General features: G+C 64.4%; 82 protein-coding genes and 1 pseudogene. 38 read left to right on the top strand and 45 right to left on the bottom strand.

Translation table 11 applies throughout. From position 1 onward, the window contains the following. Positions 1-152: 152 nt before the first annotated feature. Together JQ627_RS32745 and JQ627_RS32750 are read right to left on the bottom strand one after the other, a co-directional pair. Entirely contained in the window at positions 153-1,103 is a 951-nt protein-coding gene (locus tag JQ627_RS32745) for an oxygenase MpaB family protein (protein ID WP_212488484.1), read from the bottom strand. Positions 1,104-1,177: 74 nt separating this feature from the next. Further along, positions 1,178-2,326 (bottom strand): patatin-like phospholipase family protein, encoded by a 1,149-nt coding sequence (locus JQ627_RS32750; protein WP_212488485.1) that lies wholly within the window; start codon positions 2,324-2,326, stop codon positions 1,178-1,180. Positions 2,327-2,524: 198 nt separating this feature from the next. On the opposite strand from JQ627_RS32750, the gene JQ627_RS32755 reads away from it, so the two are divergent. Further along, positions 2,525-3,412 (top strand): LysR family transcriptional regulator, encoded by an 888-nt coding sequence (locus JQ627_RS32755; protein WP_212488486.1) that lies wholly within the window; start codon positions 2,525-2,527, stop codon positions 3,410-3,412. A 62-nt stretch (positions 3,413-3,474) separates the two neighbouring features. Here JQ627_RS32755 and JQ627_RS32760 read toward each other — a convergent pair whose 3' ends face one another. Both JQ627_RS32760 and JQ627_RS32765 read right to left on the bottom strand, forming a co-directional pair. Then, positions 3,475-4,191 carry a peroxiredoxin-like family protein gene (locus JQ627_RS32760; RefSeq protein ID WP_212488487.1) on the bottom strand — a complete coding sequence of 239 codons (717 nt, stop codon included), beginning with the start codon at positions 4,189-4,191 and terminating at the stop codon, positions 3,475-3,477. 82 nt (positions 4,192-4,273) lie between these two features. Further along, entirely contained in the window at positions 4,274-4,558 is a 285-nt protein-coding gene (locus JQ627_RS32765) for a hypothetical protein (RefSeq protein WP_212488488.1), read from the bottom strand. Between the two features lie 236 nt (positions 4,559-4,794). On the opposite strand from JQ627_RS32765, the gene JQ627_RS32770 reads away from it, so the two are divergent. Together JQ627_RS32770 and JQ627_RS32775 are read left to right on the top strand one after the other, a co-directional pair. Continuing rightward, a complete protein-coding gene (locus JQ627_RS32770; RefSeq protein ID WP_212488489.1) occupies positions 4,795-5,274 on the top strand; it encodes a cupin domain-containing protein in 480 nt (159 codons plus the stop codon). A gap of 103 nt (positions 5,275-5,377) precedes the next feature. Continuing rightward, the gene (locus JQ627_RS32775; protein WP_212488490.1) at positions 5,378-6,580 is read left to right on the top strand and encodes an MFS transporter; all 1,203 of its coding nucleotides are present in this window, start codon (positions 5,378-5,380) and stop codon (positions 6,578-6,580) included. On the opposite strand, the gene ccoS is transcribed toward JQ627_RS32775, so the two are convergent. The 10 genes from ccoS to JQ627_RS32825 all read right to left on the bottom strand — a co-directional run bounded on the left by ccoS (position 6,577) and on the right by JQ627_RS32825 (position 16,081). Next, positions 6,577-6,747: a cbb3-type cytochrome oxidase assembly protein CcoS gene (gene ccoS, locus JQ627_RS32780; protein ID WP_212488491.1), complete on the bottom strand. Its 171-nt coding sequence runs from the start codon at positions 6,745-6,747 to the stop codon at positions 6,577-6,579. The genes JQ627_RS32775 and ccoS overlap by 4 nt on opposite strands. Continuing rightward, on the bottom strand, positions 6,747-8,936 hold the full coding sequence (locus tag JQ627_RS32785; RefSeq protein WP_212488492.1) for a cation-translocating P-type ATPase: 2,190 nt from the start codon (positions 8,934-8,936) through the stop codon (positions 6,747-6,749). Before JQ627_RS32785 ends, ccoS begins: the two co-directional genes overlap by 1 nt. A gap of 11 nt (positions 8,937-8,947) precedes the next feature. Next, a complete protein-coding gene (locus JQ627_RS32790; protein ID WP_212488493.1) occupies positions 8,948-9,433 on the bottom strand; it encodes a FixH family protein in 486 nt (161 codons plus the stop codon). A gap of 15 nt (positions 9,434-9,448) precedes the next feature. After that, positions 9,449-10,915: a cytochrome c oxidase accessory protein CcoG gene (gene ccoG / locus JQ627_RS32795; protein ID WP_212488494.1), complete on the bottom strand. Its 1,467-nt coding sequence runs from the start codon at positions 10,913-10,915 to the stop codon at positions 9,449-9,451. 112 nt (positions 10,916-11,027) lie between these two features. Further along, the gene (ccoP, locus tag JQ627_RS32800) at positions 11,028-11,903 is read right to left on the bottom strand and encodes a cytochrome-c oxidase, cbb3-type subunit III (protein WP_212488495.1); all 876 of its coding nucleotides are present in this window, start codon (positions 11,901-11,903) and stop codon (positions 11,028-11,030) included. Positions 11,904-11,909: 6 nt separating this feature from the next. Then, the gene (locus JQ627_RS32805; protein ID WP_018457132.1) at positions 11,910-12,074 is read right to left on the bottom strand and encodes a CcoQ/FixQ family Cbb3-type cytochrome c oxidase assembly chaperone; all 165 of its coding nucleotides are present in this window, start codon (positions 12,072-12,074) and stop codon (positions 11,910-11,912) included. Positions 12,075-12,087: 13 nt separating this feature from the next. Further along, the gene (gene ccoO / locus JQ627_RS32810; RefSeq protein WP_212488496.1) at positions 12,088-12,822 is read right to left on the bottom strand and encodes a cytochrome-c oxidase, cbb3-type subunit II; all 735 of its coding nucleotides are present in this window, start codon (positions 12,820-12,822) and stop codon (positions 12,088-12,090) included. A gap of 10 nt (positions 12,823-12,832) precedes the next feature. Further along, entirely contained in the window at positions 12,833-14,482 is a 1,650-nt protein-coding gene (gene ccoN / locus JQ627_RS32815; RefSeq protein ID WP_212488497.1) for a cytochrome-c oxidase, cbb3-type subunit I, read from the bottom strand. A 312-nt stretch (positions 14,483-14,794) separates the two neighbouring features. Beyond that, on the bottom strand, positions 14,795-15,220 hold the full coding sequence (locus JQ627_RS32820) for an HPP family protein (protein ID WP_212488498.1): 426 nt from the start codon (positions 15,218-15,220) through the stop codon (positions 14,795-14,797). 27 nt (positions 15,221-15,247) lie between these two features. Next, positions 15,248-16,081, bottom strand: coding sequence for a universal stress protein (locus JQ627_RS32825; protein ID WP_212488499.1), 834 nt, complete (start codon positions 16,079-16,081; stop codon positions 15,248-15,250). Between the two features lie 207 nt (positions 16,082-16,288). Between JQ627_RS32825 and fixL the strand changes: the two genes are divergently transcribed. The 4 genes from fixL (at position 16,289) to JQ627_RS32845 (ending at position 19,752) form a co-directional block, all read left to right on the top strand. Then, entirely contained in the window at positions 16,289-17,806 is a 1,518-nt protein-coding gene (fixL, locus tag JQ627_RS32830) for a sensor protein FixL (RefSeq protein WP_212488500.1), read from the top strand. 3 nt (positions 17,807-17,809) lie between these two features. Then, positions 17,810-18,427 (top strand): response regulator FixJ, encoded by a 618-nt coding sequence (gene fixJ / locus JQ627_RS32835; protein ID WP_212488501.1) that lies wholly within the window; start codon positions 17,810-17,812, stop codon positions 18,425-18,427. A 43-nt stretch (positions 18,428-18,470) separates the two neighbouring features. Next, positions 18,471-18,893, top strand: a complete 423-nt coding sequence (locus tag JQ627_RS32840; protein ID WP_212488502.1) for a response regulator — start codon at positions 18,471-18,473, stop codon at positions 18,891-18,893. 160 nt (positions 18,894-19,053) lie between these two features. Then, positions 19,054-19,752, top strand: coding sequence for a helix-turn-helix domain-containing protein (locus tag JQ627_RS32845; protein WP_212488503.1), 699 nt, complete (start codon positions 19,054-19,056; stop codon positions 19,750-19,752). 38 nt (positions 19,753-19,790) lie between these two features. Here JQ627_RS32845 and JQ627_RS32850 read toward each other — a convergent pair whose 3' ends face one another. From JQ627_RS32850 to JQ627_RS32865, 4 genes are read right to left on the bottom strand one after another with little or no spacing between them, the layout of a single operon-like run. Further along, positions 19,791-21,104 carry an MFS transporter gene (locus JQ627_RS32850; protein ID WP_212488504.1) on the bottom strand — a complete coding sequence of 438 codons (1,314 nt, stop codon included), beginning with the start codon at positions 21,102-21,104 and terminating at the stop codon, positions 19,791-19,793. 23 nt (positions 21,105-21,127) lie between these two features. Next, the gene (locus tag JQ627_RS32855; RefSeq protein WP_212488505.1) at positions 21,128-21,652 is read right to left on the bottom strand and encodes a PRC-barrel domain-containing protein; all 525 of its coding nucleotides are present in this window, start codon (positions 21,650-21,652) and stop codon (positions 21,128-21,130) included. Positions 21,653-21,674: 22 nt separating this feature from the next. Continuing rightward, complete coding sequence (locus tag JQ627_RS32860) at positions 21,675-23,879, bottom strand: amylo-alpha-1,6-glucosidase (RefSeq protein ID WP_212488506.1); 2,205 nt, start codon at positions 23,877-23,879, stop codon at positions 21,675-21,677. Between the two features lie 59 nt (positions 23,880-23,938). After that, on the bottom strand, positions 23,939-25,702 hold the full coding sequence (locus JQ627_RS32865) for an ABC transporter ATP-binding protein (protein ID WP_212488507.1): 1,764 nt from the start codon (positions 25,700-25,702) through the stop codon (positions 23,939-23,941). 273 nt (positions 25,703-25,975) lie between these two features. On the opposite strand from JQ627_RS32865, the gene JQ627_RS32870 reads away from it, so the two are divergent. Continuing rightward, the gene (locus JQ627_RS32870) at positions 25,976-27,046 is read left to right on the top strand and encodes a glycosyltransferase family 4 protein (protein ID WP_212488508.1); all 1,071 of its coding nucleotides are present in this window, start codon (positions 25,976-25,978) and stop codon (positions 27,044-27,046) included. Positions 27,047-27,237: 191 nt separating this feature from the next. On the opposite strand, the gene JQ627_RS32875 is transcribed toward JQ627_RS32870, so the two are convergent. The 5 genes and pseudogenes from JQ627_RS32875 to JQ627_RS32890 form a co-directional block, all read right to left on the bottom strand. Further along, positions 27,238-29,166, bottom strand: coding sequence for an alkyl/aryl-sulfatase (locus JQ627_RS32875; RefSeq protein WP_212488509.1), 1,929 nt, complete (start codon positions 29,164-29,166; stop codon positions 27,238-27,240). A gap of 241 nt (positions 29,167-29,407) precedes the next feature. Beyond that, positions 29,408-30,691, bottom strand: a complete 1,284-nt coding sequence (locus JQ627_RS39690; protein WP_312015828.1) for a TRAP transporter large permease subunit — start codon at positions 30,689-30,691, stop codon at positions 29,408-29,410. A 240-nt stretch (positions 30,692-30,931) separates the two neighbouring features. Next, positions 30,932-31,300 (bottom strand): annotated as a pseudogene (locus JQ627_RS39695) (TRAP transporter small permease); the annotation flags it as partial. A gap of 236 nt (positions 31,301-31,536) precedes the next feature. After that, a complete protein-coding gene (locus JQ627_RS32885; protein ID WP_212488511.1) occupies positions 31,537-32,550 on the bottom strand; it encodes a DctP family TRAP transporter solute-binding subunit in 1,014 nt (337 codons plus the stop codon). Between the two features lie 200 nt (positions 32,551-32,750). Next, entirely contained in the window at positions 32,751-33,521 is a 771-nt protein-coding gene (locus JQ627_RS32890; protein ID WP_212488512.1) for a methyltransferase domain-containing protein, read from the bottom strand. Between the two features lie 154 nt (positions 33,522-33,675). On the opposite strand from JQ627_RS32890, the gene JQ627_RS32895 reads away from it, so the two are divergent. Continuing rightward, positions 33,676-34,419, top strand: coding sequence for an SDR family NAD(P)-dependent oxidoreductase (locus JQ627_RS32895; protein WP_212488513.1), 744 nt, complete (start codon positions 33,676-33,678; stop codon positions 34,417-34,419). Between the two features lie 56 nt (positions 34,420-34,475). On the opposite strand, the gene JQ627_RS32900 is transcribed toward JQ627_RS32895, so the two are convergent. After that, the gene (locus JQ627_RS32900) at positions 34,476-34,829 is read right to left on the bottom strand and encodes a UBP-type zinc finger domain-containing protein (RefSeq protein ID WP_212488514.1); all 354 of its coding nucleotides are present in this window, start codon (positions 34,827-34,829) and stop codon (positions 34,476-34,478) included. 212 nt (positions 34,830-35,041) lie between these two features. Next, complete coding sequence (locus JQ627_RS32905; protein ID WP_212488515.1) at positions 35,042-35,359, bottom strand: hypothetical protein; 318 nt, start codon at positions 35,357-35,359, stop codon at positions 35,042-35,044. Between the two features lie 221 nt (positions 35,360-35,580). Between JQ627_RS32905 and JQ627_RS32910 the strand changes: the two genes are divergently transcribed. From JQ627_RS32910 to JQ627_RS32920, 3 genes are all read left to right on the top strand, one after another. Then, complete coding sequence (locus JQ627_RS32910; RefSeq protein WP_212488516.1) at positions 35,581-36,132, top strand: hypothetical protein; 552 nt, start codon at positions 35,581-35,583, stop codon at positions 36,130-36,132. Positions 36,133-36,284: 152 nt separating this feature from the next. Further along, complete coding sequence (locus JQ627_RS32915; protein ID WP_212488517.1) at positions 36,285-36,947, top strand: ATP-dependent Clp protease proteolytic subunit; 663 nt, start codon at positions 36,285-36,287, stop codon at positions 36,945-36,947. Positions 36,948-37,183: 236 nt separating this feature from the next. Next, positions 37,184-37,666 (top strand): hypothetical protein, encoded by a 483-nt coding sequence (locus JQ627_RS32920; protein ID WP_212488518.1) that lies wholly within the window; start codon positions 37,184-37,186, stop codon positions 37,664-37,666. Between the two features lie 460 nt (positions 37,667-38,126). Here the strand turns inward: JQ627_RS32920 and JQ627_RS32925 are convergent, their stop codons facing one another. Further along, positions 38,127-39,188, bottom strand: coding sequence for an isocitrate/isopropylmalate dehydrogenase family protein (locus JQ627_RS32925; protein ID WP_212488519.1), 1,062 nt, complete (start codon positions 39,186-39,188; stop codon positions 38,127-38,129). 167 nt (positions 39,189-39,355) lie between these two features. On the opposite strand from JQ627_RS32925, the gene JQ627_RS32930 reads away from it, so the two are divergent. Next, positions 39,356-40,744, top strand: a complete 1,389-nt coding sequence (locus tag JQ627_RS32930; protein WP_212488520.1) for an MFS transporter — start codon at positions 39,356-39,358, stop codon at positions 40,742-40,744. A 5-nt stretch (positions 40,745-40,749) separates the two neighbouring features. Here the strand turns inward: JQ627_RS32930 and JQ627_RS32935 are convergent, their stop codons facing one another. After that, positions 40,750-42,372: a B12-binding domain-containing radical SAM protein gene (locus tag JQ627_RS32935; RefSeq protein ID WP_212488521.1), complete on the bottom strand. Its 1,623-nt coding sequence runs from the start codon at positions 42,370-42,372 to the stop codon at positions 40,750-40,752. Between the two features lie 339 nt (positions 42,373-42,711). Between JQ627_RS32935 and JQ627_RS32940 the strand changes: the two genes are divergently transcribed. The 10 genes from JQ627_RS32940 to JQ627_RS32985 all read left to right on the top strand — a co-directional run bounded on the left by JQ627_RS32940 (position 42,712) and on the right by JQ627_RS32985 (position 51,870). Beyond that, positions 42,712-43,161, top strand: coding sequence for a (2Fe-2S)-binding protein (locus JQ627_RS32940; RefSeq protein WP_212488522.1), 450 nt, complete (start codon positions 42,712-42,714; stop codon positions 43,159-43,161). 11 nt (positions 43,162-43,172) lie between these two features. Beyond that, a complete protein-coding gene (locus JQ627_RS32945; protein ID WP_212488523.1) occupies positions 43,173-45,359 on the top strand; it encodes a molybdopterin cofactor-binding domain-containing protein in 2,187 nt (728 codons plus the stop codon). Between the two features lie 52 nt (positions 45,360-45,411). After that, positions 45,412-46,683: an NAD(P)/FAD-dependent oxidoreductase gene (locus JQ627_RS32950; RefSeq protein ID WP_212488524.1), complete on the top strand. Its 1,272-nt coding sequence runs from the start codon at positions 45,412-45,414 to the stop codon at positions 46,681-46,683. Continuing rightward, positions 46,676-47,125, top strand: a complete 450-nt coding sequence (gene soxX / locus JQ627_RS32955; RefSeq protein ID WP_212488525.1) for a sulfur oxidation c-type cytochrome SoxX — start codon at positions 46,676-46,678, stop codon at positions 47,123-47,125. Before JQ627_RS32950 ends, soxX begins: the two co-directional genes overlap by 8 nt. 8 nt (positions 47,126-47,133) lie before the next feature. Continuing rightward, positions 47,134-47,601 carry a SoxY-related AACIE arm protein gene (locus JQ627_RS32960; protein ID WP_212488526.1) on the top strand — a complete coding sequence of 156 codons (468 nt, stop codon included), beginning with the start codon at positions 47,134-47,136 and terminating at the stop codon, positions 47,599-47,601. Beyond that, positions 47,601-47,918, top strand: coding sequence for a thiosulfate oxidation carrier complex protein SoxZ (gene soxZ, locus JQ627_RS32965; RefSeq protein ID WP_212488527.1), 318 nt, complete (start codon positions 47,601-47,603; stop codon positions 47,916-47,918). The genes JQ627_RS32960 and soxZ overlap by 1 nt, the downstream gene beginning before the upstream one ends. Further along, positions 47,915-48,694, top strand: coding sequence for a sulfur oxidation c-type cytochrome SoxA (soxA, locus tag JQ627_RS32970; protein WP_212488528.1), 780 nt, complete (start codon positions 47,915-47,917; stop codon positions 48,692-48,694). Before soxZ ends, soxA begins: the two co-directional genes overlap by 4 nt. A gap of 79 nt (positions 48,695-48,773) precedes the next feature. Next, positions 48,774-50,099, top strand: a complete 1,326-nt coding sequence (locus tag JQ627_RS32975) for an extracellular solute-binding protein (protein ID WP_212488529.1) — start codon at positions 48,774-48,776, stop codon at positions 50,097-50,099. Continuing rightward, on the top strand, positions 50,096-51,034 hold the full coding sequence (locus tag JQ627_RS32980) for a carbohydrate ABC transporter permease (RefSeq protein ID WP_212488530.1): 939 nt from the start codon (positions 50,096-50,098) through the stop codon (positions 51,032-51,034). The genes JQ627_RS32975 and JQ627_RS32980 overlap by 4 nt, the downstream gene beginning before the upstream one ends. Next, positions 51,031-51,870, top strand: a complete 840-nt coding sequence (locus JQ627_RS32985) for a carbohydrate ABC transporter permease (protein WP_249143599.1) — start codon at positions 51,031-51,033, stop codon at positions 51,868-51,870. The genes JQ627_RS32980 and JQ627_RS32985 overlap by 4 nt, the downstream gene beginning before the upstream one ends. A gap of 56 nt (positions 51,871-51,926) precedes the next feature. Here JQ627_RS32985 and JQ627_RS32990 read toward each other — a convergent pair whose 3' ends face one another. From JQ627_RS32990 to JQ627_RS33000, 3 genes are all read right to left on the bottom strand, one after another. Continuing rightward, positions 51,927-53,594 carry a regulator gene (locus tag JQ627_RS32990; RefSeq protein WP_212488531.1) on the bottom strand — a complete coding sequence of 556 codons (1,668 nt, stop codon included), beginning with the start codon at positions 53,592-53,594 and terminating at the stop codon, positions 51,927-51,929. Between the two features lie 4 nt (positions 53,595-53,598). After that, positions 53,599-54,303 carry a cysteine hydrolase family protein gene (locus tag JQ627_RS32995; RefSeq protein ID WP_212488532.1) on the bottom strand — a complete coding sequence of 235 codons (705 nt, stop codon included), beginning with the start codon at positions 54,301-54,303 and terminating at the stop codon, positions 53,599-53,601. 222 nt (positions 54,304-54,525) lie between these two features. Continuing rightward, positions 54,526-55,479 (bottom strand): hypothetical protein, encoded by a 954-nt coding sequence (locus JQ627_RS33000; RefSeq protein WP_212488533.1) that lies wholly within the window; start codon positions 55,477-55,479, stop codon positions 54,526-54,528. 163 nt (positions 55,480-55,642) lie between these two features. On the opposite strand from JQ627_RS33000, the gene JQ627_RS33005 reads away from it, so the two are divergent. After that, the gene (locus JQ627_RS33005) at positions 55,643-59,119 is read left to right on the top strand and encodes an indolepyruvate ferredoxin oxidoreductase family protein (protein ID WP_212488534.1); all 3,477 of its coding nucleotides are present in this window, start codon (positions 55,643-55,645) and stop codon (positions 59,117-59,119) included. A 268-nt stretch (positions 59,120-59,387) separates the two neighbouring features. Here the strand turns inward: JQ627_RS33005 and JQ627_RS33010 are convergent, their stop codons facing one another. The 4 genes from JQ627_RS33010 to JQ627_RS33025 all read right to left on the bottom strand — a co-directional run bounded on the left by JQ627_RS33010 (position 59,388) and on the right by JQ627_RS33025 (position 64,351). Then, entirely contained in the window at positions 59,388-61,112 is a 1,725-nt protein-coding gene (locus JQ627_RS33010; RefSeq protein WP_212488535.1) for an FAD-dependent oxidoreductase, read from the bottom strand. Between the two features lie 58 nt (positions 61,113-61,170). After that, a complete protein-coding gene (locus tag JQ627_RS33015) occupies positions 61,171-62,190 on the bottom strand; it encodes a S1C family serine protease (protein WP_212488536.1) in 1,020 nt (339 codons plus the stop codon). Between the two features lie 105 nt (positions 62,191-62,295). Then, on the bottom strand, positions 62,296-62,745 hold the full coding sequence (locus tag JQ627_RS33020; protein ID WP_212488537.1) for a hypothetical protein: 450 nt from the start codon (positions 62,743-62,745) through the stop codon (positions 62,296-62,298). Positions 62,746-62,752: 7 nt separating this feature from the next. Continuing rightward, a complete protein-coding gene (locus JQ627_RS33025) occupies positions 62,753-64,351 on the bottom strand; it encodes a GMC family oxidoreductase (RefSeq protein WP_212488538.1) in 1,599 nt (532 codons plus the stop codon). Between the two features lie 202 nt (positions 64,352-64,553). Between JQ627_RS33025 and JQ627_RS33030 the strand changes: the two genes are divergently transcribed. After that, on the top strand, positions 64,554-65,342 hold the full coding sequence (locus JQ627_RS33030) for a thermonuclease family protein (RefSeq protein WP_212488539.1): 789 nt from the start codon (positions 64,554-64,556) through the stop codon (positions 65,340-65,342). 215 nt (positions 65,343-65,557) lie between these two features. On the opposite strand, the gene cyoD is transcribed toward JQ627_RS33030, so the two are convergent. Genes cyoD through JQ627_RS33050 form a run of 4 tightly spaced genes read right to left on the bottom strand, consistent with a single transcriptional unit; the run spans position 65,558 to position 69,408 of the window. After that, the gene (cyoD, locus tag JQ627_RS33035) at positions 65,558-65,947 is read right to left on the bottom strand and encodes a cytochrome o ubiquinol oxidase subunit IV (protein ID WP_212488540.1); all 390 of its coding nucleotides are present in this window, start codon (positions 65,945-65,947) and stop codon (positions 65,558-65,560) included. After that, positions 65,944-66,585 (bottom strand): cytochrome (ubi)quinol oxidase subunit III, encoded by a 642-nt coding sequence (locus JQ627_RS33040; RefSeq protein ID WP_212488541.1) that lies wholly within the window; start codon positions 66,583-66,585, stop codon positions 65,944-65,946. The genes cyoD and JQ627_RS33040 overlap by 4 nt, the downstream gene beginning before the upstream one ends. Further along, positions 66,585-68,585 (bottom strand): cytochrome o ubiquinol oxidase subunit I, encoded by a 2,001-nt coding sequence (gene cyoB / locus JQ627_RS33045; RefSeq protein ID WP_212488542.1) that lies wholly within the window; start codon positions 68,583-68,585, stop codon positions 66,585-66,587. The genes JQ627_RS33040 and cyoB overlap by 1 nt, the downstream gene beginning before the upstream one ends. Further along, positions 68,575-69,408, bottom strand: a complete 834-nt coding sequence (locus JQ627_RS33050; RefSeq protein WP_212488543.1) for a cytochrome ubiquinol oxidase subunit II — start codon at positions 69,406-69,408, stop codon at positions 68,575-68,577. Before JQ627_RS33050 ends, cyoB begins: the two co-directional genes overlap by 11 nt. A 233-nt stretch (positions 69,409-69,641) precedes the next feature. On the opposite strand from JQ627_RS33050, the gene JQ627_RS33055 reads away from it, so the two are divergent. The 3 genes from JQ627_RS33055 to JQ627_RS33065 are packed head-to-tail and all read left to right on the top strand — an operon-like array spanning position 69,642 to position 71,824. Continuing rightward, positions 69,642-70,454: an SDR family NAD(P)-dependent oxidoreductase gene (locus JQ627_RS33055; RefSeq protein WP_212488544.1), complete on the top strand. Its 813-nt coding sequence runs from the start codon at positions 69,642-69,644 to the stop codon at positions 70,452-70,454. A 13-nt stretch (positions 70,455-70,467) separates the two neighbouring features. Next, a complete protein-coding gene (locus JQ627_RS33060; protein WP_212488545.1) occupies positions 70,468-71,022 on the top strand; it encodes a carboxymuconolactone decarboxylase family protein in 555 nt (184 codons plus the stop codon). A 1-nt stretch (position 71,023) separates the two neighbouring features. After that, complete coding sequence (locus JQ627_RS33065) at positions 71,024-71,824, top strand: SDR family NAD(P)-dependent oxidoreductase (protein ID WP_212488546.1); 801 nt, start codon at positions 71,024-71,026, stop codon at positions 71,822-71,824. 113 nt (positions 71,825-71,937) lie between these two features. Here JQ627_RS33065 and JQ627_RS33070 read toward each other — a convergent pair whose 3' ends face one another. Beyond that, positions 71,938-73,278, bottom strand: a complete 1,341-nt coding sequence (locus tag JQ627_RS33070; protein ID WP_212488547.1) for a sorbosone dehydrogenase family protein — start codon at positions 73,276-73,278, stop codon at positions 71,938-71,940. Between the two features lie 235 nt (positions 73,279-73,513). Here JQ627_RS33070 and JQ627_RS33075 point away from each other — a divergent pair, with 235 nt between their 5' ends. The 3 genes from JQ627_RS33075 (at position 73,514) to JQ627_RS33085 (ending at position 76,057) form a co-directional block, all read left to right on the top strand. Beyond that, positions 73,514-74,704, top strand: a complete 1,191-nt coding sequence (locus tag JQ627_RS33075) for a urate hydroxylase PuuD (RefSeq protein WP_212488548.1) — start codon at positions 73,514-73,516, stop codon at positions 74,702-74,704. Between the two features lie 145 nt (positions 74,705-74,849). Next, positions 74,850-75,707 carry a VOC family protein gene (locus JQ627_RS33080; RefSeq protein ID WP_212488549.1) on the top strand — a complete coding sequence of 286 codons (858 nt, stop codon included), beginning with the start codon at positions 74,850-74,852 and terminating at the stop codon, positions 75,705-75,707. A gap of 74 nt (positions 75,708-75,781) precedes the next feature. Next, positions 75,782-76,057, top strand: a complete 276-nt coding sequence (locus tag JQ627_RS33085) for a hypothetical protein (RefSeq protein ID WP_212488550.1) — start codon at positions 75,782-75,784, stop codon at positions 76,055-76,057. Here the strand turns inward: JQ627_RS33085 and JQ627_RS33090 are convergent. Further along, entirely contained in the window at positions 76,054-77,103 is a 1,050-nt protein-coding gene (locus tag JQ627_RS33090) for a L,D-transpeptidase family protein (RefSeq protein WP_212488551.1), read from the bottom strand. The two genes, JQ627_RS33085 and JQ627_RS33090, sit on opposite strands and share 4 nt — an antisense overlap. 179 nt (positions 77,104-77,282) lie before the next feature. Between JQ627_RS33090 and JQ627_RS33095 the strand changes: the two genes are divergently transcribed. Further along, positions 77,283-78,230 (top strand): lytic transglycosylase domain-containing protein, encoded by a 948-nt coding sequence (locus tag JQ627_RS33095; protein WP_212488552.1) that lies wholly within the window; start codon positions 77,283-77,285, stop codon positions 78,228-78,230. 4 nt (positions 78,231-78,234) lie between these two features. Here the strand turns inward: JQ627_RS33095 and JQ627_RS33100 are convergent, their stop codons facing one another. From JQ627_RS33100 to JQ627_RS33110, 3 genes are read right to left on the bottom strand one after another with little or no spacing between them, the layout of a single operon-like run. Beyond that, positions 78,235-78,615, bottom strand: a complete 381-nt coding sequence (locus tag JQ627_RS33100) for a cupin domain-containing protein (protein WP_212488553.1) — start codon at positions 78,613-78,615, stop codon at positions 78,235-78,237. An 11-nt stretch (positions 78,616-78,626) separates the two neighbouring features. Further along, a complete protein-coding gene (locus JQ627_RS33105) occupies positions 78,627-79,331 on the bottom strand; it encodes an SDR family oxidoreductase (protein WP_212488554.1) in 705 nt (234 codons plus the stop codon). Positions 79,332-79,377: 46 nt separating this feature from the next. Continuing rightward, positions 79,378-81,177, bottom strand: a complete 1,800-nt coding sequence (locus tag JQ627_RS33110; protein ID WP_212488555.1) for a thiamine pyrophosphate-binding protein — start codon at positions 81,175-81,177, stop codon at positions 79,378-79,380. A gap of 218 nt (positions 81,178-81,395) precedes the next feature. Between JQ627_RS33110 and JQ627_RS33115 the strand changes: the two genes are divergently transcribed. The 4 genes from JQ627_RS33115 to JQ627_RS33130 all read left to right on the top strand — a co-directional run bounded on the left by JQ627_RS33115 (position 81,396) and on the right by JQ627_RS33130 (position 87,141). Beyond that, positions 81,396-82,313, top strand: a complete 918-nt coding sequence (locus JQ627_RS33115; RefSeq protein WP_212488556.1) for an IclR family transcriptional regulator — start codon at positions 81,396-81,398, stop codon at positions 82,311-82,313. A gap of 143 nt (positions 82,314-82,456) precedes the next feature. Then, entirely contained in the window at positions 82,457-83,701 is a 1,245-nt protein-coding gene (locus JQ627_RS33120; protein ID WP_212488557.1) for an ABC transporter substrate-binding protein, read from the top strand. A 27-nt stretch (positions 83,702-83,728) separates the two neighbouring features. Continuing rightward, a complete protein-coding gene (locus JQ627_RS33125) occupies positions 83,729-84,604 on the top strand; it encodes a branched-chain amino acid ABC transporter permease (protein WP_212488558.1) in 876 nt (291 codons plus the stop codon). Beyond that, on the top strand, positions 84,601-87,141 hold the full coding sequence (locus tag JQ627_RS33130) for a branched-chain amino acid ABC transporter ATP-binding protein/permease (RefSeq protein WP_212488559.1): 2,541 nt from the start codon (positions 84,601-84,603) through the stop codon (positions 87,139-87,141). The genes JQ627_RS33125 and JQ627_RS33130 overlap by 4 nt, the downstream gene beginning before the upstream one ends. Before the next feature lie 68 nt (positions 87,142-87,209). Here the strand turns inward: JQ627_RS33130 and JQ627_RS33135 are convergent, their stop codons facing one another. After that, entirely contained in the window at positions 87,210-88,184 is a 975-nt protein-coding gene (locus tag JQ627_RS33135) for a tripartite tricarboxylate transporter substrate binding protein (protein WP_212488560.1), read from the bottom strand. A gap of 415 nt (positions 88,185-88,599) precedes the next feature. Here JQ627_RS33135 and JQ627_RS33140 point away from each other — a divergent pair, with 415 nt between their 5' ends. Together JQ627_RS33140 and JQ627_RS33145 are read left to right on the top strand one after the other, a co-directional pair. Then, positions 88,600-89,250, top strand: a complete 651-nt coding sequence (locus tag JQ627_RS33140) for a hypothetical protein (protein ID WP_212488561.1) — start codon at positions 88,600-88,602, stop codon at positions 89,248-89,250. Beyond that, positions 89,247-89,516, top strand: coding sequence for an HGGxSTG domain-containing protein (locus JQ627_RS33145; protein ID WP_312015827.1), 270 nt, complete (start codon positions 89,247-89,249; stop codon positions 89,514-89,516). The genes JQ627_RS33140 and JQ627_RS33145 overlap by 4 nt, the downstream gene beginning before the upstream one ends. Positions 89,517-89,667: 151 nt before the next feature. Here JQ627_RS33145 and JQ627_RS33150 read toward each other — a convergent pair whose 3' ends face one another. Then, complete coding sequence (locus JQ627_RS33150) at positions 89,668-91,170, bottom strand: tetratricopeptide repeat protein (protein ID WP_212488562.1); 1,503 nt, start codon at positions 91,168-91,170, stop codon at positions 89,668-89,670. Positions 91,171-91,476 lie beyond the last annotated feature (306 nt).

Raw genomic sequence — 91,476 nt, forward strand, 5'->3', positions numbered from 1 at the left:
GGGCGCCGCGCTGAGGCACGGGCTTCAAAGCCCTTGGATGAAGCGGTCTCCCGTCCGTTACCGCACCGGACACTCTATCCGATCCAGCGATTCGAGACTTACAAGCGATTCGAGACTTACAAGGATGACGGAGTAAATGCGCGCGTAGACGCTCATCCCTTTCCGCGCACATCCATCTGCGGCCGGCCGATCCAGGCCCTGTTGAGGCAGCGGGTCATCCAATCGGGCTGCGGCTCGCCCCGCAGCCGTGCCTGCGCTTCCTGGTAGGGTCCGACATAGCGCAGCCGGTCCGGCAATCTCGGATAGACGCGCCTGATCCATTTCAGCGCATTGTCGGCTGCCCTCTTGTCGCGCTCGTCGAAGTCAAACCCGAAGCCCGCTCGCAGGCGCTCCGGCAACAAATTCGCCGAGAGCGCGCGATACCATCGCGGTGGCCGCAGCCACGGACGGGCGCCACCAAGGATCTGCGCGGCGATCTCGCGCGCCGCCGGGCTGACGGTCAGCGTGTCCGACTGCACCATCGCCGCGGTGTAAGCCGCAAAGCCGGACCAGTCCGCCGGCAGATCATCCGCCGTCAATCCGAACAAGGCGCCGAACATCCGGCTGTCGCTCCAGTAGCGCTCGCGTTCCTCCGCCGAGAGTGGCGGCAGGACCAGGTCATGCGCCATCAGCGCGGTCTCGACCAGTGTCGCATGAACCCAGCGCAGCGACGGAATGTCGTTGGCGCAGTAGCGCGAGCCTGCCGCGAATGGGCCGACGGCCTCGGGCATCTCGCCGACGATCATGCTGTGGCGCCGATGCAGTTGCCGGGACGACAGCTGCGCCCGGTCGAGCGAGCCGAACACCATGGCAAAGACGATGTCGAAGGTGCGATGGAAGCGGCCGATCGGATCGGCTAAAGTCCTCGAATGCTCCGCGATGGCGGCAGCGACCCAGGGATGCGCCAGCTGCAACAGCAGCGCCCGGCCGGCGCCGAGAAAGATGACGGCCTCCCGGTCGATCCGCCACGTCACGGAGGCCGGACCGAACACGCCGGCAACCGGTCCCGCCGCGTCAGCGCGGACCTTGTCGAGCGCCAATTCCAGATCGTTTCCGGACACCACTTGCAGGACCTTTCGGTTGCCGACGGCGCACGATCCGCGAGGCCCGTGGCAATTCGATGAAAGCGGAGGCGGCCCTACTCCGCCGCCATCGGCATCTCGTCCATATGCTCGTGCAGCACCACGCCGGCGAGCGGATCGAATTCGCCGATCCACGGCTTTCGCGCCAGCACCGATTTCGTGTGAGCATAGCCAGCATGCCAGCGCCGCGTGATGCCTGACGGGCTGAAGTCGATGTCCTTGGTGTGGGTCTCGCGCTCGAGCTGCGGCGCCAGCAGCCGCACCACATGCATGCGGGTCGGACAGCCGTAGCTCATCAACTCCCTCACCGCGGGATCGTTGCGCTCGCTCTCGGGCAACCGGGCGGCAAGCTGGTTGATGACGTGGCGCAGGCGATGGGCCTGCTGCTGCCGCATGATCTGGCTCGCGATGCGGCTGGAGTACTGCACGTCCTTATGGCGGTTCAAGACCTCCGCCATCGTGGTCGGCTCGGCGCCGACGGGATTCCACAGGTGCACGGAGAAGATCAGCGAATCCCTGCGTGGATTGTCGTCGAATACGGCCTCCGTCGGCGTGTTCGACAGGATGCCGCCGTCCCAATAGAGCTCGCCATCGATGCGCACCGCCGGGAAGGCCGGCGGCAGTGCGCCCGAAGCCATGACATGCTTCACCGTCAGTTCGCCGTCGCGGCTGTCGAAATAGCGCATCTCGCTGGTGCCGACATGAGCCGCACCGACCGTCAGTCGCGGCGCGCAACGATTGGCCAGATCGAAATCGACCAGCTCGCTCAGCGTCTTCTCCAGCGGCGCGGTCGAATAGAAGCCGGCGTGATCGGCGCCCAGCGGATAGGAATCCCCGGCATGCGCCAGCGCATTGGGGCGGAAGAAACCAGGAATGCCGTGGGTCACGGTCGACCAATAGGCCAGCTTCTCGTTGAAGCCGGGAAACGCGGCGCGCCAGTCCCAAACCGGCGTCTGCTCCATCCGCTTCCAAAACTCCCTCAAGCGCGCGAGCCGGTGCTCCGGCGCGTTGCCCGCAATGAGGCTCGCATTGATGGCGCCGATCGAGGTGCCGATGATCCAGTCCGGCTCGATCCCGGCCTCGTGGAGCGCCTGGTAAACGCCGGCCTGGTACGAGCCCAGCGCGCCGCCGCCCTGAAGCACCAGGACGACCTGACCCGGCAGGTCCATACTCTTCCGTTGCCCGTTGTCCTGCATGCCGTTCATGTCTCGCTCCTGTCGAGCCTATCGTTATCATTCGTCAGGTGTAAGGCCATTGTTACGTCCTGCCGTTCTCGGCCATTGCCGGTCCTTTTGGAAATGCCGGCTGGCTTCCGAAACCATAGGCACCCGCTATTGCCGCCAGGATATCATTCCCTGCCCCGATCGGTTAGATTTCCGGTCGATCTCGCTGGGAGCCGATCCATGGAAATGCACCAGGTCCGCTATTTCCTCGCGGTGGCGCAGCTCTTGAATTTCACGCGCGCCGCCGAGGAATGCAACGTGACGCAGCCCTCGCTGACGCGCGCGATCAAGCAGCTCGAGGCCGAGCTCGGCGGCGACCTGTTTCGCCGCGAGCGCCCGGCGGCCCAATTGACCGAGCTCGGCCAGCGTATGCATCCGCTGTTGAAGCAGTGTTATGATGCCGCCGCCGGCGCACGCTCGCTCGCCTCCTCGTTCAAGAGTGGAGAGATCGGTGCGCTGCGCATCGCGCTGACGCATTCGATCGACCTTGCGCTGCTCATTCCGCATCTCAACGAGATCAGGCGCCGGTTCAACCGGCTCGAATTCCATTTCCTGCGTGGCTCGAGCCGCGATGTCGCGGAATTCCTGAAGAAAGGCGAAGCTGAGCTCGGTATCGCCGCCGAGATCGACGAGGCCTGGGAGCGGCTCGACGTCTGGCCGCTGTTCACCGAGACGTTCGATCTCGTCGTCAGCCGGGAGCACCGCCTCGCCGGTCACGATACGATCGAGCCGGACGATTTGCGCGCGGAGCAATTGCTCGGCCGCAATTATTGCGAACATTCCCGGCGCATCTCCGCGAGCCTGCGCGAACACGGCATCGACGTCGATCACGGCCACGAGATTTCGAGCGAGCGCGACCTGATCGAACTGGTCGAGGCCGATATCGGCGTCGCCATGATGCCGCACACCTCGCCGGTGCCGGACAGCCTGAAGCGTACCGCAGTCGCCGGGCTCGACGCGCGCCGCACGGTCAGCCTCTACGGCGTGGCAGGCCGCCAGCGCACGGCGGTCGCCAACGCCGTGATGCGCCTGCTGCGCGGCGCGGACTGGAGGTTGGCAGCGGGGTAGCTGCGAGAACAATCGCCGCCCTTCCTTCTCCCAAATGGGAGAGGGGAAGAAAAGTGCCCGCCTCAGTTCTCGCGGCTCGCGTCTTCGAGCGCCGCAAGCAGATCGTCGATCTCCATGCGCTTGCGGAAATCGGGGTCGACGAAGCGCGCCTTCACGATCCCGTCGCGGCCGACGACGAACACCGCCGGAATCGGCAGCATCCATCCGTTATTGCCGTGAAACTTCGCCATGTCATGATAGGACAGCAATTCCTGGATCTCGGTGCCGAGCCAGATCGCGAGACTGAGCGACAAAGCATAGCCGTTGTCGAGATCAGTCAGGATCGGAAACCGGGCATCGGCATCGTCCTTGAGTTGCTCGGTGAATTGTTGGGTCTCGGGCATGATCGCGACGATCTGGGCACCCGTCGCCCTGATGCGCGCTCCGGCCTGGGCCACCGCCCGCATGTTGAGGCGGCAAAAGGGACACCAATGTCCGCGGAAAAACATCACTGCGACCGGACCCTGCTCCAGCAGCGATGATAGCGCGACGAGACGCCCCGTCTCGTCAGGCAGCACGAACGGCGGCATCGCATCGCCCGGGCGCGGCGCGGTCTCGCCGCCGCCGTTCCCGTTCAATCGCGTCACCAGGCGATCGACCGCCTCGCCATAGGCCGGGAAGACCTCGCGGCTGGCGTCGGCGTAGGCGCGGAGTTGCTCGTTCAGCGTTCCTTCCATGTCGCGGCAGCGCTGGAAAGCAGACCTGAGCCGCTCGGCGTCGGCTGGTGAGAGAGACGTCATCTTCCGCTCCGGCGTTCTGAGGGCGAATACTAGGTTCCAGGTCCGGCCGCCCGCAAGGGGCGGCCGTTGCGCGAAGGCCGTTTCAGTTCACGTAGAAATTGCCCGTGGGGTCCAGCCGGCCGGACGCGGAATACAGCGTGCCGTTGTCCATGAAGAAGACGGTGTTCTCGGGCACCTTCTTGGCGTGCTTCATCATGGCGTCGTGGTTCTTCTCGGCCAGGGCCATGGCCATCGCCGACATCTTGCCGGGACCGCCATAGACATAGGCCATGCCGGCCTTGAGATCCCAGGCGGCTTGCGAGAAGGCCGACGTGGCGATGACCGCGAAGGCGGCGGTGAAAATCAGGGTCCTGGACACTTTCGTCATGAGATACTCCTCCGGATTGACGTGAACGCCCGCCAATCGGGCGCCCCGCCATCGGGCGCCGGATACGCCGAAAGCGGAAATGCCGATGCCCAATCGGTTCGATAGCCGCCGCGCATCAACATAGCGCGGAGCTATCGCATCGAGAGCAAGCCGGCATTTCAGGATCGACGCGGTTTCGACGATGCTCCTGTCGTCGCCGGCAGCCATCACGGTTGCGGTCAACACAGGAGACTTCCATGTCTAGGCATTACACATTGTCGCGCGTGGTTTGGACAGGCGTCGCCGTTCTCGGGGCGCTGACATTTGCAACGCCGGTTTTCGCCGGTGAGTGCCCGGCCGACAAGATCAAGCCGAATGCACATCAGATGGTCGACACCAAGCCGGTCGGCGTCACCGACACCACGCTCGGCGCGATCGACCTCGGCAGGCAGCCGGCGCATATCGAAGGCCGCGAACTGCGCTTCCGCAGGCTGACGATCGAACCCGGCGGCATCGTTCCCTGGCACAGCCATGACGATCGCCCGGCTCTGATCTTCGTGCAGCAAGGGGAGATCATCGAATACGCCTCCAACTGCGTCGATCCGATCGTGCACAAGGCCGGCGACATCCGTCCTGAAGTGTTCGGCACCTCGCACTGGTGGAAGAACCTCGGCAAGGAGACGGTCATTCTCTATGTCGGCGATGTCCGCAGGGATCCCAACGACCATCACATGTAACGCGCGCGCTCGGCCCCGGCGCACGCGTGACCGGATGTGGCGTCCGGGAATCCCCATGCTGCCCGCATGCCGGGCGCCACATCCTCAACAGGACAAGCACGCCATGACTGATCTCTCTGCTCCCATGAAACCGGGCGCGATGACCATGGATGCGCATTCTCCGGGTCTCGCGCTTCGCTCGCTCGTGATCGGGCTCACCGCATTCCTGACCGTCGTCGATCTGTTCGCGACCCAGGCGATCCTGCCCTCCCTGACGCACCACTACGGCGTCACGCCCGCAGCGATGGGTTTTGCCGTCAATGCCAGCACCTTCGGCATGGCGATAGCTAGCCTCGTCGTCGGCTTCTTCAGCCCGCACATCAACCGGCGGACCGGCATCCTGCTCAGCCTGACGCTGCTGGCGGTCCCCACCAGCCTGCTGGCGTCCGCGCCAAATCTTGCCGCCTTCACCGCCTTGCGGGTCGCGCAGGGGCTGTGCATGGCGTCCGCCTTCGCGCTCACGTTGGCCTATCTCGGCGAGCAATGCAGCGCCATGGACGCCGGCGGCGCCTTTGCCGCCTACATCACCGGCAATGTCGCCAGCAACCTCGTCGGCCGGCTGGTCTCGGCGGCGGTCGCCGACAGCCTCGGCCTTGCCTGGAATTTCTATGTCTTCGCGGCCCTCAACCTGGCCGGCGCGGTGCTGGTCTATTTCACCATCCGGCGCGTGCAACCGATGCGCGCCATGGTGGCCGCGGCGTCGCCACTCGAAGCCACGATCGCGCATTGGCGCAATCCGCGGCTGCGCGCCGCCTTCGGCATCGGCTTCTGCATCCTGTTCGCCTTCATCGGCACCTTCACATTCGTCAATTTCGTCCTGGTCCGGCCACCGTTGTTTCTCGGCATGATGGACCTCGGCCTCGTCTATTTCGTCTTCCTGCCGTCGGTCGTCACGACCTTGCTGGCCGGCAAGGTGGCGTCGCGTCTCGGCACGCGGCCGACGATCTGGCGCTCGCTCGTTGTCGCCGGGCTGGGCCTGCCGCTGATGCTGGCACCGCATCTCGGCGAAGTCCTCACCGGAATGGTCCTGGTCGGTGTCGGCACCTTCTTCGCGCAGGCTGCCGCGACCGGCTTCGTCGGACAGGCGGCGACCGACAACCGCGGCGTCGCCAGCGGAACCTATCTTGCCTGTTACTTCTGCGGCGGGCTGGTCGGCACGGCCGTGCTCGGGCGCCTGTTCGACAGCTTCGGCTGGCACGCCTGTGTCGCCGGCATCGGCATTGCCCTTGCTGCCGCGGCTCTGCTCACCTTCAGCTTGAAGCGCTAGCGCTTGGCTGGCGCTTCCTGCGGCGGCGGCTCGTCGTCGGCGATGGCGCGCCAGGCCGCGCCGTCGAGATCGTCGTACTGGCCGCTGCGCAGCGACCAGAGGAAGGCGACGAGGCCCGCGCCTCCAAGCATCAGCGCCAGCGGGACCAGGATGACCAGGATTTCCATCACACGATCTCCCGTGACGGGCTGCGTGCCCGCAGCGAATTCAGCATCACCAGGATCGACGATCCGCTCATGGCCGCCGCCGCGATCAGAGGTGTCACGACGCCGCTGATCGCGACCGGCACGGCGAGCACATTATAGCCGATCGCAAGCCAGAGGTTCTGCCGCATCAGATGCAGCGCCTTGCGCGCGGAATCGATGGCGGCGACGACCGGCGCCAGCGGCCGGCCGAGGAAGACGAGATCGGCAGTGGCCTGGCTGAGATGCGCGGCCGAGATCGGCGACATCGAGACATGGGCCGCCGCCAGCGAGGGCGCGTCGTTCATGCCGTCGCCGACCATCAGCACCTTTGCGCCGCGCTGCTTCAATTCCTTGATCCGCGCGATCTTGTCGGCCGGCGTGACGCCGGCGCGCCATACGGGAATGCCCAGCGCATGGGCCGCCGCCGTCACCGCCGGCTCGCGGTCGCCGGAGAGGATCTCGATGCCGATATTGCGCGCCTTCAGCGCCGCGATCACGGCCTGCGCATCTGGACGCAGGCCCTGACGCACCGAGAGGATGAATTTTTCAGTCCCCTTGCTGAAAGCCACGATAGAGGCTTCGGGATCGAGCGTGGCTCTGCCGACCAGCGCTTCGGCACCGCAGAAGGACGGACGGCCAAGGCGAAGCTCGACGCCATCCACCAGGGCGCGCACGCCCTGCCCGGCCTCCTCGACCGCGCCGACGATCGGCGACCTTGCACCGGCGGCCTGCGCGACGGCGGCGGCAACGGGATGGTGGCTCGACAGCGCTAGCCGGCCGGCAAGTTCAAAAATGTCGGCGGGAATATCGGCCGCATTCATCACCTCGAGATCGGGCAGTGTCAGCGTGCCGGTCTTGTCGAAGATGACGTGGTCGGCCTCGGCCAGCCGCTCGATGGCGTCGCCCGAATTGAGCAGCACGCCCGCCTTGAACATCGCGCCCGAGGCGACTGTCTGCACGGTCGGGATGGCAAGGCCGAGCGCACAGGGACAGGTGATGATCAGCACGGCGACGCCGGTCACGATCGCATCGTGCCAGCCGGCGCCCGCAATGACCCAGCCCAAGATGGTGATCAGCGCGGTCGCATGCACCACCGGCGCGTAAAGCCGCGAGGCGCGGTCGGCGAGCCGCATGTAGCGCGAACGGGCCTGCAGCGCGTTGTCGAGCAGACGCGTGATCTCCGCGAGCAGCGTCGCTTCCGATGCCGCCGACACCCGCACCCGCAGCGTGCCGGAGATGTTCATGGAGCCGGCATAGACCGGCGTGCCCTGCTCCGCCGTGACATAAAGTGTTTCGCCGGTGATCAGGCTCTGGTCGATCTCGGACCGCCCCTCGATCACGGTGCCGTCGACGGCGCAACGCTCGCCGGGCCGCAGCAGCACGATGTCGCCGGGATGGATCGCCGCGACCGGCACCTGCGAGATTTCGTCAGGCCCGACGAACTTGGCCGCCGTCTCCGCCTTCAGCGCGGCGAGATTGCCGGCGACCGCGCGGGTCCGCCGCCGCATGTTCTGGTCGAGAAAGCGGCCGACCAGCAGGAAGGTCAGCAGCATGATCGCCGCGTCGAAATAGGCGTGCTCGGCGTGATGGATGGTCTCGACCACGGACATGCCGAGCGCCAGGCACACGCCGATCGAGATCGGCACGTCCATATTGGTGGTCTTGTTCGACAGCGCGCGCCAGGCCGAGCGGAAGAACGGCTGACCGGCATAGGCCGCGGCCGGCAGCGCGATCAGCGCCGACAGCCAGTGGAAGAAATCGCGCTGCTCCGGCAGCATGTCCGAGACGTTGCCGGACCACACCGGGATCGACAGCATCATCACGTTCATGGTCGCAAAAGCGGCGACGCCGAGGCAGCGCAGCAGGAAGCGGGATTCCGCAACTTCCGTCGCTTCCGCGCTCTCGGTTTCGTAAGGATAAGCCTTGTAGCCGAGCTCTTCGAGCCGGTCGATGAAGCGGGCGGGATCGAGCGTTCCTTGCCTCCATTCCAGCGCGACGCGGCGGTCGGTGAGATTCACGCGCGCCAGTGTGACATCGGGGATGGCCGACAGTCCGCGTTCGATCTTGGCCATGCAACCGGCGCAGTGAACGCCCTCGACCGCGAGATCGATATGCTTGATACCCTCGCCCGCGGCCCGGACATAATGCGAAAAATCCCGCGTGACCTGCATGACGATGTCCTTCAGTTCAGGATCACGCGGTTGCGCGACATGAACACGCGCGTCCCCCGCGCCTCGCCCTCGATCACGAGATCCCACTGGCCCGGCGCGACGGAGGCGGCATTGCCGCGATAGACGCCGATGCCGGCCTCCGAGAGCTCGACCTGGAGATCGGCGCGCTTGTCGGTCGGCCGCTCCAGCCGGCCGCCGAATTTCAATCCGCTCATCGGCTGGCCTTTTGCGTCGCGCGCGTCGACCTGGAGCGTAGCCGCACCATCGGCGCGGCGCTCGATATGGGCGCTGACCTGCCATTTGCGCGCAGCCTGGTCCTGCGCCGCCGAGATCTCGCGGTCATAGGTGAGGCCTGCGGCATAGGGGCTGTCGACGTCGGTGCCGGGCAGCGTCGCGATCGCGAGCTTCATCATGGTGACGTTGACGCCGATCACGAGCCCGAAGAAGGCGACCAGCATCAGGAACACTTTTGTTCCGGTCAGCGGCTTGGCGGCCATGGCAGTCTCCTGGTCCTACGGCGCGACGAAATTGTCGGTGGCGGTGGCGACTTCGCCAAGGCCGATATCGGTGACGTGGAAGCGCACGGGGATCGACTTCTCCGGATTGCTTTCCGCCGGCGCGGTGACCAGCAGGCGCAGTTCGCTGGTGGAGTCGCGCGGGATCACGATCATCGGCCTGTCCGGCGTCACGGAATCGATACCGACGACATGCGTTGTCAGATTGGCCGGACCGTTGGCGTCGATCGCGATGACGCGGTCGTAGCCGCTCTTGTTCAGCAGCCGCACCGTATAGGCATTGCGGATCGAGCCGTCGCTGAGCCTGACCGCGACCGGATTGCGGTCGTGCAGCACGTTGACCTCGAGCAGGCTGCGCGTCGCCAGCGTGTAGATCATGATGCCGCCGACGGCCGCGATGATCGCGCTGTAGGCGACGGTGCGGGCCCGGACGATGCGGTAGACCGGCGGCTTGCCTTCCTGGCGGCGCTGGATGTTGATGTCGTTGTCGTAGCCGATCAGCCGCTTCGGCCGGCCGATCTTGGTCATCACGTTGTCGCAGGCGTCAATGCAGAGCCCGCACTGGATGCATTCGAGCTGCGGCCCGTTGCGGATGTCGATGCCGGTCGGGCAGACCGCGACGCATTGATAGCAGTCGACGCAGTCGCCGACTGGCTGCCCGAGCGCGCGCAGCTCGGCCGCCTTCTTGACCGAGGTGCGCTTCTCGCCGCGGTCGTAACGATAGGTGACGTTGAGCGCCCATTCGTCGGTGAGCGCGGCCTGGATGCGCGGCCACGGGCACATATAGGTGCAGACCTGCTCGCGCATGAAGCCGGCGAGCACATAGGTCGTCGCGGTGAGGATGCCGATCCAGATGTAGGCGATCATCGGCGCCTGGAAAGTGACGAGCTCCTTCACCAATGTCGGCGCGTCGTTGAAATAGAGCACCCAGGCACCGCCGGTCCACCAGGCAATCAGGAGCCAGATCGAATGCTTGAGCACGATCTCGGAGATGCGCTCCAGCTTCATCGGGTCGGACGACTTGTCCTTCTTCATCCGCTCGCGCCGGTCGCCCTCGACCAGCCGCTCCACGGCGTAGAACAGATCGGTCCACACCGTCTGCGGGCAGAGATAGCCGCACCAGATGCGGCCGCCGACCGAGTTCATCAGGAACAGCGCCACGGCGGCAACGATCAACAGGCCGGTGAAGTAATAGATCTCCTGCGGCCACAGCTCGATGAAGAAGAAGTAGAAGCGGCTGTTGGGAAGATCGATCAGCACCGCCTGACTGGGAGCACCGATGCCGCGATTCCAGCGCACGAACGGAAGGAAGTAGTAGACGCCGAGGCAGAACGCCATCAGGCCCCATTTGATCCGGCGGAAGGTGCCGGAGATGCTCTGGGGATACACCTTCTTCTGGGCTACGTAGAGCGGCCCGTTGTCATTGTCCGATGTGAGTTCGTTCGGGTTCACGGTCTTGTTCATCGCCAGAAAGCTTCTCGAAAGGTGCGATTAAACCTAGACACGGCACGAGCGCGGCAGTTGATCCAGCTCAAGCGGGCGGCACTTTTGTTCGCCCCCGCCTGTCGCGAGCAGGTTATTTTCCGCCGCCCAGCGAGTGGACATAGACCGCCATCGCCTTGATGGTCGCGGGGTCGAGCCGCCCTTCCCAGGCCGGCATCACGCCGGCGCGGCCCAGGCTGATGGTCTCGATCAGGCTCGCTTCGTCCGAGCCGTATAGCCAGATCTTGTCGGTCAGGTTCGGGGCGCCCATCTCCGGGTTGCCCTTGCCGCCGTCGCCGTGGCAGGCGACGCAATTCTCGGCAAAGATCTTCTCTCCCTTGGCCGCGTCATAGCCCTTGCGGGTCGAGAGGCCCGACAGCGCTCGCACGTAATTGGCGACCGTGACGATCTCGTCGCCCTTCAGCACGCCATCCTTGCCGAAGGCCAGCATCTGCCCTTCATGCGCCTTGGCATGGCCGGAACGCGCGCCGAACTGGATGGTCTGCATGATCTGGTCGAGCGTGCCGCCCCACAGCCAGTCGTCGTCGTTGAGATTCGGGAAACCTTTTGCGCCGGCGCCGCCTGAGCCGTGGCACGGCGCGCAATTGTCGCCGAACACGGTCTTGCCCTTGGCGCGCGCGAGCGCCAGCAAGGCCGGGTCCTTCTCGATGTCGGCGAGCGAGGCCGCGCCCAGCACCGCCATCTTGTCACCCCTGATCTTCTCGAGGTTGGCAAGCTCGACCGCGACGTCGGCGCGCGACGAATAGCCGAACAGGCCGGTCGTATTGCTCTGGATCAGCGGCCAGGCCGGATAGACGATCCAGTAGCCGATCGCCCAGACGATGGTGAGGTAGAAGGAGATCACCCACCAGCGCGGCAGCGGTGTGTTGAGCTCCTTGATGCCGTCCCACTCATGTCCGGTCGTGGACTTGCCGGTGACGGAATCGATGTCGCTATGATGATCGGTCATGATCTCCTACTCCTCCCGCAACGGCAGGTGCGCTGCTTCGTCAAAAGCAGCCTTGTTACGGGGCCATAACGCGTAGGCGATGATCGCGAGAAAGATCGCGACGAACACCGGCGTCCAGATCGTGGTGACGAGACCAGACGCGAGATTGTCGAGTGTCAGGATAGCTTTCATCGTACATGCCTTCTCAGCGAAGATTGGCTTTCTCGTTGTAGAGCTTGAAGTCGACCAGCGTGCCGAGCATCTGCAGGTAAGCGATCAGCGCGTCCATCTCGGTCGGCGTGCCTGCCTTGCCGTCGAAGTTGCGCACGACAGCCTTGGCGTAGCGCTTGCTGAAGGCATCCGAGCCGGCATTGTCAGGATCGGCCTGGGCCTTCAGATCGGCGCCTGCGCTCGCGATCTGTTCGTCGGTGTAGGGCGTGCCGACGGCCTTGAGCGTCTTCATGTGGTCAGCGATCGTATCAGGATCCACTTCGGTTGCGCTGAGGAACGGATAGCCCGGCATCACCGACTGCGGCACGATCGCGCGCGGATTGGTCAGATGGGTGACGTGCCAGTCGTCAGAATATTTGGCACCGACGCGGGCGAGGTCCGGACCGGTGCGCTTCGAGCCCCACTGGAACGGGTGGTCGTACATGCTCTCGGCGGCGAGCGAGAAGTGGCCATAGCGCTCGACCTCGTCGCGCAGCGGGCGGATCATCTGCGAATGGCAGAGATAGCAGCCTTCGCGGACATAGACGTTGCGGCCGGCGAGCTCCAGCGGCGTGTAGGGCCTGACGCCGTCGACCGCCTCGATCGTGCTCTTGAGGTAGAACAGCGGCGTGATCTCGACGAGGCCGCCGATCGCGATCACCAGCAGGATGCCGACGATCAGGACGATCGAGTTCTTTTCGAAGATTTGGTGGCGTGTCCAGAACGACATGGAAGACTCCTCATTCCGCCGGCTGGAGAGCGACGGGCATCTGGACTTCCTGTTCGCCGACGCGAACGGTCATCCAGAGATTGTAGGCCATGATCAGCGCGCCGATCAGGAACAGGCCGCCGCCGGCGGCGCGGATGATGTAGAAGGGATGCATCGCCTCGACGCTCTCGATGAAGGAATATTCGAGGAAGCCGAGCGAAGTGTAGGCGCGCCACATCAGGCCCTGCAGGATGCCGGACACCCACATCGCGGAGATGTAGAGGACGATGCCGAGGGTGGCGATCCAGAAGTGCCAGTTGACGAGCTTCAGGCTGTAGAGGCCCTTGCGATTCCACACCCACGGCACCAGGCAGTACAGCGCGCCGAAGGAGACGAAGCCGACCCAGCCGAGCGCGCCGGAATGGACGTGGCCGATGGTCCAGTCGGTGTAATGGCTGAGCGAGTTCACCACCTTGATCGACATCATCGGGCCTTCGAAGGTCGACATGCCGTAGAAGGCGACGGAGACCACGAGCATGCGCAGCACGGGATCGGTGCGCAGCTTGTCCCAGGCGCCCGACAGCGTCATCAGGCCGTTGATCATGCCGCCCCAGGAGGGCATCCACAGCATGATCGAGAAGGTCATGCCGAGCGTCTGCGTCCAGTCCGGCAGCGCGGTGTAGTGCAGATGATGGGGACCTGCCCAGATGTAGAGAAAGATCAGCGCCCAGAAGTGGATGATCGACAGACGGTAGGAATAGATCGGCCGGTCGGCGCGCTTCGGGATGAAGTAGTACATGATGGCGAGGAAGCCGGCGGTCAGGAAGAAGCCGACCGCGTTGTGGCCGTACCACCACTGGAACATCGCGTCCTGGATGCCGCCCCAGGCGACGTAGGATTTCGAGCCGAACACCGAGACGGGCAGCGCGGGATTGTTGCCGAGATGCAGGACGGCGATCGTCACGATGAAGGCAAGATAGAACCAGTTCGCGACGAAGATGTGCGGCTCCTTGCGCTTGATGATCGTGGCAAGGAAGACGAGGAGATAAACGACCCAGACGATGGTCAGCCAGAGGTCGGCATACCATTCCGGCTCGGCATATTCCTTGGACTGGGTGACGCCGAGCAGATAGCCGGTGCCCGCGACCAGAATGAAGAAGTTGTAGCCGATCACGACGAACCAGGGCGCGAGGTCGCCGGCAAGGCGTACGCGGCAGGACTTCTGCACGACATAGAGCGACGTGCCGATCAGCACGTTGCCGCCGAAGGCGAAGATCACCGCGGAGGTGTGCAGCGGACGCAGACGCCCGAAGCTGGTCCAGGGCAGGTCGAAGTTCAGCGCGGGCCAGGCCAGCTGCGACGCGATGATGAGGCCGACGAGAAAGCCCGCGATGCCCCAGAACATCGCCATGACGGCGGTGAACTTGATCGGACCCATATTGTAGTTGGGGCGGCCATTGATCTCCGCGGGTGGCAACTCCGCGGGGCGGTCGAAGTAGCGGTTGACGATGCCAAAGACCACAGCCACGCTCGCCGCCGCACTGAGCGCGGCATGGAAGGCGAAGGCCGTATCGAGCGCCTTGGCCGAAGCTATCACGCAGAGGAAGGCCGTGACTGCGAACACGACAGCCAGGCCGCTTTCACCTGCTGTCATCGATTTGGAGATAGAGGGCTGGGGCATCGCGGATTCTCTCTCGAAAGAACACGGCGCCAGAAACCACATCCACCCTCGCGGGGAATTGATTGAAATCAAGATATGCGTCTTGGTTCTAGGTATCTGGCGGGCTTTTTCGGGGGGCCGTATTTCTGCGGAGCCGGGAGTTGCAGTGTCTTCTCCCCTCATACCCGCCGAAGCCTTGGCGACGGCGGATGCCTCCGCGAGTCCAGAATCGTAGGGTGGGCAAAGGCGCACTTGCGCCGTGCCCACCATCTATCCAACATCGCGACAGAAATGGTGGGCACGCTTCGCTTTGCCCACCCTACAAAGAAGAAGTCACTCCCTTGCGGTCGCCTTGAGCGCCTTGATCACGTCCTCGCGGGCGATGATTCCGGCCAGCTTCTCGGCGCCGTCGAGCACGATGATGCTCCTGATGCGGTGCTCGACCATGATCTGGAGCACGCGCGTCAGTCGGGTTTCGGGGCTGACATAGATGAACTCGGGCGTCATGACGTCGCCGATCTTGCGGCTCATCAGGTCGTGATAGCGCGGCAGCATCTGGCTCGGCGAGAACGCGAAACACTTCAGGATGTCGAACTTGGTGACGATGCCGACCACCTGCCCGTCATCCTCGACCGGATAGGAGTTGAAATCATCACGCTCGAACATCTCGCTGAGCGCGAGCAGGTCGTGGTCGCGCTGCACTGTCTTGACGTCGCGCGTCATGTAGCCGTCGACGGTCTGTTCAAGGAATTTGTACATGGCGAGTCCTATCGATTCGTCGTGCGTTCAGCGCGACAGCAGCACGCAGCGGGCAGATTGCGTCACCAGATACTCAGTGACGCCGCCGAGGATCAGCTCGCTGAATCGCGAATGGCCGTAGGCGCCCGCGACGATCAGGCCAGCCCCGGCATCGCCGGCAACGACTCCCAATTGCTGATCCGCGCTCTGGTTCCAAACCGCCTCGCAGACGCGCGCGGTCGCGGTGACGCCATGCCGGGCGAGCCACGCGGTGACATCGGTGACACGCCTCACCACCGCCGCGCGGTCGTCGCCCTCCTCCGCAATCTCGACGACGGCGACGTCCCTCGCCTTGCGCAGCATCGGCAGCGCGTCGGCTACCGCGCGCCGCGCCTCCGGCGTGTCCTTCCACGCCACCAGCACGCTACGTAGATCGAGCCAATTGACCTTGTCGGGGACGACGAGAAGCGGGCGGCCGGCCTGCATCACCAGATCCTTGGGGCTCGCGAGCGCGAAAGCGTCGGAGAAGGCCGGGCCCTGCCCGCCGCTGACGAGGATGTCGGCGCAGCGCGCCTCTCTCGCAACGAATCGCGCCGGAAAATCCATGGCGCCGCGCCACTCCACGCGGTCGCTGCGCGCCTTGGTGGCGGCGCGGAATTGCGCCTCCAGCTCGACGAGGCGCTTCCTGATGGAGGCTTCCTCCTGATCGATCAGGCTCTGGGCTTCAGCGCCGTCGGTGAAATAGAGCGGCGGCGCGAACTGCGCAGCCGCAACGCCGACGATCGCCGCCTCGAATCGCTCGGCGAGCTCGCCCGCGACCTGAAGGCGCGCCTCGTTGGACTGACCGAGCGCCAAGCTGACCATCACGGTCGCGTATGTCATGGGGAGTCTCCGCACAGCTGTAAACTGGCGCGAAATCTAGCCTCGCCGTTGCAAGGCGGGATGAGGTAGATCAAATCGCCGGGCGCCGCCTTGCGGGAAATCCGCCAATGGAATCAGACATCCGAACTTGCCTCGGGCCGGCCCATGGGCGAAATTGCCGCCATGTTCGCGGCACCACGCCCGCCGCGCTAAGATGGGAGTCATCGTTTGTCGCCGACCCGCGTAACGCATCCGCCAGACGACGGTCGCGGCGAGCATTTCCGGGTCCGGATCGAGGGATTCGGCGTCGGCACCTGGGATCTCGACCTCGCGACGCGGGAGCTCGAGTGGTCGGAAACCGCGCGGATGCTGCTCGGTATCGAGCGGGGCCAGCCGGCAAGCTACGACCTCTTCCTGTCGCGCCTCGAGCCCGGCGACCGCGAGCGCGTCGAGAACGCGATCAAGCAGGTCTCAGAGCAAGGCGGCGGCTTCGACGTCTCCTTCAGGATTTCCGGCAACTCCGGCCGCGGCAAATGGATCAGGGCCCGCGCCGGCCTTATCAGGGACGAATCCGGCGTCGCTCGCCATCTCAGCGGCATCTTCCTCGATATCGACGAGGAGAAGCAGGTCGAGGAGGCCCTGCGCACGCGTGAGACCCACCTCCACTCGATCCTTCACACCATTCCCGACGCCATGATCGTCATCGACGGCCGCGGCATCATGCAACTGTTCAGCACCGCCGCCGAGCGCCTGTTCGGCTGGTCCGAGCAGGAGGCGATCGGCCAGAACGTCAGCATCCTGATGCCGGAGCCGGACCGCACCCGCCACGACAGCTACATCGCGCGCTATCGCAGCACGAACGATCCGCACATCATCGGCATCGGCCGAATCGTCACCGGCAAGCGCCGTGACGGCACGACCTTTCCGATGCATCTCTCGATCGGCGAGATGCAGTCCGGCGGCGAGCCCTATTTCACCGGCTTCGTCCGCGACCTCACCGAGCACCAGCAGACCCAGGCGCGGCTCCAGGAATTGCAGTCCGAGCTCGTCCACGTCTCGCGGCTGACCGCGATGGGCGAAATGGCCTCGGCGCTCGCCCACGAGATCAACCAGCCGCTGGCCGCGATCAGCAACTACATGAAGGGATCGCGGCGGCTGCTGGCCGGCAGCACCGACCCCAATACTCCGAAGATCGAGAGCGCGATGGATCGCGCCGCGGAGCAGGCCTTGCGCGCCGGCCAGATCATCCGCCGCCTGCGCGACTTCGTCTCCCGCGGCGAGTCCGAGAAGCGGGTCGAGAGCCTGTCCAAGCTGATCGAGGAAGCCGGCGCGCTGGGGCTTGCCGGCGCGCGCGAGCAGAACGTGCAGCTCCGCTTCAGCCTCGATCCCGACGCCGATCTCGTGCTCGCCGACCGCGTACAGATCCAGCAGGTGCTGGTCAATCTGTTCCGCAACGCGCTGGAAGCGATGGCGCAGTCGCTGCAGCGCGAGCTCGCCGTCGCCAACACCCGCATCAGTAACGACATGATCGAGGTCGAGGTGTCCGACACCGGCTCCGGCTTCCAGGGCGACGTCATTCCCAACCTGTTCCAGACCTTCTTCACCACCAAGGAAACCGGCATGGGGGTGGGACTGTCCATCAGCCGCTCGATCATCGAGGCTCACGGTGGCCGCATGTGGGCCGAGAGCAACGCATCGGGCGGAGCGACATTCCGCTTCACTCTGCCGGCAGCCGACGAGAACTGATCAATGACGACCAAGGGACATGTCTATGTCATCGACGACGACGCAGCGATGCGGGACTCGCTGAATTTCCTGCTGGATTCCTCAGGCTTCGGCGTCACGCTATTCGACAATGCGCAGAGCTTCCTTGACGCCCTGCCCGGCCTCGCCTTCGGCTGCGTCGTCTCGGACGTGCGCATGCCGGGCCTCGACGGTATCGAGCTGTTGAAGCGGATGAAGAGCCAGCAAAGCCCGTTCCCGATCCTGATCATGACCGGCCATGGCGACGTGCCGCTCGCGGTCGACGCGATGAAGCTCGGCGCCGTCGACTTTCTCGAAAAACCGTTCGAGGACGACCGTCTCACCACCATGATCGAGACTGCGATCCGCCAGGCCGAGCCGGCGGCCAAGAACGAGGCGATTGCGCAGGACATCGCCGCCCGCGTCGCCTCCCTGAGCCCGCGCGAGCGGCAGGTCATGGAAGGCCTGATCGCGGGGCTCTCCAACAAGCTGATCGCCCGCGAATACGACATCAGCCCGCGCACCATCGAGGTCTACCGGGCCAATGTCATGACCAAGATGCAGGCCAATAGCCTCTCGGAGCTGGTCCGGCTGGCGATGCGCGCCGGGATGTTGAAGGATTGAGGCAGGTCAAAATCATTTTCCCGGGCCGTGCTAGCAAAATGGGATGATCGAGATCGGCTCGCACCATCAGTGGCTCCCAGTGACGTCACCCGCAAAGCCCACCGTCTACGTGGTCGACGACGACGACGCCGTGCTGGGGTCCCTGCGATTTCTGCTGGAAACCGACGGCTTCGCCGTGCGGACCTTCAGGAACGCGACGGCCCTGCTCAATGCCGGTGGTGCGCCTGGCGCGGACTGTTACGTGATCGACTACAAGATGCCCGACATCAACGGCATCGAGCTCGCCGGCCGGCTGCGCCAGTCCGACGGTGACATCCCGGTGATCCTGATCACCGGGTACCCGGATGGGAATATCTCGGCCCGGGCGGCGGCCGCGGGCGTAAAAGACGTGATCTTGAAGCCGCTTCTCGACGAAAACCTGGTCAAGTGCATCCGCCGCGCCATCCAGGGCGGCCGCTGCAACTGATTGTTTGAGCATGATCTTTTCGGAAAACCGCTGCACAATTTTCCGGATCATGCTCCACCTACGGGATTCTACGTAAGGGAACCCCCTTAAGATATCTCGCGAAATTTTCGAAGCGCCCGATACCGCGTAGCAAGGCGTCATCACAACGGAGATGGCGCAGATGCTGACCCAGACGCTGAACACCCAGGCGATCAACACCCAGATCGGCGGCAAGATCGCTCCTGCCCATCCCGTCTCCGACCAGTTCGGCGCGATCGCCGGCCATGTCGGCCTCGTCGCCACGGAGTTCTCCTACCGCAAGGACGAGGAGATCTACGGCGAGGACGAGCCGGCCGAATATGTCTACCAGGTCATCACCGGCGCGGTGCGCAGCTACAAGCTCCTCTCCGATGGCCGCCGCCAGATCGGCTCCTTCCATCTTCCCGGTGACGTGTTCGGCCTTGAATCCGGTCCCAACCACCGCCTCGCCGCTGAAGCCATCCTCGACACAACCGTGCGCCTGGTGAAGCGCGCGAGCCTGGAGAAGGCCGCCGGCACCGACGTGCAGGTCGCCCGCAAGCTGTGGGCCATGACCGCCGGCGAGCTACGTCACGCCGAAGACCACATGCTGCTGCTCGGACGCAAGACCGCGATGGAGCGCGTCGCAACCTTCCTGCTCGAGATGGACCGCCGCCTCGCCGTTGCCGGAATGATGGCACTGCCGATGTGCCGCCGCGACATCGGCGACTATCTCGGTCTCACGCTGGAAACCGTGTCGCGCGCGCTGTCGCAGCTTCACGCCCAGGGCATTTTGGGATTTTCCGGCGCGCGCCAGATCGTGCTGCGCAACCGCCAGCGCCTGCACAATCTCGACGCCTGATTTCTTCTTTCTCCCCCACCTTGGCCGGTTGGCTTTGTTCAACCGGCCTTTCCTTTTGTTGCGATCATGCCCGTGCGCCGGGTTTCCGGCATGACGAAGAAGATCAGCAAAAGCCCGGTCGCGGCGACGCCGGACAGCCCGACGAAGGCGGTGGCATTGCCGAACTTGTCGCTGACATAGCCGCCAAGCGCTGTGCTCAGGGACGCCCCGATGCCGGTCGCGGTCCCGACAATGCCTTGCGCCAGATTGAAATGGCCGCTGCCGAAGGCGACGTCGGCCACGATCAGCGGGATCATCACCGCGAACACCGCCGCCGTGAGGCCGTCGAACACCTGCACCGCAACCAGCAGATAGGGATCGCGCACTGTCGCGAACAGAAGGCCCCGGATCGTCAGCGCACCGAATCCGATCAGCAGCAGCGGCCGGCGACCCCACGCTTGCGCCTTGCGCCCGACCGACGGCGACAGCAGCGCCACGATCGCCTGCGGCACGACGATGCAGAAGGCGACGAGCACCGTCGCCCACTGGCTCGACCGCGCCGTCACCGCGCTCGCCATCAGCGGCATCATCGCGGCGTTCGCCAATTGCAGCAGCAGCACGCTGAGCGCGAAGACGATGAGCGGGCGTTGCCGGATCAGGTGCCAGATATTGGTGTCGCCGCGGTCTTCCGCCTCACGGGGCATCTCGCCGTGACAGCGCGCGATGTCCACTTCCTCCTCACGGATGCGCGACAGCGCGATCAGGGTCGGAATGGCGAGCAGAAAGGTGACGAGGAATACCGAGCGGCTCGACAGCAGATAGCCGGCCGTGCCCATCACGGCGGCGGCGACGCCGTTGCCGAGGGACGCAAAGCGCGCATTGCGGCCGAGCCGCTCGCTGATCGCAAGCGGACCGACGAGGCCGAGGCTGATCGCCGCGATCGCCGGCCCCAGCACGCAGCTCGCTGCCGCATGCAGCGTGGCTGCAGCCACCACCACGGGGAAGATCGGCATCGCCGCGTAGGCGAGCGCGCAGCAGCCGATGGTCGCGATCGCAAGGGCTGCGACCAACCGCTCGGACTTTGCGGCATCGATGATCGCGCCACCCGGCATCTGCCCGATCAGCGCCACGATGCCACCGATCGACAGCACGAGGCCGATCTCGACCTGGGTCCATTTCTGCGTCGTGAGGTAGACCGCGATGAAGGGACCGAACCCGGTTTGCACGTCGGCGAGGAAGAAAATGAACCAGTCGAGACCACGCAGGCTCTGGCGCGACGGCGCCGGAAGGCCCGCAGGCGGCGGCGCGGCGACGTCGTACCGTTCAACGCGGCTATCGCGATCTGCGTGGTTCGGCTTCCTCGACAACAGCACCGGCGGCCATCCCTCCCCGCGCCTCACTGAATCGCTTGCAGAGGCTGCAGGCTGCCGGACGCGCCGAGCACGACCATCGGCGTGTCTTCCTTGTATTCCGGCGCGGCCGCGACCTGCGCCTTGGTCAATTCCAGCGTGATACTGTCCTTCTTGTTGGCAATCTTGCCGAACCGCATCGCGTTCCAGTCCACCACGATCTTGCGGCTGCCGACGCCGAGGAAGCCGCCGAAATCGATCACGGCGGCGCGCACATGGCCGGTGCGGTCGACGACGACGTCGACAATGCGGCCCATGTCCTCGTCCGCGGCGCTGCGCACGTCACGGCCGAGCACGCCATGGGCGTCGCTCGCACCGATGATGGTCACGGACGGCGGCGGCGCGGCGTCCTTCGGCGTGACCGGCACGGTCGAGGCCGGCGGCTGCACCGTTGCCGGCGCATTTGCTTCGCTCGGGGCGGCCGCGGGTTGCTCCTCCGCGGCACGCGATACGGCAACCGTCAGGCCCGCGACGATCGCCACGCTCATGACCAACCATCCGGCGGAACGCATGTACCCTCCTCCCGGCGCGCCGCTAGCGCGCCAGCACGATCGAGACCTGGATCTGGCCGCGCGTGCGCAACACCTCCAGCGCCACGTCGTCGCCGTGGCGGCTGATGCGCAGATCCACGCTGGAATCGCCCAATCGCAGATCGCGCAGGATGACCTCGTTCAGGAACGCCGGCAAATGCGGGTTGCGCAGGCGAATCTCGCCGCGCGCAACGTCGAACTCGATGCCGAGCGCAGCCTCCAGCAGCGTGAATGGCGTCGCGCTGGCCCAGGCCTGCGGCGCGCAGGCGACCGGATAGAGCGTCGGGCCGCGCCGCTTCTCGCGCCGGAAGCCGCAGAACAATTCGGGCAGCCGCCGCAGATCCATGTAGGTCGCCGCGTCGAACAAGCCCTTGAAGACATGCGCCACCGAATGCTTGAGCCCGTAGCGTGCGAGCCCGAGCGCGATCAGCGCATTGTCGTGCGGCCAGATCGAGCCGTCATGATAGGACATCGGGTTGTAGCGCACCTCGCCTTGCGCGACCGTGCGGATGCCCCAGCCGGAGAAGAAGTGCGGCTGCATCAGATCGGCGGCGACGAGACGTGCGCGGTCCTGGCGGATCATGCCGCTGAACAGCACCTGCCCGGCATTGGATGTCCGCACCTTGCAGGGCCGCTTCTTGCCGTCGAGCGCGAGCGCATAGGTACCGAGCTCCTCGCACCAGAATGCCTTCTCGAACCGCTCGGCCAGCGCCTTGGCTTCGGTCTCGAGCTTTTTGGCGAGGTCCGGCTTGCCGAGCCGCAGCGCGCAACGCGCGGCGAGCTGCTTGGCGGCAAAGACGTAACCCTGCACCTCGGCAAGGGCGAGATTGCCCTCCGCGAGCTGGCCATCGGCATGGAAGATCGCGTCGTAAGAGTCCTTCCAGCCCTGGTTGGCGAGGCCCTTTTCGGTGGCGCGCTGATATTCGACAAAGCCGTCCCTGTCAGGATCGCCGGGACCGTCGATCCACGCAAGCCCCGCCTCGATCGCCGGCCACAGCTCGATCAGGGTCTTCTGGTCGCCGGTGCGCTCGAAATAGCTTCCGGCAAGCAACACGAACAAGGCCGTCGAATCCACACTGCCGTAATATTGCGCGAACGGCACCTCACGGAGCGCAGCCATCTCGCCGCCACGCATCTCGTGCAGAATCTTTCCGGGCGCCGCATCGTTCAGCGGATCGACCGCCTCTGCCTGAAAATGCGCGAGCCGCCGCAGCACGCCCTTCGCGACCCGCGGATCGACCCACAGCATCTGGAGCGCGGTGATCAGGCCGTCGCGGCCGAATGTCGTCGAGTACCAGGGAATGCCGGCATAGGGATAACGCCCCTGCGGCGTTTCCGTCATCAGCATGTTGAGGTCGGCCATGGCCTGGCACAGCACCTCGTTGAAGATGTTGTTCGACGTCTCGATGCTGGCCGTCCCCATCGTCGACTGGCGCATCTCGCGGCGATGGGCGAGCAGGCCCCTGAAAAAGCGCGCAGGCTTCTCCGCGATCGGCCGGTTGCAGGACACCGCCACGAACAGGGATTTCGACTGATGCGGGTCCAGATCGAGCTGCCAGGTCGCGGCGTTCACCGACAGGCGCGTCGGACGCGGGTCGAAATGCAGGCCGGTGGTACGATCGGCATCGTCCAGGCCGCGGTAGTGGAACAGCACGTCGGTCGGCCCGAGCAACTTGCTGGTGCCGGTCCCGCGGCGCGGGCGCCGCTCGCCGCGCACCTCGAACAGGTCGGCAAAATCGTTGTCGAACAGCAGCGTCAGCTCCAGGCTGGCGCGACGGTCGCCATGGTTCTGCACGCCGATGCGCTGATAGGCCGTGCCGTGCCACAGGAAGATCGTGCGCACGATGTGCAGCAGGTCCTTCTGGAGCACGATACGACCCTGGCGATAGATGTCGGGATTGGTGAGATCGACGGTCAGGGCCGAATTGTCGTCACGCAGATTCGAGCCGAGCAGCAGCGGCTGGAGGTCGTCGAGCACGAGCTCCAGCCGCGCCAGATAGCGCGTGTCGCAATTGAACAGGCCGTCCGGCCCGCCGGCGGAAGCGCCGATGTCGCCATGGCTGTCCAGCACGATGAAGGTGTCGTCGTGCTTGAGCGACCGACGGGGCCGCGCGGCGGGCCCCGTCATCGGAATGTAGAACGCCTGCTCCGCGACGACCTCCTCCGTCTGCGAAACCGAGATAATCTGGGTTACGGCTTCGGCTGCCATGAGCTGCTCCCCTGCGGCCTGCTTTTCGAACGCGACCAACGCAAACGCGACTGTTGGACTTACGCGGCGAACTTCGCGAGCCGGCTCATCTCCTGCGTCACCAGCTCACGGTAGGGACCGTGGCCCTGCATCAGGCGGTCGGGCGCGCCGTCCTCGATGATCTTGCCATTCTTCAGCACCAGAACGCGATCAAAATTGCGCAACGTCGCCAGCCGGTGCGCGATCGCGATCACGGTGCGGCCGCGCATCAGGCGCGACAGCGCCTCGCGGATCGCCTCCTCCGATTCGCTGTCGAGCGCGGCGGTCGCTTCGTCCAGCAGCAGGATCGGCGCATCTTTCAGGAAGGCACGCGCGATCGCGATGCGCTGGCGCTGGCCGCCGGACATTTTCACGCCGCGGTCGCCGACCATGGTGTCGAGGCCCTCCGGCAGGCTCTCGACGAAATCGCAGCGCGCCGCGATCGCCGCGCGCAGCACCTCGTCGTCGGTCGCGTTCGGACGGCCATAGCGGATGTTCTCGCGGATGGAACGGTGGAACAGCGAGATATCCTGCGGCACGACCGAGATGGCCTCACGCAGGCTCAGCTGGGTCACCTTGGCAATATCCTGGCCGTCGATCGTCACGCTGCCTTCATCAACATCGTAGAACCGCTGCAGCAGCGTGAACAGGGTCGATTTCCCGCCGCCCGACTGGCCGACCAGGCCGACGCGCTGGCCGGGCTGAAGTCGCAGGCTGAACCGTTCAAAGATCTTCTCACCCCCGGGATAGCCGAAGGTGACGTTGTTGTACGCGATCGCGGCGCCATTCTTCATCAGCGGCTCAGCCTCGGGATGATCGCGCAATTCATGCGGCACGAGCAAGGTCGCGATTGCTTCGGTCAGCCGCGCAACGTGCTGGGTGACGTCGACCAGCGCCACCGCGAGATCGCGCGTGGCATTGAGAATCGAGAGGCCGAGCGTACAGACCAGCACGACGTCACCGGTCGTCGCCTCCCCGTCCTGCCAAAGGGTAATGGCCCAGGCCATCAGCGCCACCGTCAACACGACCGTCACGCCGGCATGCGTGAGGCGCAGCTTCTCCAGATACCGCAGGCTGCGACCCCGCGCGGTCAGTTCCCGGTTCACCGTCGCGTCGAACCGCTCGTGCTCATGGCCGATGCCGCAGAAGGCACGGACCAGCGGCATGTTGCTGATGACGTCGATCATCTCGCCGTCGACCACTGCGGCCTTGTCGGCGAAGTCGTCATGCAGCGGCTTTCCCGCGGCGGCCAGGTGGAACATCGCGACCACCATGCCGCCGGCGACCACGATCAGGCCGAGTGCCATATAGGGACTGACGGTTCCAATCAGTGCAATTGCCGCAATTGTGGCGATGCACGGCGGCAACACATTCCAGACGAACATGTTCTCGACAGTGAACACAGCGTTCGAGGTTGCGGTGATACGGCTCGTTAGCATGCCCGGCATGCGGTCCGAAAAATAGCTCGGCGCGTGTCCGGTCAGATGACGAAATATGTCACGGCGTAAATCGCCCGTGACGCGCACGAAGGTAAAGCTCGCGGTCCAGCTCGCGATCCGCCACAGGAAATTGTCCGCCGCGATCAGCGACATGAGTAAAATGAATGCCAGCCATACGCTGCCACCGTGCGATGTTCCCGCCGACAGGCTGTCGACCAGGGATTTGACGCCGTATTGCGTGCCCACGGAACAGGCAACGGCTGCAACGACAGCGGTCAGGATCACAAGATGCGACGTCAGCCGTCGCCGCAGATAGCGCAAGACAAAGGCGAATGGCCTGCGCGCGTACCCAGAAAGATGATCCATTTGACTCTCGACCCCGTCGTGTTGATTTTCAATTTTCTATTAGCCGATTGAACATCGACCGCTTCGCCTCGGTTCCGGGCTTGACCATCACGACATGCGGATGCGGACGATGTGAGAAGAGGAGATGGCAGGATCGCGGCCACCCCGAAGTGTGTCGAAGAAGTAACGTTCGTTGAAGGAACTTCGCAATTGCGAGAACGTTCCCTCGTCTGGCATGCCGGTGCCGAGACACGGCGGGGGTTTTATTTCCATGATCACAGAGGAGATGGCGAGATGCGCATCGCGCAGGTAGCTCCGTTGACGGAGGCTGTTCCACCCAAGCTGTATGGCGGCACCGAGCGGGTGGTGCACTGGTTGACGGAGGAGTTGGTTGCCCTTGGACACGATGTGACCCTGTTCGCCAGCGGCGACTCGCAGACGTCGGCGAAGCTGGACGCACTTTGGCCGCGGGCGCTTCGTCTGGACGGTTCCGTGCGCGATCCCAACGCGCTGCACATGGTGCTCCTGGAGCGCGTGCGGCAGAAATGTGACGAAGAGGAGTTCGACTTCCTCCACTTCCATCTCGATTACTATCCGTGGTCCCTGTTCCACCGGCAGCCGACCCCGTTCGTGACCACGCTGCACGGCCGGCTCGACCTGCCGGAGCATCAGCCGGTGTTCAACACTTTCACCGAGATGCCGGTGATCTCGATCTCGAACGCACAGCGTAGGCCGGTACCGCAGGCAAACTGGGTGACCACGATTCATCACGGCCTGCCGGAGAATTTGCTGACGCCGAAGCCGGCGAAGCAGGAATACCTCGCCGTGCTCGGCCGCATCGCGCCCGAGAAAGGCGTCGACCGCGCCATCAAGATCGCGATGCATTGCGGCATCCCGCTCAAGATCGCGGCCAAGGTCGACCGCGCCGACCAGGATTACTATGACGAGCTGATCCGGCCGATGATCCAGAACAATCCGCTGGTCGACTTCATCGGCGAGATCAGCGACCACGAGAAATCGGACTTCCTGAGCGGGGCGCTCGGCTTGCTGCTGCCGATCGACTGGCCCGAGCCGTTCGGCCTCGTGATGATCGAAGCCATGGCGTGCGGCACGCCTGTCGTCGCCTTCAACCGCGGCTCGGTGCCCGAGATCATCGACGAGGGCCTCACCGGCTTCGTGGTCGAGGACATCATCAGCGCCGCCGGCGTCGTCAAACGCCTCCCGCAACTGGATCGCGCGGCCATCCGCAAGCGGTTCGAGAAGCGTTTTACCGCGCGGCGGATGGCGCTGGATTACCTCGCGGCCTATCGCAGCCTGACGGAAGCGCAGGCGCCGCGGATCAAGCTGGTGAGCAGCGCGGAGTAGCAGCCAGAATCTCAACTGTCGTCCCGGACAGGCGAAGCGCAGATCCGGGACCCATAGCCACAGGAGAGCGTTTGGCGAAGACTCGGAGTTGCCTGTCTCGCGCCAAACCTCTCCCTGGGGTTATGGGTCCCCGCTCCCGTGCGCAATTGCGCACTAGGCGGGGACGACACTGAGTGTGTTGCAGAAGCGCCCTAACTCACCACCGCCCGCTTCGGCTCGACGATCTCGAACATCCGCGGGAATTCGTCCATCAGGCCCATCAGCTCGGCAAGCCGCATCGGGTTGCCCGCGAGCTTGACCTTGCCGGCGGCGACCGCTTCCGGAAAGCTGGTCAGCTTCGCGATGACTTCATCGAGCGTTGCGCGCGCGAGCGTGAAGCTCGCATCCGCATTTTCCGCCTGCACGCCTTCGGTATAGGTCAGCGCAGCGTTTTCCAAATTGAGCACGAAGATCTCGCCGGTATCGGAAAAGCTCCAGTTCAGCACGATATGCTTGCCCTCGGCCTTGGGGCCGTTGAGACGGATGCCGAGCACGTCCCAGAGCTGCTCGGTGCGCAGCGCGGCCAGCGTCTCGCGGGGCATCGGCGGGCGCGGCGGGGTCTTCGGCATGCCGTGACGCAGCTCCTGCGCGCCGAACAGATAGGCGTTGCGCCAGGTCGAGCTCTCGGCGGCATAGCCGAGTTGCTCGAGCGTATCCGCAAGCAACGCACGCGCCGCTTCATTCTCCGGCTCCGCGAAGACGAGATGGCCGAGCGCCTGCGCGAGAAAGCGAAACTCACCTTTATCGAAGTCCTTGCGAGCGCGCGCGAGGATGGCCTCGGCGCCGCCCATGTACTCGACATACTTCTTGCCCGATTCCACCGGCGGCAGCGGATCGAGATTGACCGGGTTGGCATCGTACCAGCCGAGATATTTCTGGTAGATCGCCTTCACATTGTGCCGGATATGGCCGTAGTAGCCGCGGCCATGCCAGGCGCCTTCCAGGCTCTTCGGCAACTGGATCGTCTCGGCGATCTCGGCTGCGGTGAGACCGTGGTTCATCAGGCGGATGGTCTGGTCATGCGCGAATTTGTAGAGGTCGCGCTGCTGCCGGATCATCGTGCCGATCCGCTCGCGGCCCCACACCGGCCAGTGATGCTGGCCGCACATCGCTTCCGCCTGGCCGTCCCAGAGCCGCAGGGCCTCGTTGAGGTACTTCGACCAGGCCAGCGCGTCGCGCACGTCGGCACCGCGGAACGGCAGCAGATTGTGGAAATTGTGCGTGCAGTTCTCGGCGAGGTTCAACAGCTTGTAGCGCGGAATGAAGAAGTGCATCTCCGCCGGCGCTTCGCTGTTCGGCGCCATCTGGAATTCGAATTCGACGCCGTCGATCACGCGCTTGTCGCCGGTCGCCATGATCAGATCGGTCGGGCGCAGCAGCGCGACGGCGCCCGCCGCCATCGACTTGCCGAGCCCGTTGTCGACCTGCCCGCGCACGCCCTTCGCAAGGAACGGGCCGAACTGGTATTGCGCCCGCCGCAGCATCGCCGGCCCCGCGATGATGTTCTCGGAGACGGCATGTTCCATGAACAGGTTCGGCGCGATGATGGGCACGGCGCCGGTTGCCAGCGCATCCTCCTCCAGCACGCCGCGCGCGCCGCCCCAATGGTCGGTATGGGTATGCGTGAAGATGACGGCAGCGACCGGCTTCTGGCCGCGATGCTTGTAATAGAGATCGAGCGCGGCACGCGCACCCTCGATCGAGGTCAGCGTGTCCACGACGATGACACCGCTGTCACCCTCGATCAGCGTCATGTTGGCGATGTCGAGCCCGCGCACCTGGTAGACCCCGGGCACCACCTCGAACAGCCCGTGATGCATGTTGAGCCGCGCCTGCCGCCACAAGCTCGGATTGACGGTCGGCGGCGCCGTCTCGCCGGAGAGGAAGCCATAGGGCTTCAGGCTCCAGACCGTCCGCCCCTGCGGGTTGACGATCTCTGCATTCTCGATCGTGCCGAGAAAACCGCGCGCAGCATCGTCGAAATCCCGCGTGTCGGAAAACGGCAGCGCATTCAGCATCGCCGTTTGCTGCGCGATGACGGACGGCGTCGCGTCCCTTGGCTCGCGGCTGGTTTCTGTCATGTTTGTTTCCTCCCGGCTGTCGCGGGCATCTAACCGCATCTCGCGGGCGATTGCCATCGCCGGGGACTAGAGGTGCGTAGCCCGGATGGCGCGAGGCGTAATCCGGGCTACGACTGCGGAATGCGAGCGAGTCCCTTCTCAGCTCGCAAGACCGTTCAAGAGCATAGAGCCCCCTCACCCGGCTTCGCTCACGCGAAGCCACACCCGGCGGGGGAGAGGATGCACCGTCCATGCGACGGCGCTAATGCATGCCCAGCACCCGCGGCAGCCACAGCGTCAAATCGGGCCAGTAGGTCACGATGACGAGGAAGCCGAGCATGGTGATCAGCCACGGCATCACCGCAACCGCCAGGTCTGTGATCCGCATTCGCGCTATCATCGAGGCGACATAGAGGTTCAAGCCGACAGGCGGATGGCAGAGGCCGACCTCCATGTTGACGTCCATGACGATGCCGAAATGGACGAGGTCGATGCCGAGCTTCTTGGCGGCCGGCGCCAGGATCGGCGCCATGATCAGGATAATCGAGTTCGGCTCCATGAAGTTGCCGGCGAGCAGCAGCAGGATGTTAACGACCAGCAGGAAGCCGACCCAGCCGAGATTCTGCGCAGCGATCCAGTCGGCCAAGGTCGCCGGCAGGTTCTCGTTGGAGAGCACGAAGGAGAACAGCACCGCGTTGGTGACGATGTAGAGCAGCATCGCGCTGGTGTTGGCGGCGCGGAGCAGCACCCGCGGCACGTCCACCATCTTGATCGCCTTGTAGACAAACACCGCGATGATGAAGGAATAGACCGCGGCCATCGCGGCCGCCTCCGTGGCGGTGAACAGGCCGCTATAGATGCCGCCGATGATGATCACGACCAGCATCAAGCCCCAGATGCTCTCGCGGAAGGTGCGAACGGTCTCACCCCAACTCGCCTTCGGCAGCCGCGGATAATCGCGCTTGCGGGCGAGCCACCAGGTGACGATGCAGAGCATCGTCGTCAGCAGCATGCCCGGCAGGAGGCCCGCGACGAACAGCGCGCCGATCGAGGTGTTGGTCGAGACGGCGTAGACGATCTTCGGGATCGAGGGCAGCATCAGGATGCCGAGCGAGCCGGCAACCGTGATGATGCCGGCACCGAACCGCATCGGATAGCCGTGCCGCACCATCTCCGGCAGCACGATGGCGCCGATCGCGGCGACGGTGGCGACGCTCGAGCCGCACACCAGCGCGAACATCGCGCAGGCGACGATGCCGGCAAGGCCGAGACCGCCGTGCCAGTGCCCGATCAGCGAGGTCGCGAAATTGATCATGCGGCGCGCGACGCCGCCATGGGTGAGGAAATTGCCGGCGAGGATGAAGAACGGGATCGCCATGATCTCGAACCCCTCGATGCCGGTGAAGAGCTTCATCGAGACGGCTTCGATCGGCACCGTGGTCAGCGTGAACAGGAACGTCATCACGGTGAGGCCGAGCGCGATCGAGACCGGGATGCCGGTCAGCATCAGCGCGATCAGCAGCGCGAACACGGTCGCGGCACGCATCCAGTGCGGCAGCACCACCACGCCGAACTTCTCGGCGAGGCACATTGCGAAGATCAGGATCGGCGCCATGATCAGGATGACGCCGAGCGGCGACACTTTTCGCGCGGCGGCCCTGGTTGCCGCGCCGGCGGGCTGCGGATGCAGCGCGGGCGAGGAATCGGCCTCCACGCCCTCGACATGGCTCTCGTCATGATGCGGCAGATCGCCGGTCCAGTAATAGGACCACGAGACCTGGAGGAAGCGGAAGCACATCAGGCCCGAGCCGAGCGGAATCGCCAGATAGACGAACCACATCGGCGCTTCCAGATCGTTGGACTGCTGCCCGGTCTTGAACATCTCGGTGACAAAGGACGCACCGAAGGCGGCGATCATGCCGGTGAACAGCGCGCCGCAGAGCAGCGAGAACAGGATCACGTGCTTGCGTGAATGTTCGGGCAGGCGGTTGACGAGCAGGTCGACGCCGACATGGATGCCGGTGCGCACGCCATAGGCCGCGCCGAACTTCGCCATCCAGATGAACATGTAGATGCAGAGTTCCTGCGCCCAGGACAGGTCGAGCTCGGACAGGAAGGTGAACACCGCCATCGACAGCGTCGCGAGCCAGCTCATCCCGTGTGCAGCCGCCCATCTGGAGAGGACGATCGATTCGCCTGCACCGTAACGGTGCACCACGGCGATGAAGATCAAGCCGGTTGCAGCCGCGATGAGCGTCGCGATCAGCCATTCCTCGAGATGGTTGAGCGCCTGATTGAGCACGCGAAGCAAATCAAAGTCCCCCTATCGATGCGAAACGGCCGGGAGTGCGCACACTCCCGACCGTTCGTATTGTCTTTGCGGAAAACGCGTCAGTTCATCTTGACGTCGAGTTCCTTGGCGACGAGATCGAGCACCTCCTGCCCGACCCGGCCCTTTGCCCATTTGTAAGTCGGCTGCATCGCTTCCTGCCACGCCTTGCGATCGGCGTCAGTCAGATAATGCAGCTTGGTCTTGCCCGTCTTCTTGATCTCGGCGAGCGCGTCCTCGTTCTCCTGGTGCGCGATCTGGTTGGTGTACTCGGTTGCATCCACCATCGCCTTCTCGACCTGGGTGCGGATGTCCGGCGGCAGTCCGGACCAGAACTTGGAGTTGACGATCACGGCGTATTGCAGATGTGCGTGATAGGACACGGTGATGTCCTTCTGCACCTCGTAGAACTTCTGCGTCAGATAGTTGGACGCGGTGTTCTCGCAGCCGTCGACCACGCCGGTTTGCAGCGCCTGGTAGACTTCGGAGAACGCCATGATCTGCGGGATCGAGCCGAGCAGGCGGAAATACTGGTCGGCGATCTTCGATCCGGAGATGCGGAACTTCAGGCCCTTGAAGTCCTCGGGCTTCGTCAGCGCACGATTCGACGACACCATGTGGAAGCCGTTGTCCCAATAGGCGAGCCCGGTGATGCCCTTGGCTTCCAGCTTCTGGAACAGCCATTTGCCGACCGTGCCCTTCATCGCGCTGGAATAGGTCGCGTCGTCCTTGAACAGCCAGGGCAGGTCGAGCGCCTCGAATTCCTTGATGCCGAGCGGCGCGAATTTCGCGGTCGAGGGCGCCAGCATCTGCACCGAACCAAGCTGAAGCGCCTCGATCTCCTCCTTGTCCTTGTAGAGCGAGGAGTTCGGATAGACTTCGATCTTGACCTTGCCGTCGGTGTACTTCTCGGCGAGCTCCTTGAACTTCAGTGCGCCCTTCCCCTTCGGGGTATCGTTGGCGACGACGTGGCTGAACTTGATGACGATCGGGCTCTGGGCCTGGGCCAAGTCAGGGGCAAAGACAGGGGCAACGAGAATAGCTGCGGCGGCGACCGCAAGAAGCAGCTTGCGCATAAAGTAACCTCCCAACAACCTCTAAAACCGGGTTCTTTTTGTTTTGCAGCCCGGTTTTGCAGTAGTGGCAGCAATCCGCCAACCGAACAACTAGACCTAAGCCCAATTTGCCGCAGGCAAGCTATCTTGACGCCTGTTGTCCACGCAACCCGGCAGCCACACCCGGGAACGAGCGCCTATGTCGCATTGCGGCAGTGCGATCAGCCCTTGCGCTGGGCGACCATGAACAGACGCCGGAACGGGAACAGCGTCTGCCCCGCGGCATTCTTCGGATAGGCCTTCGCCACCCGCTCGCCATAGGCGGCCTCGAACGCGGCCTTCTCGTCGCCCTGCAGGATGTCGAGATAGCGCGTCAGCCAGGTCCCCTTGGTCCACTCCTTCACGGGGTTCTCGCCTTCGAGCACCTGCAGATATTCGGTCTCCCAGATGTCGATGTTGGCTGACACCGGAGCAAGAAGATCGTGATAATAGGCCGGCCCTTCGACCGGCGGCGGGGTGACGAGATGCTCGACCTTGGACCGCCACGGGCCGTTCAGCGCCGTCTCGCCAATCAGCACATGCGATGGCGCGAGGAAGTTGCGCGGCATCTGCACCGCAAGCATGCCGCCGGGCGCCACCTTCTCCATGACCGACGGAAACAGTGCCGCATGATTGGGCAGCCAGTGCAGTGCGGCATTGGAATAGATCAAATCGTATTGCCTGGCCGGGCGCCAATGGCCGAGATCCTCGTGCGACCATTCCACATCCGGCGCCGCCTTGCGGCCCGCGGCGGCCATCTCGGCCGAGCCCTCGACACCGGTCACGGTCGCGTCAGGCCAGCGCTCCTTGATCAGTTTTGTCACGTTGCCGGCGCCCGCGCCGAGATCGGCGACCGCACGCGGGCCAAAATCCGGAATCCGCATCAACAGGTCGACGGCGGGCCGGAGCCGATGGCCGGAGAATTTCAGGTATTGCTGCGGATCCCAGACCATTGCTCAACGCCTTTTCTTTTTCGTGTTTCCTTCGTCGAGGCTCTTGGTTACCACTGCTCGTCCCGCTCAGGCAATTCAGGTTGACCGGGACAGGGCAGGAAACGAACACCAACGAACCGCAACAAGCAAGAAGCAAACAAGAAAGCGTGTGATCATGGACCTCGGGCTCAAATCGAAAACCGCTGTCGTCACGGGAGCGAGCATCGGCATCGGCCGCGCCATCGCCAAGGGCCTGGCTGCCGAAGGCGTCCGCGTCGTCGGCGTGGCGCGGCGCACTGATCTCCTTGCCGAGTTGGTGAAGGAAGTCGGCTCCGGCCTGATCACGCCGTTCGAGCAGGACGTGATGGCAAAGGACTCCGCGGAGAAGATCGCAGCCTTTGCGCAAAAGGAGCTCGGCCATGTCGACATCCTCATCAACAATGCCGGCGGCAGCCGCCCGCTGCCGGTGGACGCGCCCGACAGCAAATGGGACGAGGCGATCGCGCTGAATTTCACCAGCTACCGCCGCATCGCGCATGCGCTGCTGCCGCAGATGATCGAACGCAAATGGGGCCGCATCGTCAACATCACCGGCAAGTCCGAGCCGGAGGGCCTCAACGCCGCCTTCGCCGCCAAGGCCGCCGTGCACGCCTGGGCCAAGGGCCTGTCGCGCGAGATCGGCGAGCACGGCATCACCATCAACTGCATCCCGCCCGGCCGCATCATGAGCGAGCAGATCCGCCGCAACTACCCGCCGGATTATCGTGAACGGTTTGCCGAGGAAGAGATCCCGGTCGGCTATTGGGGCGAGCCGGAGGATCTGGCGGCGCTCGCGGTGTTTCTGGCGTCGCCGGTGGCGCGGTACATCACGGGGACGGTGATCCCGGTGGATGGGGGGCTGCGGCGGTATCAGTTCTAGAACCGATGGGACTTCGTAGGATGGGTAGAGCAAAGCGAAACCCATCCTACGGCGGCCTATTCATTGAGACGCGCCTGCCAGTCCGGAGGCACCGCCCCGTCCGGTCCGGGCACCGGTTGATCCGGCGGATGCGCGTGCGGGCCTAGAAGCTTCGGCCCGGCGAAAGCCTCTCCCGTGCGATAGTCGTAGAACCATCGTTCGCCCGGCTCGAAGCTCGTGATAACGGGGTGACCAGTCGCTGCGTTGTGCTTCGATGCATGCTGATTGGGCGACGTGTCGCAGCAGCCGATGTGACCGCATTCGACACATCTGCGAAGATGAAACCACCACCCGCCCGCCGCCGAGCATTCCACGCAGCCCGTTCCGCTTGGCGTGGCGGCGAGATTGATGCCATCCCTCTTCGACGTCATAGGTCAACTCACTGGAACGGCTCGCGGTCATCGCAGATGCATTCACGCGGCGGTCTCGTCCCCATCTCCGCCACGGTCGCACTTTGCCAGTGTTTTGTCGGACAGGTCAACGTCGCGACAATCTGTAGGATGGGTAGAGCGCAGCGAAACCCATCGACAAACATTCAAGCTAAAACATGATGGGTTTCGCTGCGCTCTACCCATCCTACCAACTACCCGTCCCGCGGATTTTCCTGTGGCCTTCGCCACCATCTGCGGATCGCCAAATACTGTATGACGCACAACGACACTCCGCCTGCAGCGACAATGGCGTAGACGACGAAGAGCGAAACGAAGTGAAACGGGTGGCTCTCGTAGGTGATGGTCTGAAATCTGGTGATGTTGTCCATCCCGCGAAACGAGGCGACCAGCTCGCCCATCGTAAACCAGCGCCACAGCTGGGATAGCCCGAGCCACGCCATGAACAGGCTTGCGCCCCAGCCGGCGAAGAAAACACTGATCGATCTGATGATGGCCGGCCATCCCGTCATGACCCGATGTTTGCCATGACGTCGGCAAGTCGGGCCAGCCCTGACGTCAAAACAAGGCTACTGGAAGTTGAACGACACCCGATCAGCTGGAAGGGGCCAGCGCAGGATGAGTAGAGCGCGTGCCAAAGCCCTGATCCACGCAATTCACGCCTGCGATTTAAATGAATCTTTCGGTTTTCGCCCTTAGGTAGCGGCCAACCTGGATGTTCGGAGCGACCCCCATGGCGTTCGGCAAGCGTCAATCCGGAAATGGCGCCGCGGCTCAGGCGTTCAATGCCAACATGGCCGCCGCAACGGCAGGCAATCGAGCCGATGGCGGCACCAAAGTGGCGACAGGCAGCCCGATCCGTTGGCTGATTGCGCTGCTGGCTTGCGGTGCCATGCTCTATGGACTCATCGCGAGCTACGGTCCGGACATTCTGCGCGACCATCGCCTCGCCGGAACCTGGCAACCGGCCTACGATCTGCGCGTCACCGAAGGAAAGTGCGAACGCACGAACTTCGTGATCACTTTCTGCAGCTCCAAGATCATATCGGTTGCCCGGCCCGACCAGACGCCCATCACCCACAAATTCATGATGCTATTCAGCGGCGGTGGCGGGGAAATTCTCGTGCCGGCACGTTCGACCACCGATCGCAACGCGGTCACCATCCTCTACGCCGCCGAAACGAAGCTTTGGAACCGCACGATATCGTTTGTCTCCGTGGCGGGCCTGGTGGCCCTGTTCACCTTCGGCTCGCTGCTCCTTTTCTGGCGATCGCTCAATTCGTGAGTCTTCCTTGACCGTTGACGTAAACCTTCGTCGACCAATTCGAATAGTAGTCAGCGTTCAGTCCGAGGCGCCGATGCAGAACGTTTCGGGCCATGTCGGCCGAACGGATCCGAAGATGCTCTCCCTGTCGACTGGCGTGGGCGCGTAGACCCGTGTCACGGCTCGTCACTCTCATGGGCACCGGCGGCATCCTGCTCCTGTGGGGCATTTGCCAGATGCCGTCCGGCTCCAAAGACGCGGCATCGCGGCAGACGCTGTCCATCAGCGAGGAGCCGGGCCGCATCCTGCTCGGCTGGAGCGGGCCTATTCAGGAGCCGATGAGCGAGCGCGTCGCCGCCGCCCTCGATCGCTTCAAGTCCGATCAACGCCCCCTTGTGCTCTTCCTCAACTCGCCCGGCGGCTCGATCGAGCACGGGCGCAAAGTCGTCGCCGCGATCCACGCACGCGGCCGCGCGATCGACACGTTCGTCCAGAAGGCCGGCGTCTGCGCCTCCATGTGCGTTCCGATTTTTCTCGCAGGGAGCAGGCGCATGGCCGATCCCGACGCCTATTTCATGTTTCACGAAGCCAGCCTGAAGCGACCGGAGCTCGGCGAAGCCGAAAGAGCTCTCTTTTCGGAGACCGTGAAGATTGTCGAGGCGCGAGCCACCGACGACCTGTTTCGCAACGACATCGGCATCCGCGGCGTCAACGGAGTCTGGCTCGCCAGGATGCGGAAGAAAATCCCGGGCCACGACATCTGGATGAGTGCTCAACAGCTCGTCGATGAGGGCTCCGGAATCGTCGACAGTCTCATCCCCACGCCGGCTCGTTAGGAATTGCCGGCTTCTCGGTTCGAGATCACAGCCTCGCACTCATAATGGGTAGAGCGCAGCGAAACCCATCGACAATGTCCGCCGTGACGCGTGATGGATTTCGCTGCGCTCTCATCCTACACGCCGGAGGCACGCCCCAGACGCTTGATCTAGATCAACCCCGCCACGGCAACGCCATCCCGGAATAGGCACGGCCGCGCAGAAGCGCCGCCCGTAAGCCAAGGAGATGATCGATCATGACCTCCTCGAATTCCCTGCGTACCCTCACTCTCGCCGGAGCCGGAGCGCTGCTGCTCGGTACTGCCGCCCAGGCCGGGCCGATCCCGACGCATCTTTCGACGATGAAATCGATGGTCGATCAGACCACGACTGAAGTGCGCTGGGTCGGCGGCTGGCGTGGCGGCTACGGCTATCGCGGTGTCGGCTGGGGCTACCGCGGCGGTGGGGGTTATCGCGGTGGCTGGGGCTATCGCGGCTACGGTTATCGCGGCCTCGGTTACGGTGTGGCCGCCGGCGCGGTCGTCGGCGGCGCGATCGCGCGGAGCGCCTATTATGGCGGCTATGGCGGGTCCTACGGTGGCTACTATGGCGGTTATCCCGCCTACGGCAACGGCTACAGCTACCCGGCCGCATCGTATTACGGTTATGGCGGCGGCGACTATGGCTCTGGCTATTTCGACGACAATTGCGCGCCCTCCGGCAGCTACTGGGCCTACTAGCGGGAAACGTATTCGCCGCTTCGGAGGATGGCTCGCCACGGGCCGCCATTCTCCGATGAGCCAATTCACCCCCTGTGCCGGCGGGCAGCAGCACCTCACCCCTCGCCCGCCCGGATTTCCCTGAGCAGGGTTTGCATGTGGCCCCCTTTCCATCGATGCATTGATGGAAGGTCTGGCGGCCTTGCGGGGTGAGTATTCATCTGCCTCAAAGTGAGGCGGGGGAAGCGCGCCGCTTGATGCATGAAGCGGACATCGCGCATGATGAGAATGCGCTCTCGTCCGCGACCGCTGGCACGATAGCATCATGCCGGTGTTTTGCCCGACGGGTCAACGTGATCACGGTCACGAATGTCGTCGCGATGCCCCCGAAAAATCCCTTGTCGATCAAAGGGCCTTCTACTGTGCATGGGGTTGTTTTTCGACTTTTTGTGTTGGCCCCACAAAAAATACGCAGCAGCAGTCACTCCGCCTGCAAGATCTCCGCGATCGCAGCCCCCGCCGCGATCGTGCCGAGCTTGCCGCCGACGTCGCGCGTCGCCCTGCCCTCGCCGATCGCCTTTGCGACCGCCGCTTCGATCGCACGCGCGGCTTCCTCGTAGCGCACGGCACCGTTCTTCTCGCCGTGCCAGGCCAGCAGCAGCGCAGTCGAGAGGATCAGCGAGACCGGATTGGCAACGTCCTGCCCCGCGATGTCGGGCGCCGAGCCGTGCGCGGCCTGCGCCATGGCGTAACGATCGCCGACATTGAGGGAGCCTCCGAGGCCGAGGCTGCCGGACAGCTCCGCGGTGAGATCGGACAGGATGTCGCCGAACATGTTGGTGGCGACGATGACATCGAAGCGATCGGGGTTGCGCACCACATGCGCCATCATGGCATCGACCAGGATGTCGTCGACCGCGAGGCCAGGATAGGCCTTCGCGGCCGCGCGGCAGATGTCCAAGAACATGCCGTCGCCGATCTTGAGCACATTGGCCTTGTGCACGATGGTGAGATGCTTGCGCCGCTTCATCGCGAGACGGCAGGCGGCGTGCGCGATACGCTCGCAGCAGAGGCGCGTGATCCGGCGCAGCGAGATCACGACATCTGGCGTAACCAGCATCTCGCCATTGCCCTGCTCCATGTTGCGGTCGGCGTAAAACCCTTCGGTGTTCTCGCGCACCACGACGAGGTCGAAATCACCGAGCCGGCCGGGCCTCCCCGCATAGGTCCGCGCGGGCCGGACATTGGCGTAGAGGTCGAGGCTCTTGCGAAAGTGCCTGGACGGATTGATCTCGCCATGGGCCTCGTCCTTGAAGTCGAAGGTTGCGGTCGGCCCCAGGATCAGGCCGTCGGCGGCGCGGACGATGTCGAGCAGCTCGGGGCGCACCGTCGTGCCTGATAGCTTCAGGCTCGCATGCCCGACCGCGTGCTCCTCGAGCCGCAGATTGAGCTGGAAGCGTTCGGATGCCGCACGCAGCACGCCCGATGTCGCGGCCGTGATCTCCGGTCCGATGCCATCACCGGGCAGAACAACGATTTGCATGGCGCTTCCCCAAAATTGCAGCCGGCGCGATCATACGCTAGCCGCCGGCCGCATCGCCTGACCTTCGCGCATACACAGCATGCAAGCATATGCCTGTGGAAGCCGGCTTCGGCGTAGTACATGCCAAACTCCCCTTTAGCCACGCCGTCGGAGCAACGCGCAAGGCAATGACAATCACGTTACCTGCCGCCGCGCGCGAGCCTGACCATCCCATTGCCGACGGCCTTCCGGCCACGCAGCGGCGCTGGGCGATCGCCGCCATCTTCACCGCGCTGGCGATGGCCTCGCTCGACACTGCGATCGCCAATATCGCGCTGCCCGCCATTGCCGCCGACCTGCACGTCACGCCGGAGCAGTCGGTCTGGGTCGTCAACGTCTACCAGATCGCGCTGGTGGCGACGCTGCTGCCGTTAGGGGCGCTCGGCGAGATCGTCGGGCACCAGCGCATCTATCTCGGCGGCCTGATCCTGTTCACCATCGCCTCGCTGTTCTGCGCGGTGGCGTGGTCGCTGGACAGTCTGCTGGTCGCGCGCACGCTGCAGGGCCTGGGAGCCAGCGGCATCATGAGCGTCAACACCGCGCTGGTGCGCTTCGTCTATCCCGGAAGGATGCAGGGCCGCGGCTTCGGCCACAACGCGCTGGTGGTCGCGACCGCCTTCACCTTCGGCCCGTCGATCGCCTCGGCGATCCTGGCGCTCGGCCCGTGGCCCTGGCTGTTCGCCGTCAACATCCCGTTCGGCCTCGTCGCCACGGGCATCGGCTTTGCGATGCTGCCGAAGACACCGCGCGCCGATCACGGCTTCGACTTTCTCGGCGCGCTCCTCGCCGCCGCCTGCCTCGGCCTGTTCATCACCGGCATCGGCAGCGCGGCGCACAATCTGTCGCCAATTGTCGTCGGCATCGAGCTGGTCGCGGCCATCGCGCTCGGCTTCATCCTGACGCGCCGTCACGCCGACCATCCGGCACCGATGTTGCCGATCGACCTGTTCAGCCGGCCGATGTTCGCGCTGTCGGCGGCGACCGCGGTGTGCTCGTTCGCCGTGCAGGGTCTCGCCTTCGTCTCGCTGCCGTTCTATTTCGAGGACGTGCTGGGACGCTCGCAGGTCGAAACCGGCTTCTTCATGACGCCGTGGCCGCTGGTGGTCGGCATCATGGCGCCGATCGCAGGGCGCCTCTCCGACCGCCATCCGGTCGGACTGCTGGGCGGCATCGGCCTGGTGCTGCTCGGCATCGGCATGGCGCTGCTCGCGTTGCTTCCCGCCAACCCCGGCATTCCCGATATCGTCTGGCGGATCATGATCTGCGGCATGGGATTCGGCTTCTTCCAGGCGCCGAACATGAAGGCGCTGATGGGAAGCGCGCCGCCGCATCGGAGCGGCAGCGCCTCGGGCATCGTCGCAACGGCACGCCTGACCGGGCAGACAACCGGCGCGGCACTCGCCGCGGCCTGCTTTGCCATGGTCGGGCACAACGGCGCGACGGTCGCACTTGCGTTAGGTGCAGGCTTTGCCGCGCTCGGTGCCGTGATGAGCTTCCTGCGGCTGGCGGTGAAGTAAGGCCCTCAGGCCAGATGCCGGGCGGCCGTTGCGTCGATCGTCGCTGCCGCCGCGACGACGGGTTCCTCGTCGAGCGCAGCGAGGCGCCCGTCGATGGCTTCGATGACCTTGCGCGAGAACGGCCCGAGATGCGCATAGGCGGCAATCATCTGTACGGCAATGCGCGCCGATGAGGTGTCGCGCTTGGCGCAGTTCATGAAGGTCTGCCACAGCGGCCCGCGCGCCTCGGGAAGGGCGGTGACAACGCGGTGCACCGTCTCCATCGCCCCGACCCGCGAGCGGATGTCGCCTTCGGCGAGCTCGGGGCGTTGCCTGGATCGGTCGAGCAGCGTCATCAGGCGGTCGACGCGTCCTGCGTAGGCGGCGGGGCTGTAGATGTGCTCCAGCACCCGCTTGTAGTCCGTCAGGATGTCGCGCAACGGGCGGAGCGTATCGAAGTTGATGCCGTCCGTGCACTGATCGGCGCCGATGGTCGGCGCCAGATCGTGGCCCCGATGCAGCCGGCCTTCACGCTCGAGGCGCCGCGTCAGCTGCGTGTTCGGCAAGGCATAGAGCAGGCCGACCATGGCGACGGGAATGGCGGCCTCCTCGATGAAATCGATCATCGCCTCCGCCATCGAGACCTTCTCGCTGTCGAAGCCGACGATGAAGCCCGCAGTGACGAGCATGCCGGCGGCATAGATCTTGTGGATGCTCTCGGCGATGTTGCGCCGCGTGTTCTGCTTCTTCCGCATCGCGACCAGCGTTGCAGGGTCCGGACTTTCGATGCCAACGAAGATGCCGAAGAAATTGGCCGCGCCCATCAGCTCCAATAGCTCGGGATCGTCGGCCAGGTTGACCGAGGCCTCGGTGGACAATTCGAAGGGATAGCCGTGCGCGCGCTGCCATTCGGCGAGCTGGGGCAGAAACTGCCGCAGCGACTTCTTGTTGCCGATGAAATTGTCGTCGACGAAGTCGAGATGGCCGCGGTAGCCCATCCGGTAGAGCGTATCGAGCTCGACGAACATCTGCTCGACCGTCTTGGTCCTGGGCACACGGCCGTAGAGCTCGATGATGTCGCAGAACTCACAGGTGAACGGACAGCCGCGCGAATACTGAACACCGAGGTAGAGATAGTCCTCGAACTTCAGGAGATCGAAGCGTGGCACCGGCGTCTTTGTCACGTCGGCCTGGAATTTCGGCGCAGTGAAGACGCCGGAGCGGGTCCCGCTTTCCCAGGCCGCGATGAACTCGTCGATGACGCCCTCGGCCTCGCCGAGCACCCGGAAGTCGGCCTTCTCGTAGATGTGCGGGCTGGAGGTGGGATCGGGTCCGCCGACGACCACCGGCTTGCCGGCGGCGCGGCTGAGTTCGATCAGGCGCAGCGTATCGGCCTGCTGCGGCAGCATGCCGCCGGTGAATACGACATCGGCCCAGGCGAGATCCTCGTCGCCAAGGGGCTGGGTGTTGCAGTCGATTAGCCGGACCGTCCAGTCCTTCGGCAACATCGCGGCGACCGTGATCAGGCCCAGAGGCGCGGCGGGACGCCGCACGCCCATCAGCTTGCAGGACTCACCAAAGCTCCAAAACGACTCCGCGAGGAAGCGCGGATAGAGCATCAGCACATTGCAGGGGGTCGCCACGTTCATGGAACTCCTTTTGAATCGGGTGCAGTGTAGCAAAGCATTGCCGTCTTGCACCCCGGGAAAAGGGACAAACTGTCGCCGCAGTGCAGCGCCGATCGGCCCTGGAGCCGGCATTCACGTCGTCTCAAGCTGCGCACTGGCGCCGACGGAGGTGTCGCTAAGCCGCCCGGCCCCGAGGAGCCGCCGGCGGCCGCATGTAACACCATCCCTGCCCACGATCATCCCCCGGCCGGCAAAATCTTCATTGGCCAGCCCTCGGACTATTGATTTGAACAGTTCCAATTTGCCAGACACATTGTTCCCTGAGTCTAATCGGTGGATTGGGCCAATCAGGGGACTGCGATGGCAAACCTAACAATCAACGGAAAAACTTTCACGCTCGACGTCGAGCCGGATACGCCGCTGCTCTGGGCGATCCGTGAGAATGCCGGCCTGACCGGCACTAAATATGGCTGCGGCATTGCGCAATGCGGCGCCTGCACCGTTCACATGGACGGCGTTGCCATCCGCTCCTGCGGGGTTTCGGTCAGCGAGGCCGAAGGCAAGAAGATCACCACGATCGAGGGGCTTGCGGCCGGCGACACGCTGCACAAGGTGCAGAAGGCCTGGATAGCCCAGGACGTCCCGCAATGCGGCTATTGCCAGAGCGGCATGATCATGGCCGTGGCGGCACTGCTGAGCGAGAAGCCGAAGCCGACCGACGCCGATATCGACGAGGCCATCACCAATATCTGCCGCTGCGGCACCTTCCAGCAGGTGCGCGAAGCGATCCACACGATCGCCAGCGCCTGAGGAGCCGCCCTATGAACAAGCATGTTTCTCCCAAGATGAACCGTCGCGCCTTCGTCGTCGGCACCGCCGCGGTCGGCGCCGGCCTCGCCATCGGGCTCGATCTCCCCTTCGGTGGCCCCGCCGTGGTCCGCGCGGCCGACGGCTCGCCGGAAGTCAACGCCTGGGTCGTAGTCAGACCCGACGACACCGTCGTGATCCGCATCGCCCGCTCCGAGATGGGCCAGGGCTCGCTCACCGGCCTCGCCCAGCTGGTCGCCGAGGAGCTCGAATGCGACTGGTCGAAGGTCACGACCGAATATCCGACCCCCGGCCAGAGCGTCGCCCGCAAGCGCGTCTGGGGCGATTTCTCGACCGGCGGCAGCCGCGGCATCCGCTCGTCGCAGGACTATGTCCGCAAGGGCGGCGCCACCGCGCGCGTGATGTTGATCGAGGCCGCCGCGAACGAGTGGAAGGTGCCGGCCTCCGAATGCACAGTTGCCAAGGGCGTCATCACCCATAAGGCATCCGGCAAGACGACGACTTACGGCAAGGTCGCCGAAGCCGCCGCCAAGCTGACGCCCCCGGCCGACGTCAAGCTCAAGGATCCCAAGGACTGGACCATCGCAGGCAAGGGCCTGCTGCGGCTCGACACCGCCGACAAGACCACCGGCACGATGATCTATGGCATCGACGTCAAGCTGCCCGGCATGCTGAACGCCGCGATCAAGGACTGCCCGGTGTTCGGCGGCAAGCTAAAGAGCTATGACGAAGCCAAGATCGTCGGCATGAAAGGCGTCAAGAAGGTCGTCAAGGTCGGCGACACCGCGGTTGCGGTCGTTGCCGACACCTGGTGGCACGCCAAGACCGCGCTGGAAGCGCTGCCGATCGTCTGGGACGAGGGCGAAAACGCCAAGGTCTCCAGCGAGTCGATCGCGAAGTGGCTCGCGGAGGGCCTGGACAACGACCAGCCGGCCTATGTCGGCAACAAGAACGGCGATGCCAAGGCCGCGATCGCCAGCGCAGCCAAGAAGGTCGAGGCCGTCTACAACTACCCCTACCAGAACCACGCCACGATGGAGCCGATGAACGCCACCGCGCTCTACACGGCGGACAAGTGCGAGGTCTGGTGCGGCACGCAGAATGGCGAGGCGGCTTTCGCGGCCACGTTGGAAGCCTCGGGCCTGCCGGCGGAGAAGTGCGACGTGCACAAGGTGATGCCCGGCGGCGGCTTCGGCCGGCGCGGCCAGACCGACTATGTCCGCCAGGCGGTGTTGATCGCCAAGCAGATGCCGGGCACGCCGATCAAGCTGTTGTGGTCGCGCGAAGAGGACATGGCGCACGGCAGGTATCACCCGATCACCCAGTGCAAGATGACCGGCGCGTTCGACGCCAACAACAATCTGGTGGCGCTGCACTACCGTCTGTCCGGGCAGTCGATCCTGTTCTCGCTCCGCCCCGAAGCGCTGCAGAACGGCATGGATCCGGCCGCATTCCAGGGCGTTGCCCAGTCCGGCGAAGCCGCGTTCGGCTATTCGGTGCCGAACCTCCTGATCGAGCATGCGATGCGCAACCCGCACGTTCCGCCCGGCTTCTGGCGCGGCGTGAACGTCAATCACAACGCGATCTACATGGAATGCTTCATGGACGAGCTGGCCCAGGCCGCAGGCCAGGACCCGCTCGAATTCCGTCGCAAGCTGATGGGCAACCATCCCAAGCATCTGGCGGTGCTCAATGCCGTGGCCGAGAAGATCGGCTGGACCAAGCCGGCGCCGCAGGGCGTCTATCGCGGCATTGCGCAGGTGATGGGCTATGGCAGCTATGTTGCCGGCGCCGCCGAGATCTCGGTGACCGACGGCAACAAGATCAAGGTGCATCGCATCGTCGCCTCCACCGATCCCGGCTACGTCGTCAATCCGGCGCAGGTGGAGCGGCAGATCGCCGGCTCCTTCGTCTATGGCCTCTCCGCGCTGTTCTATGGCGGCTGCACCGTCAAGGACGGCAAGATCGAGCAAACCAACTTCGACACCTACAACTCGATGCGCATCAACGAGATGCCGAAGGTGGAATCGGTGATGGTGCCGAGCGGCGGATTCTGGGGCGGCGTCGGCGAGCCCACCATCGGCGTCGCGGCGCCAGCGGTGCTCAACGCCTATTTCGCAGCCACGGGCAAGCGCATCCGCTCGGTGCCGCTGCGCGACCAGAACATCACCTTCGCGTAAGAGAAGCCGCGGCGGCCGCACCGGCCGCCGCGGCCTTTTCCGGACAAGACTCATGAATGCGCCGGTGACACGGCGGGATGCCATCCTCGGCATCACTGCTGTGGCCACATCGCTCGCCGTCCCCTCGATCCTGCACGCACAATCGGCAGGCCGCATCGTCGTGGTCGGCGGTGGGTTCGGCGGTGCCGCTTGCGCGCGCGCGCTCAAGCGTGCTCAACGAAGCTTGCAGGTCATCCTGATCGAGCCCAATGCGGTCTTCACCTCCTGCCCCTTCAGCAATGAGGTGGTTGCGGGCCTGCGCGACATCGAAGCACAGCAATTTGGTTATGACACGCTGGCCGCCGAGGGCATCACCGTGATCCGGCAGGCCGTGACCACCATCGAGCCGCAACAACGCAGCGTCTTGACCGCCGATGGTGTTGCGCTGCCCTACGACCGCCTCGTGCTCTCGCCCGGCATCGACTTTCATTTCGAGGGCTTGCCCGGCTACGACGAGGCAGCGGCGGAGATCATGCCGCACGCCTGGAAGGCCGGTGCGCAGACGCTGCTGTTGCGCAGGCAATTGGAGGCAATGGAAGACGGCGGCACGGTGGCCATCGCGATCCCGGCCAATCCCTCGCGCTGTCCGCCCGCACCTTACGAGCGCGCCAGCCTGATCGCGCATTACCTGAAGACCAAAAAGCCGCGCTCGAAGGTCCTGATCCTCGATGCCAAGGACAACTTTTCGCAGCAGCGGCTGTTCGAGAAGGCGTGGAAAGAGCTTTACGGCGACATGATCGAGCGCGTGGCACTGTCGCAAGGCGGCCGCGCCACCTCGGTCGATCCCGCGACCAAGACCATCATTACCGAGTTCGGCAACTACACGCCTGATGTCGCCAACGTCATTCCGCCGCAGCGTGCGGGCAGCATTGCCGAGATCGCGGGCGCTGCGGATGCCACCGGCTGGTGTCCGATCGATCCCGTTACCTTCGAGTCAAAACTCGTCAAAAACGTTCACGTCATCGGCGACGCCTGCCTCGGCGGCGGTATTCCAAAATCGGCGTCGGCCGCGAGTGCGCAGGGCAAGGCTTGCGCCGCCGCCATCATCAACCTGTTCGCGGGTCGTGCGCCGGAGGCGCCGCGGCTGACCGGCGTCTGCTATAACACCGTCGCGCCCGGTTACGGCTTTTCGCTTGCCGGCAATTACCAGCCCAAGGGCGACATCTTTGCCGAGGTCGAAGGCGGCGCGACCAGCCCGGTCGATGCGCCGCGCGAGCTTCGCGCCCGCGAGGCGACTGAAGCCGAGCGCTGGTTTCAAACCATCACGGCGGACACCTTTGGCTAGAGCATCCCTCCATATCGCAGCGCTGATCGCCGCCGCTGTCTTGGCTTGCGGAGCAAGAGCGGACGAGCTCGTGCCCTACAAGATCATCGGTGACACCATCCCGAAGCCACTCACGGGCGCGCCGGGCGATCCCGTGCGCGGACGCGCGCTGGTGGTGGCACGCACCACGACCTGCATCCTCTGTCATTCCGGTCCGTTCCCGGAGGTGAAGTTCCAGGGTGACCTCGCGCCCGATCTGACCGGCACCGGGAACTGGTGGTCGGCGGGCCAGTTGCGGCTGCGGCTGGTCGATGCATCGCGCTACAACCCGCAGACCATCATGCCGTCCTATTATCGCAACGACGGGCTGGTCCGGGTCGGGCGCAATTTTGCCGGCAAGCCGATATTATCCGCCGCGGAGATCGAAGACATCGTGGCCTTTCTGGTAACACTTCGGGACTAGGACTGTTCATGCCAACGACGCGACGACAATTCCTGAGCCTTGCCGGAAGCGTGACGGTCGCCGGGACGATCCCGATCGTCACGCTGCGGCCGCTGGAAGCGACGCCCGCGATGCTCAACCCCGCCATCCGCAACGTCGTCGGCGAGGCCCAAATTCGCACCGGCAAGGTGAAGCTCGACATTCCGCCGCTGGTCGAGAACGGCAACACCGTGCCGATGACGGTGAGCGTCGCAAGCCCGATGACGGCGAATGACTACGTCAAGAGCATCCACATCTTCAACGAGAAGAACCCGCAGCCGAACATCGGCAATTTTTATCTCGGCCCCTCCTCCGGCCGCGCCCAGGTCTCGACCCGGATCAGGCTCGCCGACACCCAGAAGGTGGTGGCAATCGCGCGCCTGTCCGACGACACGTTCTGGCAGGTTGCCGCCGACATCGTCGTGACGCTGGCCGCATGTACCGAGGAGATGAACTGATGGCCGCCCTCATCAACGTTCCCTCAAAGGCCAGACGCGGCGACACCATCGAGATCCGCACGCTGACCTCGCATATCATGGAGACCGGCTTCCGCCACACCGCGGACGGAACCCTGGTGCCACGCGACATCATCACGAGCTTCACCTGCCGCTACAACGGCACTGAAATATTTCGCGCCGACCTGTTTCCCGCGATCGCGGCCAATCCGTACCTGTCCTTCTTCACGGTCGCGAAGGAGAGCGGCAAGCTCGAGTTCGAATGGATCGGCGACAACGGCTATTCGTCGACCGCATCGGCATCGATCACGGTCGAATGATTTTTGGACGCGCGATAGCGGCGACAATACTGCTTGTCGTGGCCCCTGCCCTGCTCGCCGGCGAGATTCCGCCGGATGCGCGCCGCTCCGGCTATTCGTTCATGGGGCCGGACACGCGCGCGATGCAGGATGACGACACGTCCAATCCGGGCATGCTCTTCGTGCTCGACGGCGAGGCGCTCTGGGCGAAGAAGACCGGCAACCTCGACAAGGCCTGCGCTGACTGCCATGGCGATGCAACGACCAGCATGAAGGGCGTCGCGGCGCGCTATCCGGCCTTCGACAAGGCGCTGGCGCGTCCCGTCACCCTCGATCAACGCATTAACCTCTGCCGCACCAATCATCAGCAGGCGGCGGCGCTGCCCTACGAGAGCCGCGATCTTTTGGCGCTGTCCGCCTTCATCGCCCACCAGTCCCGCGGCGTCGCGATCACGGCCGGCGATGATCCGGAGCTGAAACCTTTCGTGGCGCAGGGCCGCGATCTCTTCATGCAGCGCGAGGGCCAGCTCAACCTCGCCTGCACCAGTTGCCACGACGACAACTTCGACAAGCGTCTTGCGGGCGCACCGATCACGCAGGGACAGCCGACCGGCTATCCGCTCTACCGCCTGGAGTGGCAGACGCTGGGATCGATCGAGCGTCGGTTGCGCAGTTGCATGACCGGCGTCCGCGCCCAGGCCTACGATTACGGTTCGCCCGAGTTGGTCGCGCTCGAACTCTTTTTGATGTCGAGAGCCCGCGGAATGCCGATGGAAGCGCCGGCGGTGCGCCCCTGATCGTAGATTAGGACTAGGCAGGCGTGGAACGGCCGCTAGTATCCCTCCCAAAGAAATTGAATCAGAGGGAGGGACCGACGTGGCCAACCATAACATCTCGCGCCGCACGCTGTTGACGGGCACCGCCGCGGCTGGCGCGCTCAGCCTGACCGGACTACCGGCACGCGCCGAGGTCAACTGGAAGAAATACGCCGGGACCAAGCTGGAGGTGATCCTTGCCAAAGGTCCGCGCGGCGACAACCTGCAAAAGAACATCAAGGAGTTCACCGAACTCACCGGCATCCAGGTGGAATCCGAACAGATCCCCGAGCAGCAGCAGCGCCAGAAAGTGGTGATCGAGCTGACCTCGGGCCGGCCGAGCTTCGATGTCGTCCATCTCAGCTATCACGTGCAGAAGCGGCAGTTCGAGAAAGCCGGCTGGCTCGCGGACATGACGCCCTTCATGAAGGATTCGACGCTGACCGCGCCCGATCTCGTGGAGAGCGATTTCTCGGCCGCCGGCCTGCAATACGCCAAGAACGACAAGGGCCAGATGCTGTCGCTGCCCTGGTCGGTCGATTACTTCATCCTCTACTACAACAAGGAACTGTTCCAGAAGAAGGGCGTCGCTGTCCCGAAAACCTTCGACGAGATGATCGCGGCCGCCGAGAAGCTGACCGATACCAAGGACGGGACCTACGGTTTCGTCGGACGGGGCTTGCGCAACGCCAACATGACGTTGTGGACGAACTTCTTCCTCAATTGCGGCGGCGAATTCCTCGACGCCAAAGGCAACATCCTGACAGACGGTCCCGAAGCAATCGAGGCGACAAAGATCTACCAGACGCTGCTGACGAAGGTCGCCCCGCCCGGCGTCGCCGGCTTCAACTGGATGGAGTCGATGGCCTCGTTTACGCAAGGGCGTTCGGCGATGTGGATCGACGGCGTCGGCTGGGCGCCGCCGCTGGAGGACCCCGCCGCCTCGCGCGTGGTCGGCAAGGTCGGCTACACCGTCGTCCCGGCCGGGCCGAAGGGGCAATATTCGGCCACCTATGGCGACGGCATCGGAATTGCCGCGGCGAGCAAGAACAAGGAAGCCGCCTATCTGCTCTGCCAGTGGGTGGTCTCGAAGAAGCAGGGCGCGCGGCTGTTGCAGGCTGGCGGCGGCGTGCCGTTCCGCAACTCGATCCTGAACGACACCGAGGTCCAGAGTGGCGTGAAGATGCCCAAGGAGTGGCTGCAATCGGTGATCGACTCCGCCAAGATCAGCAAGCTTGGCCTTCCCGTGATCATCCCGGTCGCCGAATTCCGTGATCTTGTCGGCGCCGCAGTCACCTCGACACTTGCAGGCACGGACCCTGCTGCGGAGTTGAAGAAGGCCCACGACCAGTTTCGGCCGATCCTGGAGCGCAGCGAAAAAGCGTGAGTGCGTTGACACAATCGACTCCGGCCGCGGCACAGTCTGGTGTCGCGCCGGAGAAGGAGTTGCGGCCGCCGTCCTACTGGCCGTTCGTGGTGCCGGCGCTGGTCGTCGTGCTCGCCATCATCATCTTCCCGTGGGTCTTCACTATCTGGATGAGCATGAACGAATGGAAGGTCGGCTCGCCGACCACCTTCGTCGGGTTTTCCAACTATCTGCGGCTGACGAGTGATCCCCGTTTTCTCGAGGCGGTTGGCCACACCTTGGTCTACACCGTGCTGTCGGTGGTGTTGCCACTGATCCTCGGCACGCTCTCAGCCGTGGTGTTTCACCAGAAATTCGCAGGCCGCGGCTTCCTGCGCGGCATCTTCATCATGCCGATGATGGCGACACCCGTCGCGATCGCGCTGGTCTGGACCATGATGTTCCACCCGCAGCTCGGCGTGCTGAACTATCTACTGTCGCTGGTCGGGATCCCGGCACAGCTCTGGGTCTTTCACCCCGCAACCGTCATTCCCTCGCTCGTGCTGGTCGAGACCTGGCAATGGACGCCGCTGGTCATGCTGATCGTGCTCGGCGGCCTCGCTGCGATCCCGACCGAGCCCTATGAGAGCGCGCAGATCGACGGTGCCAGCTTCTGGCAGGTGTTCCGGTTCATCACGCTGCCGCTGATCATGCCGTTCCTGTTCATCGCCGGCATGATCCGCATGATCGACGCAGTGAAGAGTTTCGACATCATCTTCGCGATTACGCAGGGCGGACCGGGCTCAGCGTCGGAGACGATCAACATCTATCTCTACAGCGTCGCCTTCACCTATTACGACCTCGGCTACGGCTCCGCGATCGCGGTGGTGTTCTTCCTGCTGATCGTCCTGCTCGCGGCGGTGATGCTCTATGCCCGCCAGCGCATGCTGTGGACCGAGATCGCGAGGGGCGCATGAACCCAAGTCAAATCAACCTGCGTCAGATCATCGGCAGGATCGGCCTGTGGCTCTCGGTGTTCGTCATCGTGTCGCCGGCGATCCTGTTCTTCCTCTGGATGGCCTCGCTGTCGCTCAAATTCGAGGTCGACAATGCCGCCTACCCGCCGGTGTTCATCCCCGAGCACTTCGCCTGGAAGAACTATGCCGACGTACTCGCCTCCAACCGCTTCCTGACCTATTTCGTCAACAGTCTGATCGTCACCGGCAGCGCCACCGCGCTGGCACTGCTCGTCGGCGTCCCCGCCGGCTACGGTATCGCGCGCATGGCCGCGCACAAATCCGCGATCGTGATCCTGATCGCCCGCATCACGCCCGGCCTGTCCTATTTGATCCCGCTGTTCCTGCTGTTCCAGTGGCTGGGATTGCTCGGCACGCTGGTGCCGCAGATCATCATCCATCTCGTCGTGACGGTGCCGATCGTGATCTGGATCATGATCGGATATTTCGAGACCACGCCGATGGAGCTCGAAGAAGCCGCCCTCATCGACGGTGCTACGCGCTGGCAGGTGTTTCGACACGTGGCCTTGCCGATCGCGCGGCCGGGCATCGCGGTCGCCTTCATCCTCGCCGTGATCTTCTCCTGGAACAACTTTGTGTTCGGTATCGTGCTGGCGGGACGCGAGACGCGCACTCTGCCTGTTGCAGTCTACAACATGATCTCGTTCGACCAGCTGAGCTGGGGTCCGCTGGCGGCCGCCGCCCTGATCGTCACCTTCCCGGTGCTGCTGCTGACGGTGCTCGCCCAGCGGCAGATCGTCGCCGGGCTCACCGCGGGGGCTGTCAAGGGCGGTTAGCAAATGAAGCAGCCGGGACACGACATCGCCCGGCTGCGTTTCATGTTTTCCCGGACCTACTCCGCAGGCGCGGCGTGCATCTCCGGATGGGCGGCGTAGTGCTCGGTGGTGCCGAGCCTGCTGGCCGCGAACAGTCCCGCCGCCATCACCGCGTAGGCGAACGCAACCGCGGGCGTGACGCCGAAGCCGCCGCCGATGCCGACGGCTTCTCCGTGCATGAAGCCGAAGTAAGTCAGCACGGCACCGACCAGCGCAAAGGCCGAGGCCTTCTCGAAATCGCGCTCGATGATGAAGACGCCGATTGCACCGAGGATGAGGCCGCCGAGGATGGAGCCGCCGCCCATCACTTCCAAACCGTGATAGAACACGCCTTGCTGTGGCAATGCTGCGATCGCCGCAGCCTTGACCGCGTCGGCCTTGTCGGCGGCGAGACCGCCGACAGAGGTCGCCGCCATCATGGTCGAGCCGAGCATCGTGTCGATCTGGAGCTTGGCCCAGGCGGCAAGATGTGGGGTCAGCGCCAGCACGATCGCGGGCGCGTGCTTGACCGGCGTGGTCTGGAACGCCTGCGCGCCGATCAGCATGCCGATATAGAGCAGGATCGGCGAGATCGCGACGACGGGCACGAGTGCCAGCAGCACCGAGATGATGCCGAACCAGGCCAGCACCACCACCATGATGCCGGTCGCAGCCGAATAGCCGATGCGGCCGCCCATCGCCTTCCAGCCGGGATGACCGATATAGACGGCGTTGATGAAGGGGTTGCCCATCAGGCAGCCGATCAGGCTGACGACGCCGTCGGCGGTGAGCACCCGCGTGGTCGGATATTCGTCGCCGGCCGCTTCCGCGCTCTCGACATTGTCCATGGCCTCGACGAGGTCGTAGATGCCGAACGGAATGGCGGTAACCAGGATGATGCCGAGGAATTCGAAGCCGGAGAAGACGTAGCCCACCGCCGGGATCGGCACCGAGAAGCCGAAATTCGCGAAAGCGTCGCCGACGCCCTTGACGCTCAGCCCACCGAGACCGAGGCCGAACAGGTTCGAGCCCCAGGCGATGACCATGCCGACCGCGATCGCGACGAGGCCCGCGGGAATGCCGCGCCAATATCTCACGCCGCCGAACCAGCTCACCAGGATGATGGCGAAGCAGACCAGGCCGATCTGCGGCGTCATGTACATCTCTAACGCCGGACGCATCGAGATGAAGGTGACGGAGACGCCGGCGAGCGTGCCGAGCAGCGCCGCGCGCGGCGTGATCTTGCGGATGAACGGTGCGATGAAGCCGCCGATCATCAGGATAAAGCTCTGGAAAAACACCCAGACGAGGCCCGCCGACCAGCCCTTGAGCGGATCGCCGGTCTTCAGCGTGATCGGCAGCATGATCACGAAGGTGACGATGAACATGTGCGGCACGCTGACGCCCGACGGTAACGCGCAGACGTCGTTGCGGCCGGTCTTCTGCGCGAGACGATAGGCGAGGTATGCGTAGTAGAAGGTCGACAGGCACATCATCAGCCCGAGTGCCGGCAGGATGCGGCCGAACACGAGACCATCAGGCATCTTCAGCACGAAGCGCAGCAGGCCTGTGAGCACCAGCATGTTGACGAGGATGTTGGTGCCGAAGCCGAAAAACGCGTTCCAGTCGCCCGATGTCCATAGTGCCGGCTTGAATTCGGACGTATTGCTCTCAGATTTGCCGGCCGTCCCCGTCAATGTGCTCATGACACTACCCCTGTGTGGTCGAAGTCTTCATTGCCTCCAGTACTGCGGCTGAGTCCGCGACCCAGCCGAAGATGCCGCCCTGGGCCTTGATCATCTTCAGGCCCATCTCGTGAAACTCGGGGAAGTAGGACGCACAGCCGTCCGACATGACGACGCAGCGATAGCCGCGGTCATTGGCCTCGCGCACGGTGGTGTTGACGCACACTTCCGTTGTGACGCCGCAGACGAGCAAGTTCTCGATGCCGTATTTCTCCAGCACGTCGGTGAGCTCGGTGGCGTAGAACGCGCCCTTGCCGGGCTTGTCGATCACGACCTCGCTGTCGAGCGGATAAAGCTCGGGAATGATGTCGTGGCCGGCCTCGCCACGAATGAGGATGCGCCCCATCGGGCCGGGATCGCCGATGCGCAAGGACGGCGCGCCGCGCTCGACTTTTGCGGGCGGCGCGTCGGAAAGATCGGGCAGATGCCCCTCGCGGGTATGGATCACCAGCATGCCGGTGTCACGCGCCGCCTTCAGCACCACCCCGATCGGCTTTACCGCGCGCGCGAGCTGGCTGACGTCATTGCCGAGCGTCTCGCCAAAGCCGCCGGGCTCCATGAAATCGCGCTGCATGTCGATGATGAGAAGCGCGGTGCTCGCCCAGTCGAGCTTGATCGGCTCAGGCTCGGCGCTGATGACGCCCAGTGTCGGCTTGCTTGAGCTCAACATGACGCAGGTCCCCGCGAGAACTCTCTTTGCCAGGAGTTCTGCAAGCGCCGTGCCATTGTGTACAATTGCGGGAGAGCACGAGGCGTGGAAGAATTTGTAGCGTGCTCAAAACCTTACGCGAGAAGCCGACGCCTGCTTATTCCCTGTGCGACGGCTTTGCGACGTGCAATTGCTTAAAGGATGAGCGCTCTCCGCTCGTCATTCCGGGGCGACGCCTCGCGCCTACCGCCCCGCGCCGTACAGCTGCCGATATTCATTCTCATACGGCGCATACGAATCCTTCAGCGTCGCCATGTTCAGCAGCATCGTCGCCACCACAGCGCCCGCCTTGTCGAACACGCGCGTCTTCACCCAGGCGCTCTCGGTGCGGCGGCTGCCGGACAGCATGACGACCTCGCGCTCGACTTCATATTCCTCGTCGGCGAACAGCGGCCCCTTCACCAGCCTGATCTCCTGATCGGCGAACAGGCCGACGGCCGGTCCCTTCGCCGGCAACGGATCATCCTTGGAGCGGTACTGGAACAACACGCTCAGCATCTCCATCGGGATGATGGCCTTGCGCCAGGGATTATCGGCGCCCGCATAGTAAGGCGAGTTCTCGGTGATGACGGCGAGCTTTTGCCGGAGGGAGAACGGATAGAGGTCGCCCATGCTCTGGTCGAACGCCATCCGCACCGCCTGCCGCTTGCTGGTCTGCGCCACCTTCACGTCGCGCAGGATCACGGGATCGGCGAGCGGCCTGAGCTCGGTGAGGCGTGTCTCCAGTGCGGTCGCCGCGTGCGGTTCGCCGACCGAGGCTGTGCCGCGCAGCACCTCGGTGCCATCGCGCTTGACCATCTGGATCTGGCACTGGCGCGTGCCGGGCAGCGGCTTCGACAGGATCGCCTGCACCTCCTCGCCTTCGTAGCAGACGCTGCGATAATGTGCGGAGAGACAACCGGTCTCGAACCAGGCCTGCCCCCACAGACGCGCGCCGAGCGGGGCGAACTGGCTGAAATGCGTGGGACCCTCGATGGTGCCGCCCTTGAAGCCGAGCTTCTGCGCGGTGGCATCGTCGTGGATCGAGGCGTGCGCGTCGTAAGTCTGCGCCTGCAGCATCTGGCGCGGCCGGCGCCACGGGCCGATCAGCGCCTCGGCCGTCTCGGTGATCTCGGTGTCGAATGCGTTCGCCATCATGATGTTCTCCACACGCAGCCATGACTAGCAGGAGCGCCACGGATGCGGCCAGCGATATTGACTTCGCCGGCCCATGCTTTTGACTGTCATAATTCGCGTCGCGCCGCCGCACTCCCTTCCGCAGCGCAAACCCCACGCCGAGCAAGAGACGAGGACTCCTGAAATGACGCTGATGCAGGTCGAGCTGGACGACAAATACCGGCTCGAATCGAAGCGGATCTTCCTGTCCGGCACGCAGGCGCTGGTTCGGTTGCCCATGTTGCAGCGCGAACGGGACCGGCTTCAGGGCCTCAACACCGGCGGCTTCATCTCCGGCTATCGCGGTTCCCCGCTCGGCATGTACGACCACGCGCTGTGGCGCGCGAAGTCGCACCTCCAGCAGCACGACATCGCCTTCGTCCCCGGCCTGAACGAGGACTTGGCTGCGACCGCCGTCTGGGGCAGCCAGCAGGTCGGCCTGTTTCCAGGCGCCAAGGTCGATGGCGTGTTCGGCATCTGGTATGGAAAGGGCCCGGGTGTCGACCGCTCGGTCGACGCGCTGAAGCACGCCAACGCTGCCGGCACCTCGCTGAACGGCGGCGTGCTGGCGCTGGCCGGTGACGACCATGGCTGCCAGTCCTCGACGCTGGCACATCAGAGCGAGCAGGTGTTCGCGGCGGCATTGATCCCCGTGATCAATCCCGCGACGCTCCAGGATTATCTCGATCTCGGCCTCTACGGCTTCGCGCTGTCGCGCTTCTCCGGCTGCTGGGTCGGCTTCAAGGCGATCAGCGAGACCGTGGAAAGCTCGGCGTCGATCTATAGCGATCCGGAACGCATCCAGATCAAGCTGCCCGATGATTTCGAGATGCCGCCCGGCGGCCTCAACATCCGCTGGCCCGATCCGCCGCTGGACGCCGAGAGACGTCTGTTCGGCCCGAAGATGGCCGCCGTGCAGGCCTTTGCCCGCGCCAACCAGCTCGACCGCATCGTGCTCGATTCAAAGCCGGCCCGGCTCGGCATTCTCGCGACCGGCAAGGCCTATCTCGACCTCCGCCAGGCGTTGGCCGATTTGGGCATCACCGACAAGGACGCGCAGGACCTGGGCTTGCGCATCTACAAGGTCGCGCTGACCTGGCCGCTGGAGGAAAGCGGCGCGAAGCGTTTTGCCGAAGGCCTTCAGGACGTACTCGTGGTCGAGGAGAAGCGCGGCTTCATCGAAGACCAACTGATGCGCATCCTCTACAACATCGATGCGTCCCGGCGCCCCACCGTCACGGGCAAGCGCGACGAGCGCGGCGCGCCGCTGCTGCCGAGCGAGGGCGAGCTGACGCCGACCATCGTCGCTGGCGCGCTGGTAGCGCGCTTGCGCAAGCTCGGGCATCACAGTCCGGTCCTGGAGCAGCGCCTCGCCCGGCTCGAGGCGTTCGACAATCCCGTCACATCAAGCACGCAGATCAAGCTCGCGCGCACGCCGTTCTTCTGCTCGGGCTGCCCGCACAATTCCTCGACGCGCGTGCCCGAGGGCAGCCGCGCCATGGCTGGCATCGGCTGCCACGGCATGGCCCTGAGCATGCCGACCCGCCGCACCGATCTGATCTCGCATATGGGCGCCGAGGGCGTGAACTGGATCGGCCAGTCGCCCTTCACCACCGAGAAGCACATTTTTCAGAATCTCGGTGACGGCACCTACACCCATTCCGGGCTTCTCGCCCTTCGTGCCGCTTCGGCCGCCGGCATCAACATCACCTACAAGATCCTCTACAATGACGCGGTCGCGATGACCGGCGGCCAGCCGGCCGAGGGCGCCTTCAATGTCGCGCAGATCGCTCACCAGGTCTGGGCGGAAGGCGTGAAGCGACTGGCGATCGTCTCCGACGATCCCACCAAATATCCCGAGGGCAACTACTTCCCGCAAGGCGCGACGATCCATCACCGCCGCGAGCTCGATGCCGTGCAGCGCGAGCTGCGCGACATCAAGGGTCTCACCGTCGTCATCTACGACCAGACTTGCGCCGCCGAGAAGCGCCGCCGCCGCAAGCGCGGGCTCTATCCCGATCCCGCCAAGCGCGCCTTCATCAATGAGCTCGTCTGCGAAGGCTGCGGCGATTGCTCCCAGGCCTCCAACTGCGTCTCGGTGCAGCCGCTGGAGACCGAGTTCGGCCGCAAGCGGCAGATCGACCAGTCCAACTGCAACAAGGACTTTTCCTGCGTCGAGGGCTTTTGCCCGAGCTTTGTCACCGTGCATGGCGGCTCGCTGAAGCGGATGAAGACGTCGGCGGTCGACTCCGGACAGTTGTTCGCCGACCTGCCGCTGCCTCCTGCTCGCGAGCTGGAGGCACCGTACAACATCCTCGTCACCGGCATCGGCGGCACCGGCGTCATCACCATCGGCGCGTTGCTCGGCATGGCGGCCCATGTCGACGGCCGCGGCTGCTCCGCGCTGGACTTCACCGGCCTGTCGCAGAAGAACGGCGCGGTGATGAGCCATGTCCGCATCGCACAGAGGCCCGAGGATATTTCCGCGGTCCGCATCACCACCGGCGGCGCCGACGTCATTCTCGGCTGCGACATGATCGTCTCGGCGGGTCCCTCCGCGCTCAGCCGCGCCGAGCGTGGCGTGACCAAGGCGTACATCAACGCCGACCTGCAGCCGACCGCGAGCTTCGTACAAAATCCCGATCTCGATTTCGAGATGGGCACGATGCAGACTGTGCTGCGCGACGCCGTAGGCGACAAGAACCTCGACATCATCGACGCGACAGGCATCGCCGCGGCGCTGATGGGCGACAGCATCGCAACCAATCCCTTCATGCTGGGCTTCGCCTTTCAGAAGGGCGCGATCCCGCTCTCGCTGGAGGCGCTGCTGCGCGCCATCGAGATCAACGGCGCCGCGATCGAGATGAACAAGCTCGCCTTCACCTGGGGCCGGCTGGCCGCCCACGACATGTCGCGCGTGCGCAGCGTGCTCCAGTTCAAGAGCCGGGCCTCGGCGCCGACGAAGTCACTCGACGACATCATCGCGACGCGCGCCGAATTCCTGACCGGCTACCAGGACAAGGCCTACGCGGATCGCTACCTCGCGGCTGTGACCAAGGTACGCAAGGCGGAGAATGCCGCCTCGCCCGCCTCCACGGAGCTGACCGAGGCCGTGGCAAAGAACCTGTTCAAGCTGATGTCCTACAAGGACGAGTACGAGGTCGCGCGGCTCTACACCGACGGCAGCTTTGCGAAGAAGGTGTCGGAGAAGTTCGATGGCGACTTCACGCTGAAATACCACCTCGCCCCGCCGATTTTCGCGCAGCGGGACAAGACCACCGGACATCTTCAGAAGAAGGAGTTCGGCGGCTGGATGATCCACGCCTTCCGCATCCTCGCCAAGCTGAAGTTCCTGCGGGGCGGCGCGTTCGACCCCTTCGGCCGCACCGAGGAGCGCCGGACCGAGCGGAAGCTGGTCGAGGATTATCTCGGCATGATCGACCAGCGGATGGCCGGGCTGAAGGCGGAGCAGATCCCGCTGCTGACGCGGCTCGCACGCGTGCCCGAGACGATCCGCGGCTTCGGCCACGTCAAGGAAGCCAACGTCAAGCTCGCGGCGGCGGAGAAGGCGCGGCTGGAAGCGGAGCTGGAGAACAGCCGCTTTGCGGCGGCGGCGGAGTAGCGGGAAGGCACGCACTCTCTCCACGTCATTGCGAGGAGCGAAGCGACGAAGCAATCCAGAGTCTTCCCGCGGAGACAGACTGGATTGCTTCGCTACGCTCGCAATGACGAGATTGTAGGACGCACTCGCCACACACTCGGTGTCATCGCCCGCGAAGGGCGGGCGATCCAGTATTCCAGAGACGCGCGTTGGAGAGCTCGCTCTCACCACGCCCCTCGCGGCGTACTGGGTGCCCCGCCTTCGCGGGGCATGACAGTGGTGGGCGTGACTAGGCCGAGGCCGTGGCCGGGCTTGTCGTCGCCATCGCCCCCTCCGCCAGATGCCTTCCCGCGATGTACCCGAACGTCAGCGCCGGGCCGAGCGTGATCCCGGGCCCCGGATAATTCCCGTTCATGATCGAGCCCATGTCGTTGCCGCAGGCATAGAGGCCGACAATTGGCGCGCCGCCCTCGCGCAGCACGCGCGCCTGGGCGTCGACCCTCATGCCGATCGCGGTGCCCAGATCGGCCGGATAGATGCGCATCGCAAAGAACGGCGCGCGGAGGATCGGCGCGACACACGGGTTGGGTTTATGGGCGGCATCGCCGAGATGGCGCTGGTAGATGGTGCTGCCACGGCCGAATTCGGGATCACGGCCCTCGTTCGCATCGGCGTTATAGCTCGCGACCGTCGCCGAGAGCACCGACGGTTTGATGCCGAGCTTCGCCGCCAGCTGCGCAATGTCGGGCGCCTCGACCAACTCGCCGCGCGCCACATAGCGCCGCACATTGCGCGTGAACGGCTTGATGCGGCCGAGGCCGTAACCCCACAGGAATTGACGATCACAAATCAGGTAGAACGGCCGATCCGCCTCGCCATTGCCGTCGCGCAGCATGGCGAGCACGAATTCGTGGTAGGACAGCGCCTCGTTGACGAAGCGGCGGCCGGCGGCGTTGACGGCGATCACGCCGGGCTTGGCGCGGTCGGTCACTGTGTGGGGGAAGACACCGCGGCTGCCGTCGGCACGGGTAAACAGCGAGGCCGGCACCCAATAGGCCGGGCTCGCCGCCTCCGTGTTAAGCGCAGCACCGGCCGTCGCGGCGAGCCGAAGCCCGTCGCCCGTACCTGATGTGTTGGTCGCCGAGACGAAACCGGCCGCGGGCGGGAAGAAGCGCTTGCGCAACGCTGCGTCGTGCGAGAAGCCGCCGGTCGCGAGCACCACGCCACGGCGCGCGGCGATCAGGCGGTCGCGGGCACCATGGCGGATGACAACGCCGGCGACACGATCGCCCTGGATCGACAGATCTTCGACATCCGCGCTGAACAGGATCTCGACCTGCCGCGCCAGCAGCGAGGCGTAGAGCCGCGCCGCAAGCGCGTTGCCGAGATGCAGCGTCGTACCGCGCGGGCTGCGCAGCCGCTGCAAGGCGTATTCGGACACGAGCCGCGCGGCGCGCAGGGTCGAACGCAGCGATTTTCCGGCCCGGCGCAGATGCGGGATGTCGAGGCGATTGACCATCATCCCGCCGAACAGCGTGAACTCCGGCAGCGGTGCGCGCAGTCGCGCGAAATGCGCGCCCAGCCGGGTGCCGTCGAAAGCAACCGGCTCCAGCACGCGCCCGCCTGATGTCGCGCCCAGCCGCTCCGGATAATAGTCCGGATAGACGTTCACAGGTTGTAGCCGCACCTCGGTGTTGGCTTCGAGCCAGGCGATCGCCTCTGGTCCGCGCGCGAGGAAGGCGGCGCGCAGGCCGGCATTGGCGGGCTCCGGCACCGTGCTCGACAGATAGCGAACGGCATCCGTGATGCTGTCGGAGATCCCCGCCTCTTTCATCTTGGCATTGGCGGGAATCCAGACCATGCCGCCGGACCACGCCGTGGTGCCACCGACGAACGCGGTCTTCTCGATCACCAGCACGCGCAGCCCTTCGGCGGCGGCCACTGCCGCAGCCGTCATGCCACCGGCACCCGCGCCGATGACAATGACGTCGTAGGTCTCGTGCGCCGGCATCATGCGGCTGGGGTCCGGAAGCGAGGCATGACACCGTCATACCCCGCCTGCCGCCCCGCAGCTAGCGCTGCGGCTTGCGCTCGATCGGATCGATGTCGATCGCCCGCAGGCGGCCGAGCCGCAGCACGTCCATGGCGAGCCGCCGGCCGATCCGGTCGCGGTCGAGCACGCGGATCAGATCGTCGACGCCGTTGATCTCGACGCCGTCGAGCTTGATGACGACGTCGCCGGGCACCAGGCCCGCCTTCGCCGCCGGTCCATCGGGCTCGATCTGCATCAGCAGCGCGCCCATCTTGTTCTCGACCCCGGCCAGCACGGCGTGCCGCCGCGGGACCGGCGCGGTCTGTCCGGCCACGCCGATATAGGCGCGGCGAACATAGCCGTGGCGGATGATCTCCGACAGCACGAATTGCGCGGTGTTGCTGGCGACCGCGAAGCAAATGCCTTGCGCGCCATTGATGATGGCGGTGTTGATGCCGATCACCTCCGCATTCGACGACACCAGCGGGCCGCCGGAATTACCGGGATTGAGCGCGGCATCGGTCTGGATCACGTCCTCGATGGTGCGTCCGCTCACCGAGCGGATCGAACGCCCGAGCGCCGAGACCACGCCGGCGGTGACGGTCGATTCGAAGCCGAGCGGATTGCCGATTGCGATCACGAGCTGGCCGCGCTTGAGGCTCTTGGAATTGCCGAGCGCGGCATAGGGCAGATCGCGCACGCCATTGGCGCGCAGCAGCGCCAGATCGGTATCGGGATCGACGCCGAGCACCCGGGCGTCGCCGACATGGCCCTCGACGTCGCGCAGCCGGATCTCCCTGGAGGCGCCGACCACATGGCTATTGGTGAGCACGAGCCCGTCCGGCGAGATCACAATGCCGGAGCCGAGCCCGCCGCGCTCGCGGCCGTTCGGCACCTTTGGCCCGGTCTCGACACGCACGACCGCGGGACCGACACGGTCGGTCACGTCGATCACGGCATTGGAATAGGCATCCAGCAGGCCTCGGTCATTGTCCGTGGCAGCCGCCGTCGTTCGCGATGACGATCCGTCATCGGCGACTTCTGAGGTAAAATCCAGCATGGCAAGAGTCCTTGAGGCTCACACAGATGGTGGCCTGTTCCCTGCCGCGCAAGTGTCCCGCCGGGAGCGCAAGGCTGGACTGCCAGTGCTTGACTACCCGGGTGGCTAGGTCGCCCGCCGCAACGTGCCGGCCCTCTCCTTGACCGGGTCGAGCAACGACCAGTCGCCGTCCGGGAGCACATAGCCCTTGGGAAACGGCGCGCGCAGCTCCAGCCCGAGCGAGCGCAGCACGCGGTCGTCGCGGTAGTAGCATTGCAGGACGATGCGGACGAGCGTTGCCGCGGCCGCGCCGCCTGAGCTTCGAAACTCCTGCGCCACCGCATCGCGCCTCGCAGCATCGAGTTCGGCAAGCGGCTGACCTGCCAGCCGCGCCAGATGATCCAGCGCCGCCGCCACCAGTTTGGTGTCGCGCCCCAGCGTCGCCAGCATGTCGGCCTGGATCGCAGGATCGTCGGCACCGGGCACCTTGTACTCGTCGCTGGCGGGCACGATCATGCCGGCGATGGTGCGGAGATCGTCGCGTTGGACGCGCGTGAGCTGATTGTCTGCGGACATGACGGCCTCAGTCGAACAAGTTTGCAAGACGCTGCTTCATCTGATCGGCGATGTAGAGCGCGAGGGCCTGGATGGTGGACGTCGGGTTCACGCCGCCCGAGGTGACGAAGATGCTGCCGTCGACGATGAAGAGGTTCTTCACGTCGTGCGTGCGGCCCCATTCGTTGACGACGGAGCGTTCGGGGTCGGTGCCCATCCGCGCGGTGCCGAGCAGATGCCAGCCGCCCCACGGGATCGGCGAGTTGACGCATATGTCGGTCGCCCCCGCCGTCTCAAGAATCTCCCGGCCACGCGCGAGCGCATGCTCCATCATCTTCCGGCTGTTCTCACTGATCGTGTAGTCGATCTTCGGCGCGGGAATGCCGTGGCTGTCCTTCATGACAGGGTCGAGCGTGACCTGGTTATGCTCTTCCGGCAGGTCCTCGCAGATCGCGGAAAATCCGAGCCGATGGCCGTTGAGCTTGCGGAACACGCGGTGATGATCCTCGCCCCACGGCAGGATGCCCTTTTGCTCGCTGACGACAGCCTCGAACACCGGCCCGGCGCCGCGCACGAACTGGACGCCATAGCCGCGCACGAAGCCGCGCGACAGGTCGGTGTCATACCATTCCTTGCTCCACAGGCAGGTCGGCGGCGCACGGTTGCTATCGGTCGGCTCCTTCACATAGCCGTAGATCTGCGCATAGGGATGGAACATCAGGTTCTTGCCGACGAGGCCCGACGAATTGGCAAGACCGTGCGGGAAGCGGTTGGATGCCGAGTTGAGCAGCAGCCGCGGCGTGCCGACGCCGTTGCAGGCAATGATGACGACATGCGCGGGCTGGAACTGCTCGACGCCGTCCTTGTCGTAATAGACCACGCCCGAAGCCATGCCGCTCTCGTCGGTGGTGATCTCGCGCACCCGGCAATGCGTGCGAAGCTCGACGCCGGCGCGGATCGCGTGCGGCCAATAGGTGATGTCGGTCGAGGACTTTGCGCCTTGCGCGCAGGCCGGCGTGCAATGACCGAGATTGATGCAGCGCGCGCGGCCCTCATAGTCCATTGTCGCAACCGTCGTATCGGACGGCCACCAGTGCCAGCCGAGCTCGTTCATGGCCTTGCCAATGATCGCACCGGACAATCCAAGCGGCTGCTGCGGCATCGGCGGATGCGTCAGCGGCGAGAGCGGATCCCCTGATAGCCCCGAGGTCCCCATGATGCGGTCGTTCTCTTCGAAGAACGGGGTCAGCGCGTCGTAGTCGATCGGCCAGTCGTCGGCGACGCCGTCGAGCGTCTTGACCTTGAAATCGGAGGGATGCAGCCGCGGCCAGTGCGCGGTGTACATCACCGTCGAGCCGCCGACCGCGTTGTAGTTGACGACCTTAATCGGCGAATTGTCGTCGTTGATCGGATAGTCCTCGGGACGGCCGCGGACGTTGGGGCTCGAGGACCATTCGCCGTAGAACTTGGCCTCCCAGTCGCGGCCCGTGCTGGGATACTCCGCCGGGTTCATCCAGCCGCCCTGCTCCAGGCAGAGAATGTGCATCTTGGTCTCGGCCAGCGACCATGCAATCGCGGCACCTGAAGCGCCGGCGCCGATGATCAGGACGTCCACGGGGTCTTTCATCGAAGCTTCTTCCTCCCGCCCTCGCCGCTTCAAGGGCGATTCGGCCTACGCAGGTTTGTTTGTCGTGCCGAACGATAGGGGCAGACCGGTCAGGGAGTAAAGGCTGGCGCGCGAATGTCGCACTTCGCAGGGCGCAGACCATTGGTATCGCGACTTCCGGATGCTAGGAACGAAGCGCCAGAGCCATCGATAGCGAGAAGTCATGTCCTTCAGGAATTCATTTGCCGTCGCCCGCGCCTTCGCGCTTGTTTCGTTTCTCGCTCTGTCCGGGTTTCTGGCCTCCTCCGGGCCGGCCTCCGCGCTGACGGCGGCTGCGACCGTCCGGGACGCCAATTCGATCCAGCTCGGCGACGTCACCTACCGCCTCGACGGCGTCGATGCGCCCGAGTTGGACCAGGTCTGTATCGACGATCATGCCGATCCCTGGACCTGCGGCGTCGAGGCCCGCGACCAGCTGGCGAAGCTGATCAACAAGCGCACCGTACGCTGTGACGATGTCGGGCCGGAAAAGAGTTTCGGCAAGCGGCACCGCGCCATCTGCACGGCAGAAGGCGACAAGACCAGCCTGAACGAGCAGCTCGTCAAGCTTGGCTATGCCATCCCCCGCGAGCCGATCAAGGCGAACGTCAAGGCCGCCGCGGCGGAAGCCAAAACCACATCAGCCGGCATCTGGAAGGGCTGCTTTGTTGCACCGCAAGAGTTCCGCACGGGCAAGAAGGACGGTACGCTGCTGGGCGCCGCCTGCCGCGCCGACCGCGACAAGGAAATCCGTGCGGCGCTGTTTCCGGAGGATCTGACGATGCCGCCGAGCTGTAGCATCAAGGGCAAGCTCGCCGTGCGCGCACGCGTCACCGGCAATATCGGCATCTATCATCTCAGGGGCTGCCCGAGCTATCCCGCGACCACCAAGCCGGACCGCTGGTTCTGCTCGGAGGACGACGCGCAGGCCGCCGGCTTCCGCAAGGCCTACAATTGCCGCCGGCCGAAATGAGGAAGCCCGTCACGCATAAGTGAGCGGTAGCCGGAGACAGTATTGATCCGGAATTGAACTCCATCGTGCGTTGCCACACTTATATGCATACGCAAGCGCTTTGCGCGAGCGTTCCTTGGCAGCAATCCGGCTTCGGCCCGATTGCTTTGCTCGGGCGTTTCCTCCCTAGACTTGGGCCGCTTGTCACAACAAGCGGCTCTTCTTTTTTGTACGCCCTACCTGCGCATCGGCATGATCTGATCCATCGGCGGCATGTTCTGATTGAGATGCGACATGATCCAGACGGTTCCGCCGACCACCAGAAAGACGACCAGAAGGCCAAAGGCGAGCGCCAGCACGTTGTTGGTATTGTCGGGACCCGTGGTGATGTGGAGGAAGAACACGAGGTGCACGCCCATCTGCGCGATCGCCAGCACGATCAGCGCAACGGGGATGGACGGCTGCCAGACCAGATCCGTGCCGGCGATGAAGAATGACGTTGCCGTGAGCAGCAGCGCAAGCGCAAGGCCAACGACGTAGCCGAGGATCCGCTCACCGACGCTGTGTTGCTCTTCCTCGCCCGGCGCGAGATCGTGTCCGGTGTGCACATGGGTTTGATCGCTCATACGGCACTCCCAAGCAGGTAGACGACGGAGAAGACCCCGACCCAGATGATGTCGAGCGCGTGCCAGAACAGCGCAAAGCACATCATCCGGCGCAAGACGTCGGCGCGAAAGCCCTTGGCGAAGACCTGAGCCATCATGGTGAGAAGCCAGAGCACGCCGGCGGAGACGTGCAGGCCATGGCATCCGACCAGCGAGAAGAACGACGACAGGAAGGCGCTGCGCGACGGGCCATAGCCGCGCGCGACGAGGTCGGCGAATTCGCGGAACTCGATGACGAGGAAGATCAGCCCAAGCACGCAAGTCACGGCCATGCCGAGATAGAACCAGAACCGGTTGCGCACGTCGGCCGCGATGCTGGCCATACCGCAGGTGAAGCTCGACAGAAGCAGGCAGACCGTCTCGATCGCGACATTGCGCTGCTCGAAGATCTCCGAGCCCCTCGGCCCGTCGGCGGTCTGGCCGGACAGCACCGCATAGGCCGCGAAGAAGCAGGAGAACATCACGATGTCGGAAAGCAGGAAGACCCAGAAGCCGTAGGCGGTCACGATGCGCTTCGACGCGGGGCCGGGATGCTCGACGACGAGCCCGATATGGTGCGGATCGGCATGGGTACGGCCGACGGCGGCGGTCATCGACATCAGATTGCCCCCGCCATGCTGACGAGGCTGCGCCGCTCCTCGAGATTGACGCGGTCGATCGCGGCGACCTCCGCGGCTGGAATGACGTATTCGTCATGGTCGCGCCAGGCGAACACGACGAAGGTCGCGAACGCACCGATGCCGCCCAGGATCACCATCCACCAGATGTGCCAGATCAGCGCGAAGCCCATAATGGTGGCGAAGAACGCGCAGACGAAACCGGTCGGCGAGTTCTTTGGCATTTCGATATCGTGATACTCGGGCTCTTCGTGCTCGAGCGATTGCTGCTGGGCGCGGATCTTCATGTCCCAATAGGCGTCCTCGCCGCGCACATCGGGATGGAAGGCGAAGTTGAACACGGGCGGCGGCGACGAGGTCGCCCATTCCAGCGAACGGCCGTCCCAGGGATCCCCGGTGCGGTCGCGCAGGGCCTCGCGGTTGCGGATGCTGACCACGAGCTGCACGATCTGGCAGATCACGCCGATGCTCAGCACGGCCATGCCGAACACGGCCACGATCATCCATGGCCGCCACGCCGCGACGTCGTAATGCTGCAGGCGCCGCGTCATGCCCAGCATGCCCGCGATGTAGAGCGGCATGAAAGTGACGTAGAAGCCGAGGAACGTGAACCAGAACGCGGCCTTGCCCCAACGCTCGTCGAGACGAAAGCCGAATGCCTTCGGGAACCAGTATTCGAAGCCGGCGAAGGCACCGAACAGCACGCCGCCGATGATGACGTTATGGAAGTGCGCGACCAAGAACATGCTGTTGTGGAGCATGAAGTCGGCCGGCGGCACCGCGACCAGCACGCCCGTCAGCCCGCCGATGATGAAGGTGACCATGAATCCGACCGACCACAGCATCGGCGTCGCAAAACGGATGCGGCCGCCATACATCGTGAACAGCCAGTTGTAGATCTTCACCCCCGTCGGTATCGCGATGATCATGCTGGCGATGCCGAAGATGGCGTTGACGTCGGGCCCGGCGCCCATCGTGAAGAAATGGTGCAGCCAGACCATGAAGGAGATGACGCAGATCGCCATGGTCGCGAGCACCATCGAGCGATAGCCGAACAGTGCCTTGCCTGAGAAGGTCGAGACCACCTCGGAGAAGATGCCGAAGGCCGGCAACACGAGGATATAGACCTCCGGGTGTCCCCACGCCCAGATCAGGTTCATGAACATCATCACGTTGCCGCCGGCTTCATTGGTGAAGAAGTGGAAGCCGAGGTAACGGTCGAGCAGCAGCATCGCGAGCGTCGCGGTGAGGATCGGAAAAGCGGCGACGATGAGCAGGTTGGAGGCCAGCGTGGTCCAGCAGAACATCGGCATGCGCAAATAGTTCATGCCCTTGGTGCGGAGCTTCAGCACGGTGGTCACCAGATTGATGCCGGCGACCAGCGTGCCGACGCCGGAGATCTGGAGCGACCAGGCGTAGTAGTCGACGCCGACGCCGGGCGAGTAGGACAGTCCCGACAACGGCGGAAAGGCGAGCCAGCCGGTGCGCGCGAACTCGCCGATCACGAGCGAAAGATTGACCAGCAGCGCACCGGTCGCGGTCAGCCAGAAGCCGACGGAATTGAGTGTCGGGAAGGCGACGTCGCGCACGCCGAGCTGGAGCGGCACGACCAAATTCATCAGCCCGATCACGAACGGCATCGCCACGAAGAAGATCATGATGGTGCCGTGAGCCGAGAAGATCTGGTTGTAATGCTCGGGCGGAAGATAGCCTTGCGACTGGTAGGCCACCGCCTGCTGGATCCGCATCATGATAGCGTCGCTGCCGCCGCGCAGCAGCATGACCGAAGCGAGCAGGATGTACATCACGCCGATGCGCTTGTGATCGACGCTGGTGATCCATTCGTGCCAGAGATAAGGCAAATGCCCTTTCACGACGACCCAGATCAGCACGCCGAGGATCGCGACCAGCACCACGGCACCCGCGACGAGGGGTATCGGCTGGTCGAACGGGATCGCCGACCAATCGAGCTTACCGAGCATCGTGGCCTCCACTGTGCGGCCTGCCGGCATCGGAGAGCAGCTCCGGTCCGGGCCCTGGCGGAATGTGCTGGGTTGCGATCAGGTCGAACAGACGGGGATCGTCCAGGCGAAAGGTCAGCCTGTTCTTCTCGACGCCCTGCTGCATCAGCTTCGTGTAGCTCTCCTCGTTCAACACGGCATCGGTCTTCGCCGTGGTCGCGACCCAGTCCGGGAAGGCGAGCGGCGAGATCACGTTGACGTCGAACATCATGTCGGGAAAGCCGTCGCCGGAGAAATGCGCCGACAGGCCCTGCAACTTGCCCTCATTGTCGGCGCGCAGGTTCAGCCTCGTCACCATGCCGTTCATGGTGTAGATCATGCTGCCGAGCTGCGGGATGAAGAACACGTTCATCACGCTCGACGACGTCAGCTGGAAATTCAGCTCGGCGCCGGCCGGCACCGTCAGCGTGTTGACGGTGGCGATGCGCTGGTCCGGATAGATGAAGAGCCATTTCCAGTCGAGCGAGACCGCCTGGATGCGGACCGGACTGCCGGTGCCCGGCACGGGTGCTGCGGGATCGAGCTGGTGCGAGCCGATCCAGGCGACGCCTCCGAGCAGGATCACGGTGAGCGCGGGGATCGCCCACACCACCATCTCGACGCGACCGGAATAGACGAAGTCAGGCTGGTAACGTGCTCTCGGATTGGACGCGCGAAACCAGAACGCAAAGGCCAAGATCGCGAAAATGGTCGGCACCACGATCACGAGCATGATGAAGACGGAATCGACCAGGATGGTGCTGTTGGCGGCAGCCACCGGCCCTTGTGGATCGAGCAGATTCATCGGCAAGCCACTGGCGATTGGGAAACCCCAGGCGGGAGCCTAGCGCGGAAAAGCCCCCGCAACAAACGCAAGCTCGGCAGAACGGTTCCGCGATGCGCCCGCTTAATCGCGCGGCGTGCCGCCCGGCGGCATGCAATTCCACGCGATGTCAATGACATCTGCGCGGGACCGCCGGCCTTCTCTCCTGTCGGGGCGATTGCTAATCTGCACGAAAATATTTGGGATGAAACGATATGCAGGGCCCTGAGGACGATGCCGGCCTCGCCGGCAAGGTGGCGCTGATCAGCGGCGGTGGCGCCGCGAGCGACGGGATCGGCAACGGCCGCGCTGCAGCAATTTTGCTCGCTCGCGCCGGCGCCAGGGTGCTGGTCGCCGATCGCGACCTCAAGCTCGCCGAACGCACCACCGAGATGATCATGGCCGAGGGCGGCACGGCAGCAGCGCATGGCGGCGACGTCACCAGCGAAGCCGATTGCAGGAAACTGGTCGAGGCCGCGCTCGACCGCTGGGGCCGGCTCGATTTCCTCGACAACAATGTCGGCATCGGCAGCCGCGGCAGCGTGGTCGACGAGGCGCCCGAGCAGTATCGCCGCGTCATGCAGGTGAACGTCGAGACCATGTTCCTGCTCTCCAAGCACGCGATCCCCGCGATGATCAAGACCGCCAAGGGCGGCGCGATCGTCAACATCTCCTCGATCTCGGCCCTGCGGCCGCGCGGGCTGACAACCTACACGACGTCGAAGGCCGCCATCATCGGTCTCACGCGCGCCATGGCAGTCGACCACGGCCGCGACAACATCCGCGTCAACTGCATCTGCCCGGGGCCGATGTACACGCCGATGGTCTATGCCCGCGGCATGAGCGAGCAGGCCCGCGCCCAGCGCGCCAAGGCTTCGTTGCTCAAGACAGAAGGCACCGGCTGGGACGTCGGCCATGCGGTCAAATTCCTGCTCAGCAACTTTGCCCGCTACATCACCGGCCAGGTGCTGGTGGTCGACGGCGGCGTCACGCTGCAAGCCCCCGAACGCGAGTCACAGGAACACTAGAGGAAACACGGCAATGGCCCGCCTGCCCTATCTCGAGGCCGACCAGGTCGCGCCCGAATATCGCGACATGCTCAAGCGCAACACCAATCTGCACAAGCTGCTGGTCAACTCGCCGGAGATGGCGCGCGCTTTCAACGGCATCGGCGGCTATATCCGCTTCAAGAGCAAGCTCGACCCGCGCCTGCGGGAGCTCGCGATCCTCCAGGTCGGCTGGATGGAGAAGTCGGAATACGAATTCACCCATCACGTGAAGATCGGCAAGGAGTTCGGCGTCACCGACGAGGACATCGCCGGCTTGATGGCGGAGACCGAGGGCAAGCCGTCGAAGCTGGAGCCGCTCGCCAGGGCGATCCTGAAAGGCGCCCGCGAGATGGTGCGGGAGCTCGCGATGTCGGATACGACCTTTGCCGAGATCAAGACGCACCTCTCCGACGAACACATGGTCGATCTTGTGCTCACCATCGCCTTCTATTGCGGCGTGGTGCGCGTACTCGCCACCATGAAGATCGACAACGAACTCACTTACAAAGAGGTACTCCAGCAGTACCCGATCCCGGGAGTGAAGTGACATGCGCTTGAAGGACAAGGTTGCGATCGTCGTCGGCGCCGGCCAGAGCCCTGGCGAAGGCATGGGCAACGGCCGCGCCACGGCGCTGACCTTTGCGCGCGAGGGCGCGAAGGTGCTGTGCGTCGACCATCATCTGGAGTCGGCGCAGGAAACCGTCGATCTGATCGCAGCGGAGCAAGGCACCGCCGCGGCCTTCGAGGCCGACGTGACCAAATCCGCCGACATCAGGGCGATGGTGACGGACGCGCAGGCGCGCTGGGGCCGGATCGACGTCCTGCACAACAATGTCGGTGTCAGCTTGTCCGGGGGCGATGCCGAACTGCTTCAAATCACCGAGGAGGCGTTCGACCGTGTGGTCGCCATCAATCTGAAGAGCTGCATTCTGGCGGCGAAGGAAGTCATCCCGATCATGCGCGCGCAAAGAAGCGGCGCCATCATCAACATCTCCTCGATGGCCGCGATCACCACTTACCCCTACGTCGCCTACAAGGCGACGAAATCGGCGATGATCGCCTTCACCGAACAGCTCGCCTACCAGAACGCCGAATACGGCATCCGCGCCAACGTCATCCTGCCGGGCCTGATGAACACGCCGATGGCCGTCGATACCCGCGCCCGCGAATGGTCCAAGACCCGCGCCGAGGTCGAAGCCGAGCGCGACAGCAAGGTGCCGCTGCGCAAGAAGATGGGCACCGGCTGGGACGTCGCGAACGCCGCGCTGTTTTTGGCGTCGGACGAGGCGAATTTCATTACGGGCGTGACGTTGCCGGTGGATGGCGGGGCGAGCGTGAGGCGGGGGTAGAAGCCGCGAGTACGGTGCCCCTTCCCTTCTCCCCTTGTGGGAGAAGGTGGCGCGAAGCGCCGGAGGCGCAGCAATGGACGCCGCGCTGACTCACAAGGGGTGAGGAAACGCCATCACTGCGTCGCGCTTGTCACCCGCCAGATCGTCCCATTGCCATCCTCCGACACCAGCAGCGATCCATCCTTCGCGACCACGACTCCCACCGGCCGCCCCCACACGTTCGTGTCGCTCGCCACGAACCCGGTGACGAAATCCTCGTACTCGCCCGTCGGCTTGCCGTCCTTCATCTTGATGCGGATCACCTTGTAGCCGGTGCGCTTCGACCGATTCCAGGAGCCGTGCTCTGCGGCGAAGGCGTCGCCCTGGTATTCCGACGGAAACTGCGTGCCCTGATAGAAGGTCATGCCCAGCGACGCCGAGTGCGGCTGCACCAGCACATCGGGCACCGTCACCTTGTCCTTCAAATCCGGACGCGCGCCGGTGTGGCGCGGGTCCTCGTTGCCGCCGATGTAGAACCACGGCCAGCCGTAGAAGGCGCCTTCCTTCACGCTGGTCACATAGTCGGGCACGAGATCGTCGCCGAGGCCGTCGCGCTCGTTGGTCGAGCACCAGGGCAGCCCGGTCTGCGGCTGGATTGCGAGGCCGACGCAGTTGCGGATGCCGGTGGCGTAGATCTTCCGCTCCTTGCCATCGGGATTGAAGGCGAGCACGGTGGCGCGCTCGGTCTCGCTGGCCCAGGCCGCGCCAAGCGGCTGCGTCTTCACCCAGGTCTCCAACCCGCCCGACGGCGTGCCCATTCCCTCGGCGACATTGCTGAGCGAGCCGACGGACACCAGCATGCGCTTGTTGTCCGGCGAAAAGGCGATGTCGCGGGTGGAATGGCCGCCGCCATGCGGCAGGCTTGCCACGATCGTCTCCGCCTTGCCGCGCGCCTTGAGATCGCCGGCCTGATAAGGAAAACGGATGACGCTGTCGGTGTTGGCGATATAGACCCACTGCGGATTGTCGCCATTGGGAAAGAAGGCGATGCCGAACGGCTGCCGCAGGCCACTTACAAACACCTCGTTGCTGGCGGCCTTGCCGCCCTCCCCGGCGCGCAGCACGCGAACGGTGCCGATCCGCGTCTCCGCGACGAAGACATCGCCATTCGGCGCAACCCTGATGATGCGCGGCGCGCGCAGGCCCTCGGCGAACAGCTCGATCTTGAAACCGGCCGGCACCTGGGGCGAAGCCTCCGGCGGCCGCGGTACCACACGCGCGGTGCTCGCAACCGACCGCGTGGCGCCGGGCCTGACGAGATCCTGCGGACGGATCAACCTGACCGTGCCGGGCTTGTCGGACTGCCAATCGCCATAGGCCTCCTTGCCCTGCAGAACCGGCTCGGCCTGCGCACGGATCGCAACGACGACCAGCAACCCCGCAGACATCACTGCAGTCGATATCCTGTTTTTCACGTCGTTTTTCTCCCCGCCTGCCTGTCGCAAACATCAATGCTCATCGACCTACCGCGTTCTGCGGCAGGTCGAACGCCTGCCGAATCCCACGTCAGCTCATGCCCGCACGATGTGCATCATCCGCAGCCTATCGTACTGGAAAATGCGGCAGATCGGTGCGACACATTGTAAGGGCGCGACCGCCGGTTGCGGTCATCAAAGCTGCGGCATCCAGGTCGCAATTGATGGGGTGATCATGTGGGGATCCATCATATCGGAATGGGCGAGCCTGCTGCTCCGCTGGCTGCATGTGGTGGCGGCGATCGCCTGGATCGGCAGTTCCTTCTATTTCATCGCCCTCGACCTCAGCCTGAAGCCGAAGACTGACCTGCCTGATGGCGTGCAAGGCGAGGCTTGGCAAGTCCATGGCGGCGGCTTCTACCGGATCATGAAATATCTCGTCGCGCCCACCCGGATGCCGGACGAGCTCACCTGGTTCAAATGGGAGGCCTACACCACCTGGCTGTCCGGCTTCGCGCTGATGGTGGTGGTGTATTATCTCGAGGCCGATCTGTTCCTGGTCGACAAATCGATCCTCGACCTCACGCCATTCCAGGCCGGTCTGTTCAGCTTCTTTAGCCTTGCGCTGGCGTGGCTGCTTTACGAGGCCGCCTGCCGCACCGGACTGGCGCAGCGCGAGCTGCCCTTCGCCATCGGCGGCTATCTGTTCCTGGTCGCGCTGACCTATGCTTTCACGCATGTGCTGAGCGGCCGCGGCGCCTTCAACCAGATCGGCGCGATCATCGGCACCATCATGGTCGCCAATGTCTTCGCGCTGATCATCCCGAACCAGAAGAAGATCGTAGCGGCGCTCATCGCCGGCCAGTCGCCCGATCCCAAGCTCGGCAAAACCAGCAAGGAGCGCTCGGTTCACAACAACTACCTGACGCTCCCGGTCGTCGTGCTGATGATCAGCAATCATTATCCCCTGCTCTACGCCACGCGCTTCAACTGGATCATCGTCGCGATCATCCTGGCGCTCGGCCCCGTGATCCGCCACTTCTTCAACGAGCGGCACGCGGGACGCAAATCGCCGTGGTGGGTGTGGGGCGTGGCGGCGGTCGGCGTGATCGCGATCCTCTTCCTCTCCGCCGCTGGATCGCGCGACGTCAAGACAGGCGCGCTGTCGGCGCCGCCGACACTCACCAATGTCGAGGAGATCGTGATGTCCCGTTGCAGCATGTGCCACGCGGCCGAGCCGGTCTGGGCCGGCATCGTGACCGCGCCCAAGGGCATCCTGCTCGACGCGCCCGAGCACATCCATCGCAACATCCGCCTGATCGGCCGCGTGGCGGCGTGGTCGAACGCGATGCCGCCGGGCAACATCACCGAGATGACGAGCGAAGAACGCGCCATTCTCGCCGCCTATATCGAGCAGGCGCGCTGACGCCATCACGTTTCGATACCGCATTTCATGAAATGAAATTCCGCATCTGCCCCCGATTTGAAAATGACTTGATCGCCTATCCGGCGTAGACAGGGTCAGCGGCCGCTGGCGCGGTCCAAGTCCAGTTTGCTGCGGGGAGAGAACAGTGGCCCTCAAGAACGTCATCGGTATCGACCACGCCGTGGTCATGGTTCAGGACCTCGACAAGGCCGCCGAAAACTATCGGCAGCTCGGTTTCACCCTGTCACCGCGCGGCACCCACAGCGCGCATATGGGCACCGGCAACTACACCATCATGTTCGACCCCGACTATATGGAGCTGCTCGGCGTACTGGTAGCGACCGAGCACAACGCACCAGCGCGCGCCTTCGTCGACAGGCACGGCGAGGGCATCGAGCGCATCGCTTTCACGGCGGTCGATAGCGCGGCCGGCGCCGAGGAGATCCGCGCACGCGGCCTCACGCCGATCGGCCCGACCGATTTCGAGCGGCCCGTGACACTGCCTGATGGCACGATCTCGGCGGCAAAATTCCGGACCTTCATGTGGCCGACCGCGGAAGCGCCCGGCGGCGTGCGCATCTTCGCCTGCCAGCACAAGACCCGCGAGACGGTGTGGATCCCTGAATTGATGAAGCACGCCAATGCGGCGAGGCGGATCAAGCAGACGCTGATCGCAACGCCCCAGCCCGCGCAGGAAGCGGCGCATCTCGGCCGCCTGACCGACCGTGAAGCGAAGGCGGAAGCCGACGGTGCAGTAGCTGTGCCGTCCGGCGGCGACCGCGCCGACTTCGTCTATTTGACGCTGGACCAGCTCGGCAAACGCTATCCGGGTGTGCCGCTCGCGGGCCTCTCCGAGCGCGGCGGTGCGGCCCTGGTGCTCGTGAGCGGCGATCTCACCGCGACTGAAAAGGCGCTGGGTTCGGCGGCAGTGCGTAGCGGGGCCGCGATCTGCGTGCCGCCGGCCAAGGCCAACGGCACCCTGCTCGCCTTCGTTACCGGCTGATTTGAACTAATTCTTTAACAAGCGTTTACCGGGCAAGCCTAGGATTTTCGGGCTTTCCACCCGAGACCGAGCGCATGTTCAAAGAGGAATCGCCGATCGCCTATGACGCGCCGGCCGAACTGAAGAAGTGGCCGTCGCTGAAGGGCGAGAGACAGAAGGACCGAGGTCCGCCCTATCTCGTCTACAACGGCACGCTCGCCGACTGCGTCCGCGAGCTCATGGGAAAGCCCATCAAGGGCATCTCGCTCTACGACATCATGACGAAGCCGCAAGCAGCGTTCGATCAGACCGTGCTGTCGCCCGGCGATGCCGCCGAGATCGCGATGCGCAAGGATTTTCCCAAGGATTAGTTCAAGGACTGGTTCGAGGCCCGCTTGCCGCCGGACTTCCCGAGCTGCTTCGACGAGGATTCGGTCGGCGCATCCAGGAAGACGACCGGCGTGCCGCGCTTGACGTTGTCATCCAGCGTGCGCACGTCCCAATTGGTCAGCCTGATACAGCCATGCGACGCGGACTTGCTCACCTTGTCGGGCTCCGCCGTCCCGTGGATGCCGTAGCCCTGCGCGGACAGGCCGATCCAGTATGCACCCACCGGATTATTCGGCCCCGGCTTGACGTCGAACGGCGCCCTGGACCTGACGTTGTGAAACTTGTAGTCGGGATTGTAGTGGTAGGTCGGCTTGTCGCTGGTGCTGGTGACCTTGAGCGTGCCGCTCGGCGTTGGGCGATCCGGACTGCCGATTGACGCCGGATAGAACGCGAGCAGACGGTCGGACCCGTCGAATGCTTTCAATGTCCCATTCTTCTTGTCGATCTCGAGCCGCGCAATGCGTGGCAGCTCCCGCCGTTCCGAAACGTTTGCAACGATGATCGTCTCGCCAGCCTTGTCGAAGGACTTGCCCGGATTGAGCGTCCGAAGCAACTCCTCGCTCATGTGGAATTTCTCGGCGAGCCCCTCGAGCGGGCTGGTGTAGCTCAGCGCCTGCAGCGACTTCATGTCCTCCAGCTTGCCCGGCAGCACCTTCAGGAACGGTCCCTTCACATCGGCATCGGTGATCTTGTAGTCGACGACGACAACAGCACCTTCGCTCGCCGCGATCAGCCTGTCCCAGAGCTCCTGCGCTATTCCCTTGTCGGATGCGATACCGTTCTGCTCGGCAAATGCCTTCAGCGCCTTTTGCGCGTTCTCGCCGAGCTTGCCATCGATCTCCCCGGGCGAGAACTGCGCACGGTCCAGCATGACCTGAAGCTTCACCACGGATGCGTTGACCTTGTCGTTCGCAGGCTGTTTTGCGGAACGCGCGGCGTCGTTCACCGCGGTCGCGTCGAGATTGTTCGCAAGCGCCGGACAGATCACCCACAGCGCAATCAGCGCGCCAAGCACCCATCGCGTCATGTCGCTCGTCCCAATTCACCTATGCTCCGCAAAACCGCGGAGAGTTTCGCTGCTGGAACACCGTAGTAACACCGACGGAACCGGCAAAACCGCAGCTTCGCCGCAATCGGACGGTTAAGAACTCCTTATTGCCGGCGCAGCGCCGGCCGTTCATCCCACAGTTCGAGGTTGTCCACGCAATGCGATTTGTCGTCGCGGCCTGCGCCGCGTTTCTGATTCTGATGTGCGACCTCGATCCGTCGGCGTCCCGGCAAACATCAAGCTTCGACCACGCCGTTCTTCAAAACACTCAAGCCTCGCCACTTGTTCCTGTGGTCGAGCTCTTCCTTGCCAGCGTGCAAGCCATCGAGCTCGCCAATGCGCGCGCGGCCTATGAGGAGACATCCGAGCCGCCGCGCGCCGTCGACACGGCCGCGCAGGCGCCGGTTTCGCCGACCGAACGGTTCTGCCACGCGCTTCGTGAAGCCGCCGAGGCGAGCGGCATTCCGGTGCCGTTCTTCGCGCGTTTGATCTGGCAGGAGAGCCGCTTCAAATCGAACGAGGTCAGCCAGGCGGGCGCTCAAGGCGTCGCACAATTCATGCCGGAGACGGCAGCGGAGGTCGGGTTGGACGATCCATTCGATCCGATGAAGGCCCTGCCCGCATCCGCAAAGTTCCTGCGCAAGCTTCGCGACGATTTCGGCAATCTGGGACTTGCCGCAGCCGCCTATAACGCAGGCCCCGGCCGGATCCAGAAGTGGCTTGCCAGGGAAAGCGAGCTGCCGCGCGAGACCCGCGACTATGTCCGCATCATCACCGGCACCAAGGCCGAGGACTGGACCGAGCGCGCGGAAGCCCTCGCGATACGGATCGACCTGCCGCGCGAAGCGCCCTGCGAGGGCATCGGCAGCCTGTCCAAGTCCAGGGACATTGCCTGGGTTCCGGTGAACCTGACGCCCTCGATCACGACGATCATTCGCAAGGGCGAACAGCTGGCGGCGCGTTTAACCGCCAACCGTGCACGCAAACAGCTTGCATCGCTGATCCGGAAGACCAGCCGCGGCAAGGCGCGCAGCATGATCGCGGCGCGCGCCGCCGGAAAGAGCGCGAGGGCCCGCGCCATCCGCCTCGCGTCGAGCGAGCGCTAACCGGTCACACCGGCTTGTCGTCGTCAGTCACCGGCGACGTCACGACCAGGAACACGAGATCGGTCAGCCCGGAATTCGAGATCGCGTGCTCGACGCCGGGCGGCAGGAAGATCACGTCATGCTTCCGCACGACATGGTTCTTGCCGGCGATCTCCATCAGTCCTTCGCCGTCGAGCACATGATAGACCTGTTCCTGCACCTTGTGATGGTGCCGCGCGACATAGGCCATCGGTTGATACATCGAGATGCGGTAGTCGATGCGGCGCGAACCGGCCGTCTCCGGCATCACCAGCGGCTTCGACAGTGCGCCGCCGAAGTGATTGGGAAATTCGCGCCAGGGCACCTCGGCGATGTTGCGGATGAAGGCGCCAGTCTCCTCGGCCATGATCGTGCTCCCTAGTTCACCAGCGCGCCGCCGTCGACATAGACGATCGAGCCGGTGGCAAAGCCGTTGGCCATGAAGCTCAATATCTGCCAGGCGATGTCCTCGGCCGCACCTACGCGGCCGACCGGCAGCGCAGCCGCCGTCTTGGCCAGCATCTCCTTGCGCGCGGCTTCCGGCATCGCGGCCCGGATCGGCGTGTCGATCACGCCGGGGGAGACCGCATTCACCCGCACTGGCGCAAGCTCGAGCGCGAGCGCACGGGCCAGCGATTCCAGCGCGCCGTTCGCCGCGCTGACGATCGCCGAGTTCGGCCGCGGCCGGACGCTGAGAAAGCCGGTGACCAGCGTCAGCGAACCGCCCGGCCGGATCTCGGCCTCGCGCGCCACCCGCCAGGCGCCCCAGAACTTGCCTTCCATGGTCGCGCGCACGTCGTCCATCGGCACCGTCTTGAACGGCCCGGTACGAAGCTGCGCGGCCGTGAGCACGACATGATCAACAGGGCCGGTGCGGCGGAACAGATCGGCGACGCTCTGGTCGCTGGTGACGTCGGCGGAGATCGCGGTCACCTTCAGCCGCTCGGCGACGGGATCAAGTTTCGCAGCGCTGCGCGAGGCAATGATGACGTCCGCACCCTGGCTCTTGGCAAGCTCTGCCGTGGCGAGCCCGATCCCAGAGGAGCCGCCGACCACGACGACCTTTTTTCCTGCGAGCGTCATTCCGATCTCCCCGATATGTTCTTGATTGGTGGTTTCCCGACTGCGGTCAGCCCGGCTGGAAACGTGTGCCGATGCCGGCCTTGCTCTGGCCGAGGCCCGGCAATTCCCAGACGCCGGCGCCGGCCGGATTGACGTCGGCGGCGATGTCGACGTCGATCAGATAAGGCCTGTTGGCAGCGATGCCCTTGCGGATCGCCTCGCCAAGATCGCCGGCGCGGTCGACCCGCACGCCCTCGACGCCGCAAGAGCGCGCCATCGCCGCGAAATCCGGATTGTAGCGCTCGCCCGTCTCCGGATGCTTGAAGTCGGTCGCAAGCTCGCGTCCGCCGAGATAGCCGCGCTGAAGCCCGCGGATCGAGGCGTAGGCGTAATTGTTCCAGACCACCCAGACCACGGGCAGATTGTACTCGACCGCCGTGCCCAGCACGTTGGCGTGCATGAAGAAGGCACCGTCGCCGCATACGGACACGCAGGGCCGATCGGGGGCCGCGAATTTCGCGCCCATCACGCCGGCGACGCCAAAGCCCATCGGACCAAAACCCATCGAGCCGATCAGCGAATCCGGCCGCTTCGGCTTGCAGAAACCGAGCAGCCAATTGTGATGTACGCCAATGTCGGAAACGAGGATCGCGTCTTCCGGCAGCGCCTTGTCGATCTCGGCCGCGGCGCGCTGCGGATTGATCGGCGTGGTGTCGTCGGAGAAGCCGGGCGCGACGAACTTGTCCCACTCCTTGCGATAGCCATCGATCTGCGCCAGCCATTTCTTGCGCGCATCGGATTTCCTGAAGATGTTGTCGCGGCGGTCGAGTTCGGCATGCACCTGGCGCAGGAAGGTGCGAACGTCGGCCATCAATCCAAGTGCGACGGGGTAGTTGCGGCCGATCTCCTCGGGGTCGATATCGACGTGGATCAGCCTCGTCGGCGGGATGGTGAAGGAATAGCCCGGGATCCATGAACTCGAGGTGCGGTCGTCGAAGCGGACGCCGAGCGCGAGCAGCACATCGGCCTGGCGCGCCGCGTGGTTGGCCTGATAGTGGCCGGCGCGGGCGACGAGCCCGAGCGCGAGGGGATGACTGACGTCGAGCGCGCCGAGCCCGCTCGCAGACGCCGCAACCGGAACCTGAAGCCGCTCGGCGAGCTTGCGCAACTCCTCCGCCGCGCCGCCATAGCGCACGCCCTGCCCGACCAGCATCACCGGCCGCTCGGCCGCGAGCAGCATGTCGACCGCCTTCTCGACGCCATCAGGGTCGGCGCCGCAGCGGCTCGATATATTTGCGCTCCACTCGCTCGCCTTCGGCGCCTCTTCGGCAGCTGCCTCCATGAAGACGTCGAAGGGCACGTCAACCACCACCGGCCCCGGCCGCCCCGTGACCATCGTCTTCCAGGCCTGCCGTATCGCGAGCGGCACCATCTCGCCTCGCGTCGGCTGAAACACCTTCTTGCACATTGTGCGCACGGTGGAAGGGAAGTCGGCCTGGTAGTGCCGGTACATCTCCTGGAACGCGCCGCGGTTGAACTGGCTGGTCGGCACGTTGCCGGTGATCGCCATGAACGGCACGGAGTCGAGGAAGGCATTGGCGAGCGAGATCGGCAGATTGGCCGAGCCCGGCCCGCAGGAGGTGAAGGTCGCCGTCGGTCTGCCGGAGACGCGGTAGTAGACGTCGGCCATGAAGCCGGCGACGCTCTCATGGTGCACGGAGATCGTCTTGATCTCGGAAGAGCGTTCGTACAGCGCGTCGATGAACTGGATGTTGCCGTGGCCGCACAGCCCGAACACATGCGGCACCTTCTCCTGGATCAGATAATCGACAATGACCTGGGCACCATTGAGCATGTTTCGCGACATCAACCCGTCTCCTACCGGCCCACGACTTCTTATGGACCGATGCAGAGAACGCGGCGGTCGTCGCTGGGCCGCGGGCACCCTATTTCTCATAATGCTGTACGTCAATTTATATTGTGATAGGCTATTCACCTGAGGAAACGCGGGCTCGACTCCGACGGCTGCGTGGTTGCGTGCTACTGTCGCTGCATCGAGTCACGACGGATTTGCCAGAGGGGGCCTTGTCCTTGAGATCGCGCACCAAGCCGACGGCCGGCGAGAAGCCCGCAAGCCCGCGCAAGGCCGCGATTGCGAAACTGATCCCCGGCCCCAAACCCGAAAGCGACGATGAAGCCGAGGACAAGCAGCGCGGCGGCGGCGTCCAGTCGCTCGGCCGCGCCTTCTCGATCCTCGAGGAGGTGGCGCGTCATCGCGAGGGAATTGGGCTTGCAGAACTCAGCAAGCTGGTGGGCCTGCACAACTCGACCACGTTTCATCTGGCAAAAACGCTGGTCTCGCTCGGTTATCTTCGCCAGGAGAAGGACAACAAGCGCTACCGCATCGGCCGTCCCTTGTTTGCGCTGGCGGCGAGTGCGCTCGACGAGATCGAGATGGTCAATGTCGCAACGCCGGTGCTTGAGGAGCTGTCGCGCCAGACCGGCGAAAGCGGCCATTTTGCCGTGCGGATGGGCGATGCCGTGGTCGTCATCGCCCGCACCAGTGGCCCCGGCGCGTTCCAGCTCACCGACCGCGTCGGTGTGGTGCGGCCCGCCCATTGCACCGCGCTTGGCAAGATCATCCTGGCCTCGCTCCGCCCCGAACAGCTCAAGCGGTTCATCGATCGCGTGGAACTCAAACCGTCGACGGCCAAATCCATCAGCAATGCCGGCGCGCTGATGCGCGAGATTGCCGAGGTGCAGCGCACCGGCGTCGCCTTCGACGACGGCGAGTTCAATCCGGAAGTGCGCTGCGTCGCCGTGCCCGTCACCGATTTCACCGGTCAGGTGATCGGCGCGCTCGGCATATCCGGACCGATCTGGCGGCTGTCCAACCAGGCGCTGCACGCCAGCGCCCAGGTCGTGCAGGCCGCCGCCGACCGCCTCTCGGCCGAGTTCGGCGCCAAGGACCGGGCGCACAAGGCGCTCACGCAAAAAGCCTGAGCCGCAACCGAAGCGGCGATTTTGCCGGTTGACACCGGCAATGGCGTTCGGGATTATCCTCCAGCATTAGAAAAACGTCTCTCACAATACCGGATACGCGGTTTTGAAAGAGAGGCACGCGATGCACCCGGGAGGAGACGAAGATGATCCGCACCAGCCGACGGACGTTGTTACGGACGGGCGCAGCCTTCGCCGGCGCGTCCGCACTTGGGTTTCCATCGATCGCAAGAGCGCAGGCCGAGAAGATCCGGATCGGGCACCTGACGCCGCTGACCGGCTTCCTCGGCGTGATCGGCAGCTACGCCCAGTTGGGGGTGAAGCTCGCAGCCGAGGAGATCAATGCATCCGGCGGCGTCCTAGGCAAGCAGATCGACCTGCTCTCGGAGGACTCGATCAACCCCGCTACCGCCGCCACCAAGGCCCAGCGCATGCTGGAGCAGGACGGCGCGGTGGTGCTGCTCGGCGAAATCTCGTCGGCGTCCTCGCTCACCATCATGCAGGTCGCAGAGCGCAACAAGAAGGTGTTCTTCTCGACCGGCGCGCGCTCGGACGCGCTGCGCGGCAAGAACTGCAACAAATACTCATTCCACTGCGACATCCCGAACACCGTGATGGTCAACGCGGTCGGCACCGCGCTGTCGCAGAAGGGCATGGTCAAGGGCAAGAAGTTCTTCACGCTCACGGCCGACTACATCTTCGGCCACGACCTGCTGAAAGCCGCAAAATCGTTCTTCGGCGCGCATGAGGCGAACCTGATCGGCGACGAGCTGATCGCGACCGACGTCACCGATTTCAGTCCGTATCTGCTGAAGGTGCGGCAGGCCAAACCCGACGTCGTTTGCTGCAACCTCGCCGGCAACCAGGTGACCAATCTCGTCAAGCAATATGCCGAGTTCGGCTTCCCCTATCCGCTGGTCGGTTTCAACCTCAACACCGGCGATGCCTGGGCCGCGGGCGCGGGCAATCTCAGCGGCACCTGGCCGACGGTCTGGTATCACACGCTGAATAATCCGGCGTCACAGGCCTTCGTCGCGGCCTTCACCAGGAAATACGGCAAGCCACCGGAGAACCACGCCTGGATCGAATATGTGACGCTCAAGCTGCTGGCGGAGGCAATCAACACCACCAAGTCCACCGACAGCAATGAGCTGATCGCCTATTTCGAGAAGCAGGCTCAGTTCGACATCGGCAAGGCGCGAAAGGCCTATTTCCGCAGCTGGGATCACCAGCTCGTGCAGGAGGCCTATCCGTTCACGGTCAAGCCAAAGGACCAGATGAAGGACCAGTGGGACATGCTGGTGCTCGGCGATGTGGTGCCGGCGGCGAACGATCCGCTGGAGACGATCTATCCGACCAAGGAACAGAATCCCTGCGGGATGAAGGCCTGACGCGCGCACGCGCGGCAAGGACGCAACATGCAGCTCGAGTTCCTGCTGGAACAGGTGGTGAATGGCCTCGTGCTCGGAGGCTATTACCTGCTCATCGCGCTCGGGCTGTCGCTGATCTTCTCGGTCGGCGGCATCGTCAATCTCGCGCATGGCGCCTTCTATGCGCTCGGCGCCTATGTCTGCGTCGAGCTGACGAAGCGTCTCGGCTTCGGCGCCTCGGTGGTGATCTCGCCATTCGCGGTCGCCTTGCTCGGCATCCTCTTCGAGCGCTTCATCCTGCGCCGCTTTTACACGGCCGATCCGATCCTGAGCCTGCTCGTGACCTTTGGGCTGGCGATGGTCGCGGAACAGGCGATCCGCATGATCTGGGGCGCAGCTCCGGTCTCGACGGAGATACCACAGAGCTTTCGCGGCTCGGTTATCGTCGGTGACTTCCTGTTCTCGCGCTATCGCCTGCTGATCCTGGCCGTCGTTGCAGCGATCCTGCTCGGGATCTGGCTGCTGCTGCAAAAGACTTCCTTCGGACGCGTGGTGCGCGCCGGCATCCAGCGGCCCGACATGGTCGCGGCCCTCGGCATCCGCCTCCAGCCCTATATGACCGCGATCGTGATGCTCGGCGTCGGCATGGCCGCGCTCGGCGGCGCCTTCTTCGCACCGATCACCACCGTGCATCCGGCGATGGGCGCCGAGATCATGACGGTGGCCTTCGTCGTCGTCGTGATCGGCGGCCTCGGCAGCTTTTGGGGCGTCGTCATCGCCGCCCTCCTCGTGGGCGTGGTCCGCGGCATCGCCATCCACTTCGAGCCGGCGGCCGGTGAAGCCTCGATCTACATCCTGATGTTCCTGGTGCTGCTGGTGCGCCCGCGCGGCCTGCTCGGCGAACGGATCGAGAAGTTCGAATGAGCCGCGCTTCCGCCATCGACAGATTGAAACCGCTGCTGATCGCGGCTGCCGCGGTCGTCGCACTGCCCTTCGTGCTCAGAGCCTTCGGCTTGTCACTGAACACCGGCACATGGATCGTCGGCCTCGCGATCGCAACCATGGGGCTCAACCTCTGCATCGGCTACACCGGCCTCGTCTCGTTCGGCCACAGCGCCTGGTTCGGCATCGGCGCCTATGCTGCCGGCCTGATCCAGCTTCGCTACTTTCCCGGCGAGATCTGGCTGCCGCTGCTCGGATCGATGGTCGTCGTCGCGATCGCCTCGACGGCGATCGGCATACTGATCCTGCGCCGGCGCGGCGTCTATTTCTCGCTGCTGACGCTGGCGCTGGCCGCGCTCGTCTACACCACCGCCTTCCGCTGGACCAGCCTCACCGGCGGCGAGGACGGGCTCGGCGGGCTCAAGCGTGGCGGCATCGGACCGATCAGCTTCGACAATGCGCTCAACTATTACATCGTGGTCGCGGCGATCGGGCTCGCCGTGCTCTACGTGCTGATGCGCCTCGTGCGCTCGCCGTTCGGGCACGTGCTGGTCGCGATCCGCGAGAACCAGCTGCGCGCAAGCTTTCAGGGGTATCCGGTCGAGCGCTACAAGCTTGCGGTGTTCGTGATCTCCGCCGTCGTCACCGGGGTTGCCGGCGCGCTGATCGCGTTCCTGAACTATCTGGTCTCGGCCGAAGCGGTCTCGGTGCCGTTCGCCGGCGAACTGCTTGCAATGGTCGTCATCGGCGGCATGCGCAGCCTTCTCGGCCCCGCGCTCGGCGCGCTGTTCTTCATCCTGTTCCGGGAGCTGTTCTCGATCTGGACGTCGGACTGGCTGTTCTGGTTCGGCCTCACCTTCGTGGCCTTCGTGATGTATTCGCCCGGTGGCCTCGTCGGCATCGGTTCGCTGATCATGCGGCGCCTCCGTCCGCCCGCGGAAGAATCCGCCGCGATGAGCCGGCGCAAGATCTATGACGGCCTGCCGCTACCCGGTTTCCTGCGGCCGGAGGCACTGAAGGGCACGGTGCTGGAAGTCAGCAGCGTCTCCCGAAAATTCGGCGGCATCCGCGCGGTCGAGAATGCCAGCATCAAGGTCGCGGCCGGCGAGATCCATGCGCTGATCGGGCCGAACGGTGCCGGCAAGACCACGCTGTTCAACCTGGTCTCCGGCCTCTATGCGCCAGACCAGGGCACGATTCGCCTGCAGGGGCGCGACATCGCCGGCGTGACGGCGAATCTGATCTGCCACCAGGGGCTGGCGCGCTCGTTTCAGATCACGAACCTGTTTCGCGGATTGACGATCTACGAGAACCTCCGCCTGTCGCTGCAGGCGCGCCGCCCTATGCGCTTCAACATCTGGAACGACATCGACGCGTATGAGGACATTCATGCCGAGACTGCCGCGCTGACAAAATTCCTCGGGCTCGAAGGTATCGAGGAGATCGAGGGCGGCGAGCTCTCCTATGGCGGGCAGCGGCTGGTCGATCTCGGCATCGCGCTCGGCTCCAAGCCGCAGGTGCTGCTGCTCGACGAGCCGCTCGCGGGGCTTGCCGCCGCCGAGCGCGAACGGGTCTCCAACCTCGTCAAGAACATCGCCGCCAACATTCCCGTGCTGATCGTCGAGCACGACATCGACCGCGTGCTTGGCTTCTCGCAGGTCGTCACCGTGATGAACCAGGGCGAGGTCCTGATGTCCGACTGCCCCAGGGCAGTGCGGGCCGATCCGCGGGTGCAGGAGATCTACACCGGCAAGGGCATTCCCGCCGTCGAGCATCGGCGCAGCCCTGAGGAGGCCGGCGAGCACGCAACCGTGCTGCGCCTCGATCGCGTCAACACGTTCTACGGCAAGAGCCACATCCTCAACGATGCCGCGCTCGACGTCCGCGAAGGCGAGATCGTCGCGCTGCTCGGCCGCAACGGTGCCGGCAAATCGACGCTGCTCAAGTCCATCGCCGGCCTCGTGCCAGCGGCCTCCGGCAGCATCGACTATCGCGGCGCCGACATCGCGGGCCTCGCCGCGCCCGACATCGCGCGGCGCGGCGTCGGCTATGTGCCGCAGGGCCGCGGGCTGTTCGCCGGCATGACCGTGCGCGAAAACCTCGCGCTCGGGCGCCTCGCGCGCAAGACCGACGGCAGCGACGGCGTGGTGTGGGGCGAAGAGCAGATCCTGCAATATTTCCCGCGCCTGAAGGAGCGCATGAACGTCGCCGCCGACTATCTCTCCGGCGGCGAGCAGCAGATGGTCGCGGTTGCGCGTGCGATGTCCGGCAATGTCCGCCTGCTGCTGCTGGACGAGCCCTTCGAGGGCCTCGCGCCGGCGGTGACGCTGGAGCTGTTCAAAGTGTTCGACCAGCTTCGCCGGCACATGTCGATCGTGATCGTCGAGCACAATCTCGACCTCGTGCTGGCGCTGGCCGATCGCGTTTTCGCGCTGGAGCGCGGCGCCGTATTCCATCAGGGACCGGCGGCGCCGCTACTGAGCGATCTCGGCTACCGCAAGCAGATCCTGTGGCTGTGACGGAAACAGTTGCCCCCTCTCCCGCTTGCGGGAGAGGTTAAGGAGCCCGCAGCACCACCGCGCCTCACTCACTCCGCCTTGATGTTCGCGGCCGCGACGACCTCGGCAAGCTCCCTGGTCTCCTTCGCGATCTTCACGGCGTACTCGGCCGGGCTGAGCACGCTGACAACGCCCTGCGAACCAAGCTTCTCCTCGACTGCCGGGTCCTTGGCCGCCGTGACGATCTCCCGGTGCAGCGTCTCCAGGATCGGCCCTGGTGTCGCCTTCGGCATGAAGAAGCCGACCCAGAACGAGATGTCGAAGCCGGAATAGCCGGCTTCCGCGACGGTCGGCACGTCGGGCAACGCCGGCAGCCGCTCCGCGGATGACACCGCGAGCGCACGCAGCTTGCCGGCCTTCACCAGCGGCACGGCGGAGAGCGGATCGAACACCGCCAACACCTCCTGCGCGAGGATGCCGACCTCGGACGCAGCACCTCCGCGATAGGGCACATGGATCAGCTTGATGCCGGCCTTCTGGCTGAGCAGCTCCATGGCGAGATGGGCGAGGTTGCCGTTGCCGCCCGAGCCGTAGGCAAGCTCGCCCGGCCTGGCCTTCGCCGCGGCCACGAGATCGGCCACCGTCTTGATGTCGGCGGTCTTGGGATTCTCCGGATTGACTACGAGCACGAGCGGCGCCGAGACGACCGTGGTGAGCGGCGCGAAATCGCCTTGCGGATCGTAGCGGGCGTCCTTGAACAGCGTCTTGTTGAGCGTGATGGTGGACGAGTTGCAGGCGAGGATGGTGTAGCCGTCCGCGTCCGCGCGCGCCACGCCCTCGGCTGCGATCATGCCGTTGGCGCCGGCACGGTTCTCGACCACGAAGGGCTGGCCGAGCTTGTTGCTCAGCCGGTCGCCGACGATGCGCGCGACAACATCGACAGGGCCGCCCGCGCTGAAGCCGACCATGATCTTGACCGGACGCGTCGGATATTTTTGCGCGAGAGCCTCGGTCGTCACGCACAATCCGGCGACAATCGCCAGCAGGCGAAGCGTTCGTTGCATTCGTTCTCTCCCCACACCCGCGCTGCCGCTTTTGCAGGACGCGGCGCATCTGGAGATCATGATTAGCGGTCGCGCCGGATTTCGCAATCGCGTTTGCACGCCGGCATTCCGTCGCGCGGCACGTGAGAGCCGCATCCAGACAAAAAATGCGAAAACAACCCCATGCACAGTAGCCGGCCCCTGTCAGGACAAGGACTTGCACAGGACAATCGCTTCGGATGCCACGAAATGAAATTTGACACGTCGGGCAAAACACCGGCATGATGGCATCATCGCAACAATCGCCAGCGTCCAAACCGCCCGACCAAGGGCGCCTCGCCGCGAGCGTGCGTAAGGCCTTCATCGACATCTCGAAATTCGCAGTCACGCGCAGCGAGCGGTCACTCGCGCGCCCGCGCCGGTAAGGACACAGCACATGACGACATCCCCAAAACGCCACGGCGCGCCGCCGGTCGCGGCAAACGATCGCAGTGGCCTCGCCGGCAGCCCGCGGATCAAACTCTACAAGCGGCGGATTGCGATCAACCATCCCGATCCGCAAGCCGGCGAGCGTCTGCTGGCCGAGGCGCTCGGCGCCGTCGATCGCGACGCGCTGCATGGCCTGCTGAAGCAATTGGTGAAGGCCAGCGTGATCGGGCAGAAGCCCGATGAAGCCAATCTCGCCTTCATGGTCTCGATGATCAGAAGCATCGCGCCGACGGACTCCATCGAGGCCATGCTGGTGTCCCAGATGGTCTCCGTTCACATGGCGGCGATGCACTCTGCCTGTCGCCTCGCCTGCATCGACGATCTTGCGCAGCATGAGAGCGTCACGCGTGCACTGACCCGGCTCTCCCGCACCTTCGCCGCCCAGGTCGAGGCGCTGAGCCGCCACCGCAACAGCGACGAGCGTACGATCATGGTACGGAATCTGTCGGTGCAGGATGGAGGAAGAGCGATCGTGGGCAACATTACCCAGCACGCGAGCGTGATCGTTGCAGAGCCGAACGCTGCGACGGATGCAGGACTGGTCCCGCGCCACGAAACCGGCCTGCACGAAGAGACCGAAGCCAGGCAAGGCGCGTGAGCGGCGATCACACCCGCAACACGGCTGCGATGCAGGCGAGTCCGCGCTGCGGCGCCAGGACACGCAGCGGCACCGCCTGCCTCGCGCCGGCGGTGCACGGCAAGACCCGCTGTCGCATGCATGGCGGCGCCGCGAGATCAGGCGCACCGAGGGGAAATCAGAATGCGCAGAAGCACGGGCTATTCGCGCAGGACCGGATCACGGAACGAAGGGCGATGCGGTCGTTGCTCGGCGAGACGCGGAAGCTGCTGCAAGAGCTCGGCTAGGCCGTATACCCATAAACCTCGCGGCGTGATGCGACGAAGGCTACGCCTGCTTTGCCCCCAATAGCGACCAGGTTCGTGCGGCAGCGCAAGAGGTCGCGATGGGCCCGAAACAGACGTTCGTCGCCTCGTCAGCAATCGACTTGCCTGCACGCTATTGCTCCCGCACGCCTCCCTTCCTCAGCCCATCGACAATGTCATCGAACTCACGACGAAATTGCGGATTACTCGAGAGTGCGTAGCCAAATTCACGGAACCACTGGATCGTGAAATCTGGTCGGAGCTTAATCAATTCAGTTAAGCTTTGGCGTGCCTGCTCCAATTGCCCTGTAGTTCCATAAGCCGAAACCAGATCTACATGGCCGAACCATAATGCGTTGTTAATATTGATCGCCCGCCTACATTCCTCGATGGCTTCTTGGTATTCATGCAGGTGCAGGTGTGCATGGCAACGGTTGTAATACCAAGAGACAGCAATCGGATCTTTCGGGCTGAGGCGGAGTGCCAGCTGAAGCGGCGAGAAGGCTTCGCGGGCCCGCCCGGAGAGGATGAGTGCAAGTCCTTTCTGAGCGTAGGCCATCGGGAAATTTGGATTGATTTCAAGCGCAGCGTCGTATTGAGGCAACGCCTCCTCAGGGCGCCCAAATACTCGAAGAGTGTCCCCCTTTACCACGTAAGCCAATGCGTTTGACGAGCTTTTCGCAAGAGCCCTGTCGATGAGATCAGTCGCTATTTTTTTATCTTCGGCCATGGACGCCGACCACCTGAAGCTCGCAGCAATGGCCAAGCACCACGCTTTCGCGATCATTGCATCGACGTTATCCGGATCGAGACGCAACGCACTGTCGAACAGGTCCTTTGCCTGCGCGATTTCCGTCTTCGACCGGGGCTCATAGAACTTTGCCCAGCCGCGCATCGTGAAGTCCATGGCGTCTGGATTTCTAGATTGGTCCTTTTCGCTGCGGCGGCTTTCGGCATGCATGAGTTCAATGTTTAGCGAGCGTGCGAGCCGTCCTGTGATTTGGTCCTGCAAGGCGGCGACATTCGTGCGATCGCCATCGAAACGATCCGACCAGACGTCCCGACCGCTCGCGATATCCGTGAGCGATACGTTTACCCGGACCTGATCCCCATTGCGCCGCACCGCCCCTTGGACTGCCCACCGGATGCCGAGATCCTTCCCGAGCGTCTTGAGATCGATCGGCTTGTTTTTGTATGTGAAGGCCGTCCCGCGTCCGATGACGAATGCGCCGGGCATTTGCGCGAGATCGGTCGTCAGATCGGTCGTAATACTGTCGGCGAAATAGTCCTGTTCCGGATCGTTGTTGAGGTTTGCGAATGGCAGGACAACGAGAGACAACCGGGGAGCAACATCGGGCCGGGCCGTGGCCTCCCTCTGCGTCTGTTGCTTGTCCGGAAAAACGTCTGTCCGGATTGTCTTCCACACAGTCCAGAAGCCGACGAGGCCACCCGCGATCGCGCCGACGGCGGCAATCGAGGCGAGCGCGCGGCCCATCAACTGCAATCGTGCCCGGAGGCGACTCTTTAGATTGCGATCGGATGTCGCGAGATTGCAGTCGGATGTCGCTTTGTCCGCTTGCTCGTTATCGGATGTTGGTCTGTCCGGTAGCTCGTTGGGGACTTCCGAGTTCGTCACCGTTGCCTCCCCCGCAGGGGGCAAAACACGAAACTAGCAGATTTTCGCGGCGTTGGGTTGGTCAAGGTTGCTGACTAGTTCACGCCTCCCTCAAATTGTTGCTTCGACAATCGTCTGTTCTACGACGTGATGTCCGCATCGGTCACCGCGCCAACGGCCCTGTCAGCTACGGGCCGATTTTGTTGCAAAAGTCGGCTGTAACCGACGGATGTCTTTCGGCCATTCGGTCAGGCCGACCGGCTTTGATCCGCCGCCCCTAACGCTCTCAACGCAACTCCTACGCTACGCAATGCGCAAAGCATGAGC

The sequence above is a fragment of the Bradyrhizobium liaoningense genome, from assembly GCF_018130785.1.
Lineage (GTDB): Bacteria > Pseudomonadota > Alphaproteobacteria > Rhizobiales > Xanthobacteraceae > Bradyrhizobium > Bradyrhizobium liaoningense_A.

What these genes read in the sequence shown, in the direction of transcription:
- JQ627_RS32750 (WP_212488485.1), bottom strand. Translation starts at nt 2,326, where the DNA reads ATGAACGGCATGCAGGACAACGGGCAACGGAAGAGTATGGACCTGCCG.
- JQ627_RS32755 (WP_212488486.1), top strand. Translation starts at nt 2,525, where the DNA reads ATGGAAATGCACCAGGTCCGCTATTTCCTCGCGGTGGCGCAGCTCTTG.
- JQ627_RS32760 (WP_212488487.1), bottom strand. Translation starts at nt 4,191, where the DNA reads ATGACGTCTCTCTCACCAGCCGACGCCGAGCGGCTCAGGTCTGCTTTC.
- JQ627_RS32765 (WP_212488488.1), bottom strand. Translation starts at nt 4,558, where the DNA reads ATGACGAAAGTGTCCAGGACCCTGATTTTCACCGCCGCCTTCGCGGTC.
- JQ627_RS32770 (WP_212488489.1), top strand. Translation starts at nt 4,795, where the DNA reads ATGTCTAGGCATTACACATTGTCGCGCGTGGTTTGGACAGGCGTCGCC.
- JQ627_RS32775 (WP_212488490.1), top strand. Translation starts at nt 5,378, where the DNA reads ATGACTGATCTCTCTGCTCCCATGAAACCGGGCGCGATGACCATGGAT.
- ccoS (WP_212488491.1), bottom strand. Translation starts at nt 6,747, where the DNA reads ATGGAAATCCTGGTCATCCTGGTCCCGCTGGCGCTGATGCTTGGAGGC.
- JQ627_RS32785 (WP_212488492.1), bottom strand. Translation starts at nt 8,936, where the DNA reads ATGCAGGTCACGCGGGATTTTTCGCATTATGTCCGGGCCGCGGGCGAG.
- JQ627_RS32790 (WP_212488493.1), bottom strand. Translation starts at nt 9,433, where the DNA reads ATGGCCGCCAAGCCGCTGACCGGAACAAAAGTGTTCCTGATGCTGGTC.
- ccoG (WP_212488494.1), bottom strand. Translation starts at nt 10,915, where the DNA reads ATGAACAAGACCGTGAACCCGAACGAACTCACATCGGACAATGACAAC.
- ccoP (WP_212488495.1), bottom strand. Translation starts at nt 11,903, where the DNA reads ATGACCGATCATCATAGCGACATCGATTCCGTCACCGGCAAGTCCACG.
- JQ627_RS32805 (WP_018457132.1), bottom strand. Translation starts at nt 12,074, where the DNA reads ATGAAAGCTATCCTGACACTCGACAATCTCGCGTCTGGTCTCGTCACC.
- ccoO (WP_212488496.1), bottom strand. Translation starts at nt 12,822, where the DNA reads ATGTCGTTCTGGACACGCCACCAAATCTTCGAAAAGAACTCGATCGTC.
- ccoN (WP_212488497.1), bottom strand. Translation starts at nt 14,482, where the DNA reads ATGCCCCAGCCCTCTATCTCCAAATCGATGACAGCAGGTGAAAGCGGC.
- JQ627_RS32820 (WP_212488498.1), bottom strand. Translation starts at nt 15,220, where the DNA reads ATGTACAAATTCCTTGAACAGACCGTCGACGGCTACATGACGCGCGAC.
- JQ627_RS32825 (WP_212488499.1), bottom strand. Translation starts at nt 16,081, where the DNA reads ATGACATACGCGACCGTGATGGTCAGCTTGGCGCTCGGTCAGTCCAAC.
- fixJ (WP_212488501.1), top strand. Translation starts at nt 17,810, where the DNA reads ATGACGACCAAGGGACATGTCTATGTCATCGACGACGACGCAGCGATG.
- JQ627_RS32840 (WP_212488502.1), top strand. Translation starts at nt 18,471, where the DNA reads ATGATCGAGATCGGCTCGCACCATCAGTGGCTCCCAGTGACGTCACCC.
- JQ627_RS32845 (WP_212488503.1), top strand. Translation starts at nt 19,054, where the DNA reads ATGCTGACCCAGACGCTGAACACCCAGGCGATCAACACCCAGATCGGC.
- JQ627_RS32855 (WP_212488505.1), bottom strand. Translation starts at nt 21,652, where the DNA reads ATGCGTTCCGCCGGATGGTTGGTCATGAGCGTGGCGATCGTCGCGGGC.
- JQ627_RS32860 (WP_212488506.1), bottom strand. Translation starts at nt 23,879, where the DNA reads ATGGCAGCCGAAGCCGTAACCCAGATTATCTCGGTTTCGCAGACGGAG.
- JQ627_RS32865 (WP_212488507.1), bottom strand. Translation starts at nt 25,702, where the DNA reads ATGGATCATCTTTCTGGGTACGCGCGCAGGCCATTCGCCTTTGTCTTG.
- JQ627_RS32870 (WP_212488508.1), top strand. Translation starts at nt 25,976, where the DNA reads ATGCGCATCGCGCAGGTAGCTCCGTTGACGGAGGCTGTTCCACCCAAG.
- JQ627_RS32875 (WP_212488509.1), bottom strand. Translation starts at nt 29,166, where the DNA reads ATGACAGAAACCAGCCGCGAGCCAAGGGACGCGACGCCGTCCGTCATC.
- JQ627_RS39690 (WP_312015828.1), bottom strand. Translation starts at nt 30,691, where the DNA reads ATGCGTGCCGCGACCGTGTTCGCGCTGCTGATCGCGCTGATGCTGACC.
- JQ627_RS32885 (WP_212488511.1), bottom strand. Translation starts at nt 32,550, where the DNA reads ATGCGCAAGCTGCTTCTTGCGGTCGCCGCCGCAGCTATTCTCGTTGCC.
- JQ627_RS32890 (WP_212488512.1), bottom strand. Translation starts at nt 33,521, where the DNA reads ATGGTCTGGGATCCGCAGCAATACCTGAAATTCTCCGGCCATCGGCTC.
- JQ627_RS32895 (WP_212488513.1), top strand. Translation starts at nt 33,676, where the DNA reads ATGGACCTCGGGCTCAAATCGAAAACCGCTGTCGTCACGGGAGCGAGC.
- JQ627_RS32900 (WP_212488514.1), bottom strand. Translation starts at nt 34,829, where the DNA reads ATGACGTCGAAGAGGGATGGCATCAATCTCGCCGCCACGCCAAGCGGA.
- JQ627_RS32905 (WP_212488515.1), bottom strand. Translation starts at nt 35,359, where the DNA reads ATGACGGGATGGCCGGCCATCATCAGATCGATCAGTGTTTTCTTCGCC.
- JQ627_RS32910 (WP_212488516.1), top strand. Translation starts at nt 35,581, where the DNA reads ATGGCGTTCGGCAAGCGTCAATCCGGAAATGGCGCCGCGGCTCAGGCG.
- JQ627_RS32920 (WP_212488518.1), top strand. Translation starts at nt 37,184, where the DNA reads ATGACCTCCTCGAATTCCCTGCGTACCCTCACTCTCGCCGGAGCCGGA.
- JQ627_RS32925 (WP_212488519.1), bottom strand. Translation starts at nt 39,188, where the DNA reads ATGCAAATCGTTGTTCTGCCCGGTGATGGCATCGGACCGGAGATCACG.
- JQ627_RS32930 (WP_212488520.1), top strand. Translation starts at nt 39,356, where the DNA reads ATGACAATCACGTTACCTGCCGCCGCGCGCGAGCCTGACCATCCCATT.
- JQ627_RS32935 (WP_212488521.1), bottom strand. Translation starts at nt 42,372, where the DNA reads ATGAACGTGGCGACCCCCTGCAATGTGCTGATGCTCTATCCGCGCTTC.
- JQ627_RS32940 (WP_212488522.1), top strand. Translation starts at nt 42,712, where the DNA reads ATGGCAAACCTAACAATCAACGGAAAAACTTTCACGCTCGACGTCGAG.
- JQ627_RS32945 (WP_212488523.1), top strand. Translation starts at nt 43,173, where the DNA reads ATGAACAAGCATGTTTCTCCCAAGATGAACCGTCGCGCCTTCGTCGTC.
- JQ627_RS32950 (WP_212488524.1), top strand. Translation starts at nt 45,412, where the DNA reads ATGAATGCGCCGGTGACACGGCGGGATGCCATCCTCGGCATCACTGCT.
- JQ627_RS32960 (WP_212488526.1), top strand. Translation starts at nt 47,134, where the DNA reads ATGCCAACGACGCGACGACAATTCCTGAGCCTTGCCGGAAGCGTGACG.
- soxZ (WP_212488527.1), top strand. Translation starts at nt 47,601, where the DNA reads ATGGCCGCCCTCATCAACGTTCCCTCAAAGGCCAGACGCGGCGACACC.
- soxA (WP_212488528.1), top strand. Translation starts at nt 47,915, where the DNA reads ATGATTTTTGGACGCGCGATAGCGGCGACAATACTGCTTGTCGTGGCC.
- JQ627_RS32985 (WP_249143599.1), top strand. Translation starts at nt 51,031, where the DNA reads ATGAACCCAAGTCAAATCAACCTGCGTCAGATCATCGGCAGGATCGGC.
- JQ627_RS32990 (WP_212488531.1), bottom strand. Translation starts at nt 53,594, where the DNA reads ATGAGCACATTGACGGGGACGGCCGGCAAATCTGAGAGCAATACGTCC.
- JQ627_RS32995 (WP_212488532.1), bottom strand. Translation starts at nt 54,303, where the DNA reads ATGTTGAGCTCAAGCAAGCCGACACTGGGCGTCATCAGCGCCGAGCCT.
- JQ627_RS33000 (WP_212488533.1), bottom strand. Translation starts at nt 55,479, where the DNA reads ATGATGGCGAACGCATTCGACACCGAGATCACCGAGACGGCCGAGGCG.
- JQ627_RS33005 (WP_212488534.1), top strand. Translation starts at nt 55,643, where the DNA reads ATGACGCTGATGCAGGTCGAGCTGGACGACAAATACCGGCTCGAATCG.
- JQ627_RS33010 (WP_212488535.1), bottom strand. Translation starts at nt 61,112, where the DNA reads ATGATGCCGGCGCACGAGACCTACGACGTCATTGTCATCGGCGCGGGT.
- JQ627_RS33015 (WP_212488536.1), bottom strand. Translation starts at nt 62,190, where the DNA reads ATGCTGGATTTTACCTCAGAAGTCGCCGATGACGGATCGTCATCGCGA.
- JQ627_RS33020 (WP_212488537.1), bottom strand. Translation starts at nt 62,745, where the DNA reads ATGTCCGCAGACAATCAGCTCACGCGCGTCCAACGCGACGATCTCCGC.
- JQ627_RS33025 (WP_212488538.1), bottom strand. Translation starts at nt 64,351, where the DNA reads ATGAAAGACCCCGTGGACGTCCTGATCATCGGCGCCGGCGCTTCAGGT.
- JQ627_RS33030 (WP_212488539.1), top strand. Translation starts at nt 64,554, where the DNA reads ATGTCCTTCAGGAATTCATTTGCCGTCGCCCGCGCCTTCGCGCTTGTT.
- cyoD (WP_212488540.1), bottom strand. Translation starts at nt 65,947, where the DNA reads ATGAGCGATCAAACCCATGTGCACACCGGACACGATCTCGCGCCGGGC.
- JQ627_RS33040 (WP_212488541.1), bottom strand. Translation starts at nt 66,585, where the DNA reads ATGTCGATGACCGCCGCCGTCGGCCGTACCCATGCCGATCCGCACCAT.
- cyoB (WP_212488542.1), bottom strand. Translation starts at nt 68,585, where the DNA reads ATGCTCGGTAAGCTCGATTGGTCGGCGATCCCGTTCGACCAGCCGATA.
- JQ627_RS33050 (WP_212488543.1), bottom strand. Translation starts at nt 69,408, where the DNA reads ATGAATCTGCTCGATCCACAAGGGCCGGTGGCTGCCGCCAACAGCACC.
- JQ627_RS33055 (WP_212488544.1), top strand. Translation starts at nt 69,642, where the DNA reads ATGCAGGGCCCTGAGGACGATGCCGGCCTCGCCGGCAAGGTGGCGCTG.
- JQ627_RS33060 (WP_212488545.1), top strand. Translation starts at nt 70,468, where the DNA reads ATGGCCCGCCTGCCCTATCTCGAGGCCGACCAGGTCGCGCCCGAATAT.
- JQ627_RS33065 (WP_212488546.1), top strand. Translation starts at nt 71,024, where the DNA reads ATGCGCTTGAAGGACAAGGTTGCGATCGTCGTCGGCGCCGGCCAGAGC.
- JQ627_RS33075 (WP_212488548.1), top strand. Translation starts at nt 73,514, where the DNA reads ATGTGGGGATCCATCATATCGGAATGGGCGAGCCTGCTGCTCCGCTGG.
- JQ627_RS33085 (WP_212488550.1), top strand. Translation starts at nt 75,782, where the DNA reads ATGTTCAAAGAGGAATCGCCGATCGCCTATGACGCGCCGGCCGAACTG.
- JQ627_RS33090 (WP_212488551.1), bottom strand. Translation starts at nt 77,103, where the DNA reads ATGACGCGATGGGTGCTTGGCGCGCTGATTGCGCTGTGGGTGATCTGT.
- JQ627_RS33095 (WP_212488552.1), top strand. Translation starts at nt 77,283, where the DNA reads ATGCGATTTGTCGTCGCGGCCTGCGCCGCGTTTCTGATTCTGATGTGC.
- JQ627_RS33100 (WP_212488553.1), bottom strand. Translation starts at nt 78,615, where the DNA reads ATGGCCGAGGAGACTGGCGCCTTCATCCGCAACATCGCCGAGGTGCCC.
- JQ627_RS33105 (WP_212488554.1), bottom strand. Translation starts at nt 79,331, where the DNA reads ATGACGCTCGCAGGAAAAAAGGTCGTCGTGGTCGGCGGCTCCTCTGGG.
- JQ627_RS33110 (WP_212488555.1), bottom strand. Translation starts at nt 81,177, where the DNA reads ATGTCGCGAAACATGCTCAATGGTGCCCAGGTCATTGTCGATTATCTG.
- JQ627_RS33120 (WP_212488557.1), top strand. Translation starts at nt 82,457, where the DNA reads ATGATCCGCACCAGCCGACGGACGTTGTTACGGACGGGCGCAGCCTTC.
- JQ627_RS33125 (WP_212488558.1), top strand. Translation starts at nt 83,729, where the DNA reads ATGCAGCTCGAGTTCCTGCTGGAACAGGTGGTGAATGGCCTCGTGCTC.
- JQ627_RS33130 (WP_212488559.1), top strand. Translation starts at nt 84,601, where the DNA reads ATGAGCCGCGCTTCCGCCATCGACAGATTGAAACCGCTGCTGATCGCG.
- JQ627_RS33135 (WP_212488560.1), bottom strand. Translation starts at nt 88,184, where the DNA reads ATGCAACGAACGCTTCGCCTGCTGGCGATTGTCGCCGGATTGTGCGTG.
- JQ627_RS33140 (WP_212488561.1), top strand. Translation starts at nt 88,600, where the DNA reads ATGACGACATCCCCAAAACGCCACGGCGCGCCGCCGGTCGCGGCAAAC.